The sequence below is a fragment of the Hymenobacter taeanensis genome (genome assembly GCF_013137895.1).
GTDB lineage: Bacteria > Bacteroidota > Bacteroidia > Cytophagales > Hymenobacteraceae > Hymenobacter > Hymenobacter taeanensis.
This window is the reverse complement of record NZ_CP053538.1, coordinates 57,672-173,014: the sequence shown is the minus strand read 5'-3', so window position 1 is coordinate 173,014 and position 115,343 is coordinate 57,672. Positions and strand designations below refer to the sequence as shown.

At 55.8% G+C, this 115,343-nt stretch carries 94 protein-coding genes (2 of these 94 cut by a window edge); 39 read left to right on the top strand and 55 right to left on the bottom strand.

From position 1 onward, the window contains the following. The 5 genes from HMJ29_RS00770 to HMJ29_RS00750 form a co-directional block, all read right to left on the bottom strand. A protein-coding gene (locus tag HMJ29_RS00770) for a hypothetical protein (protein WP_171589696.1) crosses the window boundary here: on the bottom strand, window positions 1–538 show its 5' portion. 65 nt of this gene lie to the left of the window's left edge; the window shows 538 of its 603 coding nt (coding positions 1–538); its start codon is at window positions 536–538; its stop codon lies beyond the left edge, outside the window. 149 nt (window positions 539–687) lie between these two features. Then, window positions 688–2,349, bottom strand: a complete 1,662-nt coding sequence (locus tag HMJ29_RS00765) for a M28 family peptidase (protein ID WP_171589695.1) — start codon at window positions 2,347–2,349, stop codon at window positions 688–690. 212 nt (window positions 2,350–2,561) lie between these two features. Further along, window positions 2,562–2,918, bottom strand: coding sequence for a hypothetical protein (locus tag HMJ29_RS00760; protein ID WP_171589694.1), 357 nt, complete (start codon window positions 2,916–2,918; stop codon window positions 2,562–2,564). 42 nt (window positions 2,919–2,960) lie between these two features. Beyond that, entirely contained in the window at window positions 2,961–4,265 is a 1,305-nt protein-coding gene (locus HMJ29_RS00755; RefSeq protein WP_171589693.1) for a PAS domain-containing protein, read from the bottom strand. 261 nt (window positions 4,266–4,526) lie between these two features. Continuing rightward, a complete protein-coding gene (locus HMJ29_RS00750) occupies window positions 4,527–5,033 on the bottom strand; it encodes a GNAT family N-acetyltransferase (protein WP_244678963.1) in 507 nt (168 codons plus the stop codon). A 196-nt stretch (window positions 5,034–5,229) separates the two neighbouring features. On the opposite strand from HMJ29_RS00750, the gene HMJ29_RS00745 reads away from it, so the two are divergent. The 3 genes from HMJ29_RS00745 (at window position 5,230) to HMJ29_RS00735 (ending at window position 8,358) form a co-directional block, all read left to right on the top strand. Beyond that, entirely contained in the window at window positions 5,230–6,210 is a 981-nt protein-coding gene (locus HMJ29_RS00745) for an aldo/keto reductase (RefSeq protein ID WP_171589692.1), read from the top strand. Between the two features lie 111 nt (window positions 6,211–6,321). After that, the gene (locus HMJ29_RS00740) at window positions 6,322–6,858 is read left to right on the top strand and encodes a DUF4136 domain-containing protein (RefSeq protein ID WP_171589691.1); all 537 of its coding nucleotides are present in this window, start codon (window positions 6,322–6,324) and stop codon (window positions 6,856–6,858) included. A 384-nt stretch (window positions 6,859–7,242) separates the two neighbouring features. Next, the gene (locus HMJ29_RS00735; protein WP_171589690.1) at window positions 7,243–8,358 is read left to right on the top strand and encodes a glycoside hydrolase family 43 protein; all 1,116 of its coding nucleotides are present in this window, start codon (window positions 7,243–7,245) and stop codon (window positions 8,356–8,358) included. 84 nt (window positions 8,359–8,442) lie between these two features. Here HMJ29_RS00735 and HMJ29_RS00730 read toward each other — a convergent pair whose 3' ends face one another. Together HMJ29_RS00730 and HMJ29_RS00725 are read right to left on the bottom strand one after the other, a co-directional pair. Further along, entirely contained in the window at window positions 8,443–9,645 is a 1,203-nt protein-coding gene (locus tag HMJ29_RS00730) for a Gfo/Idh/MocA family protein (protein ID WP_171589689.1), read from the bottom strand. A gap of 73 nt (window positions 9,646–9,718) precedes the next feature. After that, window positions 9,719–10,540 carry an aldo/keto reductase gene (locus HMJ29_RS00725; RefSeq protein WP_171589688.1) on the bottom strand — a complete coding sequence of 274 codons (822 nt, stop codon included), beginning with the start codon at window positions 10,538–10,540 and terminating at the stop codon, window positions 9,719–9,721. Window positions 10,541–10,796: 256 nt separating this feature from the next. On the opposite strand from HMJ29_RS00725, the gene HMJ29_RS00720 reads away from it, so the two are divergent. After that, on the top strand, window positions 10,797–10,988 hold the full coding sequence (locus HMJ29_RS00720; protein ID WP_171589687.1) for a hypothetical protein: 192 nt from the start codon (window positions 10,797–10,799) through the stop codon (window positions 10,986–10,988). 307 nt (window positions 10,989–11,295) lie between these two features. Here the strand turns inward: HMJ29_RS00720 and HMJ29_RS00715 are convergent, their stop codons facing one another. After that, window positions 11,296–12,174: a pirin family protein gene (locus tag HMJ29_RS00715; RefSeq protein WP_171589686.1), complete on the bottom strand. Its 879-nt coding sequence runs from the start codon at window positions 12,172–12,174 to the stop codon at window positions 11,296–11,298. Between the two features lie 240 nt (window positions 12,175–12,414). Between HMJ29_RS00715 and HMJ29_RS00710 the strand changes: the two genes are divergently transcribed. Further along, window positions 12,415–12,651 (top strand): YMGG-like glycine zipper-containing protein, encoded by a 237-nt coding sequence (locus tag HMJ29_RS00710; RefSeq protein ID WP_171589685.1) that lies wholly within the window; start codon window positions 12,415–12,417, stop codon window positions 12,649–12,651. Between the two features lie 178 nt (window positions 12,652–12,829). On the opposite strand, the gene HMJ29_RS00705 is transcribed toward HMJ29_RS00710, so the two are convergent. Continuing rightward, a complete protein-coding gene (locus HMJ29_RS00705) occupies window positions 12,830–13,480 on the bottom strand; it encodes an HAD family hydrolase (RefSeq protein WP_171589684.1) in 651 nt (216 codons plus the stop codon). A gap of 343 nt (window positions 13,481–13,823) precedes the next feature. Between HMJ29_RS00705 and HMJ29_RS00700 the strand changes: the two genes are divergently transcribed. Then, complete coding sequence (locus HMJ29_RS00700) at window positions 13,824–15,806, top strand: tetratricopeptide repeat-containing sensor histidine kinase (RefSeq protein ID WP_171589683.1); 1,983 nt, start codon at window positions 13,824–13,826, stop codon at window positions 15,804–15,806. Between the two features lie 45 nt (window positions 15,807–15,851). Here the strand turns inward: HMJ29_RS00700 and HMJ29_RS00695 are convergent, their stop codons facing one another. Next, entirely contained in the window at window positions 15,852–16,487 is a 636-nt protein-coding gene (locus HMJ29_RS00695) for an MOSC domain-containing protein (RefSeq protein WP_171589682.1), read from the bottom strand. A gap of 602 nt (window positions 16,488–17,089) precedes the next feature. On the opposite strand from HMJ29_RS00695, the gene HMJ29_RS00690 reads away from it, so the two are divergent. From HMJ29_RS00690 to HMJ29_RS00665, 6 genes are all read left to right on the top strand, one after another. Further along, window positions 17,090–19,291, top strand: a complete 2,202-nt coding sequence (locus tag HMJ29_RS00690; protein WP_171589681.1) for a TonB-dependent receptor — start codon at window positions 17,090–17,092, stop codon at window positions 19,289–19,291. Between the two features lie 355 nt (window positions 19,292–19,646). Beyond that, entirely contained in the window at window positions 19,647–20,135 is a 489-nt protein-coding gene (locus tag HMJ29_RS00685) for a phosphodiester glycosidase family protein (protein ID WP_244678964.1), read from the top strand. 201 nt (window positions 20,136–20,336) lie between these two features. Next, window positions 20,337–21,068 (top strand): hypothetical protein, encoded by a 732-nt coding sequence (locus HMJ29_RS00680; protein WP_171589679.1) that lies wholly within the window; start codon window positions 20,337–20,339, stop codon window positions 21,066–21,068. A gap of 78 nt (window positions 21,069–21,146) precedes the next feature. Next, a complete protein-coding gene (locus tag HMJ29_RS00675) occupies window positions 21,147–22,262 on the top strand; it encodes a sensor histidine kinase (protein WP_171589678.1) in 1,116 nt (371 codons plus the stop codon). A gap of 83 nt (window positions 22,263–22,345) precedes the next feature. Beyond that, entirely contained in the window at window positions 22,346–23,137 is a 792-nt protein-coding gene (locus tag HMJ29_RS00670) for a LytR/AlgR family response regulator transcription factor (RefSeq protein ID WP_171589677.1), read from the top strand. Window positions 23,138–23,232: 95 nt separating this feature from the next. Then, entirely contained in the window at window positions 23,233–23,625 is a 393-nt protein-coding gene (locus HMJ29_RS00665) for a hypothetical protein (RefSeq protein ID WP_171589676.1), read from the top strand. Between the two features lie 71 nt (window positions 23,626–23,696). Here the strand turns inward: HMJ29_RS00665 and HMJ29_RS00660 are convergent, their stop codons facing one another. The 7 genes from HMJ29_RS00660 to HMJ29_RS00630 all read right to left on the bottom strand — a co-directional run bounded on the left by HMJ29_RS00660 (window position 23,697) and on the right by HMJ29_RS00630 (window position 30,837). Further along, complete coding sequence (locus tag HMJ29_RS00660; protein WP_171589675.1) at window positions 23,697–24,491, bottom strand: LytR/AlgR family response regulator transcription factor; 795 nt, start codon at window positions 24,489–24,491, stop codon at window positions 23,697–23,699. Window positions 24,492–24,559: 68 nt separating this feature from the next. After that, the gene (locus HMJ29_RS00655) at window positions 24,560–25,612 is read right to left on the bottom strand and encodes a sensor histidine kinase (RefSeq protein ID WP_171589674.1); all 1,053 of its coding nucleotides are present in this window, start codon (window positions 25,610–25,612) and stop codon (window positions 24,560–24,562) included. A 9-nt stretch (window positions 25,613–25,621) separates the two neighbouring features. After that, a complete protein-coding gene (locus tag HMJ29_RS00650) occupies window positions 25,622–25,825 on the bottom strand; it encodes a hypothetical protein (protein WP_171589673.1) in 204 nt (67 codons plus the stop codon). 326 nt (window positions 25,826–26,151) lie between these two features. Next, window positions 26,152–27,276, bottom strand: coding sequence for a 3-isopropylmalate dehydrogenase (gene leuB / locus HMJ29_RS00645; protein ID WP_171589672.1), 1,125 nt, complete (start codon window positions 27,274–27,276; stop codon window positions 26,152–26,154). Then, the gene (gene leuD, locus HMJ29_RS00640) at window positions 27,264–27,863 is read right to left on the bottom strand and encodes a 3-isopropylmalate dehydratase small subunit (protein WP_171589671.1); all 600 of its coding nucleotides are present in this window, start codon (window positions 27,861–27,863) and stop codon (window positions 27,264–27,266) included. Before leuD ends, leuB begins: the two co-directional genes overlap by 13 nt. 179 nt (window positions 27,864–28,042) lie before the next feature. Continuing rightward, a complete protein-coding gene (gene leuC, locus HMJ29_RS00635; RefSeq protein WP_171589670.1) occupies window positions 28,043–29,437 on the bottom strand; it encodes a 3-isopropylmalate dehydratase large subunit in 1,395 nt (464 codons plus the stop codon). 233 nt (window positions 29,438–29,670) lie between these two features. After that, window positions 29,671–30,837 (bottom strand): 2-isopropylmalate synthase, encoded by a 1,167-nt coding sequence (locus HMJ29_RS00630; protein WP_171589669.1) that lies wholly within the window; start codon window positions 30,835–30,837, stop codon window positions 29,671–29,673. 311 nt (window positions 30,838–31,148) lie between these two features. Between HMJ29_RS00630 and HMJ29_RS00625 the strand changes: the two genes are divergently transcribed. Then, window positions 31,149–31,865, top strand: a complete 717-nt coding sequence (locus HMJ29_RS00625) for a hypothetical protein (protein ID WP_171589668.1) — start codon at window positions 31,149–31,151, stop codon at window positions 31,863–31,865. 129 nt (window positions 31,866–31,994) lie between these two features. Here the strand turns inward: HMJ29_RS00625 and ilvA are convergent, their stop codons facing one another. From ilvA to HMJ29_RS00595, 6 genes are all read right to left on the bottom strand, one after another. Continuing rightward, the gene (gene ilvA / locus HMJ29_RS00620; protein WP_171589667.1) at window positions 31,995–33,266 is read right to left on the bottom strand and encodes a threonine ammonia-lyase IlvA; all 1,272 of its coding nucleotides are present in this window, start codon (window positions 33,264–33,266) and stop codon (window positions 31,995–31,997) included. 186 nt (window positions 33,267–33,452) lie between these two features. Further along, window positions 33,453–34,520: a ketol-acid reductoisomerase gene (ilvC, locus tag HMJ29_RS00615; protein ID WP_171589666.1), complete on the bottom strand. Its 1,068-nt coding sequence runs from the start codon at window positions 34,518–34,520 to the stop codon at window positions 33,453–33,455. 195 nt (window positions 34,521–34,715) lie between these two features. Further along, window positions 34,716–35,321, bottom strand: coding sequence for an acetolactate synthase small subunit (ilvN, locus tag HMJ29_RS00610; protein WP_171589665.1), 606 nt, complete (start codon window positions 35,319–35,321; stop codon window positions 34,716–34,718). Between the two features lie 158 nt (window positions 35,322–35,479). Beyond that, complete coding sequence (ilvB, locus tag HMJ29_RS00605; protein ID WP_171589664.1) at window positions 35,480–37,243, bottom strand: biosynthetic-type acetolactate synthase large subunit; 1,764 nt, start codon at window positions 37,241–37,243, stop codon at window positions 35,480–35,482. Continuing rightward, a complete protein-coding gene (gene ilvD / locus HMJ29_RS00600; protein WP_171589663.1) occupies window positions 37,200–38,924 on the bottom strand; it encodes a dihydroxy-acid dehydratase in 1,725 nt (574 codons plus the stop codon). The genes ilvB and ilvD overlap by 44 nt, the downstream gene beginning before the upstream one ends. Before the next feature lie 212 nt (window positions 38,925–39,136). Beyond that, a complete protein-coding gene (locus tag HMJ29_RS00595) occupies window positions 39,137–40,036 on the bottom strand; it encodes a branched-chain amino acid transaminase (RefSeq protein WP_171589662.1) in 900 nt (299 codons plus the stop codon). 502 nt (window positions 40,037–40,538) lie between these two features. On the opposite strand from HMJ29_RS00595, the gene HMJ29_RS00590 reads away from it, so the two are divergent. Next, the gene (locus HMJ29_RS00590; protein ID WP_216634082.1) at window positions 40,539–42,083 is read left to right on the top strand and encodes a hypothetical protein; all 1,545 of its coding nucleotides are present in this window, start codon (window positions 40,539–40,541) and stop codon (window positions 42,081–42,083) included. A gap of 143 nt (window positions 42,084–42,226) precedes the next feature. On the opposite strand, the gene HMJ29_RS00585 is transcribed toward HMJ29_RS00590, so the two are convergent. The 5 genes from HMJ29_RS00585 to HMJ29_RS00565 form a co-directional block, all read right to left on the bottom strand. Beyond that, the gene (locus tag HMJ29_RS00585) at window positions 42,227–43,876 is read right to left on the bottom strand and encodes a sensor histidine kinase (protein ID WP_171589661.1); all 1,650 of its coding nucleotides are present in this window, start codon (window positions 43,874–43,876) and stop codon (window positions 42,227–42,229) included. Between the two features lie 40 nt (window positions 43,877–43,916). Then, window positions 43,917–44,285 carry a hypothetical protein gene (locus tag HMJ29_RS00580; protein WP_171589660.1) on the bottom strand — a complete coding sequence of 123 codons (369 nt, stop codon included), beginning with the start codon at window positions 44,283–44,285 and terminating at the stop codon, window positions 43,917–43,919. 89 nt (window positions 44,286–44,374) lie between these two features. Beyond that, a complete protein-coding gene (locus tag HMJ29_RS00575; RefSeq protein WP_171589659.1) occupies window positions 44,375–45,418 on the bottom strand; it encodes a hypothetical protein in 1,044 nt (347 codons plus the stop codon). 511 nt (window positions 45,419–45,929) lie between these two features. Continuing rightward, complete coding sequence (locus HMJ29_RS00570) at window positions 45,930–46,772, bottom strand: hypothetical protein (RefSeq protein WP_216634081.1); 843 nt, start codon at window positions 46,770–46,772, stop codon at window positions 45,930–45,932. 35 nt (window positions 46,773–46,807) lie between these two features. Next, window positions 46,808–47,269, bottom strand: a complete 462-nt coding sequence (locus HMJ29_RS00565) for an ABA4-like family protein (protein WP_171589658.1) — start codon at window positions 47,267–47,269, stop codon at window positions 46,808–46,810. Between the two features lie 162 nt (window positions 47,270–47,431). Between HMJ29_RS00565 and HMJ29_RS00560 the strand changes: the two genes are divergently transcribed. Then, entirely contained in the window at window positions 47,432–48,130 is a 699-nt protein-coding gene (locus tag HMJ29_RS00560) for a hypothetical protein (protein WP_171589657.1), read from the top strand. A gap of 83 nt (window positions 48,131–48,213) precedes the next feature. Here the strand turns inward: HMJ29_RS00560 and HMJ29_RS00555 are convergent, their stop codons facing one another. The 10 genes from HMJ29_RS00555 to HMJ29_RS00510 all read right to left on the bottom strand — a co-directional run bounded on the left by HMJ29_RS00555 (window position 48,214) and on the right by HMJ29_RS00510 (window position 57,624). Beyond that, complete coding sequence (locus HMJ29_RS00555) at window positions 48,214–48,645, bottom strand: hypothetical protein (protein ID WP_171589656.1); 432 nt, start codon at window positions 48,643–48,645, stop codon at window positions 48,214–48,216. Window positions 48,646–48,922: 277 nt separating this feature from the next. Further along, a complete protein-coding gene (locus tag HMJ29_RS00550; protein WP_171589655.1) occupies window positions 48,923–50,056 on the bottom strand; it encodes an AMP-binding protein in 1,134 nt (377 codons plus the stop codon). A gap of 49 nt (window positions 50,057–50,105) precedes the next feature. Beyond that, window positions 50,106–50,552, bottom strand: a complete 447-nt coding sequence (locus HMJ29_RS00545) for a hypothetical protein (protein ID WP_171589654.1) — start codon at window positions 50,550–50,552, stop codon at window positions 50,106–50,108. Between the two features lie 460 nt (window positions 50,553–51,012). Then, the gene (locus tag HMJ29_RS00540) at window positions 51,013–51,516 is read right to left on the bottom strand and encodes a hypothetical protein (protein ID WP_171589653.1); all 504 of its coding nucleotides are present in this window, start codon (window positions 51,514–51,516) and stop codon (window positions 51,013–51,015) included. Between the two features lie 78 nt (window positions 51,517–51,594). Next, a complete protein-coding gene (gene map / locus HMJ29_RS00535) occupies window positions 51,595–52,359 on the bottom strand; it encodes a type I methionyl aminopeptidase (RefSeq protein ID WP_171589652.1) in 765 nt (254 codons plus the stop codon). A gap of 188 nt (window positions 52,360–52,547) precedes the next feature. Beyond that, a complete protein-coding gene (locus HMJ29_RS00530) occupies window positions 52,548–52,904 on the bottom strand; it encodes a DUF6370 family protein (protein WP_171589651.1) in 357 nt (118 codons plus the stop codon). Between the two features lie 114 nt (window positions 52,905–53,018). Then, on the bottom strand, window positions 53,019–53,843 hold the full coding sequence (menB, locus tag HMJ29_RS00525; protein ID WP_171589650.1) for a 1,4-dihydroxy-2-naphthoyl-CoA synthase: 825 nt from the start codon (window positions 53,841–53,843) through the stop codon (window positions 53,019–53,021). Window positions 53,844–53,859: 16 nt separating this feature from the next. Further along, window positions 53,860–55,803, bottom strand: coding sequence for a 2-succinyl-5-enolpyruvyl-6-hydroxy-3-cyclohexene-1-carboxylic-acid synthase (gene menD / locus HMJ29_RS00520; protein WP_171589649.1), 1,944 nt, complete (start codon window positions 55,801–55,803; stop codon window positions 53,860–53,862). Between the two features lie 169 nt (window positions 55,804–55,972). Further along, window positions 55,973–57,196 carry a chorismate-binding protein gene (locus tag HMJ29_RS00515; RefSeq protein ID WP_171589647.1) on the bottom strand — a complete coding sequence of 408 codons (1,224 nt, stop codon included), beginning with the start codon at window positions 57,194–57,196 and terminating at the stop codon, window positions 55,973–55,975. After that, window positions 57,193–57,624, bottom strand: a complete 432-nt coding sequence (locus tag HMJ29_RS00510; RefSeq protein ID WP_171589646.1) for a hotdog fold thioesterase — start codon at window positions 57,622–57,624, stop codon at window positions 57,193–57,195. Before HMJ29_RS00510 ends, HMJ29_RS00515 begins: the two co-directional genes overlap by 4 nt. A gap of 209 nt (window positions 57,625–57,833) precedes the next feature. Between HMJ29_RS00510 and HMJ29_RS00505 the strand changes: the two genes are divergently transcribed. Both HMJ29_RS00505 and HMJ29_RS00500 read left to right on the top strand, forming a co-directional pair. Further along, the gene (locus HMJ29_RS00505) at window positions 57,834–58,460 is read left to right on the top strand and encodes a histidine phosphatase family protein (RefSeq protein ID WP_171589645.1); all 627 of its coding nucleotides are present in this window, start codon (window positions 57,834–57,836) and stop codon (window positions 58,458–58,460) included. 637 nt (window positions 58,461–59,097) lie between these two features. Continuing rightward, the gene (locus HMJ29_RS00500; protein ID WP_171589644.1) at window positions 59,098–60,855 is read left to right on the top strand and encodes a pyruvate dehydrogenase complex dihydrolipoamide acetyltransferase; all 1,758 of its coding nucleotides are present in this window, start codon (window positions 59,098–59,100) and stop codon (window positions 60,853–60,855) included. Between the two features lie 96 nt (window positions 60,856–60,951). Here HMJ29_RS00500 and HMJ29_RS00495 read toward each other — a convergent pair whose 3' ends face one another. Continuing rightward, entirely contained in the window at window positions 60,952–61,542 is a 591-nt protein-coding gene (locus HMJ29_RS00495) for a hypothetical protein (protein ID WP_171589643.1), read from the bottom strand. Window positions 61,543–61,714: 172 nt separating this feature from the next. On the opposite strand from HMJ29_RS00495, the gene HMJ29_RS00490 reads away from it, so the two are divergent. The 5 genes from HMJ29_RS00490 to HMJ29_RS00470 all read left to right on the top strand — a co-directional run bounded on the left by HMJ29_RS00490 (window position 61,715) and on the right by HMJ29_RS00470 (window position 69,341). Beyond that, the gene (locus tag HMJ29_RS00490) at window positions 61,715–64,264 is read left to right on the top strand and encodes a TonB-dependent receptor (RefSeq protein ID WP_171589642.1); all 2,550 of its coding nucleotides are present in this window, start codon (window positions 61,715–61,717) and stop codon (window positions 64,262–64,264) included. Between the two features lie 259 nt (window positions 64,265–64,523). Further along, entirely contained in the window at window positions 64,524–66,860 is a 2,337-nt protein-coding gene (locus HMJ29_RS00485) for a S9 family peptidase (protein ID WP_171589641.1), read from the top strand. Window positions 66,861–67,163: 303 nt separating this feature from the next. Continuing rightward, window positions 67,164–67,700 carry an ATP-dependent protease subunit HslV gene (gene hslV, locus HMJ29_RS00480; RefSeq protein ID WP_171589640.1) on the top strand — a complete coding sequence of 179 codons (537 nt, stop codon included), beginning with the start codon at window positions 67,164–67,166 and terminating at the stop codon, window positions 67,698–67,700. 14 nt (window positions 67,701–67,714) lie between these two features. Further along, on the top strand, window positions 67,715–68,224 hold the full coding sequence (locus HMJ29_RS00475; protein WP_171589639.1) for an STM3941 family protein: 510 nt from the start codon (window positions 67,715–67,717) through the stop codon (window positions 68,222–68,224). Between the two features lie 145 nt (window positions 68,225–68,369). Beyond that, the gene (locus HMJ29_RS00470) at window positions 68,370–69,341 is read left to right on the top strand and encodes a deoxyhypusine synthase family protein (protein WP_171589638.1); all 972 of its coding nucleotides are present in this window, start codon (window positions 68,370–68,372) and stop codon (window positions 69,339–69,341) included. Between the two features lie 87 nt (window positions 69,342–69,428). Here HMJ29_RS00470 and HMJ29_RS00465 read toward each other — a convergent pair whose 3' ends face one another. Both HMJ29_RS00465 and HMJ29_RS00460 read right to left on the bottom strand, forming a co-directional pair. Further along, complete coding sequence (locus HMJ29_RS00465; RefSeq protein ID WP_171589637.1) at window positions 69,429–69,902, bottom strand: hypothetical protein; 474 nt, start codon at window positions 69,900–69,902, stop codon at window positions 69,429–69,431. 264 nt (window positions 69,903–70,166) lie between these two features. Continuing rightward, window positions 70,167–70,931, bottom strand: coding sequence for a hypothetical protein (locus tag HMJ29_RS00460; RefSeq protein WP_171589636.1), 765 nt, complete (start codon window positions 70,929–70,931; stop codon window positions 70,167–70,169). A 246-nt stretch (window positions 70,932–71,177) separates the two neighbouring features. On the opposite strand from HMJ29_RS00460, the gene HMJ29_RS00455 reads away from it, so the two are divergent. Then, a complete protein-coding gene (locus tag HMJ29_RS00455) occupies window positions 71,178–71,507 on the top strand; it encodes a hypothetical protein (RefSeq protein ID WP_171589634.1) in 330 nt (109 codons plus the stop codon). A gap of 52 nt (window positions 71,508–71,559) precedes the next feature. Here HMJ29_RS00455 and HMJ29_RS00450 read toward each other — a convergent pair whose 3' ends face one another. Further along, window positions 71,560–72,489: an N-acetylmuramoyl-L-alanine amidase family protein gene (locus HMJ29_RS00450; RefSeq protein WP_171589633.1), complete on the bottom strand. Its 930-nt coding sequence runs from the start codon at window positions 72,487–72,489 to the stop codon at window positions 71,560–71,562. Window positions 72,490–73,138: 649 nt separating this feature from the next. On the opposite strand from HMJ29_RS00450, the gene HMJ29_RS00445 reads away from it, so the two are divergent. Further along, window positions 73,139–76,606 carry a PAS domain-containing protein gene (locus HMJ29_RS00445; protein WP_171589632.1) on the top strand — a complete coding sequence of 1,156 codons (3,468 nt, stop codon included), beginning with the start codon at window positions 73,139–73,141 and terminating at the stop codon, window positions 76,604–76,606. A 98-nt stretch (window positions 76,607–76,704) separates the two neighbouring features. Here the strand turns inward: HMJ29_RS00445 and HMJ29_RS00440 are convergent, their stop codons facing one another. Beyond that, complete coding sequence (locus HMJ29_RS00440) at window positions 76,705–77,436, bottom strand: LytR/AlgR family response regulator transcription factor (protein WP_171589631.1); 732 nt, start codon at window positions 77,434–77,436, stop codon at window positions 76,705–76,707. A gap of 321 nt (window positions 77,437–77,757) precedes the next feature. Between HMJ29_RS00440 and HMJ29_RS00435 the strand changes: the two genes are divergently transcribed. Continuing rightward, the gene (locus HMJ29_RS00435) at window positions 77,758–78,171 is read left to right on the top strand and encodes a hypothetical protein (RefSeq protein ID WP_171589630.1); all 414 of its coding nucleotides are present in this window, start codon (window positions 77,758–77,760) and stop codon (window positions 78,169–78,171) included. Between the two features lie 56 nt (window positions 78,172–78,227). Then, window positions 78,228–78,701 carry a carboxypeptidase-like regulatory domain-containing protein gene (locus tag HMJ29_RS00430; protein WP_171589629.1) on the top strand — a complete coding sequence of 158 codons (474 nt, stop codon included), beginning with the start codon at window positions 78,228–78,230 and terminating at the stop codon, window positions 78,699–78,701. A 614-nt stretch (window positions 78,702–79,315) separates the two neighbouring features. Here HMJ29_RS00430 and HMJ29_RS00425 read toward each other — a convergent pair. Then, the gene (locus HMJ29_RS00425) at window positions 79,316–79,786 is read right to left on the bottom strand and encodes a hypothetical protein (protein WP_171589628.1); all 471 of its coding nucleotides are present in this window, start codon (window positions 79,784–79,786) and stop codon (window positions 79,316–79,318) included. A gap of 104 nt (window positions 79,787–79,890) precedes the next feature. After that, window positions 79,891–80,469: a 2'-5' RNA ligase family protein gene (locus HMJ29_RS00420; RefSeq protein WP_171589627.1), complete on the bottom strand. Its 579-nt coding sequence runs from the start codon at window positions 80,467–80,469 to the stop codon at window positions 79,891–79,893. Between the two features lie 308 nt (window positions 80,470–80,777). Here HMJ29_RS00420 and HMJ29_RS00415 point away from each other — a divergent pair, with 308 nt between their 5' ends. After that, the gene (locus HMJ29_RS00415; RefSeq protein ID WP_171589626.1) at window positions 80,778–82,898 is read left to right on the top strand and encodes an AsmA family protein; all 2,121 of its coding nucleotides are present in this window, start codon (window positions 80,778–80,780) and stop codon (window positions 82,896–82,898) included. 155 nt (window positions 82,899–83,053) lie between these two features. Beyond that, on the top strand, window positions 83,054–83,704 hold the full coding sequence (locus HMJ29_RS00410) for a response regulator (RefSeq protein ID WP_171589625.1): 651 nt from the start codon (window positions 83,054–83,056) through the stop codon (window positions 83,702–83,704). Window positions 83,705–84,411: 707 nt separating this feature from the next. Here the strand turns inward: HMJ29_RS00410 and HMJ29_RS00405 are convergent. Both HMJ29_RS00405 and HMJ29_RS00400 read right to left on the bottom strand, forming a co-directional pair. After that, window positions 84,412–84,645 carry a KGG domain-containing protein gene (locus tag HMJ29_RS00405; RefSeq protein ID WP_171589624.1) on the bottom strand — a complete coding sequence of 78 codons (234 nt, stop codon included), beginning with the start codon at window positions 84,643–84,645 and terminating at the stop codon, window positions 84,412–84,414. Between the two features lie 157 nt (window positions 84,646–84,802). Next, window positions 84,803–85,834, bottom strand: a complete 1,032-nt coding sequence (locus tag HMJ29_RS00400; protein WP_216634080.1) for a chemotaxis protein CheB — start codon at window positions 85,832–85,834, stop codon at window positions 84,803–84,805. 512 nt (window positions 85,835–86,346) lie between these two features. On the opposite strand from HMJ29_RS00400, the gene HMJ29_RS00395 reads away from it, so the two are divergent. From HMJ29_RS00395 to HMJ29_RS00375, 5 genes are all read left to right on the top strand, one after another. Further along, window positions 86,347–89,172, top strand: a complete 2,826-nt coding sequence (locus HMJ29_RS00395; protein ID WP_253805661.1) for a CheR family methyltransferase — start codon at window positions 86,347–86,349, stop codon at window positions 89,170–89,172. A gap of 94 nt (window positions 89,173–89,266) precedes the next feature. Further along, window positions 89,267–91,957: a PAS domain S-box protein gene (locus tag HMJ29_RS00390; protein ID WP_171589621.1), complete on the top strand. Its 2,691-nt coding sequence runs from the start codon at window positions 89,267–89,269 to the stop codon at window positions 91,955–91,957. Window positions 91,958–92,386: 429 nt separating this feature from the next. Next, window positions 92,387–92,689: a hypothetical protein gene (locus HMJ29_RS00385; protein ID WP_171589620.1), complete on the top strand. Its 303-nt coding sequence runs from the start codon at window positions 92,387–92,389 to the stop codon at window positions 92,687–92,689. Window positions 92,690–92,970: 281 nt separating this feature from the next. Then, on the top strand, window positions 92,971–93,336 hold the full coding sequence (locus HMJ29_RS00380; protein WP_171589619.1) for a hypothetical protein: 366 nt from the start codon (window positions 92,971–92,973) through the stop codon (window positions 93,334–93,336). A 17-nt stretch (window positions 93,337–93,353) separates the two neighbouring features. Further along, window positions 93,354–93,872: a PAS domain-containing protein gene (locus HMJ29_RS00375; RefSeq protein ID WP_171589618.1), complete on the top strand. Its 519-nt coding sequence runs from the start codon at window positions 93,354–93,356 to the stop codon at window positions 93,870–93,872. Between the two features lie 107 nt (window positions 93,873–93,979). Here HMJ29_RS00375 and HMJ29_RS00370 read toward each other — a convergent pair whose 3' ends face one another. After that, a complete protein-coding gene (locus HMJ29_RS00370) occupies window positions 93,980–95,002 on the bottom strand; it encodes an SMP-30/gluconolactonase/LRE family protein (protein WP_171589617.1) in 1,023 nt (340 codons plus the stop codon). A gap of 195 nt (window positions 95,003–95,197) precedes the next feature. Here HMJ29_RS00370 and HMJ29_RS00365 point away from each other — a divergent pair, with 195 nt between their 5' ends. Next, a complete protein-coding gene (locus HMJ29_RS00365) occupies window positions 95,198–96,832 on the top strand; it encodes an amidase (RefSeq protein WP_171589616.1) in 1,635 nt (544 codons plus the stop codon). Window positions 96,833–96,914: 82 nt separating this feature from the next. On the opposite strand, the gene HMJ29_RS00360 is transcribed toward HMJ29_RS00365, so the two are convergent. Next, window positions 96,915–99,671: a S8 family peptidase gene (locus HMJ29_RS00360; RefSeq protein ID WP_171589615.1), complete on the bottom strand. Its 2,757-nt coding sequence runs from the start codon at window positions 99,669–99,671 to the stop codon at window positions 96,915–96,917. Between the two features lie 502 nt (window positions 99,672–100,173). Between HMJ29_RS00360 and abc-f the strand changes: the two genes are divergently transcribed. Beyond that, on the top strand, window positions 100,174–102,066 hold the full coding sequence (abc-f, locus tag HMJ29_RS00355; RefSeq protein WP_171589614.1) for a ribosomal protection-like ABC-F family protein: 1,893 nt from the start codon (window positions 100,174–100,176) through the stop codon (window positions 102,064–102,066). A gap of 123 nt (window positions 102,067–102,189) precedes the next feature. Here the strand turns inward: abc-f and HMJ29_RS00350 are convergent, their stop codons facing one another. After that, complete coding sequence (locus tag HMJ29_RS00350) at window positions 102,190–103,608, bottom strand: glycoside hydrolase family 125 protein (protein ID WP_171589613.1); 1,419 nt, start codon at window positions 103,606–103,608, stop codon at window positions 102,190–102,192. A 237-nt stretch (window positions 103,609–103,845) separates the two neighbouring features. Here HMJ29_RS00350 and HMJ29_RS00345 point away from each other — a divergent pair, with 237 nt between their 5' ends. Beyond that, the gene (locus tag HMJ29_RS00345) at window positions 103,846–106,128 is read left to right on the top strand and encodes a GH92 family glycosyl hydrolase (protein WP_171589612.1); all 2,283 of its coding nucleotides are present in this window, start codon (window positions 103,846–103,848) and stop codon (window positions 106,126–106,128) included. Window positions 106,129–106,214: 86 nt separating this feature from the next. Here the strand turns inward: HMJ29_RS00345 and HMJ29_RS00340 are convergent, their stop codons facing one another. Then, window positions 106,215–107,096 carry an agenet domain-containing protein gene (locus tag HMJ29_RS00340; protein WP_171589611.1) on the bottom strand — a complete coding sequence of 294 codons (882 nt, stop codon included), beginning with the start codon at window positions 107,094–107,096 and terminating at the stop codon, window positions 106,215–106,217. Between the two features lie 255 nt (window positions 107,097–107,351). Between HMJ29_RS00340 and HMJ29_RS00335 the strand changes: the two genes are divergently transcribed. Together HMJ29_RS00335 and HMJ29_RS00330 are read left to right on the top strand one after the other, a co-directional pair. After that, window positions 107,352–108,698, top strand: a complete 1,347-nt coding sequence (locus tag HMJ29_RS00335; protein ID WP_171589610.1) for a type IX secretion system plug protein — start codon at window positions 107,352–107,354, stop codon at window positions 108,696–108,698. A gap of 422 nt (window positions 108,699–109,120) precedes the next feature. Then, window positions 109,121–110,578 (top strand): M48 family metalloprotease, encoded by a 1,458-nt coding sequence (locus HMJ29_RS00330; RefSeq protein ID WP_171589609.1) that lies wholly within the window; start codon window positions 109,121–109,123, stop codon window positions 110,576–110,578. 123 nt (window positions 110,579–110,701) lie between these two features. Here the strand turns inward: HMJ29_RS00330 and HMJ29_RS00325 are convergent, their stop codons facing one another. From HMJ29_RS00325 to HMJ29_RS00310, 4 genes are all read right to left on the bottom strand, one after another. Beyond that, window positions 110,702–111,790 (bottom strand): AI-2E family transporter, encoded by a 1,089-nt coding sequence (locus HMJ29_RS00325; protein WP_171589608.1) that lies wholly within the window; start codon window positions 111,788–111,790, stop codon window positions 110,702–110,704. A gap of 156 nt (window positions 111,791–111,946) precedes the next feature. Next, the gene (locus HMJ29_RS00320; protein ID WP_171589607.1) at window positions 111,947–112,156 is read right to left on the bottom strand and encodes an alkylphosphonate utilization protein; all 210 of its coding nucleotides are present in this window, start codon (window positions 112,154–112,156) and stop codon (window positions 111,947–111,949) included. A gap of 139 nt (window positions 112,157–112,295) precedes the next feature. Next, window positions 112,296–113,393: a redox-regulated ATPase YchF gene (gene ychF / locus HMJ29_RS00315; RefSeq protein WP_171589606.1), complete on the bottom strand. Its 1,098-nt coding sequence runs from the start codon at window positions 113,391–113,393 to the stop codon at window positions 112,296–112,298. 433 nt (window positions 113,394–113,826) lie between these two features. Then, the gene (locus HMJ29_RS00310; protein ID WP_171589605.1) at window positions 113,827–114,168 is read right to left on the bottom strand and encodes a DUF3276 family protein; all 342 of its coding nucleotides are present in this window, start codon (window positions 114,166–114,168) and stop codon (window positions 113,827–113,829) included. A 315-nt stretch (window positions 114,169–114,483) separates the two neighbouring features. Here HMJ29_RS00310 and HMJ29_RS00305 point away from each other — a divergent pair, with 315 nt between their 5' ends. Further along, window positions 114,484–115,343, top strand: partial view of a DUF58 domain-containing protein gene (locus HMJ29_RS00305; protein WP_171589604.1) — the 5' portion only. Its footprint extends 61 nt past the window's final position; 860 of the gene's 921 nt are visible here — the first part of the coding sequence; it begins with the start codon at window positions 114,484–114,486; its stop codon lies off the right edge, out of view.

Here is a 115,343-nt window from a genome sequence, read left to right as displayed (position 1 = left end):
GTTCAACAGGCTCGGCGGCGTAGTTTTCGGGTTTGTTGAGCTTGGTCACTTCCGTTTGGCTTTCCATCTCGTAGTTGTTGGGCAGCAGCTTTACACTGTTACCGGTTACATCCTGCACCTTAAGCAGGGAGTAATGCCCATTCTCAGTGCGGATGTGGTATAAGTCGCCGGGGTGAGGTGCCTGAATGAAGGTCTGCGTGTTTTTCTGGCTCTGGTTGTGCGTGATAACCCCCCATATTACCAGCACGGCCAGCAGAAGCAGGCCACTGAAATGCCAGATAGGCGCTTTCACGCGCTGCTTTACTTCGTGGGTGGTCTGCTTCAGATCGGCATCCATTTCTTTATCCTGAACTACCAGTCGGCAATGGCCACATTCAGCTATGCCTGTCTTGCCAAGCGGAAACAGCGGAATCCAATACACGTGCGCATAGCGTCCGAAAACGCTTACCCGGCGACTATCAGGAGTAGCGCAGGAAGGGCAGGAGCCGGAAACTGCCTCTGTGGTGAGGTGGGAGGCGCGGTGACCGTAAATAATCATAGCAGTGCTGAAAAGCAGCTTAGCAGTAAGCGTGAAACCAGTGGCGTTAGTCGGTGGGAATTAACTTGGTACCAGAAAAATAGGTTGCGTGCATAATATTCGGAGTTTTCCACCACATTATCACACCCCACGCGCTGAAAAATAGCCTATTACTGCTGAGCAAACCGCCGGCCGAAAAAGTCGCCAGCGTTCCAGGTGGGGCGCACTGGGTTTTGGGCCACCAGGTACCCGATCAGGAAGTTCAGCTGCACGTATTTTTTGCCGGCTTCAAAGTCGAAAACTCCGTTAATATCGTCCTGGGGCTTGTGGTAGGTAACCGCGCGCCACTTCTGCACCTGCTCGCTGAGGTTGTTTCTGCCATCGGGGGTGCGGTTGCCATACTTGATGTGCAGGGCCGGAATACCTTGGGCCACGAAGCTGTACTGGTCAGAGCGGATAAAGCGGTTCTGGTCGGGCTCGGGGTCTTCCTCCACCGTCAGGCCGAGGTACTGCGCCGCTGTAGCTACGGGCTGGCTAAGGCTGGAGTGCTGGGCGCCAAGGGGCACCACCGAGAGCAAGGGCGCAATGATGGTGGGCATATCGGTATTCACATCGGCCACAATGGCGGATTTAGGCACCGTAGGCCGAGCCGCAAAGTAAGCCGAGCCCAACAGGCCTAGCTCTTCCCCTGTTTGTAGCACGAACAAAATACTGCGCTTGGGTTTTTCTTTGAGCTGAGAGTACAGCCGGGCAATTTCCAGCACTGAGGCTACCCCGGAAGCATTGTCATGGGCTCCGTTATAGATGGAGTCGCCCTGCACGGGGGTGCTAACGCCTAAGTGGTCGAGGTGGGCGGAGTGTACTACGTACTCGCCTTGCAGCTTGGGGTCGGAGCCAAGCAGTTTGCCTACCACGTTGTAGCTCTCAAAATCCTGATAAGCCGACTGCCAGTTAGCCGCTAATGTGCCCTGCAAGGCTACTGGGGCGGGTTTTCCTTGACGCAAGCTGCTCAGCACCTGGGCCGTATCAGAAGCCGCGCTGCGCAGCAAGTCCTGCAGGCCCGCCGCCGATAGAGTACCCGTAAGGGCAATGCCTGAGCCGCTGATGAAACCCCGGGCGGCGGCCACCTTGCCATCGGGCCCCAGCACGCTGGTAGTTGATAAGGGGCGGGCCAAAGCCGCCGCGGAGGCCACCGGGGCCGGTTTTGGTGAGGCAAACAGCACGCCCACAGCGCCGCGCTGGGCGGCCGTTTTTACCAGCAAGGTTTGGTCCTGGCTGGCGGCAGCTACCGTGCTCGGGAAAGTGCGGGGTGCCCCGCGCACAATCACTACCACCTTGCCTTTCACATCCAGGCCCTGATAATCATCATAGCCCTGGTCGGGGGCGGAGATACCATAGCCCGCGAAGGCCAGCCCAGCTGGGGCTAAGCGAGCTTCTGGCTGCTCGGGGTGGGGGTAGAGGTGTACTTCGGTGGGGGCCAGGGCAGCACTGCTACTGCCAGCTGGCTGGTAAGTTACGGCAGCGCCCGGGCGCACGGTGGCCCGGCGCAAACGCACGCGCTGGGTGTAGCCGCCATCTTCGGCGGCTGGCTGCACCCCAAAGCTTTTAAGCTGGCTGGTAACATAGTCAACGGCCATTTGGTAACCCGGGGTGCCTGGCTTACGGCCCAGCAGCCGGTCATCGGCCAGGTACTGAATATGGGCTTTAATATCGGAGGGCTTCACCTTCGTGAGGGCCTTAGCTACCCGTTTCGGGACCGGAGCAGAGGGTTGGGCTGCTGCTGGGCTAAGTAGCGGCACGCCGGCCGTCAAGAGCAGAAAGAGTCGTTTCATTGCCCCAAAATACGCATTCAGCCCACTACTGTAACCCGATGCTGTTCTCACAAAAAAAGTAGCACCCACCGCCAACTCACAGGATAAAGCAGCATGCGTGAGCAAGCCGGCAAAATCTGGGTGGCGAGTGGGTGCTCAATTTAGAGTAGCCATAAGGCTATTCTCCGGGCCGTAGGTGCTTAGGTAAGAGCTTCCTGAGTAAGTAGATAGGGCTATTGCAGGGCTGCCTGCTCAACCTGCCCAAGCAGAGCCTCAAGCTGGGCGGCATGGGCATCAATGCGCTCAAGGCCCAACCGAGCCTCTTCCAGCTTGCCGTTTTGGTGCTGCTGAACCAGGGAGCGGGCCGTATCAAGCATTCTGGAAAGTTCATTCTCCAGAAGCGTTACGGCCGGAATACTGCCGTAGCGGGGTTTCACAATAGCATACAGCCATTCTCCGAGCGGGTTTAGCCGCAACGAGAAAAGGGCTTCATCAGGCTCCCGCACGCCATATATCACCGACCGCAGCCGGGACTTAAACAGCACCAGCTTGATCCGAGCCTGTTGAAAATCCAGGTTAGTTAAATCCATGCGCCGAAGGATAGTAGCCCGAAAGCAGAGTGGGAAACTTCCTTATTGTGCATCAGATCCGCGGTTCTCCAGGGCCTGGCGAGCCAGAACCAGGTCAGTAACATCAAAGGCAAACACGGTAATACCCGCTTTCTGGTCGCCTTCCGTAAACAGCTGATAGGTAAAGTTGAGGTAGCTGCGCTGCAGCTGGCCGCTGCCGTCGCGGTCGAGCATGATTTCATGCTCCTTGCCGTTAAACGTTTCGCCGGTGGTGTATACTTTATCGAGGAGGTCAATAAAGCCTTGTTCTATCACTTCGGGCAGGGCCTCAGCCACCGTAAGGCCCGTCAGCTGACGATGCGGAAACATCTTTTGGTACTCCGGGTTTACGAATTCAAACCGGTGCTCAGGACCCCGCAAAATGCAGATGAGCGCGGGCGTCTGCATAAAGAGGTTGTAAAAAGTAGCGCGTTGCTGCTCCGCAAGCTGCAGGGCCTGGTAAGATTGGTCCGACAGTGCGGCCTGCTGCTCGTTGGTTTCCAGGAGCTCTTCCACTAGCTTTTTCTGGTCGTGGATATCGGTGCCGCCGCCTACCCACATGGTGATCTGGCCCTCCGCGTTGAAGCGGGGCAGGCCATGCATGAGCACCCAGCGGTACTGGCCATCGGCCCGACGCAGGCGGTATTCAACCTGGTAGGGCTGGCCGGTGGTTACCGATTGTTGCCACTGTTGCTGCACGCGCGGCACGTCATCGGGGTGGAGGGCATGAACCCAGTTGCCGTTTAGCTGCTCTTCCATGGAGCGGCCGGTATATTGCAGCCAGCGCGTATTAAAGTAGTCCCGCTCCCCGCTGAGGTTTGCCGTCCAGACTAAAATAGGCACTGATTCCAGCGCGAAGTGCATCCGGTCCTGGCTTTCGGCCAGTGCCTGCTGGGCCTGCTCAGCTTCTAGTCGGGCCCGGTACTGCTCGGTAACGTTTTGGGTGCGCTGCAGAATAAACTGCAACTCTCCCTGGGCATTGAGAATAGGGTAGTGCGTAGCCTCCCAGTACAGCTCCTCTAGGCCACCTCCCTGCTCGGTGGGGCGCTCCAGATCATACCGAATCAGGGGCATAGTGTGGGGCTCCAGGTATCGGCGCACGTGCTCATGTGACTCCCGAATCACGGCTGCCGACTGCTCATCGGTAGCGGGATATGCTTCAAAAAAAGCCTTCCCAATGGCCTCCTCCCGGCTTTTTAGCGACACGGCCACGTGGCTGTCGGTGTTGTCGACGATGGTAGCCTCGGCGTTAGGGGCAATGAGCAGGAAGTTTTCGGGCAGCGAGTGAAACAGGTGCTGGTAGTCAACCGGGAAAGCAGACGTGGGCATAGAAGAAGTGAGGCAGAGTAGTGAGAGATGGTTCTGCCAGTAGATAAAGAGATAGGCAGAAACTAGCTAGGTAACGGATGCCAGATAGTAGCCAGAAAGGCTTCTAAAGACACTATAGGCAGCGGCGCTCTGGCCTAGCAAAGGTCAGCAAAAAGCCCCGGTTTTTACTGCTTTATAGTTGAGTTAGCTATTTAGCCGGTTGAATGACTGCATAGCTCTTATAAGATGTAGAAAGCAACTCGGTTAGGGCGCCAGGCCAGGTTACGCCCGAATCATGTGGATGTGCGGAATGCCATCTTCGAGGTAACCCTGGCCATGCTGCCGGAAGCCGAAGCTTTCGTAGAAAGCTTGCAGATACAGCTGCGCCCCAATTTGAATGGGCTGCGCCCCAAACAGCGTTTCTATGGCTGCAATTGACTGCCGCAGCAACTCCCGGCCCAGGCCGTAGCGCCGGGTGCTGGGGCTCACTACCACACGCCCAATGCTGGCCTCGGGGTAGCTGATGCCGGCCGCAAACAACCGGGTGTAGGCCACTAGCTCACCCGCCTCAGAGTGGCCTAGCAGGTGGTAGGCCACTTGGTCCTGGCCATCAATGTCCTGAAAAGCACAGGTTTGCTCCACCACAAAAACTTCGGAGCGCAGCTGTAGCAGGGTATATAGCTCGGTGAGGGTGAGGGCGTTGAAGGGCTTGGTGGTCCAGGTGAGGGTCATGGGGCTCGTAAACAATAGCTGGTGCGCAAAAGTAGCCTCTATGGCTCCAGAAAGCATCAGCAAAGCAGAATCCTTATAAATAAAGGCAGAAAGTCAGGGCCCGGCGGCAGACAAGTGGCTTGATGGATAGCCAAAAAGTTAGACGTAGTCAGGCAAGAATTACATGAGCGAACAAGGCGCCCAGGCGTATAACAGCCAACCAACCAGTAGCTGGTGCAAGTAGCCGGCTTTCCGTAAACCAATCGTAATCCGCATGGAATTTACCCGCTTAGGGGCCACTGGCCTCAAGGTTTCTAAAATATGCCTGGGCACTATGACCTACGGCACGCCCACCGACCGCTGGCCCTGGGCCCTGAACGAAGAGCAGAGCCGCCCTTTTATTCAAAAGGCCCTGGAGCTGGGCATCAATTTCTTCGACACCGCCGACGTGTACTCTAACGGCGCCAGTGAGGAGGTAGTAGGCCGCGCCCTGCGTGATTTTGCCCAGCGCGATGAGGTAGTGCTGGCTACTAAAGTGTATAACCCCATGGGGCCGGGGCCAAACCAACGGGGCCTTTCGCGCAAGCACATTATGAGCGCCATTGATGCCAGCCTCAAGCGCCTGGGCACCGATTACGTAGACCTCTACCAGATTCACCGCTGGGACTACGATACGCCCATTGAGGAAACTCTGGAGGCCCTGCACGACGTGGTGAAAGCCGGCAAAGCTCGCTACATTGGGGCCAGCAGCATGTACGCCTGGCAGTTTGCGCAGGCCCTATATCTGGCCGATAAGCACAACTGGACGCGCTTTGTAAGCATGCAGCCGCACTACAACCTGGTGTACCGCGAGGAGGAGCGCGAGATGCTGCCCTTGTGCCAGGATCAGGAAATTGGCGTGATTCCTTGGTCGCCGCTGGCACGTGGGCTGCTCACCGGTAAGCGGACCAAGGAGCGCAACGAAACCGAGCGGGCTCGCACCGATGCCTTCGGCAAGAGCCTCTACGGCCGCGACGATGACTTTGCCGTGGCCGACCGGGTAACAGAAATTGCTGAAGCTTATGGCCTGCCCAACGCGCAAATAGCCCTGGCCTGGATGCTGTCGAAGCCCATAATTACGGCGCCCATTGTGGGAGCCAGCAAGCCTGGCCACCTCGAAGATGCCGTGGCTGCGCTAGAGGTAAAGCTTTCTGGAGAAGAAATTAAGCGGCTGGAAGAGCTGTATCAGCCGCACCCGGTGCTGGGGTTCTCCTGAGTTAATGGCCGGAGTGGCCTAGGCCACTCCGGCACCTTCTGCACTCGCACTACGTTTAGGAAATAGGTTTTCTGACGAGAACCTCCCCCTTACGTCTTTATTCCTACTGCAATGAAAGCATCTTTGTATCTGCTGGCTCTGGCCTTAGCGAGTTGTGCCGCGCCCGCTACGCAAATCACTTACCAGCAGCCTAGCGTTACGTTTACCGGGTACAAAACCTACAATTTCATGGACGTACAGGCCCGTACTGAGGGCACCGCGCCTACGTATATCACGGGTGTACCTGAAATCAAAGAGGCTGTAAAGCAGGAGCTGGAGCGCCGGGGCTACCGTCAGTCCAGCACTCCTGATCTGTGGGTGAATATTGGCGTGGTTACCCAAGACAAGGTGCAAACCCGCCAAACCAATATCCGGGATGCGCCCCGCTACATTGGGCAGCGCAACTACCACTGGCAAAGCGAGGAAGTAGTGGTGAACCGCTACTCCGAGGGCACGGCCTCTATTGAGCTGGTAGACGCCGCTCGCAATGAGCGGGTGTGGGAAGGCACGCTTACCAGCATCATCTCGTCCAATTCCGATAAGCGAGCCAAACGCATTGACAAAGCCACGGCAGAGCTGTTTGCCAAGTACCCAGTGCCTGCTCAGTAGTAACTAGTGCATGGGTAGTTAGTACATTAAGCCTCGGCTTCGGTCGGGGCTTTTTGCTGACTATGCTAAGTTATAGGTTTGGCTAGATGCGGAATGTCAAAATTTATGCTTGGCTTTGGTCTTGCATGCCTGCTAATGAGAACTTGTTACGTACTTCCAGGACCTACTATGTGTAAACAGGTATAGGATAAAAATTTGGGCATTTAGCAAGGCATAGCTATCGGAAACGTTGCCGGTTATCTATCACAAACGTTTGGATAGTTTATCTGCTAGCAAGGCTTTTTTTAGCCTGATTGCTGGCAATTGAAGGTTTCTATATTTGATGGTAGCAGTGCCAACCAATAGGGGGTACTGCCTTTTCATCATTCGCTCTATTCACCCACTATGTCCCACTTCCTGAAGCCGGCCCTTCCCGCCTTGGCCGCGCTGTCTCTGTTGAATGCCTGCCAGAGTAACTCCTCTAGCGAAACCGCTGCCAGCGGTGCGGCACCTGAAGCCACCACCGCAACTAGTGACTCCGCTGGTGGGAAGAAGTATCTAGCAGAGCCGCTGATCAAGGATATTTACACTGCTGATCCTTCGGCGCACGTATTTAACGGCAAAATCTACATTTACCCCTCGCACGACATTGAGACGGGGATGCCGGAAAACGACAACGGCGACCATTTCGCCATGCGTGACTACCATATCCTGTCCATGGACAGCATCGGCGGTAAGGTCACGGACCACGGGGTAGCCCTTGATGTGAAGGATGTGCCGTGGGCCGGCCGCCAGATGTGGGCGCCCGATGCCGCCTTCAAGAATGGCACGTACTACCTGTATTTCCCCGTGAAGGATAAGCAGGACGTTTTCCGGATTGGGGTAGCCACCAGCAAGTCGCCCACGGGTCCCTTCAAAGCCGAGCCCAAGCCGATTGAAGGCAGCCTCAGCATTGACCCCGCCGTATTTACTGACACCGACGGCAAAACCTACATGTACATGGGCGGTATTTGGGGCGGACAACTTCAGCGCTGGCGCTCTGGCAAGTACGACGCCAGTGACCCCAAAATGCAGGAGCCTGGCGCTAAGGAAACGGCCCTCGGTCCGAAAATGGCCCGCCTGAACTCCGATATGTTGCGCTTCGATGAGCCGGTAAAAGAAGTGCAGATTCTAGGCCAGGATGGCAAGCCCTTCCTGTCGGGCGATAACACGCACCGCTTCTTCGAGGGCGGCTGGATGCACAAGTACAACGGCAAGTACTACTTCTCGTACTCCACCGGCGACACCCACCTGCTGGTGTACGCCACCGGCGACTCGCCCTACGGCCCCTTCACCTACCAGGGCGTGCTGATGAACCCCGTGCAGGGCTGGACAACGCACCACTCCATCATCGAGAAGGACGGCAAGTGGTACCTCTTCTACCACGACACGGAGCTCTCCAACAAAACCTGGCTCCGCAACGTGAAAGTGACGGAACTGAAGCGTAAACCCGACGGCGGTTTCGAGACCCTCAATCCCTAAGTGGCCTAGCGTACCAAAAAACAACAAGCCCGGACCTGCCATGCAGATCCGGGCTTGTTGTTTTTAGGGGAATGGGGTACTGGCCTAGCGGGAGTTAGTTTTGTCGAGAACCTGCTGAATATCCTTGGTAGAGACCTTTTGGCCGGTTTCGGCGGCGCGGTAGATGGCTTGCAGAATCTGCACGTCGCGCAGGCCCATTTCGCCGGGCACGCGGGTAGGTTTGTTGTTCAGTATGCAGTCGGCGAAGTCGTCCATCTGGCGGGCTTGCTGCGGTACGTTGGGCAGGTTCATGGGGCCTTTGCTGGTGCGGCCGTTGATGCCGCCGTACCCAAAGGCGGGCTGCAGCTCCAGGAAGCCCCTGCTAGATTCGGCCCGCAGGAGGCTGTTCATGTTCTCGGCGTAGCTGGTGCGGCAGTCGGCCACGGCACCATCGGCAAACTGCATTTGCCAGTTCACGCCGGCCTCCACCTCCTTGAACAACCCCTTGGGGTCGGGGTTAGGCGCCAGCTTAGCCGTAACAGATACGGGCAGCTGGCCTTTGGTGTAAATCACGCCCTGCACGCAGTAAATGCCCATGTCCATGAGCGGCCCACCACCGGCCAGCTCCTTATCCACGCGCCAGGGTGTGTCGTTGCCAAACCGGAAGCCGTTGTCGGATGTAAGCTTGGTAATGGGTCCGTAGGCCTGTTGCTGGCCCAGCCGCATCATTTCCTGGTGGTGGGGCTCGAAATGCAGGCGGTATCCAATGCTAAATTTCTTCCCCGATTTCTGCATGGCCGCAATCATGCGGCGGCACTCCTCGGCGGTAGGGGCCATGGGCTTCTCGCAGATGACGTGCTTACCGGCCCGCGCGGCCCGCTCCACATACTCGGCATGCAGGCCTACGGGCAGCACAATATAGATAATATCAATGTCGGGGTTGTCGGCAATTCGGTCGAAAGTCTTGTAGTCGTAGATGTTCTTGTCGGGGATAGTGTATTGCTTTTTCCACTGCGCCGCTTTGCTGGTTGTACCCGTCACAATACCGGCCAGCTTGCAGAGCCTGGTTTGCTGCAGCGCGGGTGCCAGCTGCCCGGTGCTATACTTGCCTAGGCCTACCAGCGCCACGCCCAACTGCTTCCTGCTTTGCAGTGCATCCAGCGTAGCCGGCCCGTAGCTGCTTTCCTCCAGCCACGACAACGGCCCCCCGATAGTCGAGGTGCCGACCAGGGTAGCACCCAGGCCTAGGGATAAAGTCCGCATAAACTCCCGACGGGAAGCGGCCGAAAACTGGTTGTATGATTTCATAGTGCACTGCTGGGTTTTATCAGGCGTACCGCGCTCATGGGCTGTAGGTTACATATTGAGCGAGTTAAGTGGCCTAGAGCTGCCGCACGTAGGCTGCCATTTTCTCACGGGTGGCTGCATCGGGCATTGGGCCTTCGGTGGCGCGCAGGTTGTCCTGGAGGTGTTTGGGGTTGCTGGTGCCAGGAATTACGCAGGTAACGGCCGGGTGAGATAAAAGGAACTTAAGTAGGAATTGCGCCCAGCTGGTAATGCCCAACTCCGTGGCCCAGGCTGGTAAAGTATGCCGGTGTACGCGGGCCAGCAGGCTGCCCTCGCCAAATGGCCGGTTAATGAGCGTGGCCACTCCTCGGTCAGCGGCGGCAGGTAACAGCCGTTTTTCGGCGTGGCGGTCGAGGATGGAGTAGTTGAACTGCACGAAATCGACGCGCTCCTGGGAGAAGACCCGCTCCAACTGCTCATGCATACCATCGGTGTAGTGCGTGATGCCGATGTAGCGGATTTTGCCCACCGCTTGCCACTCCCGTAGCGTTTGGAGATGTACCTGCCAGTCAACGAGGTTATGAATCTGCATCAGATCCAGCGAAGTGCGGCGGAGCTTGCGCAGGGAATTCTCCATCTGCCGGATGCCCGCCTCGCGGCCCTGCGTCCAGACTTTTGTGGCGTAGAAGAAGCTGTTGCGGCTGTCAAGGTCAGCGGTCAGGTCACCTACTACTTCCTCGGCCCGGCCATACATGGGCGAAGAATCAATGACGCTGCCACCGCCGGCATGCAGAACTTCCAGGGTTTGCTGAAGTGGCGGGTAGGCAGTTTTGCTTTGAGCATCAAAGGTTTGCCAGGTTCCTAGCCCAATGGCTGGCAGCGGCTGTTGGCTGGAAGGGATAAGGCGCGTAAGCATAAGGAGGGGAATAGAGCCAGACCACTGCAGGCCGGCAAGTAACCAGGGCAGGAAGTTGTACTATGCCATAAAAGAAAGCAGGAGGCTATCTGTCTCGGGGCGAAATGCGTACAAAGAGCACTAGTACTTACTGGTTCAGCTGTTTGTGTGTTGTCATACAACTCATCGTTTTACCGCTGGTACAACGGTGAATCTCGGGCAACATGAACAGGTAGCACCCCCTGCGTTTCTTTCCTATCATCTGAATTCTTTCAACATGAGCAACCAACCCGCACCACAAAACAACGACTCTAATAACTCACAAAACCAATCTGGGCAGGCTGGCCAAAACGGCAAACAGCCTCAAGTAGATGTGGAGCTGACCAACGAAGTAGCTGAATCAACGCAATCGAGCCCCAGCACCGAAAACGACTTCACCGACGAAGGCGCAACCGGAAATAACGACTAAGCAATAGGCTACTAACCAACAAGGCGGTCAGGTAGAACTAAGCATAACCGCCTTGTTGAACAGCTGCTGATTCGAAGAGTACAAACAAAAGCGGCCCTCCCAAGCAACTGCATGGAAGGGCCGCTTTTGTAGTTTTACTGTTGACGTAGGCCAATCAGCACGGCTGGAACTGCTTTGCCGGAGCTAGGCTTTTTCAGCATCCTCCTGCATAAGCGTGAGCCGTCCTAGGCCAGTCGTTTCAACATGAGCAGATCCTTTGCCTACACAAGTTAATGTACTAGGGTGAAGATATGGGCTATATTGACACTCACTCGTCTTCCGGGAAGGTGCCCATGCCGCCGCTCTCAAAGTCGGTAATGGCCTGCACCAGCTCCTGGTTGGTATTCATCACAAAGGGACCGTAAGTGGCCAGGGGCTCCTCAATGGGGGCACCGGCCAGCACCAGCAGCACAGCGTCGGTGGTGGCTGTCAGGTGAATATCGGGAGCATCCCAGCCAAATACCACCAGCTGCTTAGTGGTAGCGGCCCGGTCGCTGTGCAGCAGAATGTCGCCCTTCACCACGTAAATGCCCACGTTGTAGTCGGCGGGCAGGTGCAGGGTGGTCTGGTTGCCTTGCTGCAGGTGCACATCAAGCAGGGTAATGGGCGAGAAGGTTTCGGCGGGGCCGGTGGTGCCCTCGTACGTGCCCGCAATAACCCTGATCTGGCCGAGGCCATCGGGGGTGGCTATGGCCGGAATGGAAGTACCCTCAATGTTCTGATAGCGCGGTGGAGCCAGCTTATCCTTTTTAGGCACGTTTACCCAGAGTTGTAGTAGCTCCAGGGTGCCGCCGCGCTTAGCAAACTCCTTCTCGTGGCGCTCCTCGTGCAGCAGGCCCGCGCCGGCCGTCATCCACTGCACATCGCTGGGACCGAGGGCTCCCGTGTGGCCGGCGGTGTCGCGGTGGGCGAGGTAGCCCTCATACACCACCGTCACCGTCTCAAAGCCGCGGTGAGGGTGGGGCGGCGTGCCCAAGGGGGAGTTGGTGGGCGCCACGGCCATGGGACCGGTATGGTCGATGAGCAGATAGGGGCTAAGCTGACGGATTCGCGGCCCCGGCATGGGGCTGGTTACGTCGAAGCCATCTCCCACAAATTTCTTGTTGCCATCAATTATTTGAAAAATGCGGCGGCCGGTAGTAGTCATAGCGTAAAGTGGTTTGTGCCTGATAAAACGAACAGTAACAAGCGCTGAATAGGAAAATAGTTATGGGATAGAAACGGAGAGAGCGAGTGCTGGGCACTTGGCAGCGGCTGACGAGTTTTTCTACTTAGCCGTGAATGCATTTTTAATGTTTAATAACTAAAAAATGTGACTATCGTTCTATCAGCTAGTGCCGCTAATTGATTGGCAAGCACATATGTTGAGCTATAAAATTTTAAGCAGATGAGAAATTTACGTTTTGCTTTCGTGGCTGCGGCCTGCTTCTTATTCACTGATTGCAGCACCAGCAAAGGAACCGGTACGGTGGTTGGCGGGGCTGGCGGGGCCGTAGTAGGCGGAGCCATTGGGGGTACGCCCGGGGCTATTATTGGCGGCGCAGCAGGTGCCGTAGGTGGCAGAGCCATTGGCAAACACCGCGATGAGAAAAAAGCTGAGCGCGAAGCTCGGCGCAACCAATAACAGAGTGGCCTAGCCGCTGTGGCGGGCCACTTACTGGAAAGTCCGTTTGCTAGCCGCCGTATGTGCAGCCAGCAAACGGACTTTTGTGTATCAACAGCATACAGTACTTGGGCGTTGCATGGCCCCGAATGAGGTAAACTAAGTAAGCCAGTTACACTAAGGCAGGATGCAGGCGCAGCTACACAAGGCCCTGAATTAAGGGTTCAGTGAAGTCTTGGGCAAAACCCAGGATATTGGGCAAGTGAGAAAACTCCGCGGCTGCATGCGTGGTAGTGAGAATAACTGCTTGCATTTCCGCGTGTAGTGCTGCTTCGGCCCCTTTGGGCACGTCTTCAAACACCAGGCAATTGCTGGGCGGCACCCCAAGCTGCTCGGCGGCCTGCAGAAAGGTTTCAGGATGGGGTTTACTGCGCGTTACGTCGTCGGCACTGACGATGGCCTGGAAATAATGCCGGATATTCAGGGTATCGAGTACGAAGTTGATATTGAACGGAATAGCTGCCGAGCCAATTGCCATGTTAATGCCTTGCTGCCTGGCCCGCTCCAAAAACTCCGGCAGGCCAGGGAGCAGCGCCAGGTGCGGCCGAAATTCCTGCTGGTAGCGCTGCTCTTTCCGTAGGGCCAGCTCATCCATTTCCTGCACCGTGAATCTATCTGGCCCGAATAGCCGCATCAGCACTTCCTGGTTCTTACCATACATCTGCGGCTTCACCTCTTCCCAACTCAAACTGCTTCCTAGCTCATGAGTGAGAATGTGGTGCCAGGCACTGGTGTGATAATCCATGTCGTGAATCATGGTGCCATTCAAATCAAACAGGAATGCTTTCATAGCCTCTTTCAGAACGAAGAAATGCCTGTTATACGGCTGCTAAGCTGCCGCCGGGTAGAGGCTGGTGGGGTTCAAGCTTGAGCGAGTTTTGGAAGCGTTGTCAAAAGTAGAATGAAAGTAAGAAGCTATTGCTTGGTGAAAAGGCTTGATTAGCAGAGCTAAGCCGACCATCCGACTGAGCTGGGTGAATTTGGATTCCAAAAAATGGAATCCAGCATAAAGTGAAAAACAGTGTTTAATGCGTTTTATAAGGGTTTGTGAATATACTACAGAGACAGGGGCTTATGGAAGGCATGTGGTTGAGCTATGACCGCTTATATTTATATCGGCTTGCGCTCTTTCCATGTCTCGTCTTTGCACATTCTTGTTTTCTCAGCCTGTTGGCAGAGTCCTCTTTCTGGGACTGTTGCTGTGGAGTGCCAGGCTAACTGCTCAGGCCCAAAGCCCCGCGTTGGATAGCCTGCGCCAGCTGGTACAGCAAACTCCCTCTGATACCAGCCGTGTGCTGCTGCTGTGCCAAATGAGCGACCAGTACTGGGTGCTCCGCGTTGATTCGGCGGCGGCGTATGCTAACCGGGCGCTGGCGCTGGCCCACCGGGCTGGTTACCGCCATGGCGAGGGCGAAGCCCTGAACCGGCTGGGATCTGTGTACCGCGAAAGCAACCTGGCGCAGGCGCTAGAGCTGTTTCAGCAGTCGTTGCACCTCGGCGAAACCACCCACGATCTGCGCCTGCAGGCCCAGAACCTGCGCAGCATTGGTATCATTTACGTGTACCTGCGCGACCGGCGGGAGGGACTGGCCTACTACTTCCGGGCTCTGCGCCTCGGCGAGAAACTGCATGATGAGAAGCGCATGGTGGTTGACCTCAGCAATATTGGTCTGGCCTACGACCTGTATAATGAGGTAGATTCTGCCCGCATTTTTCAGGAGCGGGCGTACCAGCTGGCGCGTCGCTTGGGCACCCCCACCAACTACATCCTCTATGGCCTGGGCCAGGTTGCCCGCAAGCAAGGGCGCCCCACCGACGCGCTGGAATTCTACCGCCGCAGCATTCGGGAGTCAAAAAAGCTGCACCACTCACGCAGCGCCAATTTTTCTTATGTGGGCCTGGCTACGCTATATCAGCAGCAAGCCCGCCTCGATTCAAGTATTTACTATGCGCGGTTGGGGTATCAGGTGGCCCGTCTCAACGGCTTTTTGCGGGGGGTGCTCAACGCCAGCCTGCTGCTCACTCAGGACTTCAGGGCCCGGGGCCCCGTGGATAGTGCCTTTAAATACCAGCGGCAGGTGCTGGCTATGAAAGATACCCTGTTTGGGCAAGAGAAAGTGATGCGCCTGCAGGGGCTTAACTACCAGGAGCAGCAGCGGGCTCAGCAAGCCAAGGCCACTCAAATAGCGCTCAAAACCCGCTACCAAACCTACTGCCTGCTGGCGGGGCTAGGGGTACTGCTGCTGGTGGTGGCACTGCTGGTGCGCGGATGGCGCCAGCAGCACCACGCCAACGAAGCACTGCAGGCCTCACTGGCCGAGCTGAAAGAAGCCCAGCTGATGCTGGTGCAACGAGAAAAAATGGCGTTTCTGGGCGAGCTGACGGCCGGAGTAGCCCACGAGCTGCAGAACCCTCTGGGCTTTGTGAAGCAGTTTGCCGCCGCCAGCACAGGTTTGGTAGAGGAAATAAACGGAGCCCAGCGCCTCACTCACGACGGAGCCCTTGACCGCGAAATTCTGGCTGGCCTGAAACAAAACCTGCAGGAAATCAGCCAGCACGGGCAGCGAGCTACGGCCATCATTAAGGGCATGCTGGAGCATGCCCGCACTGGCCAGGCCCCTCGCGTACCCACCAACCTCAACCAACTGGTGCAGGAGCACTTGCGCCTGGCCTACGAAGGGGTGCGCCAACAAGACCCGCAGTTTACGGCTCAATTAATTACGCACCTTGATGCTGCCGGGCCGCTAGTGCCCGTAGTGGCCCCTGACTTAGGCCGGGCAGTGCTCAACCTGTGCACCAATGCCCTGCATGCCGTGCGCCAGCGGCAACGTACGGCCAGTGCCAGCTATGAGCCGCAGGTAACAGCCAGCACCCAAACTCAGCCAGATGGGGCCGTGGTTATCAGCATCCGGGATAATGGCGTAGGAATACCGGTTGATGAGCAAGAGCGCATTTTTGAGCCATTCTTCACCACTAAACCCATGGGCGAGGGCACTGGCCTGGGTCTCTCCTTGAGCCACGATATTGTGAAGAGCCATGGCGGCACGCTGCATGTGCAAAGCCGGGAAGGCGAGGGTACTGAAATCATAGTGACCCTGCCAGTGGCCCCAGGCTAGCCGTTCTACTGGCTAGCTAACCACACCGGCCTAGCTTACTCTGGCTCACACCAGCAGGCGGGTGAGCCGCTCGCGCCACGAGGGCGTCAGATGGGGCGCTTCAAGCATGGCTTCGAGCTTACGGGCGTTCTTAGGGCCGGGGGAGAGGCTGTCGGTTAGATCCTGAATGGTCACGGCGTAGGGCGACTGCTGCACTAGCGTGATAGTGTCGCCGGCTTGTACAGTGCCTTCCTTCTGCACCTGGAAATAGATGCCGCTGCGGCCTGCCTGCTCAAAATCCCGGATCATCTGGTCATTTTGGAAGCGGAGGCCTAGCTTAAAGCAGGGTTGGCGGGGCTGAACTGCCATCAGTACGGCCGTCCCGATCTGATAACAGTCGCCTACCCGCACCTGGTCTTCCAGGAGCCCAGTGGTCGTTAGGTTTTCCCCGAAAGCACCAGCTGCCAGCTCCTCGCCCCCGAGGTGATTCTGCCAGAAAGCGTAATGCTCCTGCGGATAAGAATATACTGCCTTATTGGGCCCACCGTGTACGCGCAAATCAGCCTGCCCATCGCCGGCCAGGTGCTCTGTGTGCACATATACTGGTTCAGTGGTAGGCTGCTTGAAAATGCTGGTCCGGACTGGCTTACCCTTCCAACTATATTCCTGCGGTAACCCAATGTTGAGGGAGAGGAGTTGCATAAAGCGTTTGTATACAGATGAGCTGGCGCAAGATAAAGGCTTGCCGGGAAGAAGCCGGGGTTGCTGTTAGCCGCAGCCAGCGCAGCATGCTTCACAGGTGTCAGGGCTTTAGGAAAAAGTAAACCGGAGCCTGCAAAACCGCCACGCCCGCGTGCTGACATTGTGCGGCATAGAGGCCTATAGTGGTGTCTTTGTCCTGAACAACTGGCCTAAACGGTGCGATGTCAGCAACGCCTAGGCTTCACTTATTACGTCTCAACATCGGCCTGGCAAAACGGAAAAGAGACTTTAACTCCGCTCAGCATCACGGGCGTTGGCTTACTGTTTATCCAGCCGAGAGCGATACCGCCAGACCACCGCTGGATAAACAACATCAGCACACGATGTGACACAAGTATACGCCTCTACAGCCAGGCGGTTAGCAGGTGAGGGGCTTCGGTAGGTGAAGTATGACGCGCTTTCGTAACCAGCCTGAACACGACCAATAGCGGATTAATGGGCTGCTTCACACTTCATCCCGTTAATCCGACGCTTCGGTAACAGCAAGTTTCATCCGCCGCGGCATCGGGCCACTTTTGGCCTATTACTTCGCTGCCACCACCATGAAACGTCTGCTACTCCTCGTCCTGTTCTTCCTGACTCCGGCCCTGGGCCTGCTGGCGCAAACAGTTACCGCCATCAGCGGCACCGTCCGCGATGCGCAGGGGCTGCCGCTGCCGGGGGTTAACGTATTCCTCAAAGCCACCTTCGACGGGGCCAGCACCGACTCGCTGGGCCACTTCCGGTTTGAAACTCAGCAGCCCGCTGGCAGCTACGTGCTGCAGGCCAGTCTGCTGGGCTTCGTGACGGTAGAGCGGGCCGTAACTCTCAGCAAACAACCGCTGCGGCTAGAGCTGGTGCTGAAGAGCACGCCCCACGCCCTGGGCTCGGTAGTCATTACGGCCGGCGCCTTCGAGGCCAGCGACGAGCACCGCAGCGCCGCCCTTAACACCCGCGACGTGCAAACCACCGCCGGGGCGCTGGCCGATGTATCGGCGGCCTTTAATACCCTGCCCGGCACCACGCGGGTAGGGGAGGATGGCATGCTGTTCGTACGGGGCGGGGCCGCCTCCGAAACCAAGATTTACCTGGACGGGCTACCCGTACAAAACCCCTACAACGCTACCGTGGCGGCAGTGCCCGCCCGGGGCCGTTTCTCGCCCTCCCTGTTCAAAGGCACCGTTTTCAGCACGGGCGGCTACTCCGCGTTGTATGGACAGGCCTTGTCGGGGGTGCTGCTGCTGAACTCTACGGATCTGGCTCCTGAGACGCAAACGGGCGTTTCTGTGAGCTCCGTCTTTCTGGGAGCTTCTCGCACCAAGCGCTGGGAGCGGACTTCCCTCGATGGTACTATCGATTACACCAACCTCACGCCTTACCAGCATCTGCTGCCCCAGAACGTAACGTGGTTTCAGTCGCCCCGTGGCGTGAACTCGTCGGTGGGGTTGCGTCACCGTACCGGACAGGCCGGTATGTTGAAAGTGTACGGCACCTGGAGCCAGCAGCAGCTCAGCATTGGGCAGCCCAGCCCTGAGCCTGCCGGTATGCAGCGCGTGGCCCTGCGCAGCACCAATGGCTACCTCAATACTACCTTCCGCAGCCCCTTGCGCCGCGGCTGGAGTCTGCAAACTGGCCTAGGCCTCAGCCGCGACGACCAACATGTGGCGCCCGACACTGTTCGGCTCCGCACACTGGAGCAAGCCGCCATTGCCCGCGTAGTGCTGATCAATGACTCAGCCGCCGCGCGCTGGAATGTGAAAGTGGGGGCCGAGGTGCTGGCCCAGAAGGTCACGCAGCAAGTACAGCCCAACGCCGCAGCAGCTGCCACCTATGCGCCTTCATTTCTGGAGCGCCGCGCAGCAGGCTTCCTGGAAAGCGACTTTCAGCTCTCTGACCGGCTGGCCGGCCGCATTGGTGGGCGCGGCGAATACTCGGCGCTACTAGGCCACTGGAACGCCGCCCCTCGTCTGGCCCTGGCTTACCAGACCACTGAGAATAGCTCCCTCTCGGGTGCGTACGGCCACTTCTACCAAACCCCTACCACCAGCCTGCTGCTGGTGCAGCCTAACCTGCGCTTCGAGCAGGCCGCCCACTCGGTGCTCACCTACCAGTACACCCACGACCGGCAACTGCTGCAGGTAGAGGCCTACTACAAAACCTATAGCCACCTCACGCGCTTCGATGGCCACAACACCCTCAACGCTACAGCTTACGATAACAACGGCACCGGCTACGCCCGCGGCCTGGATGTGCTGTGGCGCGACCGGAAAACCATCAAAAACTTAGAGTACTACATCAGCTATGGCTTCCTGGACACCAAGCGCCAGTACCGCCAAGACCCCGTAGCGGCCGTGCCCACGTTTGCGGCGCGCCACAACGTGTCGGTGGTGGGGAAATACTGGGTGGCTAATCTGCACACCTTGTTTGGCGCCACCTTCAGCTACGGCAGCCCCCGCCGCTATAACGACCTTAACCATCCTGAGCATGGCTACAACCAGGGCCAGCTGCCCACTTATCAGGATCTGAGCCTGAACGCCAGCTACATCACCCGCCTGTTTGGCAAGTATACCATCGTGCATGTAGCCGCCAACAACGTGCTCGGCCGCCAGAACGTGTACGGCTACCGCTACGCCTCCCAGCCCGACATCTCGGGCAGCTACAACCGCGTGGCCGTGACGCCTACTGCTCCTCGCATGCTGTTTCTGGGCGTGTTCATCTCCATCAACAAGCAGCACCCCGGCAGCGTGGATGAGCGGCCGGAGTAGGCTTTTGAGTGACAAGGGAATCCTAGCATCGGAAACCGAAGTTGGTGGTGTAAGTTGCCAGCTCACTGTTCTCGCGATGCTAAGTAGAGAAACCTTTTACAGCCATTTCCGACGCATCTGTTTGCTACGGTGGGTTGCCTTACTGGGTAGCTTAGGTATGGTACAATGCGGTTCGGGCGACATTGCCCGACCGCCTGATTCTGACCACTATCTCAGTTACCGAGTAAACCCCCGACAGCAGACGGTACGCCTGTACTGGAAAGATGACAGGGGCGAGAAGTTGCGTAGCATTCAGCGGTTAAAAACATGGCTGGAGACTAGGCATCAGCGGCTACTGTTCGCTACCAACGGCGGCATGTATAAAGCGGATAATACCCCGCTGGGTTTGTTTGTAGAGCAGGGCGTACCTCTAACACCCATTGATACTGCGAGTGGAGAGGGCAACTTTTATTTAAAGCCCAATGGGGTTTTCTTCCTGACCACTAATGGAAAGGCCGGTATTACTCCTACAGTTTCTTTCCCGAAGCAGCACATTCAATATGCTACTCAGTCGGGCCCTATGCTGGTGCTACAAGGACGGATTCATCCGGCGTTCAAAGCTCATTCCACTAACCTGAACATTCGCAATGGGGTGGGCATACTGCCAGATGGCACCGTGTTATTTGTAATGTCAAAGCAGAAAGTCAGTCTATACGATTTTGCTCTTTACTTCCAGCAGCAAGGGTGTCAGACGGCATTATATCTCGATGGATTTGTGTCACGAGCTTACTTGCCAGAACAGGAGTGGAGACAGACCGATGGGGATTTTGGTGTAATCATCGGCGTAACACGTTCTAGCCAGTAACCACTTCGGCTTACCTACAAGCCAACATTCATTACGTCAAGAGCCACAGCTTACTAGCTGCGGCTCTTGTGCGTTTAGTGTCATCCGTAATCAAGCGTTTATCAGCCATTCACCTCATCACTTACAGAAGATTACACTTCATCCCATAAATCCGACGCTTCGGTAACAGCGAATTTCTTTGGGGCCGGGGCTAGGCCACCTTTGAAGCATCAACCACCACAAACCCTGTTCACCATGAAAAAGTCGGTGTTTACCCTCGCCCTTGTAGCCGCTTCCTTTGCCGCCGTAGCTCAGGCCCCAGCGCCAGCTACCGCTACCGCTACCGCTGCCACTGCCACCGACAGCTACACCGCCATGATGAGCACTACCATTCAGGAGCTCATGAGCACCGGTGATGCTGCAAAACTGAAGCAAGTAGATGCCAGGCTGGAGCGCGCCGCTCAGGTAGCTCCTAAAGATTGGCTGCCCCGCTATTACCAGGCCTACGCCCGCCTCATCACCTGCTTCGTAAGCCAGGAAGACGGCGACACCAAAGACAAGTACCTCGACCAAGCCGAGGCGGCCCTAACCCAAGCTCAGAAGTTGGGCGCCGACGAATCGGAGCGGTTGGTGCTACAGGCCTACATCTACCAGGCCCGCTTGGGTATTTCGCCCATGGTGCGCTCCATGAAGTACTCCAAAATGGTAACGGAAACGCTTGGCGAGGCTAAAAAAGCCAATGCCGCCAACCCGCGCATTTACCTGGTGCAGGCCAACAACGTGTACTATACTCCCGCTATGTTCGGGGGTGGGGCCGATGTGGCTAAACCACTCTATCAGGAAGCTAAAGCGCGCTTCGCTGCCTTCCAGCCTAAATCTGGGCTGATGCCTAACTGGGGCGAGCGGCAGCTAACCGGTCGGCTAAAAAGCTACGAAACCGCTTCCACAAACTAGAGCGGTAGCGGGCCGAAGCCAGCACTGCTGGCTTCCGTATCTTTCAGTTGCGTTATTTGCCTGCCTAAGGCTTTGCATATGCTTGAACCTGCTCTGTCGTCGGGGCGCCCCGCCCCGCCGGAACCTGCCACCACGCGGGCAAACTCCGTCTACAACCTAGGGAAACACTACCCGCACCGACAGTGGCTCACCATGGCAGGGCTCATGCTAGGCCTATCCATCGGGCTGTCGTTTCTGTTCTGCAACGGCTGCAAGATCTGGAGTGAAGATTTCCTGGTTACGTTCGGCTACAACTTCGCCTACACCTTTGGGCTGTGGTTGGCCAATGGCTACCCTAACGAGTGGCTTAACCGCCGCGTCGATTGGACGGTGCAGCCCGTTCGGCGGTTCCTGACTACGCTGGCGTTTTCACTGGTGCTGTCGTTACTGGTCATTCTGCTGGTCACGGGAAGTTTTATGGTGTTGTACCACCACCGGCCGCTTAGCTCGCTTACGTGGCGCCCCTTTGTGGTACCACTGCTGATTACGGTGGTTATTTCGCTGTTCATGCATAGTCGCTCTTTTCTGCTGGGGTGGCGTGAAGCGGCCATTCAGGCCGTGCGCCTGCAGAAGGAAAATGCCCAGGCCCAGGCTGACTCTCTGCGGCGGCAGCTTGACCCGCACTTTCTGTTCAACTCCCTGAATGCCCTAACCTCCTTGGTGGAGGAAAACGACCCGGCCCGCGCCTCACGCTTCATCCGTCAGCTCAGCCAGGTGTATCGCTACGTGCTCGATAGTCAGGAGCAGGAGATAGTACCGCTGGCGGAAGAAATGAAGTTCGTAGAAGCCTACTTGTTTCTGCAGCATACCCGCCTGGGCGAAGGGGTGCAAGTAGAAATAGAGTTGCCCACGGCGGCGCTGGATGCCCTACTGGTGCCGCCGCTGGCCGTGCAGCTCCTGCTCGAAAATGCCCTCAAGCACAACGCCACCTCCCAGCGCAACCCACTCCGCATTCGTATTGAGCTTGATGAAGCAGCCCGCACCCTCACCGTGCGCAATGACCGCCGCCCCCGCCGCCTCACCGATGGGGAATCAACTGGCCTAGGCCTCAATAACCTGCAAGCCCGTTATGCCTTCCTTACTAAGCAGCCCGTGGTAATTGAGCAAACGGAAACCGAGTTCTATGTAACGCTGCCGCTCCTAGAGTTGCGCTAACCAAGAGGCCTGAGCGGCCCTTCCGTTCTCCTAACTTCTGCGTTACCCTTCCCTTTTATTTACCCCGATTACTACCTGTTTGTATGGCCTCAACTGCTACCCTTCGGGCCCTGATTATTGAAGACGAACCGTTGGCTATACGCCGCCTCACGGAGCTACTGCGCAAGCAGCCGCAGCCAGTGGAGGTAATCGGAACGGCCGAGTCGGTGGCGGAGGCGGAGGCCCTGCTGCAGTCTCTGCGGACGGCGCCGGATGTGCTGTTTTTGGATATTCACCTGGCCGATGGGTTGAGCTTCGAGCTGTTTGAGCGCTTGGAAATTGTTAGCCCCGTCATCTTCACCACGGCCTACGATAAATACGCCCTCCGCGCCTTCAAGGTGAATAGCGTAGACTATCTGCTCAAGCCCATTGACCCGGAAGAACTGACGGCTGCTCTGGCCAAACTGGAGCGCCAGCGCCAAGCCGCTACTCCCACCTTCGATGCCAACCTACTAGCCCAAGTGCTGCGCCAGGCCCAGCCCGCCAAGGAGTATAAGTCGCGGTTTGTGGTGCGGGTAGGAGAGCACCTAAAGGCTATTCCGGTCGAGCAGATTGCCTACTTCGCCAGCTTAGAAAAAGTGACCCTCCTGCATACCCGGGAGGGTCGCAAATTTGTGGTTGACTACACGCTAGAGCAACTCGAAGGCATGCTCGACCCCACTGAGTTTTTCCGCCTCAACCGTGCCTACCTGGCCCACGCCGAGGCCATCCACGACATCATCCACTACACCAACTCCCGCCTCCAAACCATCCTCAAGCCCACTGCCCCCGATAATGACACCGTGCTGGTAAGCCGCGAGAAAGTAGCCGCGTTTAAAGCGTGGCTAGATCGGTGAGGTGGTAGGGGGTAAGAAGGAATTTTGGACGAGAGTAACTCGTCATACTGAGCGCAGCTGAAGCATCGCTACTGCTTAAACTAGTACAATAGTCAATGATAAATCTTCGGACATTTGATTCGCTTCAGACTTTTCTACTGCAAATACCTGCTCTTGAAGGTGTGGATGGTAAAGAGATCAATGAAGATGGGTTGTGGTGGGTAAAATTTAGAATTGATATCAAGCATCCATTGGCATGGCAAGTGGTGCAGGAGCTAGGCCACGTTGTCAATTATCTGTCTTTGCACGAGAAATTGCCAACTAGATTTTATCCGGTTTCTCCACCGCCATATATGAACGGTGGACCTGAGGAGTTTCTGTCTTGGGTGATTGAGAATACGAGTAAGGACTTCACACCAAATAACCTTAAAACTTGGTTAGAGGGCAGGTTGCCTCAGCCTGTTTATGATGAAACAGAATGGCTAACTGATTCTGAAGAGGATAACTGATTTTTACTCTTCAATGTAGCGGTAGAGATGCTTCGGCAAGCTCAGCATGAAGGCCTTGGCCTAATTACTATTCACCCTTCCAGCCAGCTCTTCACGGCCGCCGCCTTTTCCCGGCTCACTAGCACCTCCTCACTTGGAGTGGGGTGCAGATCTAGCAGCAGCTTGCCATTAAAGTGCGGGTGCAGGCGTTGCACGGCGGGTAGTTGAGCAATGAACTGGCGGTTGAGACGGAAAAACTGCGTGGGGTCTAGCAAGCTTTCTAATTGCTCTAGGGTATAATCGACCACAAAACGGCGGCCATCCGTGGCGGCGAGGGTGGTAGTTTCGTGGCGGCTCTGGAACCAGGCCACCTGGCTGGCGGCGAGGGGGAGCAATTGTTCTCCGCTGCGCACCAGGAAGCGGTTTTTGTACTGGCGGTCGGGGCGGGGGAGGGCGTCGAGCAGGCGCTCCAGGCGATGCGCGGTATCGTCTGGCTGAGGGGTTTCGGTGGTAGGTGACGCAGCCGGCGCGGCGTGCCACTCCCGGAGCTTGGCAAGGGCGGCTTGCAATTCGGCCAGCTTCACGGGCTTCAGCAGGTAGTCGACGCTGTTGGCTTTAAAGGCCCGGATGGCGTAGGCGTCGTAAGCGGTGGTGAAGATAACGGGGCTGCGTACTACCAGCTGATCAAACACATCCAGGCTCAGGCCGTCGGCCAATTGAATATCAGATAGAATAAGGTCGGGGGCCGGGTTTACGCTGAGCCACTGCACGGCCCCGGCCACGCTGTCGAGCACGGCGGCAACTTGGGCTTCTGGCGCAGCTTGCCGGAGCAGGCGTTGGAGCCGCTCGGCGGCCGGGTATTCATCTTCGAGCAGCAGAGCAATCATTAAGTGGTGAAATAGCGAATGGTGAGGTTATGAAGAGTAACTATCAGGAGGCGTAGTGCAATACTATGCTAGCGTGCTGGCAGCAGTGGGAGCTTTACCTGAAAGACCCCATTAGCTGCACTCACCACAACGGGCAGGAGCGCACCTAACAATTCGTAGCGGTGGCGCACGTTGCGTAGGCCAGTGCCGGTGCCGGGCGCAAGGCCTGCCGTGCGGGGGCGTAACGTGTTTTCAACCACAATATAGTGCGCGGTAAGGTCGGCGGTAAGGTGCAGCTCCAGCGGGTGCTCCCGCGAGGCTACGTTGTGCTTCAGGGCGTTTTCCACTAGCAGCTGAATGCTCAGCGGCGCCACCAACTGGCCTAGGGCTTCGGGTGGTACATGCTGGGTCACGCGCAGGTTGTCACGGAAACGGACTTTATGAAGGGCCAGGTAAGTGTCTACGAACGCCAGTTCTTCGCTTAGGAGCACGGTGGTTCTCTCACGGGCCAGTAGCACGTAGCGGTACACATCGGAGAGCTGTTCCACAAACCGCTGGGCCGGCTCATTTTCCGGCTCAACCAAAGCCGAGAGGGTGTTAAGAGAGTTAAAGAGGAAGTGCGGATCGAGCTGACTTTGCAGAGCTTCGAGCTGGCTTTGCACGCCCGCACTCTGGAGCTGCTCAGCGCGGCGCACGTTCTGCTCCCATTGCTGGAAGAAGTGGCGGCTTTCATAAATAAGCTGCACCATCACGGTAGGCACCATGTTGAGCCCGAACTCGAACCAAAAGGTGGAAGCATCGAGGTGGCCACCTTGCGCCCAGGCAGCCAGGCTTCCTAGGCCCAGCGTGACCAGCATGGCCGTGAGCGTATTAGTGCCGGCCAGCCACCACAAGCGCCGGCCGGTCTGCTCCACGCGCGGCATTCGGCGAAACAGGCCTAGCCACAATGCCCGCCCCGATAGCCAGAAGGCTGTGGTGAATACCAGCGAAAACAGCCACGCCACCACTACTTCCTGCCACGAGCGCACGTGCAGTAGCCCGCGCGGGATGAGTACCAGCAGGGCCAGCACCGGTATTCCAGTCAGCACAAAGCGCCGGTCGTTGAGGGGGTGCAGGGGCGTTTGAGCAGCAGGGTGGGCCATGCGAAAGGGCTAGCGGGGGAGTTTCTGCACGAAGCTAACCATCACCTGCCCAAACTGAATGGGCTCCTCCAGAAAGGCATCGTGCTTGCCGGGCCGCGTGACTACCTGTTGCTTCGGAAACCTAAACGACTGGGCCCAAGACTGGCCTAGGCCAGTCGGCAGCAGAAAGCGGGTATATAACACGCAGCGCAGAGGAAGGAAAAAGCTGATCATGGGGGAAATAGCGGCAAATGAAGAGGTGTCGGACAGAGCAGGCTAGCCTATAAGCTGAGTTAAACATCCGAAATGCCCAGACTTATTTCCATCGAAAACAGGGCGAAGCGCAGCTACTGTAAGGCGAAATGGAGGAGATGGTAGGTTAGGTTGAGGGCTGCTTCAAACTGTCATTCCGAGCACCGCGAGAACTCTGAGTCAGCTTCTAGGCCACTCCCAGATTCCTCGTGGTACTCGGAATGCCATCTCTGCAAAAAAGAAAGCCCGAGCACCAGACATTGCTGCCTGACCCCCGAGCTTCTTTTAACCCACCCCTGGGTCTTTTCTTAGATAATGGTGCTCATGCCGAGCTTGATGTTGTTGCGGTGTACTTCGCAGTCGGCAATGTCGAGCACGCTGTAGGCAATGAAGTTGCCCACCTGCTCAGTACTATACAGCGTGGTTGGGTTCAGTTCCGGCGTTACTACGCCCTGGTCGAGGGCATGCTGCACGGCGTCGCGCACGCAGTCGGCTTCTTCCTGCAGGTGGAAGTGGTCGAGGAGCATGGCGGCCGAGAGGATGGTGGCCATGGGATTGGCAATACCTTTGCCCTTGGCCTGCGGGTAAGAGCCATGGATGGGCTCAAACAGCGCCGCGCCATTACCCACTGAAGCCGACGGCAACAGGCCTAGGGAGCCCGCAATTACCGAGGCCTCGTCCGAAATAATGTCGCCAAACATGTTCTCCGTCAGGATAACGTCGAACTGCCGAGGGTTGAGGATGATCTGCATGGCGGCGTTGTCGACGAACAGATAGTCGAGGGCTACGCTGGGATACTCGGGAGCAATGCTCTGTACGGTTTCGCGCCAGAGTCGGGAGGTTTCCAGCACGTTGGCCTTATCTACCAGCGTGAGCTGGTGACGGCGCGTTTCAGCGGCTTTGAAGGCCCGGTGCGCAATGCGTAGGATTTCCTCCCGTGAGTAAGTGCAGTGGTCGTAGGCCGAGGTGCGGTCTTCGCTACGGCCTTTCTCGCCGAAATAAATGCCGCCGGTCAGCTCCCGGAAAATCAGAATATCGGTGCCCCGGATGCGCTCCGCTTTTAGCGGAGAGTGTTCCAGCAGTTGGTCGTAGGCCGTGATAGGCCGGATGTTGGCGTACAGGCCCAACTCCTTGCGCAGGCCCAGCAGGCCCTGCTCGGGGCGCACTTTGGCCGTGGGGTCGTTGTCGTATTTGGGGTCCCCGACGGCGCCGAGCAGCACGGCGTCGGCGCGGCGGCAGGCGTCCAGAGTTGCGTCGGGGAGGGGCGAGCCGGTAGCATCAATGGCGCAGGCTCCCATCAGCTGGTAATCAAACGTAAACTCGTGCCCAAAGCGGCTGGACACGGCCCGCAGCACGCGCACGGCCTCACTACATACTTCGGGGCCAATGCCGTCGCCCGGCAACACTACAATGCGTTTGCTTAGAATACCCATGACTGTTGCTGTTCAAAAGCCGTGATGGCCGCCTCCTGGCTAATGAGAAAATCGATGTCGTCGTACCCGTTGATCAGGCACTCTTTTTTGTAAGGGTCCAACTCGAAATGAATCGCCTCAGTCCAGTCTGGTACCGTAAGAGTTTGCGCCTGCAGATCCACGGTTAAAGCAGCCTGCGGGTCCTGCGCTACCACTGCAAACAGGCCCTGCAATACCTCATCCGAAGCCTGCAGGGGCAGTAGGCCAGTATTCAGCGCGTTGCCCCGAAAAATATCGGCGAAGTAGCTGCTGACGACCACGCGAAATCCGGCGTCATACAAGGCCCAGGCGGCGTGCTCCCGGCTAGAGCCACACCCGAAGTTCTTGCCGGCCAGCAGAATCTGATGGCCTTGGTAGCGAGCATCGTTCAGCACGAAATCCGGCTTGGGCTGCCCGTCAGCGGTATAGCGCCAGTCGGCAAAGAGGTTCGAGCCAAATCCTTCGCGGGTCGTGGCCTTCAGAAAGCGCGCCGGAATGATCTGGTCCGTATCCACATTTTCTATCGGAAGTGGCACCACGCCGGAGCGTAGCGTTTGAAATTTTTCCATGGGGTGGGAAGGGTTGTAAGTTAGAACTAGACTAGGCTCCCCTCCTCAGATGAGGAGGGGTTAGGGGTGGTTGAAGTGGCCTAGAACAGTTTTTAGAACTAGTATTAGTAAGTCGTTCAACGGTGTGTCAACCACCCCCAACCCCTCCTCATCTGAGGAGGGGAGCCCTAGCTCTAGTGCTAGTTCAAATACTGCGTGATGTCTACTAAGCGGCCTTCTACCGCTGTAATAGCTGCTACCAGCGGCGAGGCTAACAGCGTGCGGGCGCCGGGACCCTGGCGGCCTTCGAAGTTGCGGTTCGAAGTGGAGACGCAGTAGGCGCCGGCCGGAATCTTGTCGTCGTTCATGGCTAGGCAGGCGCTGCAGCCTGGTTCGCGCAGCTCGAAGCCGGCTTCGGCCAGCACTTTATCGAGGCCTTCGGCAATAGCTTGCTGCTCTACCTGCTTGGAGCCGGGCACGATGATGGCCTCCACATGGGCTGCTTTCTGCTTGCCCCGCACGTAGGCCGCTACCGTGCGCAAATCCTCAATGCGCGAGTTGGTACAGCTTCCAATAAACACGTAGTTGATTTCCTTGCCCAACAGCGACTCGCCCGGCTGGAAACCCATGTAACGCAACGACTTATCGAAGCTGGTGGCCTCGCTACCCCCGTTAAGCACCGGAATGTTGGCCGCCAGCGGAATGCCCATGCCGGGGTTGGTGCCGTAGGTTATCATGGGCTGAATGGCCGAGGCATCAAACTGCAATTCGGCATCAAACACGGCGTCCTCGTCGGAGTACAGAGTCTGCCAGTAAGCCACGGCTCGGTCCCAGTTCTCGCCCTGGGGGGCAAACCGGCGACCTGCTAGATAGTCGAATGTGGTGGCATCGGGGGCAATGAGGCCGCCGCGGGCGCCCATTTCGATGCTCATGTTGCAGACCGTCATGCGGCCTTCCATGCTCAGGCCGCGAATGGCGCTGCCGGCGTACTCTACAAAGTAGCCGGTGGCGCCGCCGGTGCCCAGTTGAGAAATCATGTACAGAATTAAATCTTTGGCCGTTACGCCGGGCCGCAGGGCACCGTCCAGGGTAATGCGCATGCGCTTGGGCTTATCCAGCAGCAGGCACTGCGAGGCCATTACCTGCGTCACCTGGCTCGTGCCAATGCCGAAAGCTATGGTGCCAAAGGCGCCGTGGGTAGAGGTGTGGCTGTCGCCGCACACCATGGTCAGGCCTGGCTGCGTGATGCCCAGCTCTGGCCCAATTACGTGCACAATGCCCTGGTACTGGTGGCCTAGGCCATACAGCTCCACGCCAAACCTAGCGCAGTTCTCCGTAAGCTTATCCACCTGGGAGCGAGACAGCGGGTCCTGAATCGGCTGATCCTGGTGGCGCGTGGGCACGTTGTGGTCGGCGGTAGCTACTATCTGCCCCGGGCGGCGCAGCGTGAGGCCGCGGGCCGTTAGCTCGTCAAACGCCTGGGGGCTGGTTACTTCATGAATCAGATGGCGGTCGATGTAAAACACCGTGAGGCCACCGGCTACTTCGCGCACCACGTGCGCGTCCCAAATTTTATCAAATAAGGTCTTAGCCATGAGATGGGTGGGGGTGGTGAATAAGGGGGTGAGGGTAGGAGGGTAAGAGTTTGGGAGGAAGCATGGGGTAGAACCACAATGCTCGGTATCGTTGCTAGCAGCAGAGAAGCAATATTTTGCGTCTTGTAGTTGCTGAGGTTGTCTACCTCTCGCTCCGTGCTAGGCCAGTCATTCTGCTAAAATCGTTCAACGACGAGACGCAGGATGTTGCGTCTCTACTGCACGTCATTATGTTACCCTACCGGCACCAACTGCTCTTGCTCCACCATCACGTGCAAGTCTTCGTCTACCACTTCCTTCTGGCGGTCGGCCAGCACGAGGAAGGAGGCGTAGGCCTTGTTGAGGGAGGTGCGGTCAAAGTCGTAGCCGATTTTCTGGAGGCGGTAGGCCAGGGCCGCGCGGCCGGAGCGGGCGGTGAGCACAATGGCCGAATCAGGCATGCCCACTTCACGGGGGTCAATAATTTCGTAGGTCTCGCGGTGCTTGATGACGCCGTCCTGGTGAATGCCGCTGGAGTGCGAGAAGGCGTTGGCGCCTACAATAGCCTTGTTGGGCTGCACCGGCATCGACATGAGGTGCGATACCATAGCCGAGGTTTCGGCGAGCAGCCTGGTGTTGATGCCCGTCTCGAAGTTGAGGTAGGGATGCTGGCGGAGCACCATTACGGCTTCTTCCAGGGCCGTATTGCCGGCCCGCTCACCTACCCCGTTGATGGTACACTCAACCTGCTGAGCACCGTTGAGCACGCCGGCAATAGAGTTGGCCGTAGCCATGCCCAAGTCGTTGTGGCAATGCGTAGAAAGGCGCACGTGCTCAATGCCGCGCACATTATCCACTAAGTATTTGATCTTGGCCCCGTACTCACTAGGCAAGCAGTAGCCAGTAGTATCGGGAATGTTCAGCACGGTGGCACCAGCGCGAATAGCGGCCTCGCAGACTCGGGCCAGAAACTCATTATCTGTGCGCCCCGCGTCTTCGGCGTAAAACTCCACGTCCTCCACGAAGGACTTAGCCAGCTTTACGGCTGCCACCGCCCGCTCCAACACTTTTTCTGGGGTAGTGCAGAGCTTGAACTTGATATGCGAATCGGAGGTGCCAATACCGGTGTGAATGCGTGGGTACTTGGCTGATTTCAACGCCTCAGCGGCCGTAATAATATCATTCTCCACCGCCCGAGAAAGGCCACATACCGTCGCGTAGCGCGTCTGGGCCGCAATGGCTGCCACCGCCGCAAAATCGCCTGGGCTCGACACCGGAAAACCAGCCTCAATTACATCTACACCCAGTAGCTCTAGCTGTCGGGCAATGAGGAGTTTCTCGTCGCGGTTCAGCTTGCAGCCCGGCACCTGTTCCCCGTCGCGCAGGGTCGTGTCGAAGATGTGGATTTTCTGAGTTGCCATGTCTCTAGGGTTCAGTCAGCGAAATTTGCTGCCCGCAAGTACATGGCTTAGCCGTGCGTATAAAAACGTTTTCTCGGCACGCCTACTATTTCAAAAAGTTGGTTTTGTTGATCAATGTATTGATAGTTAGAATTTTATGTATTTGCTGTGTACAAGGGCAAATCTGTCTAATGCTTAATTTAGATGACCTCATCAGATAGTCTGATTTGACAAAAATGGGGTTATGCTGCCACGCCAACTCGCAGAATAGTGTTTCAAGAAACTATCTTCGGGTTCCGGAATACTGAACGCTATATCTACTAGCAAAAATCATGAAGGATTTTAAAATAATACTAATTCTGGGCTTGCTGCTAACCTTTAATATAGCATTTGGGCAGCAGCCAGATAACGAGCAAGTAGCAATTGGGAGGAAAGTTATAATACTTATTTCTGAGGGTAAAACCCAAGAGGTGTGGCAACTCTTTGATAAAAAGAATGTGCCTAATTTTTCAGAAGAACAATTAAGTACGGGCTTGGGGCAAATAAGCGCCATTCTTTCAACTGCCACCTCGTATGATTTGTCGATGAGTAGAGTGAAAATTATTGATAGTAAAAAAATAAATTTCTATAGGTTTAAAGGGCTTTCAAAAAGTTCGGATACTAATGCTGATGTGTATGTGGATGTATTATTTTTTGAAAATTCGAATTTGGTAGCAGGGGTGAGTCCTAAAAGACTAGTATCGGTGCAAAATATACCTCTCAATAGCTCGAAGGCCTTCACCACTGCAGGACAAGAAACACCAGTAGAAGACGTGTCTACTATTTTGATAGACAATATTACTTATAAAGTAAGGGGAATAAACATTGTCCATATCGAGAAAGATAAAGGACTGTTAGCCATTCAGGTTGAAACGAAAATGCCTGAAAATGGTAACGCCGAAGAAAAAGAGTTTAAACAGGCAGCGGTTAAGTTTGCTAAGTATGTAGTCGAAAACCACTATGTAGAAAAGGCAAAGTCAAAGGCCAAAGAGATAAATAAAAGCTACTGAAAGATATTGGAGTTTCTTTCTATGACCCGGAAAGAGACAAGGGTTTTAATGTTATGCTAAAGCCGGAAGATTTTAAATAGTATTAAATGTGAGTGAGGAATAATATTGCAATCTGACTTTTCCTCTGCTTCAAACCAGTAAACTCAGGAAGTCCTGCTTGCCGTTTAGGTATTCGTAGCCGAAGCCTTCGGCGGCCATGCGCAACTGGATTCCTTCTATATCGTGAGGGCGCTGGACTTCTAGGCCGATGAAAACGGGGCCTTTTTCCTTGTTGTTCTTCTTGATGTACTGAAACTGGATGATGTCGTCGTCCTCGCGCAGTACGTGGTTCACGAAGCGGCGCAGGGCCCCGGGCTTCTGGTTGAAGGTTACTAGGAAGTAGTGCTTGCGGCCTTGGTGGCGCATGGCGCGTTCCTTGATGTCCTCCATGCGGGTAATGTCGTTGTTAGAGCCGCTGAGCACACACACTACCGTTTTGCCCCGGATCTGGTCGGCGTACTGGTGCAGGGCCGAGACGCTGAGCGTGCCCGCCGGCTCCAGCACAATGCCTTCCTCGTTATACATCTTCAGCAGGTCCTCGCACACTTGGCCTTCTGGTACCAAGGCCACCTCATCTAGCAGCTCCCGGCACAACTCAAACGTCAGTTCGCCGGGGCATTTTACGGCGGCGCCGTCCACGAAGCTCTCGATGTGCTCCAGGGGTTGGCGTAGGCCAGTCTGCATAGCACGCTGCATGGAAGGAGCCCCCAGCGGCTGCACCCCAATCAGCTTGGTGTGGGGGCTCAACTGCCGAAACACGCTGCTCACGCCCGAGGCTAGGCCACCGCCACCAATAGGCATAAAGCAATAGTCAATGGAGCCGGGGGCGTCGCGCAGAATCTCCAGGCCTACCGTGGCCTGACCTTCCACAATGGCCAGGTCATCAAAGGGATGCACGAAGGTGCTGCCCCGCTGGTCGCAGAAGTCTTTCGCGGCCTTATACGTGTCATCGAAGGTGGCCCCGGTCAGGATGACTTCTACCTGGTCTTTCCCAAACAAGCGCACCTTGTTTACCTTCTGCGCCGGGGTTTGGGCGGGCATAAAAATGTGGCCCCGCAGCCCCAATAGCTGGCAGGCGTAGGCCACTCCCTGCGCGTGGTTGCCCGCGCTGGCGCACACCACATCCCGCCCCGACTGCTCCCGGCTCAGGCCGGCCATCTTGTTATACGCCCCCCTGATTTTGTAGGAACGCACCACTTGTAGGTCCTCACGCTTCAGGTACACCTGCGCCCCATACGCCTCCGACAGGCCTAGGTTGTGCTGCAGCAGCGTTTTGTAGATGACGCCATCCAGCGTGCGGGCCGCCCGTTCCACGTTTTCCAGCCGCACCGTGGGGGCAGAGGTGAGAGTGTCTTGTTCCATAGGTGAGTTGTGAGCAACAAAAAGAACGTCATGTCGAGCGCAGTCGAGACATCTCGCTCGAATCGTTGGACCTCACCCCCCGGCCCCTCTCCACGGGGAGAGGGGGAGTGAATACTACCCCAACGTCAGCACGCGAGATGTCTCGGCTGCGCACGGCATGACGTTCTTGTTAATTTCCAGAGGCTTTTAGCTTAGCTCCTCTACTTTCTCAGTGGCTTTAGAACGTAGCTCGCGCACCGTGGCACCGGTCTGCCACAGCTCTGAGTCGCGTACTTCCTTCAGTTCCGCTTCCAGCTCCTTGCGGTAGCCGGGAGTAGAGCCACGCTGGATGGTGCGGGCGGCTTCCTGGCCTGAGGCTACGCTGTCGTAGAGTTCGTTAAGTACGGGCAGGGTAGCCTCGCGGAAGCGGCCTTTCCAGTCGAGGGCGCCGCGCTGAGCGGTTACGGAGCAGTTGCTGAACATCCAGTCCATGCCGTTTTCACCTACCAGTGGTACGAGGCTCTGGGTGAGCTCCTCCACGGTTTCGTTGAAGGCCTCGGAAGGGGAGTGGCCCCGCTGGCGCAGCACTTGGTATTGAGCCTCGATGATGCCGGCCAAGGCCCCCATCAGTACGCCCCGCTCGCCGGTGAGGTCAGAGTACACTTCGCGCTTGAAGTCGGTTTCAAACAAGTAGCCCGAGCCTACCCCAATGCCCAGGGCAATAGCCTTGTCGTAGGCCTGTCCGGTAGCATCCTGGTACACGGCAAACGACGAGTTTAACCCGCCTCCGGCCACAAACAGGCGGCGCAGGCTGGTGCCGCTACCCTTCGGAGCCACTAATACCACGTCTACATCGGCGGGCGGAATGATGCCAGTCTGGTCATTGAAGGTGATGCCGAAGCCGTGTGAGAAGTACAGGGTTTTGCCGGCCGTCAGCTTGGCTTTCAGCGTAGGCCACACCGCAATCTGGCCAGCATCGGAGAGCAGGTTGGCGATGATGGTGCCTCGCTCGGCAGCTTCTTCAATGTCGAACAGCGTTTCGCCTTCCACCCAGCCATCCGCTTCGGCCTTGCTCCAGGAAGCAGAGTCGCGGCGTTGCCCAATGATGACGTTGAAGCCGTTGTCGCGCAGGTTTAGCGCCTGGCCGGGGCCCTGCACGCCGTAGCCAATCACGGCAATAGTTTCCTCTTTCAGAATTGCGCGGGCTTTCTCCAGAGGGAATTCGTCGCGGGTAACTACGTGCTCTTCTACGCCGCCAAAGTTGATGGTTGCCATGAGGTTAGGTATTGAGTTGGAAGATGAATTTGAGTTGTTGTTCTATGGGGGACCTCACCCCCAGCCCCTCTCCTCGGGGAGAGGGGTGCCAGACGCGGGGCCATGATGAATGAGTAATGTGTTACTGATCATTGCTCCTTGATAATTGCTTCTAGAACGCACCCCTCTCCCGGAGGAGAGGGGCCGGGGGTGAGGTCACATCGTGAATACCTTGTCGCGGCTGTTGAGGTAGTCGTTTTCGCTGACCTCCGGGCTGGGCTCGGTGCGCTCAAACTCGCGGAGTTTGTGATGAAAGCCCTGGCTGTCTTTAATTATGGCAATGCGGGCCGAGCGCACAAACTCGATGAGGCCGTAGGGCTGCAGCACCGTCAGGAGCTTGTCGGTTTCCTCGCGATGGCCGGTGGTTTCGAACACCGTGTAATCCTTGCGAATTACCACAACGCGGGCACCGTGCTCCCGCAGTAGGCGCTCCACAATCACGCGCTCCGCAATGACGTCGGTGGGCACTTTGTAGAGCGCCATTTCCTGCCAGATGACGTCCTCGTTGGTATTGAAGTACACCTTGAGTACTTCCACCTGCTTTTCAATCTGACGGGCAATCTTGCGCACTACATCCTCGGTTTCCACCACCACAATATTGAAGCGGTGAATGCCTTCTACCTCCGAAGGGGAGGTGTTGAGACTCTCGATGTTGATTTTGCGCCGGGAGAAGATGATGGCAATGCGGTTCAGCAGCCCCACTTGGTTCTCGGTGTAAGCCGTGATGTTGTACTCCCGCCGGTCGATGGATTGCTGGTGCATGTTATTAGCTACTAAATGGCCTGTCATGCTTGATCTGGCGTCCGCGCAGCCGAAGCATCTCTCCCTCTGGCTAATCACTGGCCTAGGCCTCAGCAGCGAAGCGGTAGAGATGCTTCGGCTGCGCTCAGCTTGACGTTCTGCCAGGCTTTTGAATCGTTCTACTTCAACCGTATCTCCCCAACCCCGCAGCCTTGGGGCACCATCGGGAAGATGTTGTTCTCCTTGGTTACCATCACCTCCAGTAGGAAGGAGCCGGGGTGTTCCAGCATCTCGCGGAGGGCGGCTTGCAGCTCGGGGCGGTACTCCACGCGGCGGCCGGCAATGCTGTAGCCGCTGGCCACGGTCACGTAGTCGGGGCTGGCAATGTCAACGAAGGAGTAGCGCCGGTCATGAAACATCTCCTGCCACTGGCGTACCATGCCCAGAAACTGGTTGTTGAGCAGCAGGATTTTCACGTTCACGCCGGTCTGCATGATGGTGCCCAACTCCTGAATCGTCATCTGAATGCCCCCATCACCGATGACAGCTACCACCGTGCGCTCTGGGGCGCCGTACTTGGCCCCGATGGCGGCCGGCAGAGCAAAGCCCATGGTGCCCAGGCCACCGCTGGTGATGTTACTGCGGGTGTGGTTGAGCCGGGCGTAGCGGCAAGCCACCATCTGGTGCTGGCCTACGTCGGTCACGATGATGGCCTCGCCCTGGGTCAGCTCATTCAGCTGCTGGATTACCTCGCCCATGGTCAGCTCGTCGGAGGTCGGAAACAGCTCGTCCTGAATGACAGCGGCAATTTCCTCCGCGTCGTGGTCTCGGAAGCGTTGGCGCCACTCGGGGTGGGTGCGGGCTTCCACTAGCTCTGTGAGCAGGGGCAGGGTTTCCTTACAGTCGCCCCACACCGGCACGGTGGCCTTCACGTTCTTGTCGATTTCGGTGGGGTCGATGTCGAGGTGAATAACCTGGGCTTGGCGGGCGTATTTGTCGAGGCGGCCCGTTACCCGGTCGTCGAAGCGCATGCCAATGGCAATGAGCACGTCGCACTCATTGGTCAGCACGTTGGGACCGTAGTTGCCGTGCATGCCCAGCATGCCCACGTTGAGGGGGTGGCCGGTGGGTAGGGCACCAGCGCCGAGGATGGTCCAGGCCGCCGGAATGCCGCTTTTCTCAATGAACTGTTTGAACTCCTGCTCTGCCTGGCCTAGCAACACGCCTTGGCCCCACAGCACCAGAGGGCGCTTGGCTTGGTTGATGAGGGCGGCTGCCTGCGCCACATATTCTGAGCGCACGAGTGGCCTGGGGCGGTAGCTGCGGATATGGTTGCAGGGCTGATACGGCGGGAACTCCGCCTTTTGCATCTGGGCGTTTTTGGTGATATCAATCAGGACCGGACCGGGCCGGCCGCTGCGCGCGATGTAGAAGGCCTTGGCCAGCGCCTCCGGAATTTCACTGGCGTCCGTTACCTGATGGTTCCACTTGGTAATGGGTGTGGTGATGTTGATGATGTCGGTTTCCTGAAAGGCATCGGTGCCCAGCAAGTGCGCAAACACCTGGCCCGTAATGCACACCAGCGGCGTGCTATCAATCAGGGCATCGGCTAGGCCAGTCACCAGGTTGGTAGCGCCAGGGCCACTGGTCGCGAATACCACGCCCACCTTACCCGACGACCGGGCGTAGCCCTGGGCCGCGTGAATGCCGCCCTGCTCGTGGCGCACCAGCACATGGTTCAGCTGCTCCTTGAAGTCGTAGAGCGCGTCATAGATCGGGATGATGGCGCCGCCGGGGTAGCCGAACACAGTATCCACGCCCTCCGCCAGCAGGGCATGCAGCGTGGCCTGGGCTCCCGATAGGGGCTGGGTGCTAGGCAACGCCGTAGCTACGGCCGTTTCAGGCGAGGTTGGCACGGGCTGGGGTGGTGGGTTCAAGTACATGGTCTTCCTGGTAATCGGTGATACAGCCGCGGCTCGCGTCGCTAACCGTGCGGATATACTTCAGCAGCACGCCTTGTTGCACGTTAGGCCGGGGCCGCTGCCACTGCTGGCGGCGTAGTTCCAGCAAGGCGTCATCTACCTGCACATCAATGGTGTTGGTACCGGCGTCCAGCACAATCCAGTCGCCGTCCTCTACCAGCGCAATGGTGCCGCCGTCGTAGGCCTCGGGGCACACGTGCCCAATCACGAAGCCATGCGTGCCACCCGAAAAGCGGCCGTCCGTAATCAGGGCCACTTTGTCGCCCAGGCCGGCCCCAATAATGGCCGAGGTCGGCTTGAGCATTTCCGGCATACCCGGTCCGCCCTTGGGCCCCACGTAACGAATCACGACTACCTGGCCGGGCTGAATCTTGCCCTGCGTGATGCCTTCGTTCAGCTCTTCTTCGGAGTTGAACACAATGGCCGGGCCCTCAAACCGCAGACCTTCCTTGCCGGTAATTTTGGCAACAGCTCCCTTCGAAGCCAGATTGCCATACAGGATCTGAATATGGCCGTCGGCTTTGATGGGGTTATCCAGGGGGCGAAGCAAATCCTGCTCGGCGCCCAGGGGCTGCACGTCGGCGAGGTTTTCGGCGAGGGTCTGGCCGGTTACCGTTAGTAAATCGCCGTGGAGGAGGCCTAGGTTCAGCAAGGTTTTCATCACGGCTGGCACCCCGCCCAGCGCCGATAAATCTTCCATCAGGTACTTGCCGCTGGGCTTGAGGTCGGCTAGTACCGGGGTACGGTTGCTGACGGCCTGAAAGTCTTCCATGGTGAGGTGCACGCCAGCGGCGTGGGCAATGGCAATCAGGTGGAGCACAGCGTTGGTAGAGCCGCCTAGCACGGTCGTCATCACCAGAGCATTTTCGAAGGCCTCGCGCACCAGAATGTCGCGGGGCTTGAGGTCGAGTTCGAGCAGGCGGCGCAGGTAGGCGCCGGCTGTGAGGCACTCCTGCTGCTTCTCCTGGCTAACCGCAGGGGAGGACGAGGAAAACGGGACGCTCATGCCCAGCGTTTCAATGGCCGCCGCCATGGTATTCGCCGTGTACATGCCGCCGCAGGCTCCGGGCCCCGGGCAGGCATTGTGGATGATGCCCTTGTAATCCTCGTCCGATATCTGCCCCTGCAGCTTCTTGCCGTAGGCCTCAAAGCACGACACAATGTTGAGCTGCTGCCCCTTAAACGTGCCGCCCTTAATGGTGCCCCCGTACACCATCAGGGAAGGCCGGTTCAGGCGCGCCATAGCAATGAGAGCACCGGGCATGTTTTTGTCGCAGCCCATCACGCAGGCCAGGGCATCGTAGTTGTGCGCCCCGGCCATGGCCTCAATGGAATCGGCAATGATTTCCCGGGAAACCAGGGAGTAGCGCATGCCCGCCGTGCCATTGGTAATTCCGTCGCTTACCCCAATCGTGTTAAACCGCAGCCCCACCAAGCCTTGCTCCTGCACGCCTACCTTCACCTGATCGGCCAGGCCGTTCAAGTGCATGTTGCAGGTATTGCCCTCGAAGCCCGTGGAGCAGATGCCCACGAACGGCTTGTGCAAATCAGCATCCGAAAGCCCCGAGCCAATAAGCATGGCTTGGGATGCCGGCAGGCTGTCGTCCTGGGTGTAGATGCGGCTGTATTTGTTCAAGGCCATTGGGTGGAGGAAGTTGTATTGTTCTGGTGGTGGACCTCACCCCCCGGCCCCCTCTCCTCAGGGAGAGGGGGAGCCACGGAGGCAATGAACAATGGGCTCTCGAGATATGATAAAAGATGGCCTAATGAAGGCGCGCTATTCAGGTTGGCTATTCATTGTCGTGAGGCTACCCCTCTCCCTGAGGAGAGGGGGCCGGGGGGTGAGGTCCACCGCTAGGCCACTATTGAAGCGTTGCGGCTCACGGCTTGCCCCGTTACCAAAGCGTGGTAATGGCTGGCGAGCATGCCGCCGATGGAGTGCTGAAATGACTTTTCAAATACTACATCATCCACCGAGGCAATGCCGATAACCTCAGCTGCGGTTCCCGTCATGAAGGCCGCCGAAGCAGTACGCAGCTCGTCGGGGGTGAAGAACTTTTCGTGCACCGTGATGCCGGCCTCGCGGGCCAGGTCGATGATGGTGTTGCGGGTGATGCCGCGCAGAATGCTGCCTTGTGGGGCCGTGTACAGCTCTCCGTCGCGCTCAAAGAAGAAGTTGGCGCCGGGCCCTTCGGCTACGCAGCCGTTCATGTCCAGCAGCAGGGCTTCATCGTAGCCGCGGCTTTTGGCCTCGGTGCTGGCAATGATGGAGTTAACATAGTGGCCGCCTACTTTCGCCTCAATGGGCACCGCTTTGGGGTTGGGGCGCTCATAGGGCGAGATGGTGAGGCGCAGGCTTTGGTCGCCGAGGTATTTGCCCCATTCCCACACTGCAATCAGTAAGTTGCTGGTGGTGGCTGCCTTGAGGCTCATGTTGGGCGTGGCGGCATACACCAGCGGGCGGATGTACGCATCCGTCAGGTTGTTGCGTTTCAGTACCTCATAGCTGATGCGTGTGAGTTCCTCTACCGAGTACTCCAGCGGCAGCCCCACTGCTTTGCACGAGTAATGCAGCCGCTCATAGTGTTCCTCTGCCTTGAAAATGCGGGCTCCGGCGGGTGTATTGTAGGCCCTGATGCCCTCGAATACGGAGTAGCCATAGTGCAGCGACTGGGCATACACGCCGCAGGTAGCCTGCTCGGCCGGCACGAACTCGCCATCCAAAAAGGCAATGGTATTACTGGTGAAATACATGGTAGTAAGTGAGGTAAGGAGAGGGAAAACCGGCTATGAAAAAACCTTTCCGAGCGCTGGGCTGAGAAAGGCTAGTCGGATCAGAGACAAGGCGCTTCCTTTCAGCCTGGCAATGGCAGAATAATGACTAGCAGGACGAGGCAGAAAGCAGTGGTCATGGGAAGCGGAAGTGGAAGGAGGAAGAGGGTGTTGGGAGTGGCCTGCCAGGGCCTTGATTTGATTCTATTCTTTGCAGAGCATAACAACCACTAACGGCGTTTCCGGAGGGAGCAGCCTGCGTGATGATGGCCCGCCAGCCGGCCGTTATCAGCGGAAGAAAAATTGCGGACCAGGAGGTGGAAAAGTGCTCGGGCATATCATCTTTACGCTCTATTGATGAGCGCAAGTACATGACGTTAATGCAGCCGCTAAAACTTTTTTCTTACTTCCTTACTATTTCTACTATTTAGTTTTAAAACAGCAAATGTCTATAAATCAATAACTTGACATTTTAATTAATACAATGCCCAACGAAAACACCGATCCGGTTTTTCAGCTCATTAAGACCCTGACCCGCACTGAGAAGCGGCACTTCCGGCTGTTTGCCAACCGGCAGGGCTCTACCGATGGGCTGAAGTTTCTGCAGCTTTTTGATGCGCTTGACGGGCAGGAGAAGTACGATGAGGAGCGCGTGCTAGCCCAGGTGCCAGCCATTAAGAAAGTACAAGTAGCCAACCTCAAGGCCAATCTGTACCGCCAACTGCTGGCTAGTCTGCGCATGTATCACGCCGGTCATAACCTCGATATTCAGCTCCACGAGCAGCTGGATTACGCCCGCGTGCTTTACAACCGGGGCCTCTATCAGCACAGCCTGCGCATGTTGGAAAAGATAAAGGCTACGGCCCATCAGTCTGAGATGCCGCATATCGTGCTGCTAGCTCTCGATTTCGAGAAGCTCATTGAAGGGCAATACATCACGCGGAGCCTGCGCGGCCGGGCCCGGGAGCTATCAGACGAGGCGACTGATACGGTTACGCACCTGGCGCGGGAGCATGAGCTTTCCAACCTGGCGCTGCGCATGTACGGACGCTACCTCAAAATCGGGCACACCCGCAACCAGCAGGATTACGAGAAAATCACGGCCTACTTTCGCAATGGGTTGCCCGCGCTCGATCCGCGCCAGGCGGGTTTCTACGAACAGCTTTACTACTACCAGGCGCACGTGTGGTACTACACCATTACGCAAAACTTCCGCCTGTGCTTCCGCTATGCGCAAAAGTGGGTAGACCTGTTCGAGAACAACCCCACCATGCGCGAGCAGCAGGCCATGCTCTACATCAAAGGCCTGCATAACCTGCTGATTACGGCGCATAACATGCTCTACTACAGCAAATTTGAGCAGGTTCTGGCGCAGCTGGAGGCCTACGCCGCCGACCCCGACCGGCGCACCAGTCCCAACATTGAAATGCTGCTGTTCCTGTACATCTACACGAATCGGCTCAATGGGTATTTCATGCGTGGGCAGTTCACGGAAGGGCTCACAATCATTCCGGATCTGCTAGAAAAGCTCGACTACTTCCGGATTCAGCTCGACTCGCACCGGCGCCTGGTGTTCTACTACAAAATTGCCAGCCTGTACTTCGGCAGCGGCCAGCCCGACAAGGCTATTGAGTACCTCAACAAGGTGATCTATTTCAAGGAAGCCAACCTGCGCGAGGATATCCAGTGCTTTGCCCGCATCCTCAACCTGATTGCCCACTACGAAGCTGGCCGCGACGAAGCGCTGGAGTATCAAATTCGCTTGGTGTACCGCTTCCTGGGCAAAATGAACGACCAGCAGCAGATGCAGGAAGCCATCTTCCAGTTCCTACGCAACCTCGGCGACATTGCTCCCTTCGAACTCAAAGATGCCTTCATCAAGCTCAAAAATAAGCTGATCCGCATTGCCGAAAACCCTTTTGAGCGCCGCCCTTTCCTTTACCTCGACATCATCTCCTGGCTGGAAAGCAAAATTGAAAATGTACCCGTGCAGCAGGTTATCCGTCGGAAGTTCAAAGAACTGAAGTAGGCTCTTGAAATTACCTTTGGTTGCTGGTACTAACTCAGAGCGCAATAAATTGCTGCTAGGCCACTCGCCACGCTCGCTATTTTGCGCTACTGTTCGTCAAATTCTACTGCAGGTGTATAGCCCTGATGATGTGCGTATACCTCTCACGCATTTTCAGCGGCAGGTGATAGAGGTAGACGGATTGTGAACGTGGTAAATGAGTTTAATTCCGTTTCAACAGTTATACTTCCCTTATGCATCTTAATAATATCCTGACTAATAAACAGCCCCAAACCTACCCCCTTTGACGTAGGCTTGGTAGTAAAGAAGGGAGAGAATAACTGTTGCTTTTCAATGTCGGAGATACCATTGCCATTGTCTTGTATTATTATCTCTGTGTCTTGATCAGTACTGGCAGTTTTAATAGTTATTTTAGGCTGAAAGGTAGTGTCTATTAATGATTTTTCATGCAGTGCGTAAATAGCATTATTGATGATATTGTAAATAACAGAGCTCATTTCAGCTGGTACTATTTTAGTAGTGCAGTTGCTGCCTGGCTCTTGCACTAGCTCGAAGGTTATATGATGATGAGTTTCATCTATTTCATTTTTATAAGCAGCTAATTGATTTTCTATAAAAGCGTTTATATCTGTTTCAATAAAAATATCAGATTTAACTTGTAAAAGTTTATCCATGCTTTTGATGATTCTTGTCAGGCTGTTTCCATGCTCCCTGATCTTTTCTGTATTCGTTTCAATCATGGTAAGCAACGGCACCAATTCAGCCTGAATGTATTCATCTGCTGCGTAAGCATCTTTGCTTAATATTTCTCTGCTTTCATCTAATAGTTCGTTTGATATAGCGGCAAAATTGTTTACATAATTCAGCGGATTAAGCAACCGATCAACCAGACCTTTAGTAAGCTGACCAATAGAAGCCAGCTTCTCCTGCCGAATTAATTGCTCTTGCGTTTCTTTTAGATCCGTGAGAGTTTTATTAAGCCCCTCAAATAAATCATCTGACTTTTCTTTCTCCTTTATCAACTCTTTCGTTCTGTCTTCCAACTCCTGGCGCGCCGTTGATAAGTCAGTGACCATTTTGTTGAAAGCCAGCCCTAGCTCACCTATTTCATCCCTAGACTTGCTGGACACTCGCTGGGTAAGGTCGCCTCTTCCCACTTTCGTAGCGGCATCTCTGAGCTTTAGCACTGGAATGGAAATACTCCTGGCTAACCCAAAGCCAATGCCAATACCAATGCTAAAAACCAGGAAGCTGAAGAATAAAGAGGTGATTCTGATTTTTCGCTTACCCTGAATTATTTCGCGGGTAGAAAAGGCTAGTACTACCTCTCCGTGCATTATGGGTGTGCTGAAATTCGTTCTTTTTATAACGGTTGAGTCATTAGAGGTAGCATTAACATCTATCTGCTTATTATCAGGATAGGTTTTAAATACTGTTCTGTTTATCTTATAAGTAGTATGGTTGGTGTTCCAAACTGTATCGGTCTGTAGTAAGCTAACAAAGCGTAGTAGAGGGTCTTTTTTTACAAAATCCATGGCAGTTTGCACGCCCTCAAAATTTTGCTCAGTCATGGCTATTTTAACACCTAGCGCAACTGTGTTTGCTTGGTTTTGCACTTCCTTATTGAAGTTGTTAAGTAGTGTTTTTTCCTGAATAGCAGGTAAATAAAATAAAACGAAGAAGGAAAAAAGCAATACAATGCTCGTCACCGCCATCCAGATCTTGGTCTTGACCGTTAGGCGTATTTGTTTAATGTTTTGATAAAGCGGTGACTTGCGCAAGCTGATTAACATACTACATGGGTTATTGAGTAGTTTAGACCATCAATGAGCCTTACAAAGACCTTTTTCCATCAATAGCTATAACTTTATTGCTGGCAGAAGCTTGAGTCACAATTCCGATGGCGCCACTTGTTTGCGAAACGAATTCCTCTAATTCTGCTTCAGTATTGAAAAAGTTTGGTGCAGCAGCTTTGCCCTGAAATACCAAGGCAAGCCAATACTTATTGAGTTCGTTGGCGCTCATGTTATAAATTCTTTTGCTGGTGCTTACCCCAATTGGCGTATTGCTCTTTAAAAGAGCAATAACAACCTTGCTACCATCGGGCCAGCGGAGTTTCTCCCCCCGCATTACTGACTTAAGCTGTTCCATTTTCATCTCCGTTGGAATTCCCTTGCCGTTGGCAATTACCACGAGATTCATGTCCTGGGAATTGGCTGGCTGATGAAAGTACAGGAGAAGCAAGAAGGGGGTAATAAGGAGTCGGGATATCCAATTCATACTATATTGTTTTAGAAGCCGACCGCTACTTGAAAGATTACTCTGTCTGGTGATGTAATTATGGGTCTCTGTGTGTGTTGATATTCAAGTTTAAGTACAGCCAAATAGCTCATTTCATATCGTAGGCCACCCACAAAAGACCGGACGTTATTATGTATGTAATACACTTCCTTGTTTCTATATCGAATGTCGTCTACCCTTATGTAAGGAATTATTTTATCTGTTATTCTAAAGCCGGCATAGGCATAAGAAGCTACTGTGCGTTGCATGCCGAGGCTGTCAGACCTATTCATGGCCATGCTGCTTTCTGCTAATAGCTCATATCTTTTAGAAAACACTGAATCGGTGTAAGAAACCGATGCAGTCATTATATTTTGAGTGATTTTGGAAAGGATCTTGGTAGTGACGCCACTAGAGTGATTATGCATCATGCTGCCTTTTGAGATTACATCATGATACAAGGAAGCCCCCAAACGAAAGCCATCAACCGGCTTTACATGCGCGGCAACGGTGAGTGATTTAAACAAGTCATTATCAGCAATATCGCCTGAGCCTATTCCATTACCAACCATAACATCATAGCCAAACCGCAATTGGCCAAGGTTTTGGCCTTGCAGGCTGATGCCGGTAGTATGTAGCGGGATAATGCCTTCCGAGAAAACTAAAGGGCGCTCAACGGTCGGGAAGAACACCCGGCCATGGTGGTAGGTGTCGTTCCAATAATTGATAGGAGTATGGTGCTTGCCAATGAGCACGCTGTGATTACCCGCGTAATTATATTTTAATATTATGCGCTCAACACTTATGTCAAAATCTGTGGGTGAATCAAACGAATACTTAAATACAGTTTCACCGAGAAAGGATAATCGTTCGGTGATTTCTGAGGTAATAAATAAATCCTGCTCGCCAAGCCCAAAATTGAGCTTGTCTTTCTGGTAATATGAATAGGCATCAACAAACCCTCTTATCTGGGTGCGTTGGGCCTCTGATTGCTGTGCCAGGCACAAAACAAAAGCACCTATTAAGTATATAATAAACGAGTAGTTTTTTTTCATACTTGCTACGTTGGCTCGAATTGATAATAAGCTAAGTGGTGTCACCAAGCAAAGAAAGTTTCGTTTATGCCGCTGTTTAATACCGGCTTTGTAAATTCTGGCCTACGTATATTTTGAGGTGCTCTATGAATAATTTGGACTAGACACCTAGCTGCTATCAGTGAGGCCCGCTGTTCCTACCTGATGGCCGTTCCGGAGCCACTGATTCGTGCTTTGAGAGGGTAACAGATAAGCTGCTTAAGAAATGTGCTTATATTCAGTGGATATGAATAAAATATATTGAAATGTTTCTAAATGTAAGTTGTTTTCGGCAGTTCAGCTAATCTTATAACAGCTCATTTTTAAGTTAACTTGCTTGTGACACCAAGCCTGGCATCGGTAGGTTACAGCCATGTAAAAAGCCCCTGGCGGCCATGCAGGCGCCAGGGGCTTTGAGTAGCTCTTACTTATTGGCTCTCTATGGGCTATATGGTAAGTGCCAGGAAAATGTATTTCGTGTCTAAGGATGTACTTACCAGTGTGTAATAGGTTGAGCATGCAGTGCCTGCACGAACAGCAGGGCCACCAACCCAGCGTACAATGCTGTACCTAGCCACGTCAGGAGTGTGGCGCGTTTGGGCACTGCTCTGCTAATAACCCACCCCAGTAGCGGCACCACTTGCAAGGCGTGCAGGCCCAGGAAGTGGGCAACGCGCAGGTCGCCGGCGCGGGTACTCCACCCGAGGCCGGGTAGGCCCGGGCCGCCATCAGGCGCACCCACGGTGTGCTGGTTGAGGTGAATCATGGTGCCTCCTACTACGCTTCCGATCAAGAATAGTAACAGGCCTAGGCGCACGCCCCAAACGTAGCCCGCCGGGCCGTGAGGGCGGTGCCGCCACACCAGGTACACTGCCCAAACTGTCAGCACAGTATTCAGGGCGATGAAAATTCCCATGAGGCCGAAAACTATGCCATCGAAGGCAGTGGCCGCGTTGTAGTGCGAGGTAGTGCCGCGGGCCGCCTGCGTCATGATGCAGGCCATTTCTACTAACATACTCAAGCCCACTCCCCAGCTTATGAGGCGCACTGCCCGTTGCGCCGAGGCTGGCAAATCGGCTAGTAGCCAGGCCAGCGACCAGAGGTAAAGCAGGCCCGAAATTGCAAATTTGGCAGGCTTCACCCAAACAAGTAGGCCGGTTACCATGCGGTGGTCGAGGGGTAGCAGAGCCAGTGTTACCACCAGCATCCCTACGTGCAACCAGCCAGCCCCTGAAAGCACCGGATTCACACGGTGCAGTACTCGGAGCCAGGTGGCGGCATAGGCCAGGGGAGAGGCTCCTTGGCGAGTAACTGAAAACGCAGAAGATGCAGTCATTTTCAACGGTTGAACAGCAGACATAGCACGAAGGGTTAGAGGGTAGCAGTTGATAGGGATGCGGAATCTGCGGGGCTATAAAAGTGCCGTAGCAGGCTATAAAGCAGCAGCCCCACCGGCCCAAACAGGAACGTGAGCAGCAGGCAGGGCACCAGCAGCAGGTGCGGCACCCCGCGGCGCCGGGCATCCAGGCTTTCCCAAATCCCAATGCTCATATCAAAGCACAGATAATGCACCCAGCCGGCCAGCAGGCCCCACGGGTCTTGGAACAGGGCGGCTACCTCAGCCAAAGAGTTAAACCCACCCTCAGAAGAATGCGGCCCCAAGTAGTGCGAGCTAATTAGCAGGGCGTAGGCCACTGCCAGCAGCAACGGCAGCGCCCCGCTCAGCACCAGCCGCCGGGTAGCGCGCCAGCGCGGCGCCACAAGCAGCAGGCCCCACCCCAGCAAAGCAACGGTGTTGGCCACGGAAAACAAAGAATCGGGGGCGAGTAGCATGGCGGTCAGGAGTTGATAGCCCAAACTTGCGCATTGTGAACGGGTTATAGAAGCGCAAAGCGGGTGAACCGTACCCCAAAGGCTGTGAACTGCCGCTAGCCGCCGGGTGAACTGTTCGCATATAATGCAGTGCGGCTATGTAAGTACGCGTACCTTTGCGCCGTGAAAATTTCAGCTCTGACGTATGTGCCCTGTAGCAGTCTGCTACTCCTGTTAGGAGCGAGCAGGGTGGCCTACTCAAACGCAGCACTGCCTCCTGATAGCACTTTTGTGCGGCAGGCCCACCGCCGGGCTGTTTTTCAGTTTGACCAGCGCTTCTCTATTCTGAACGGGAAAGTGGTAGGTATCAATGGGGTGAAAGGCGGCATTGAGTGGCGCGGGCGCTGGCGGGCCGGCGTGGGTGTATACCGGCTTTCGGGCGGGGTACCCACGCGTGCTGCACAGCCCGAAGGTACCCCGCCGGGCACTCACGATGAGGTGCGGTTTCGGTACTTGGCAGCCTACGGCGAGTATGTGTTTATTGGCAACCAGCGCTGGGAGCTGAGTACGCCTTTGCAGCTTGGCGCCGGGAGCTACTACACGAAATACTACTTCCCCGATGGCGGGGTGCGGCGCACTAGCAAAGAAGTTATTTACATGCTGGAACCTTCCGTAGCTGCGCATTACCGAATATTTCGCTGGGTTGGTGTGGGAGCCGGGGGAGGGTACCGGCAAGCTTTAGCCGCCGGTGAAGCTCCCGAGGATGACATGAGCGGCATTATCTTCTTTGGGCGGGTTAAGCTGTTCCTCGGCGACTTTGTCAAGGTTGTGCGCGGCCATGAACGGTTGTTTACCCAACAAGGCCTGAAGCCCACCAACTAGTGGCCTGGCACCTCAATAATAGAAAGCCCCGCAGTAGCTGATACAGCTGCTGCGGGGCTTTCACTTGCAGGAGAATGATATACTTAGCGGGGTATAGCTACCCCCTTGGCCGTGAGTGGCCGGCGTAACATATACCGATACACCAGATTTAGTGGGGTGCCAGCTGCATTGTAGTTTGTGGGCTGCTCAATAATCTGCACAATTTCCCAGCCCAAGGAGCCCATGTAGTTGAGGGCGCTGATGGTAGTGGCAAACACCTGAATTTTTCCGGCTTCCCGCATTACCTGCTCTGAGCCGCCCAACTTCTCATAGCCGTAACCGAAATCCACGAAAATGTCGTTGCTCTTTTCTTTCTCTGGCCTGCCAATCTGAGCGGCCCCCGTGCGCATGAGCTCACAGAACTCATAGCGCACCGGCTCCTGCGCGGTAGTAAGAGTTACCGGCTTGGTCTGGGCCATGGCGGTAGTAGTAGCAATTGCGCCAACAAGCAACAGAGCGGTAAAAAAATGTTTCATGGTAAGGGCTGAAAGTGTAGGCGGCACCACGCAGCAGAGCCGTTCAAGAAGCAGTAATAGAATACAGCACTACAGTACAGCAGCGCTGAAAAAACTGTAAAAAGGCTTTAGCAGGGACTAAGCCAGAAAAAAGTGCGAAATAGGATACAGCGGTAAGGGCCCCTGAGTAGGGGTACGCCAGTATGCGCTGTTTGCTGTATGCAAAGCAACGGATATATTACGAAAGTAAGAAGCTGCCTGCATATAAATATGCGGCCGGCAAAGCAAAAGTAGCACTCTACCGCTGGTGCGGGTGGGGCGCCGCACCCTGCCCGCGCATGGTGCCCAAGCGGTCAAGCTTGCCCGAGGCAGTGGTTTTAAACTGCGGTACATACACTACCTCCCGCGGCCGCTCATACTTCTCCAGGCGTTCTGTGAGCAGCGCCAGTAGCTGTTGCTGCTGGTGGGGTGGGAGCGGGGCGCCTTCTATTATAACTGTCACCTGTTCGCCTAATCTGGCATCGGGTCGCCCCGCCACAAACGCCCGCCGCGACAGGCCTAGCTCGGTGAGGGCAACCTCCAGCACCAGCTCCACTTTTTCGGCCTGCACTTTCACGCCCCCGCTATTGATCACAAAATCGGCGCGGCCCAGCCACTCAAACGTGTGGTTTTCGGGCTGCAGCTGCACTCGGTCGTTGGTAGTGATGAGCTGGTCGTTGGTCACATCTGCCCGAACGGTGAGGCAGCCGCGCTCATCCTGGCCTACGTGAATGCCCGGCAGCACCTGGTAGTATGGCGAGACACTGGGGCCGTTGAGGCGGCGCAAGGCAATATGCGAGGCTGTTTCCGTCATGCCATACGTTAGGTACACGGGTACTTTTAGCTTCTGAATTTCTTTCTCCAGGCTTTTCTCTACTGAGGCGCCACCTACCAGAATGGCCTTCATGCGGTTTAGCCGCGGGCCATGGCCATTAGCCAGCACCTCCCGTAGTTGCAGCGGCACGAAGGAGGCAAAATCAAAGGTGGCGGCGGGCACCAGCACCATAGGGTCGGCCTGGGGCTCTACAATCGTGAGGTGCATGTTGCGCTCAAAGGCCCGTACCAGCATCATGATGCCGCCCACAAACTCACAGTTCAGGCACACCAACATTCGGTCGCCGGGGCCCAGGTCAAAGTAGTCGCCAGTGCGGCGGGCAGAGGCCTCCAGCTGCCGCCGCTTCATTTGCACCAGCTGGGGCTTACCCGTAGAGCCTGAGGTGCGCAAGCCAAACTCCTGCGCTCCGTTTAGCCACTGCCGGCAAAAATCAAGTACCCGGGCCTCATAGCCGTTTAAATCAGCGGGAGTGTTGGCGGGGTACTGCTGAATATCCTGGTAGCGAAACTCGCGGCCATTGAGCAGAAGCGAATCGGGGAGGAGCGTGGAGGCAGGCATAAGGGAGTAGGTAAAACCGGTAGCGGCAGCCACCGGCGAGAAGGGTTGCTCAGCTAAGCAGCCAGCGTTGGTATGCTTTCGCGGAGGGAGCCGTTAAGGAGGGTAAAACTAGCAGGAGAATCACGCAACACCCTATTTCCAAGGTGCCATGGGTTAGCACATAGGAAACCAGCAGCGGCAGAATAAGCAAGCACAGCAAGCTGTTGCGCAGAAATATCCGGCTCTTATAAATACGCAAATTGTCTTCGGCCAGCCGACGAAGGTTGGGCCGAAGTCGGCGAGAAACTGAGTACAGCAACAGGCCTACCACCGGTACCATGGCGCCCAGTAGCAGCAGCCCCGGCCACGCAGCCGCCCGCTCCGAAATGGCGGAGCCCAGCAGTTGGCTCCCAAGCCCTAATACCACCGCCGCCATTATAAGGGTCTGCACGGGGTAATGCAGCCAGTGCAAACGCCGAATGCGTTGGATGTGCTGGTAAAAATCGGCGTTATTCATACGGTGCAAGCTGCTACTGGGGCCGGGCTGAGTGGGGCTTCTCTAGCCTTAACCAACTCAGTGCTTCATCTTCTCGTCTGTGGCTAAAAACAAGTATTTATTGACTTTAAACAATTTTATGTCGTATCTTAAGCAAGTCACCAACCTCCAAACGCCATGCATCCCACCGCACCAAGTCCGTTTGCTCTGGCCAAGACCTTTGTTTTCCGGCGCTATCTTACATTACGCCGCCACATGGCCGCTCCCGCAATGACTCCTGCCGTTGAGGCAGCCCGAAGAGCCCGCAAACTGCTGAAGAAACAAGCCAAAAACGAACGACTCCGCAATTTCTTTGGCTGGTGCGAAGGGTGCAGTGCCTACGGATCGATATTTTAATCAGAATCTGCTATACGCACCACGGGCCACCCAGAGTAGGTGGCCCGTGGTGCGTATAGGCCAGTAGCAAGAAGTGGAAAGTGGCCTACAACACTACGGTGGCCGAGGCTACCATCATCATGTAATAGTTAGCGCAATGCACCGTGGTTAGCAAGAGCAGTTCTTTGGCATTAAGCTGTTCAAATAGCTCAGTAGCAGAAATTGTGTAGTCATGATTAAGCTTTATCCAATGAAAATCTGGCTGCACAAGTAGTAGTTCCTGCTCATCTTTGTCTTGCAGCACGTAAGTGTTTTTGAGCACACTCTTGTTCTTGAACACCAGCGCTTTGTTGCCATCAAGCCTCGACTTGATAATGATTTTTCCGGCCCAGTGCATCTTGAAAGTCAACAAGACTTTCTCTTGGTCTTTCAATTCAATGGTGGTACCCCAAAAGCCTCGGGGTTCAATTTGAAAAGACATTCCATTGGCAAGCGTAATAACCGCTTTCAAAGAAAACCACTCAGTATAGCGCAAGTGGCCTAGCACCGTGCCATTAGCTAGTAGCTGAAATTCTTTGGAGCCGTTGGCTTGTACGGTATACTCAGTCATAATCGGGTATGAATACGGGGTAGCTCGCTAGCGCAGTAGTATGCGGAGTAACGGTAGCCTAGTTGCCTGACGTGCTGTTTACTCCCAAATATCGTTTGCCTCCGTCAGAATAATGGGTTGGTCATCGGTAATTACAATGGTGTGCTCGTGCTGGGCTACAAAGCTGCCGTCTGTGGTGGCCAGCGTCCAGCCGTCATTGAGCTGATGGGCCAGGGTGGCGCGGGTTGAAATAAAGGTTTCCACTGCCACCACTGCGTTTTTCTTGAAGCGCTTGAGGTTGTAGCGGTCGTAATAACACGGAATTTCCGTGGGTTCTTCATGCAAGCTGCGCCCAATGCCATGCCCCACCAAGTTCTTGATAACCCGATACCCCGATTTACGAGCTTCCTTTTCAATCAGCCCACCAATATCGGCAATGCGCACCCCGCCGCGAATGCGGCTAAGGGCGGTGCGCAGTATCTGCCGGGAAGCATCAACGAGCGGCTGGTGCCGGTGAATATCCGTGCCAAGCACAAAGGAGCCACCATTATCGGCCCAGTAACCGCCCAGCTCCGCTGATACATCGACGTTTACCAGGTCACCTTCGTGCAGCACCTTGCGGTCTGAAGGGATACCATGCGCTACTTCGTTATTTACGCTAATGCACGTCCAGCCGGGAAAGCCATAAGTAAGCCGCGGCGCCGATTTAGCCCCTAGGGCTGCCAGAATGCTTCCGCCATATTCGTCAACCTCTTTGGTGGTCATGCCCGGCTGAGCATACTCGCGCATTTGTTTCAGGGTGGTGCCCACAGCTTTACTGATGAGTTGAAGCCCAGAAAGATCTGCTTGGGAGGTAATAGACATAGGCGGAATGTTTGGCGCTCCAATGTAGTAGCGCAGTGTTGGCTGGTCAGCGTTGGGGCTTTTTGTTAGCCATTGAATGTTTGCCCTACTTACTTAGGCTTACCTTCCTGCATGCGTCGCTAGCTTAGAGAATTGAGGGCGAAGCGAGCATATGGCAGAGCGAGAAGGTTTATACCCTGGCCAATTGGTTATTTGACCTTAGCCGTTTCTGGCAGAAGCTGGAAGTATGTAGCCTTGAAACGGTTGTCAACTACTTCCCCCTGCACCTGTGCTTTGCGCACAGAGTTGCATAACCCGTCTTTAGCGTGAGCGTCGCCGTGCGAGTCAATGTCGGTACCGTCTACGAAATAGGCTTTGCCATTAACACGAACAGCCAAATCACAGCTCTTGCCGGGCAGGCCTAGGCGGCACTGCCCGCAAGCGGCGTCTACTACCTGCAGCTTCTTAGCCGGATCAGGAGTGGCCGTTGTAGGTGCCGGGGCCGATTGGGCACGCACCGTAACGGTGGCAAAGCTTAACGACAGGAGTAGAAGCAGGACTTTCATAGGGAGGTATCTGATGTCAAGAAATATAGCCAGCAGTACGCAAATAGAGTAAAAAAGAAACGGCTCGCCGCCGAAGCCACAAGCCGTTTTAAAGAACTAGGCCACTTGAGTCCGTTACGGGAACTTAGGGAACTTCGAGAAGTCGGGCTTGCGCTTCTCGATGAAGGCGTTTTTGCCTTCTTTAGCTTCTTCAGAGAGGTAATAGAGCAGGGTGGCATTGCCGGCCAGCTCCTGGATACCAGCCTGGCCATCCAGCTCCGCGTTGAAGCTTGATTTGAGCATACGCAGGGCCAGGGGGCTCTTTTCGAGGATCTTGTGGCACCACGCTACGGTGGTTTCCTCCAACTGCTCCAGGGGCACTACTTTGTTCACGAGGCCCATATCGAGGGCTTCTTGGGCGTTGTACTGGTCGCAGAGGAACCAGATTTCGCGGGCCTTCTTCTGGCCTACGATGCGGGCCAGATAGCTCGCCCCAAAACCACCATCAAACGAACCCACATTTGGGCCGGTCTGGCCGAAACGGGCATTTTCAGCGGCAACGGTCAGGTCGCAAACTACGTGCAGTACATGGCCGCCGCCGATGGCCCAGCCGGCCACCATGGCTACCACAGGTTTCGGAATAGAGCGAATCATCTTCTGCAGATCCAGCACGTTCAGGCGGGGCACGGTGTCCTCGCCCACGTAACCGCCGTGGCCACGCACGCTCTGGTCGCCGCCCGAGCAGAACGCCTTGCCGCCCTCACCCGTCAGGATGATCACGCCGATATCGGTGCGGTTGCGGCAAATGTCCATAGCCTCAATCATCTCCTGCACCGTGAGGGGCGTGAAGGCGTTGTGCACCTGCGGGCGGTTGATGCTGATTTTGGCGATGCCGCCGTGCTGGGTGAAGAGAATTTCGCGGAACTCCTTAATCGGGGTCCAGGTAAGTTGTTCAGCCATAGGGAATACAGTAGGGCTAAGAGGAAAAGGATGTTCGGACTTGCGCCCGGTAGTGCTCAAAGAACTCGGCGTTGGTGGGGCTGTCGGTGGTGATTTCGAGCAGACTCGCGCCAGATTCTGGTGCAAAGAAAACCGGTAAAGCCGACTCTAGTTCAGCAAAAGACGAAACAGCGAAGTAACGCAGGTTAAAATCGCGGGCCGTGTTCTCGGCGCGCAGCATCTGGCGCGTCTCGAAGAACTCCTCCAGCTCGGGCTGCTGGCGCGGGCCATCAATCATGCGGAAGATGCCGCCGGCGTGGTTGTTCAGCAAAATCACACGCAGATTGGGCGTGGGGTAATTGTGCCAGAAGGCGTTGCGGTCGTAGAAAAACGCTACGTCGCCGGTGAGTAACACCACGGGCTGGTCGGGCATAGCCAGGGCCGAGCCGATGGCCGTGCTGGTGCAGCCGTCAATACCGCTAGTGCCCCGGTTGGCGAATACCTCCACCATCCGGCCTTTGGGCAGGCCTAGAATGTTGGCGTAGCGAACGGCCATGCTGTTGGCGAGGTGCAGAGCGGTGCGGTCGGGCAGCTGTAATAAGGCGCGGTAAATGGCCGTGAATTCGTTGAACGGCTGCTTAGGCTGCCGCATGAACTCCTCCAGGAAATCCGTTGCCCAATTTTCAGCCGCCAGCCACGGCTTCAGATACGCAGCTTTAGCCGTTGCTTCGGTAGCGCTGAGCTGCGAGCCATTGCTAGGCCAGTTCAACCGCACCGGACCAGCAGGCGCTGGGCGCGCGGCCACGCGAGTGGCGTCTGGCTGGGCAATGTGCGCCTCACCCCCCGGCCCCCTCTCCGAAAAAGGAGATGGGGAGCCAAACGACTTGGTTTTGGTTACGTCAGGCTCCCCCTCTCCTGAGGAGAGGGGGCGGGGGGGGTAGGCGCACGCTCCAAAGAAATCTGCCGGCTCCATGCGTACCACTTTCGTCAGCGACTGAAACGTATCGGCCACAGCGCCCGCCGACTGAATGTGCCAGTGCTGTGCTGGTCTAACATTGCGCAGATAGAGCTTAAGGGCTTTGGAGATGAGAGACTGACCAAACGTGATGAGCAGTTCTGGCTTCAACGCTTCTTTCAAGCCTGGCTCGGGTACCGCCATAAATATATCCTGGTGGCCTAGAGGCCGCAGGCGCTGATCAAAATCGGGAGCGGCGGGCAGGTGCAGGTTCGCAATAACATCACCCACCACAGGCACCTGATAGGCCGCCGCAAACTGCCGTAGGGCCAGTAATAGCTCCGTGTTGGCGGGGTGCTGACCACCCACCACCAGCACGCGGCTGTTGCTCCGGATGGCTTGGCGCAGCTCTTGTAGCACACTCTCTGGAAGTTGAGGACGGCCGGGCACTTCGCGGGTAACCTTCACGCGCTCAAACTGCAGCTCCTCGCCAGCCTTGGGGTAAAAGGGCTCCCGCAGCGGAATGTTCACCTGCACGGGGCCAGCCGGAAACTGCTCCGCTAGGCCTATGGCTTCTGATACGATGCGGGTAGCATGCCACTGTGCATCGGCGTGCCCAGTGTCAGCGGGGAAGGTGAAGGTGCCTTTGGCGTGGGCGCCGTATAGGTCGGTTTGCCGGATGGTTTGGCCGTCGAGTTGATCTATCCACTCGGGCGGCCGGTCGGCGGTGAAGAGCACCAGCGGAATCTGCTGAAAGTAAGCCTCTGCCACGGCGGGCGCGTAGTTCAACCCCGCCGTACCCGAAGTGCAAACCAACGCAACGGCCCGCCGCTGAGCCTGGGCCAGGCCTAGGCCTATAAAAGCGGCGGCGCGTTCATCGGGCACCGTGCGCACCTTAATGGCCGGATGGCGGGCAAAGGCAATAGTAAGCGGCGCGCACCGGGAGCCCGGCGACAGTACCACGTCCGTAATGCCTAGCTGAGCGCAGATTTCAGGGATGTTATGAACGGCTTGGAGGGAAGACATATGGGACAGGTGGGCTAAGTAGCTATAAAGGCCGTCATGCTGAGCTTGGCGAAGCATCTCTACTGCTTCGTCGCTGTTCTCGTTCAGTAAATAGTCAGAGGTAGAGATGCTTCGCCAAGCTCAGCATGACGTTCATTTTACTAAACATACATGATATGTATAGGCCAGTTCATTCATGCAAAATGGCCGCCACGGTGCGCAGCTTCAGCTCTGTTTCCTGCCACTCGCGGGCAGGCTCAGAGTCGATGGTGAGGCCGGTGCCGGCGTAAAGGATGGCTTCAGAGGGGTGGAGTTGTAGGCAGCGCAGGTTTACGAACAACCGCGATACGCCCGTTTCCGGCAGGTTCACGGGGCCCAAGAAGCCAGCGTAGTAGGCACGGTCGTAACCCTCGTGGCGGCGCAGGAAATCTAGGGCGGGCTGCTTGGGTACGCCGCCCACGGCAGGCGTGGGGTGGAGTAGGCGGAGCATATCGGTGCCCAGGGTAGGGAAGGGTACTTGGTCGAGGTGCACGGCAAAGTCGGTGCGCAGGTGCAGGAGTTGCCCGGCGGCTACCGTGCGGGGGCCTCGCTCATCATATTCGCGCAGGCGCAGCTGCTTGAAACAGTTCACAATATAGCGGGCTACCATGGCGTGCTCCTCCAGGTCTTTGTGGGCCCAGCGCGCCGTAGCCGGTTTCATGCCGGGCATCAGCGGCTGAGTGCCTGCCAGCGCCATCGTCCGGAACACGTGGTCTTCGGTGATTTCAGCCAGTACTTCCGGCGTAGCACCCAGCCAGGTGCCCACGCCCGGCGCACTCACCAACGACACAAAGGCGTTGGGGTACCGCTCCTGCAGTTCCTCAAAAGCAACCAGCGCATCAAAACCCGCCGGCAGTGGCCTACGCACCGCCCGGCTCGAGACTACTTTATACACCGAACCAGCTTCAATGGCCGCCACCCCAGAAGCCACCAGCTCCTCATACTCCTCGCGTGAGGCCGTGGTGGGAGCGGGCTGCCGGCTCATGTGCCAGGGCAACACCTCCGTTTCGGGCAGCGCCGCAAACCGCTGGCGCAACTCCGGCAGGCGGGCAGCAGCAGCCGGGCTCACCTGTATTTCTTCGGGGGTAGCCAAGTCAAAAAACAGGTCGGCGGGCAGGAATAGGGGCGGATTGTGGTCGGTGTCGCGGAACGGAAAGAACGCAAACCCCGCCGGGGCCGTGGGCTCCAGCGCCGGCGGCAGGCCTACGAAGGCCGCATCTACTTTTAGGCTCAGGCACAGGCGTGGGTGCATGGCATTGGGCAGGCGCCAGAGTGCCACCGGCCGGCCGCTGGTTAGGGCCAGGGCCACCAGCCGCCGGAGCCTGTCCTTCACGGGGAGGTCGGGCTTCCAGGAAATGCGCTGCAGGCTGCTCATGCCTGCGGTTTGCCGGAAGGTAGATCGATTACGGCCATTGTGATGCGACTAATGCATACCAGGGCACCGGTTTCTTCGTGCGTGATTCTGATTTCCCAAACCTGCGTGCTGCGCCCCACGTGCAGAGCGGTAGCCCGCCCGATTACGTGGCCGTCGCGCACCCCCTTTATGTGGTTGGCGTTGATTTCCAGGCCTACACAGGCTTGTTTGGTGGGGTCTAGCTTGGTGAGAGCCCCAATGCTGCCGAGGGTTTCGGCCAGGGCTACGGAGGCCCCACCGTGCAGCAGGCCCATGGGCTGGTGCGTGCGACCATCAACGGGCATACGCCCTTCCAGGTAGTCGTTGGTGAGGGCAGTGAGTTCTATGCCCAGGGCATCGGCGAGGGTAGGGCGGGTGCTAACCCACTGTTTGATTTGCTCCAGCGTCATGCGGGTGAGGGAGGGTTGCTACGTCGTGGAATCATCCTGCGGTGACCAAAGACGTAGTCAGGATAGAAAGGCTCGTTGCTACGATAACCGCTCTAGCGAGAAAAGGTCCTTCGCTCCCCCTCAGATGACAAAGGAAATACGTGTCGGAACACAGCTGTCCAGACGAAATCGCCGTACTTTAACGGCAGAACAGCAAAACTAGGGGGAAAGTGAGCGTCAAAAAAATATACCTGATTCGCCACGGGCAAACCGACTACAACGTGCGCGGCATCGTGCAGGGCAGCGGCGTCGACTCTTCCCTGAATGAGGCCGGACGGCGCCAAGCGGCGCGCTTTTTTGCGGCCTATCGGCATATCTCCTTCGATAAAGTCTACACCTCCCTCCTGCGGCGCACCCACGAGTCGGTGCAAGGATTTTTGGATCTAGGCCTACCCCATGAGCAACACGCCGGCCTCAACGAGATTAGCTGGGGCGTGCGAGAAGGCACTCGCATCACGGCTGAAGAGGACGAAGAATACCACGGCGTGCTGCAGCAGTGGCGCGCTGGCCAAACCAGTGCCCGCCTCCAAGGCGGCGAAAGCCCCGATGAAATGGCCGCCCGGCAGCGCGAGTTTATTGAACTGATGCTGTCGCGGCCCGATGAAGAAACGGTGCTAATTTGCATGCACGGCCGTGCCATGCGGGCTATTCTGTGTCAGCTATTGGGCTACCCATTAAGCCAGATGGATAACTTCGAGCACCACAACCTCTGCTTGTATCAGCTGGATCACACTGGCTCCATGTTCACCGTTCGGGGTTTTCTGGATATGCGACATCTGCAGGATACCTATGCTTAGAATCCGGTGGATAGGAATAGCAGCGCTAGGCCTATTTGCTAGCTGCCAACAGGTTCCAGAAGTATTTGAGCAACCTAAAGCTCAGAAAGCACAGTCAGATGAAGAGCTAGCTGACGATTCTACGCCTTTTGTATGCTACTTCCCGGAGTATTGCTATCAGATTAGTTTTCCTGATAACAAGCCACTACGCATCAGTCACCCAACACTAAAAGGAAAGGTGTTTGTCAGCTTTCTGATAGATACTGATTTGCAAATAAGCCGTGAATATGTGCAGGCAGTCAGGCTGACCTGGAAAGGGTCGGGTGAGCCCCGCTTTTTGGATAATCAAGCCTCCGATTCAACTCAGCTGCAGAGTTTCCTGCCACTAGTGCGGCCCGCTTTACAATCCTTGCAAATCCAACGCTCCACCCGTGCCGACCGCAGCATCTGTGCTCTGGAGCGCTGGGCGGTAGCAGTAACTTTCGAGTGAATAGCCCAGTATGAATTCAGACACTTCTAAAAGCGGGGAGTGGCCTAGCAGGTAAAACAGAGGCGAAAATTCGCTGCTCTAGGCCTGTTGCTAGAAGAACGTCTTTAGTTTGCACCCCCGGATTTTCGGGCTAATTTTGGCCCCACTCAATTCCAACCGAAGAAGCAGATGGCCGAACTCATAAAAATGCCCAAAATGAGCGACACAATGACCGAAGGGGTCATTGCCTCGTGGCTCAAAAAAGTAGGCGATAAAGTGAAATCAGGGGATATCCTGGCGGAAGTCGAGACCGACAAAGCCACGATGGAGCTCGAAAATTACGAAGACGGCACCCTCCTGCATATCGGTCCGAAAGAAGGGGACGCAGTTCCCGTTGACGGTCTGCTGGCCATTGTAGGGAAAGAAGGGGAAGATATTTCGGCTCTGCTGAGTGGCGGTGGTGCCGCTCCGGCTCCGGCCGCTGAAGCTCCTAAAGCAGAAGCAGCGCCAGCCCCGGCACCTGCTCCTGCACCTGCTGCGCCAGCTCCTGCCGCTGCCGCCCCAGCGCCAGCCCCCGCTGCTCCGGCAGCTCCCGCCGGCAATGGCAAAAAAGCCACCATCATCCGGATGCCCAAAATGAGCGACACGATGACGGAGGGCACCATTGCCGCCTGGCTCAAGAAAGTAGGCGACAAGGTGAAGTCGGGTGATATTCTGGCCGAAGTGGAAACCGACAAGGCGACCATGGAGCTGGATAACTACGAAGACGGTACCCTGCTTTATATCGGCCCGAAAGAAGGCGAAGCCATTCCCGTAGATGGCGTTTTGGCTATTATTGGTGAAGAAGGCGCCGACGTGCAGGCCTTGCTCGGTGGTCAGTCGGGTGGTAGCGCAGCTCCGGCCGCGGCTGAGGCGGCACCCGCTTCAGCAACTGCCTCGGCTCCGGCCCCTGCTGCCGCTGAAGAAGCTGCTCCCGCTCAGAACGGTGGCCGTATTTTCGCCTCGCCGCTGGCTAAGAGCATCGCCAAAGACAAAGGCATTGACCTGAGCACTATCAAAGGTTCGGGTGAAAACGGTCGTATCGTTTCCCGTGATCTGGAAAGCGCTCAGCCTGGTGCTGCGGCTTCCGCTCCGGCTGCTGCTCCTGCTTCGCAACCCGCGCAAGCCGCCAACACGCAGTCAGAATACATTCAGGCCGCTCTACCCGAGCAGCCAAAGGCAGCCGCTCCGGCGCCGGCCGCTGCTCCCGCAGCTACGCCCGCCGAGGGTACCTACACCGACACGCCCGTGTCGCAGATGCGCAAGGTTATTGCCCGCCGTCTGTCGGAAAGCCTCTTCACGGCCCCGCATTTCTATCTCACGATGGAAATCCTGATGGACCGCGCCATGGAGGTTCGCACCCAGCTCAACGCGCTGTCGCCGGTGAAACTGTCGTTCAACGACATGGTCATCAAAGCTTCGGCTGTAGCGCTGAAACAGCACCCTGCAGTAAACTCCTCGTGGCTCGGCGACAAAATCCGCCAGAACAAGGTGGTAAACATTGGCGTGGCAGTGGCCGTGGACGAAGGGCTGTTGGTGCCCGTAGTGCGCAACGCCGACGGCAAAGGCATGTCGACGATTGCTACCGAGGTAAAAGAACTCGCTGGCAAGGCCAAGAGCAAGAAGCTGCAGCCTGCTGAGTGGGAGGGAAGCACCTTTACTATCTCGAACTTGGGTATGTTCGGCATCGAGGAGTTCACCGCCATCATCAACCCGCCCGATGCCTGCATCCTGGCCGTGGGTGGCATCAAGCAGACGGCCGTAGTGAAAGATGGTCAACTGGCCATCGGCAACGTAATGAAGGTGACGCTTTCCTGCGACCACCGCGTAGTAGACGGTGCTACCGGCGCTGCCTTCCTCCAGACGCTGAAGTCGCTGCTGGAAGATCCGCTGCGCATGCTCATCTGATAGGCGGTTACGGTGACTGTTACTGCAAATGGGGTCCACTGCTTCGGCAGTGGACCCCATTTGCATATTCATCGGATAGCGGCCTTGGGGTCAGCCCTACCAGACGCGGTACCAGAGTTGGCCGTTCTTCTCGCGGTAAGCCACCAGCCCGGCATCTTTGGCGTACCAGAACCGCCGGATGCGAGTTCTAGCCTCGTAGGGACGGTACACCGTGTCAGGGTTAAACCCGCCCTGCAGCACCTGCGCGTGGGAATGGCCGTTGATAACGGTATCGGCAACCAGGCGGGCCGGCGGGGTGGCCTCGTCATAGAACTTACCCGTGTGGTCGGTTACGTTGATTTCCAGCTTGGCCGGATAGCCCGCATAGCCATGAGACGTGACGCTCAGCATCCGGTTTTTAAAGACTGCCTCAAGGCCATACGCCTCCTGGGTGGAACTGAAGTAGCTGAGGTTGTAGAACTCCGAATGGCCTGTACCAAAGGATGACTTAGAGCCGTAGCTGTATTCCGTTCGTTTCAGGCTCACCTGGAGGGGAGTGGTAGTGCCGGTGGCCGGGTTGCGGAAGATAAGCTGCTCGCCGTCGGTCTGGTGCAGCCAGGCCCGCGTAGTGTCGGGCATAGGCGCGTCTTTGGTACAGCCGGTCAGCAGCAGAAAGACCAGGAGGGACTTTCTGGGGGAGTAACGCATAATCGAAAAAGATTGAAAAGTAGGGAAGGCAAATATTAGGCGCAAAGTTAATGAAGTTCCTGCCCCTAGTACTTGCCGCGGAGCCGGCAGTAAGGGGGCAGGAACTTCATTCAAAATCACCTATACTTGCCGCCTAAGCCGGAAACGACCCGGGCCACTCCTTCTCTCTGTTATGAAACAAACCATCCTCGCTGCCACCTTCTACCTGGGAGCTGCCACGGCCTGGGCCCAGAGCCAGACCATTACGGGCCAGGTACTCGACACCGCCGGCCGGCCCGTCATCGGGGCCACGGTTGTTGAGAAAGGCACTAACAACGGCACGGCTACCGGTAACGACGGCCGTTTTACCCTCCGTACCCGCTCTGCTAACCCGCGACTGCAAGTCAGCTCCATCGGGTATGCCAGCCAGGAAGTAACTGCTGGCGGCGACGAAGTGAGCATTCGGCTGGCCGATGCTTCTACTGGCTTGGGCGAGGTGCAGGTGGTAGGCTCGCGCAGCCAGAACCGCTCCGTCACGGATTCGCCTTCGCCAGTTGATATAATAGACCTACGCGAGGTAACCACCAAAACCGGCCAGCTCGATGTGAATCAGCTGCTGCAATTTGTGGCGCCCTCATTCAACTCCAACCGCCAAACCGGCTCCGATGGCGCCGACCACGTGGACCCCGCCACCCTGCGTGGCCTAGGCCCCGACCAAACGCTGGTACTGGTGAATGGCAAACGGCAGCATCAATCGGCGCTGGTGAACCTGTTTGGCACCCGTGGCCGCGGCAATACCGGCACCGACCTGAACGTGATACCCGCCGCCAGCATTGAGCGCATTGAGATTCTACGCGATGGTGCGGCGGCTCAGTACGGCTCCGATGCTATTGCCGGGGTTATCAACATCGTGCTCAAAAGCTCCGTGAAGGAGCTGACCGCTAACGTGAACTACGGCGCTTACGACGCCAAGTACCGCTTTGATGATGAGAAGCTGGATGGGGGCAACTTCAACGCTAACGTAAACTATGGCATAGGCCTGGGGGAGAAAGGCAGCTTCGTAAATGCCACCCTCGACTACAACCGCCGCGAGCATACTCAGCGGGCCAATATTCCGGCGCCCGATGGCCTGGCCCGCCGCCAATACGGCGACCCACAGATCAGCAACACATCGGCTTACCTGAACTCTCGGTTTGCCCTCACCGACAAATCCTACGTGTACGTATTCGGGGGCGGCAACAAACGCAAAGGCGACGCCTACGCTTGGACCCGTTTCGCAGATGATGACCGCAATGTGCCGGCCATCTACCCCAACGGATTCGACCCCATCATCACCAGCGACATTTGGGATGCTTCTGGAGTGGCAGGCTTACGGACAGCCGTTGGTGGCTGGGAGCTGGATTTGAGCAACAACTTTGGCTCCAACCGCTTCGAGTACGGGGTGCGCAACACGCTGAACGCCTCGCTGGGTGCAAGTTCGCCCACCTCGTTTAACGCGGGTGGTTTCCAGCTCCAGCAGAATGTAGTAAACCTGGGCCTGACGCGTAACTACAAAACGGTATTGCAGGGCTTCAACCTGGCCGCTGGTGCTGAGTGGCGCCGGGAGTGGTATTCATTGTTTGCAGGGGAGGAAGCATCTTACCGTAACTACAACCCCAGCGCCACGGGTGGCTCCCAGGGCTTTCCTGGCTTCCAGCCCACCGATGCCATCAAAGCCCAGCGCGACAACTTTGGGGTGTATGTTGATGGTGAACTGAGCGTAACGCAACGCTGGCTACTAGCCGCCGCCCTCCGCTACGAGCATTACTCCGACTTCGGGGGTACGCTCAACTACAAAGCCTCCACGCGCTACAATCTTACCGAGTTCCTGACCCTGCGCGGCACGTATAGCACTGGCTTCCGGGCGCCTTCGTTGGCCCAAATCAACTTCAATTCTACCTTCACCAACTTTGTGGGAGGTACGCCGGTAGAGGTATTGCTGGCCCGCAACAACAGCGCCGTTACCCAGAAGCTGGGCATCCCCAGCCTAAAGCAGGAAACCTCTAACAGCGCCAACGTAGGCCTCACCAGCCGCATAGGTTCTTCCCTGAGCCTGACGTTGGATGGTTACTACATCAAGGTGAAAGACCGCGTGGTGCTTACCAGCCAGTTCTCCGCCGATGACCCCGTTATCGGTCCCGATCTGCAGGCCCTGAACGTAGACCAGGCACAGTTCTTCGCTAATGCCGCCGATACCCGTTCCCTAGGCCTTGATGTGGTATTGAACCACACGCTTACGCTGGGAGTAGGCCGTCTGAACTCTACGCTGGCCGCTAACTTCAACAAGCTGCGCATTGACCGGGTGCAGACCTCAGGCCGCCTTACGGGCCGGGAGGAGGAGTTCTTCGGGCCCCGGGAGCAGGCCTTCGTGAAAGCTTCCGCGCCGCCTTCCAAAATCAACCTCACCTTTGATTACCAGCTAGGCCGGTTTGGCGCCTTAGTGCGCTTCGTGCGCTTCGATAAGATTACGCTTATTGACTGGAACGGCGACCCAATGAACTACGACAGCCGCATTACCACCGACCTGACGTTAAACTACGCCCTCACCAACCACTTGCAGCTGATTGTGGGCAGCGCCAACGTATTTAACCGCTACCCCACGCTATTTAATCCGCAGCTGACGGAAACGGGAGGCGCCTGGGACCCCGTACAAATGGGCTCTAACGGTCGGTTCTACTTTGCCAAGCTGCAGGCCCGCTTCTGATAGGGGATAGGAGGAAGTAAAAAGACCGTTATGCTGAGCTTGTCGAAGCATCTCTACCGCTCCTCTAGGCCAGTTGATTAGCCAGAGGTAGAGATGCTTCGACAAGCTCAGCATGACGGTTTAGTTTTTTCAGAAATAGACTGGTAGATGTTTGTGGTAAGGCAGCCTTACAAAGTGTCATCAATGGGCAGTAAGCAGAATGTGTGCTACCTTCCGCCTCCGCCGGAACAGGGCGGTTGTCCCACCTTCTCTACACTCTATGCACAAGTATCTACTGGCCCTTTCGGTGGCGGTATGGTTGGCTCCGGCCACCGCCCCGGCCCAGCAGCGGCCCGTTCTCACGGCCCAGGACTACGCCCGGGCTGAGCATTTTCTGAGCTACAATACTCAACCCCTGATAGATGGCAGCGCTGGCCAGCCGCACTGGCTGGCCAATGACCGGTTTTGGTACCGGGTGCTTACTGCCCGGGGCAGCGAGTACGTGCTGGTAGACCCGGCTCGTAAAACCCGCACCGTGGCGTTCGACCAGGCCAAGCTGGCCGCCGCCCTGTCGTCGGCCAGCGGCAAAACCTACGAGGCCAACCGGTTACCCTTCCGTGAGCTCACGTATGCTCCCAATGAGAAATCCATTGCTTTTGCTGCGGCTGGCAAAGCCTGGAAGTATGATGTGCTGACCGGACAGCTGACTCCTGATACCGCGCCTGCCTCGCCCGCCGCCAACGCCGAGAATGAAGTTGTGTCGCCGGACGGGATGCTGGCGGCGTTCATCAAGGACGACAACCTGTGGGTGCGCGATACCAACACCAACCAGCTTACCCAGCTTACCACCGACGGCACCAAGGATTACGGCTACGCCACCGACAACGCCGGCTGGACCCACAGCGACAAGCCGGTGCTGCGCTGGTCGCCCGACTCGCGCAAGATTGCCACCTTCCGCCAGGATCAGCGCAAAGTAGGCGACATGTACCTGGTGACCACTAACGTAGGCCACCCGCGCCTGGAAGCCTGGAAATACCCGCTGCCCGGCGACAAGGACATTGCCACCATTGAGCGGGTGGTAATTGAGGTGAACCCGGCCAAGGTGGTGCGCTTTCAGATGGCCCCCGATCCGCACCGCGGCACGCTCTCCGATGATATTTCCAGCAGCGGCACCTTCGACGACGTGGACTGGAGCCCCGATACCCGGGAGCTGGCTTTCGTCTCGACCTCGCGCGACCATAAGGAGGAGAAATTCCGCATTGCCGACGCCACCACCGGCACCGTGCGCGACGTGTTCACGGAAACCGTTGCCACCCAGTATGAGTCGGGGCAGGGCGCTATCAACTGGCGCTATCTGCCGAAAAGCAAGGAAATTATCTGGTACTCAGAGCGCGACAACTGGGGCCACCTGTACCTGTATGACGCTGGTACCGGCAAGGTGAAGCGCCAGATTACCAAAGGCAACTGGGTAGTGACGAAGCTGCTGCGCGTGGATGAGAAGAAACGGGAGCTGTATTTCCTGGCCGACGGGCGGGAGCCGGGCAACCCCTATTTCACCCACCTGTACCGCATTGGGTTGGATGGCAAGAACCTCAAGCTGCTCACGCCCGAGGCTGGCAACCACCAGGTTACCCTTTCGCCCTCGGGCAACTACTTCATCGATACCTACTCCCAGCCCGACAAGCCGGGCCAGACGGTGCTGCGCTCCGCCGACGGTAAGCTACTGGCAACGCTGGAGAAAACAGACATTTCCCGTCTCACCGCTAGTGGCTGGAAAGCACCAACGCCCATCACGGTAAAAGCCGCCGACGGGCAGACTGACCTTTATGGGCTGATGTTTACCCCCACGAACCTAGACGCCCGCAAGAAGTACCCCATCATCGACTACATCTACCCCGGTCCCCAGGGTGGGGGCGTGGGCAGCTGGTCGTTCAGCGCCGCCCGCAGCGACCATCAGGCCCTGGCAGAGCTGGGCTTTGTAGTGGTAGTAATTGAAGGTAGCTGCAATCCCTTGCGCTCCAAGAGCTACCACGATGCCTGCTACGGCAACATGGCCGAGAATACGCTGTCGGACCAGATAACCGGTATGCGCCAGCTGGCTCAGAAGTACCCCTACATCGATGTGAACAAGGCCGGCATCTGGGGGCACTCGGGTGGGGGCTATGCTACCGCTGCTGCCATGTTCCGCTACCCTGAGTTCTTTAAAGTGGGCATTTCGGAATCAGGCAACCACGAAAACCGCAACTACGAGGACGACTGGGCCGAACGGTACATCGGCCTGCTCAAAACCAACCCCGCCGACGGCACCACTAATTATGACAACCAGGCCAACGCCACTTTCGCTAGTAACCTGCAGGGTAAGCTAATGCTGGCCCACGGCCTAATGGACGATAACGTGCCGCCCTACAACACGTGGCTGGTAGTAGAGGCCCTTACCAAGGCTAATAAAAGCTACGACTTAGTCGTGTTCCCGAATGCCCGCCACGGCTACGGTATCTACGGCCCTTATATGATGCGCCGCCGCTGGGACTATTTTGTGGAGCACCTGGCTGGGGCAGTGCCGCCGCAGAATTATGAAATGAAGCCCATGGCTGACCCACGCAACGCAGTGCAGTAGTGGCCTAGAACAACAGAAAAGAACGTCATGCTGAGCGCAGCCGAAGCATCTCTACCTCTGGCTAACTCAACTGGTCTAGGCTTCTGCAACGAAGCGGTAGAGATGCTTCGACAGGCTCAGCATGACGTCCTTTTCTGTTGTCCTAGTGTTTCAACTACCTCTAACCCCTCCTCATCTGAGGTAGGGAACTAGCTTTTAGCTTCAATCTGCATAGTAATTACTTCTGCTGGGCGTTGCCGTCGGATTCCCGTAGCTTTGCGCCTCCCTGCTGAAAAAACTGTTTTTACTATTTCTGACTCCGCCATGAGAATCCGTTCCACTACCGTGCTAGGCGTGCGCCACAATGGCGAAATTGCCCTCGGCGCCGATGGCCAGGCCACCATGGATAAGCACGTGGCCAAGAGCAACGTGCGCAAGGTGCGTAAGCTGCAAGATGGCAAAGTGGTAACCGGCTTCGCCGGCTCCACCGCCGATGCTTTCATGCTACTCGATAAGTTTGAGGAGAAGCTCAACGGCTACGGCGGGCAGCTGCGTCGCGCTGCCATTGAGCTGGCCAAAGAGTGGCGCAAAGACCAGTACCTGCGCAAGCTGGAAGCCATGATGGTAGTAGCCGACAAAGACGAGCTGCTCATCATTGCCGGCACTGGCGACGTGCTGGAGCCGGACTTCGACGTGGCGGCCATTGGCTCGGGCGCTATGTATGCCCAGGCGGCGGCCCTGGCCCTCAAGAAGCACGCCCCCCATCTCACGGCCCGCCAAATGGTGGAAGATGCCCTGCACATTGCGGCCGACATCTGCATCTACACCAACCACAACCTGATGATTGAAGAGCCCAGCTAGGCCACTCCTGCGTCATGACTGAGGACCTGATTTACCACAACTCCCGCAAGCGCCATGCCCTACTCACCCTGGGCGCGCTTGTATTTGTAGCCATGGGGGTATTCATGATTGTGACCAAGGGCTACTGGGGCCAGGGGATAATAACCATTCTATTCTTTGGTACCGGCGCGGCCGTCGGGGCCTGGCAGTTTTTTGATACGCGGCCCCGCCTGCAAATCAATGACGAAGGCATTCTGGACCGCACGCTGGGCGTAGGCCTCATCCCGTGGACCGACATTATGGATGCCTACGTTCGGTCTATCAACCACGAGTACTTTATCTGCCTGCAGGTGCTGAATGAACAGGCCTACCTAAACCGTCTACCACCTCTGAAGCGCAAGCTGGCCAATGCCAATGAGGCGCTGGGCTTTACGCCGCTCTCCATCAACCTGAGTGGTGTGGATCTTAACCCCGAGCAGCTGCTAGAATACATCCTGAAACAGAGCGCAGCCGCGCAACTCTCCCCAAACAATTTCACGGAATAAGCCGGCTCTAGGCCTCCTTTTGTGAGCAACCCAGCCCTGATAGTACGCTATTCAGAATCTTCGATATAGTGACTTTGTATTGAACGATTCCGGGCTAATAATTGATTGTAAAACGCACACCCACAAGTACAGAACACACGACTCAATGAACGTAACGAACTTCCTCAAGCACCACTACCGCCACTTCAACGCCGCTGCTCTGATTGATGCCGCCGAAGGCTACAACAAGCACCTCGCCGAAGGTGGCAAGATGATGATTACCCTCGCTGGCGCCATGAGCACCGCCGAAATGGGCATCCAGCTGGCCGAGCTGATCCGCCAGGACAAGGTGCAAATCATCAGCTGCACCGGTGCCAACCTGGAAGAGGATATCTTCAACCTGGTAGCCCACGACTTCTACGAGCGGGTACCCAACTACCGCGACCTGACGGCTGCCGACGAGCAGGCCCTGCTGGAGCGCCACATGAACCGCGTAACCGATACCTGCATTCCCGAAGAGGAGGCTATGCGCCGCCTGGAGCACTCAGTACTGAAGTTCTGGGAGCAGGCCGATAAGGCTGGTGAGCGGTACTTCCCTCACGAGTTCTTCTACCAGATCCTGAAGTCGGGCGAGCTGGAGCAGTACTACCAGATTGACCCCAAAGACTCTTGGATGCTGGCTGCCGCTGAGAAAAACCTGCCGATCATCTGCCCCGGTTGGGAAGACTCTACGCTGGGCAACATCTTCGCGGGCCATGTTATCAGCGGTGATATCCAGAACGTACACACCGTGCGTACCGGCATCGAGTACATGATTTACCTGGCCGACTGGTACACCCAGCAGGCTACCGAGGAAAGCAAAGTAGGCTTCTTCCAGATTGGCGGCGGCATTGCCGGCGACTTCCCCATCTGCGTAGTGCCCATGCTGCACCAGGACCTGGGCCGCACCAGCGTTCCGCTGTGGGGCTACTTCTGCCAGATTTCGGACTCGACCACTTCGTATGGCTCGTACTCCGGTGCCGTGCCAAACGAGAAAATCACCTGGGGCAAACTAGGCCAGGACACGCCTAAGTTCATCATCGAGTCGGATGCTACCATTGTAGCGCCACTGGTATTTGCCATGGTACTAGGCCAGTAATTGCTGCTTAAATCAACAAGTAAAAAGCCCGCCGCTGAATATCAGCGGCGGGCTTTTTTAATAAAATTAATCTTTCGCATGTTGATGCTATGTCTTTTCTAACGCCACAATTTTCTTAATTATAGTATCCCTATTCTTCGCAGACAGCATCCATTGAGGAAGCCGACTTTGTAAACTCTGATTACTCCATCCGTGTGGCGTTTGAATCCGTTCACGCAACATTGCACCTAAGTACTGCTTAAGCCAACTCAAATGAGTCAAATTATAAGCATACAGAACTTCACCTTTATACTCTGATTGATACCAAAGAGGATAGCGGAAGAAGCTATCAACAGCCGGGCCAGAGAGAATGCCTTCATACCGATCATAGTTTGAGTGAGCAGTTACAAAAGAGCTTGTGTTGCCATCCCAAACTCTATGGGATAAGCAGCTAGTGCAAATAAATGAGGCTTTCCAGACGCTGATGTAAGAGGAAGTTACTTGAGCTTTCGAACCACATTTAGGACAAACAACCGAAATATTAGTCATGAATTCAATCAGAGAGCGATACTCAAATTTCATGGAGTCTTGGTCTGGTTTGAATATTCAAATAATTTTTACGCTAGCTCAGCCATAAGTATCTCTCGAGATAAACTCACGAGCTAAAAGGCCTGACTCAAATAGAGCATCAGGTCCTGTTGTTCTTTTACGATGCTGAAGCGATTCACTTGATTGGTGACACTCATTCTGCGTTGATCGGCGCCAATAATATCGGAGTAGCTTATGGTGACAAGGTACTTACCTATCTTCCGTTGCCACTAAGGTTCAAGGCTAAGCCAAATTAGCCTAAATACCTGAAGTATTAAGCCACAGATTCAGCCCTGGCGTGGCGGCGTTGGCGCGCTTTACGTAGGCCTGTATGCGTTCCGGAGAGCCAGAGTAATTGGCCAGCAGGAGCAACGCTCGGGCACCTGCTGATACCTGCGGCGGCTCTGGTAGGCCGTTGGCGGCAATGGTAAACTGTGAGTATACGCCCGGCGTCAGGGTAGTGGGGGTAGCCCCGAGCCGCTGCAGGGAGTCGCGTAGTACTGAAACGGATGCCTGGGCTTGCGGCAGCATGGTGGTAGCGTAGCCCCACACGATATTCTTGGGCATAAAACGCAGCTCTGGCAACGGTGCTTTTACAATGCTGGGGTCGTTGCTGGTGATGCGAAGTAGGTCTTTCTGGATTTCCAGAGTGCCGGTGGTGCTGCGGCTGCCGGCTTGCAAACGCAGGGAATAAGTGCCTGCCCCAAACTCCGAGATATCAAAGCTGGCCCGCGCTGGCCCGGTTGACGTCAGGCAAAAACCAGACGGAACGACTACACCCGTAAAAGCGAAGTTCAGCTGGTTATTAGCCCGTTCATAACGGGTACCTAGGCCATAGTTGGAACACGCGTACTGGCCCTGGTCTTGGAAGTTAAGGTAGAGTTTGCGTGTCTGTCCTTCGCGGCTTTCCAAAGCCTGCACTTGAATAGGGCCGACGAAATCATCAGCGGGTTTAGGGGCAACATCGGTGTCGCAGCCAGTGAGCAATAGGAAGGAGAAGAGGGCCGCGTAATGAAGGCGCATAGGAAAAGCAAGCATGAAAGGTAGCTAGATCAGCTCCTATACAAAGCAGCGCTACGCATAGGGAGAGCCACCTTACAGAGCAAACGTTGCATGCTATACTCACTTGCTTGTATGCGGCAGCAATGAGTAAGGTAGCGTAGGCCTGTTCAGAATGGCCTAAACCATTATATAGCGGGAGCAGTATTTAGGAAAGGCGAGTGCGAGGCGGCAGCTACGTACCTTCGTGCTCGTCTTTCCCCCTCCGCCATGAGCCTTGATATTGCTAGCTTCCTGCTTCACACGCCTGAGTCTGAGAAGACAACCGTGTTCATTCATATTGATGAAGAAACGGTAATTCCTTACGAGGCCCTGCTAGTGGCTCAAACGCGCTTTCGGAAGCTGTTTATTACGCTTGAGCCCAAGCGCCGCTACCTCACTCACACGCAGCTGCCCGATGAGGAACAGCCCGAAATAGATTTTCTGCAGGAGTACGAAGAAGTAGAAGCCCTGCTGGAAGATGCCGGCCTCGACGGCATCCACGACGGCGAGCAGGGCATCTTATACCATAACCTGCTCTATTTGCTGATGAACCCATAAGGGCCGGGTGCCGATTATTGCAAACGACCTGCTAGCAACCAGCCCCTAATTATTACCTGCCAGTATAGTCGGCTAGTAGTCCCTCATAAATCCAGTTGGCCAGGGCCTGCCGGTTGTCGGCCACCACAAAGCGGCGCTGGTCTTTCTGGTTGCGGATGTTGCCTAGTTCCATAAACACCGCTGGAGCGCGGCTGTTGCGCACCTCAAACAAAGTGCCTCGCTGCGAGACATTGCCCGAATAGGGCCGGTTGGGCTGAGCCCGCTTATAGCGGTTGGTAAACACCTTGTGAATGTTTTTGGCCAGCCGCAAGCCCATGGCATTGCCGGGGTGGTGATAGAAAAACACGTCAATGTTCTGGCCAGCGCTGCGGCTGTCAACGTGCAGGGCAATAAGCCGCTGGTAAGCACCCTTATGGCGTGCGTGGAGGCGGTTAACTTCAGCAATGCGCTGCCGTAGCCGGTATACCTGGCTAAGCGGAATAACCTGGTGGGGGTAGCCAATCTCGTCGTGATCCATTTTCAGGATGGCCTCGTCGCGAATACCGTCGTTGGGGTCCTGCACCATCATGTACACGGTGGCGCCGTGCTCCATCAGTACCCGAGCCAGCCGGATAGTTACATCGTAGGCATACTCGTCCTCGGCCAGCTTATTACCGCCGTACGTACCAATAGCGCCAGGGTCGGGGCCCCCATGGCCCGGCGAGAGGTAGTAGACTGCCCCACGTAGCGCCCGGTCGCGGACCGCGACCGGTGAGTATACTGGCCCAAACAGGGTGGAGGGTAGCAAAGGAGTGGTGCTGATACCGCGTGAAGAGCCAGCTTTGGCAGTAGAGGTAGCACGTGTAGCGCCAGGGTTAGGCAGCAAATACTTTCTGCCCACAATCAGGCCGCCTTTAGCAGTAAGATTCTTACGATTCAGCAGTTTAAACTGCTGCACATGCGGTTTCGAGTTGAGGCCATAGCGCTGTAGCAACGTTTGCACTCCATCACCCGGTTTAGCAACAGCGCGGCGGTAAGTGCCTTGGCAAAAGGCGCCGGCAGAAAACAGGAGGAGCAGAAGAAGTAGAGCAACTATTCGCAAAAGCAGACGGGTAAAGGAAGTAAGTGCCAAGCCGTTACAATACCTGTAACCAGGTGGAGCAACAGCTGAGCAGCACAAGCCCAATGTGTTATTGGACTACAAAAGAAGGAGGTTAATTGGAAGAATACGAACAAAAGAGACCTACAGATACGCAGCAAACCCTAGCGGCGTGCCCCTGGGCCCCCTGAGCTCCGGTCAGAATACACCGGCTCAACTCTGCTACAAAGCTCGCTAATGCACCAGTCAAGCACAGCAAGCTGCCCTCCAGCAGCTTACTACTAAACCCGTTACTGGCATAACCGGGTCATAACGAAAGGCCAGCTAGGCTACCCCAGTGTTATACAACCAGCCAATAAGTAGCGGAGGCGCTATGAATTTTTCGGATCAAAACTGCCCGTGTGGTGCTATATTAAGTTGATTGAAGACTGAAAACCAGGTGATTTTCCTTAGGATATCCATACTTTATAACTGTCAGCTAACGAATACTTGAGTGAAATCGATTGAGTTAGGTGTTGCCCCCGTATTTTTGAATTCCCACCCAGCACTCTCTATGCCCCGTTCCTCTTCTCAGGTGCTCACCAGCGCACAAGCTCAAGCTCGCATTGAGGAGTTGGAGCAAGCATTGCAACAAGTGCAAGCTGCCAACACTGTTTTGCAGCAGCAGGTGGCCGAATTGCAGGCAACTGCTCATATTCCGGCACAGAACCCGAACCCCATTCTGCGGGTAAGCCATACGGGCGAGTTGTTATATGCTAACCCTGCGGCCCAGGCGCATTACAGCTCTGCCACGGAACAGGAACAGGAGGTAATGCGGGCGCAAACCAAAGAAATAGCCGCTCAAATACTGGCAACAGGTACTGCCGCTCAGGTAGATATGAAGGGGAGTAATTACGGCTGCTACACGGCTTTTGTAGTACCGTTTCAGGAGCACGGGTACGTTAATATTTACTTGGTTGACATTACCACTCGCGTAGAAGCACAACAGCAACTGGCTGACCAGCGCTCCTTCTACGAAACCATTCTCGATCAGCTACCCAGCCAGATTGCTGTCTTCGACCTCGATCAGCGCTACTTGTTCCTGAACGCGTTTGCACTGCCTAACCCTGCTGCCCGCCAGCATCTGCTGGGCAAGAATGTTGTTGAGCTCACCGCAAGCCAGGGCTGGCCCGCTAGCATTGCGCAAATCCGGCGCGAGAAGTTTGTGCGGGCCGTGCAGGAGCGCCAGATGGTGATGTGGGAAGAAGCCATTGAGCAGCCTGATGGCACCACGCAGTTTGCAGTCAGGCACTACCAGCCGGTTTTTGATGCGGCTGGTGCCCTGCAGCTGATTATTGGTTATGGCCTGGACATTACCCAGCGCCGAGAAGCTGAAATCCGCACCAGTGCCAGCGAGGCCAAAATGCGGGCTCTATTCATGGCCCTGCCTGATACTATTGTGGTGCTGGATGCGTCAGGGCGAGTAGAGGAGGTAAAGACCGGGAGTACCCCTTTGGGTAAGCCAGGTCAAGACTTGCACAGGGCGGCTCTTACTGCGCTTTTGCCTTCTGCCGTGGCTCAGCAGCTGCTGAGCCTGGCTAGTACGCCGCAGGGCTCCGTGCAGGAGCACCCCTTTGAACTCCCGCAGCCCGATGGCTCTGTCACTTACCATAATGCCCGTTTGGTGGCCTTGGGTAAGGGAGGAAACCTTCTGATTCTGGCCAATACCACGCGCGAAGAAATTGCTCGCCGGGAGTTGCAGCAGCAGCAGCAGTTTACTCAGTTAGTGCTTGATACCAGCCCCAGCGTCATTTTTGTCCGTGATACCGAAGGGAATATTCTGTTCCAGAACAGGGCCACTGAAGTATTACGCTCTTTATCGGCGCATTTGCAGGATCGTTCACAGCTTACCCCCAACAGCGTGCAGGCTCAGGAAATGGCGCGATACGCTGAAACCGATGCGCACGTGCTGGCCACCGGTGAGCAGTACAGCTATGAGTCTTCGGTTACGTTGTACAGCGGCGAGGTACTGTGGTACCAGGCCACCAAGCGCCCTCTGCACCTGCCCGATGGCAGCGTGCACGTACTAGTTGTGAGCTCTGACATTACTGATTTCAAGCGCGCCCAGCAAACCCTGGAGTATAATGAGAAGCAGTACCGCGACCTGATGCAGTATTCGCAGGCTCTTATCTGCACGCACAATTTGGAGGGCAAAGTATTGTCGGTGAACCCCGCCGCCGCACAATTTATGGGAATGCCAGCTGAAAGCTTGCCGGGACGCTACCTGCAGGAAGCCCTCACGCCCGCTCAGCGCGCTAAGCTAGGCCACTACCTTACTACCATTGCCCAGGAGGGGGAAAACCGCGGCGTGGTACAATTTCAAATTGCAACGGGGGAGCTGCGCTATGTTTTGTACCAGAACTACCTGGTGCAGGAGGCAGGGCGCTTGGCCTACGTTATCGGCTATGGCCAGGACATCACCGACCGGATAATGGCGGAGCAGGAACTAAAGCGGGCCAAGAAGGAGGCCGAAGCTGCGGTACGCTCCCGGGAGAACTTCCTGGCCAACATGAGCCATGAGATTCGGACGCCCATGAACGGCGTGATGGGCATGGCTACTCAACTCAGCAAAACACCACTTGACGCTCGCCAGCAGGAGTTTTTGCGCATTATTCGTAGCTCGGGCCAGCATCTACTTAGCATCATTAATGATGTGCTGGACATGGCCAAGATTACTGCCGGCAAGCTGGAGTTTGAGCAAATTCCCTTTAACCTCTGCGATTCAATGGGGCAGGCGCTGCAGCCCTTGGTGCATCAGGCTACGGAAAAAGGCCTGCACATTGCGGGCACGCCGTTGCGTACCTCCTGCCCGCACCCCTGGGTACTCGGCGACCCATACCGCATCAATCAAATTCTGATTAACCTTTTCGGCAACGCCGTAAAATTTACACCTCCCGGTGGGCATATACATGTGGTAAGCCGGCAGGTGGCCGAAACAGAAACTACCCTAACCATTGAGTGTAGCGTGACCGATACGGGGGTAGGCATCGCGCCGGCCTTGCAAGCCCGCATTTTTGAAGGCTTCACGCAAGCTTACGCCGACACCACCCGGCGGTTTGGGGGCACGGGTCTGGGCCTGAGTATATCCAAGGCTCTGGTTGAGCAAATGGGCGGTGAGCTGCGGCTGGAAAGTACTGTAGGCCAGGGGAGCCGGTTTTCGTTTGAACTTACTCTGCCCCGCACTGCAGCTGTAGCCGCGGCGGAGGCTTTCAGTCCCTTTGATGCCGGAGCACTGCAGGGCCACCGGGTATTATTGATCGAAGACAATGAAATCAACCGTCATGTGGCCCGCCTGCTACTAGAGGAGTGGGGTATGATGGTAGATGAGGCCGAGAATGGCCCGAATGGGCTTGCACTCTACAGCACCCACGCCTATGATGTAGTACTCATGGATATTCAAATGCCGGGCATGAGTGGCCTGGAGGCTACTGCCATTATCCGGAAGCTCCCTGATGTGGCCAAGGCCAGCGTGCCGATCTTGGCCCTAACCGCCAACGCCTTCCGGGCCGATAATGAGCGGTACCTGGCAGCCGGCATGGATGCATGCCTCACAAAACCCTTCGAAGAGCGTGACCTGTATCGGGAGTTGGAGTTGCTGTTGCGCCCCGCAGCAGTTAACGTACCTGCCAAAAGCTACGACCTGACGAAACTGCACGATATGGCTCAGGGCCACACTGCATTTGTGCAAAAAATCATTGCCTCCTTCCTGAAAAACATGCCATCAAGCATAGCGCAGCTGGAGGCTGCCGCCGCAATGAATGATTGGCAGCAAGTAGCCCGGGTGGCCCACCACATCAAGCCCAGCCTTGCTTCTTTAGATGTTCAGGGCGTTGCTGAGCCAGTGAAGCTGCTGGAACGTGCCCCTGCCAGCGCTGAGGAAGAGTTGCCTCAGCTACAACAAGCCATAGCACACGTGGTAGTGCAGGTCCGGCGTACCATAGCAGAGCTAACTGATAGGCTACCAGCAGAGCCGCCTAAGTAAGCTACAGATAGGCAAACTTACTGGTAAATGGGCTGCAGAAGTACTGGTAGTGACTTTTGCGGCGCCAGTATGCGTAGCCATGACCACGCATACTGGCGCTAAATGCTGCGTAAGGTGCGGTAAAATGTATCCTGATACGATTTGCCCACCGGTACTTCGTGTGAGCCCACTCTAAGCACATTGTCCTGCACAGAATCAATGAGTACCGTATTTACAATGTAACTGCGGTGCACGCGTGCAAACCGGGCCAGAGGCAAGCGTTCTTCCAGTGCTTTTAGGGTAGAATACACCACGTGCTTCTGGCCTTTGGTAATGAGCACTGAGCACGTAGACTGAGCCTCAATATATAATAGGTCATCGAAGTTCACGCGCAGCATTCGGGAGCCAACCTTTACAAATAAGCTGGCATCAGAATGAGGGTCGGGAATGGCGGGTGGGCTTAGCAGGGGCGCTTGGGCCAAGCGTTGTTCGCGCACGCGAGATACTGCTACGTTAAAGCGTTCCAGCGTAACGGGTTTCACTAGGTAGTCAAGCGCTGCCAGCGCGAAGGCGTGCACGGCAAAGTCGCGGTGCGTGGTTACCATAATGATAGACGGCGCTGGGTTAGGCAGCAAGGCCGGCAAATCCAGACCGGACAGCAGGGGCATTTCAATATCTAGAAATAATATATCGGCTTGGCTACCCTGCTGAAAGTAGTTTAGCGCTTCAATACCATCTACCAGTGAAGCTACCAATTGCAAATCTGGTGTGAGCTCTATCAGGTGGGCGAGCGTTAAACGGTTAATCTCGTTGTCATCAACTATAACACAAGTAAGGGGTAAGGGCAGCATGCAATAAGTGTATTATACTTAAGCTAAGGTACGGAGCAAATTGCACTTGATTCTTTATGGGATATAGATATTTCTAAGGTTCAGGGTATTGTTTTATCTATTCTCATAATGGGAACAATAGGATATGATAGCCTTTAACTTAACTGAACCGTTCGAGCTATAAATAATTGGCAGTTGCTATTGCTTCTTTCGCAGAGTAAACTGGACTGTTTGCTATTGATAACAAGCCATTGAAAGAATAGTACAGAACGGCGTAGGGGTAAAAGGTAGGTTTGAAACATCAATTCGCTCTCTACTCTCTACCACTACACACCTGTTGTCATGAAAAAGACATGCTTTGCTCTCCTCAACTTACTGCTCACTGCAACTTACTCTAACGCTGAAACGCATCATCAGCTTACCATGATGGGATCCAGTAATGAGCCCACCGTGGCGGACCAGCAGAAGCAGGTAGGCGCCCGTGCTCTGCAACTGACCTGCTATTTCACAGATGTACTCAGACTTACGCAACAGCAAGCCGCTGCTGTACGCGTGGTTACCCTGCAAAAGCTACAGCAGCTAGATCCAACTGCCCAAGGGCAGGCTAACGCAAAGGCATTGCGGCCGGTGGCAATAGTGCTAGCCCAGTATGATGCGGCTATGCTGCACATTCTTACCTCTGGCCAATACAGCACGTTTCGGTGGATAGAGGAGCGCCAGCCGGTGTCGCAGCTGCTGGCCGGAAGTGCTAAGTAGCCCCTGATAATAGAACCTACAGTCCTTTTGGTTTCTCAGTGTTTTACCCTACCCCTATGAATTCATTCTACCCTGCCTTGCGCATTATGGGGTTGCTGGTGGCCTCAATGGCAGTTGCAGCGGCAACTCCTGGCCCAACCATTCGGAAAACAGCAACCAGCACCCGAGCACCTAAGGCAGCTATCAAGCTAATGGCAACACGGCGGGTGGCGCGGCTACAGCCTATGCGGGTAGTACCCCTTAAGCAAGCTCTGCGCAACCAGACGCCCGTTACGCTAACTGGGGCGGTTACGGGGCAAAATGGCATACCCCTGGCAGGTGCTACGGTTTGGGTGAGTGGCACCACAAAACAGGTAGCCGTCACGAATGCCGCCGGTAGCTTCAGCATTACCCTTCCCAGCGCCGAGCCCATTGGCTTAAGCTGTGGCTACGGAGGCTATAAGCAACAGGCAATGTTTCTGCAGTCGCCGGAGCAGCAGAGAGGAGTGATCTTCACCTTGCAAGCCACAAATCAACGTCAGCGCCGCTAGGCAACTTACTCTGTATGTCAATTAAAACTCTCTTGGCCTGGTTGCGAGTAAGCCTGCTGGTATTCGCTTGTTTCGCGGGTTCTTACTACTTCACGCACGCAACGTACACTAGCAAGCAGACAGCTTCCCCGTTGCCAGATATAGACTACCGGCTAAGCGGCTTGCGTGGCAATGCACTAACAGCAAGCCTCAAGTAAAGGCCTATGGGGGCATTTAGCGGCTACAAATTTCTGGGCCTAACGTCGGCCAGAGCCTTAAAGCCCCGTGGGTACTCAGTTAAACCGGTGGAGGAGCTCTGAGATGGAAGTGAATCAGTCAAGTTCTGCTCTGCCAGCTGCTGCCGCAACACCTGCAGCAATGCTCGATGATGGTGCTCCGCTTCCGGGCGCTGCTCCAGCTTTTGCAAGTTTGACTCAATTAATACGGCAAACTCCGCACAGGAAAAGCTTAACCCAGGCCCAGTAGCAGACGAAAAAGGCATAGGAAAACCACGAGCAGTTGAGCTTGCGCTTTTGCTTATACGCAGCTCACCAGAGAAAGTAACTTCATTTTGAATTGATAGTAAATACACCATAAAAAAGGCCTCCTGTTATCGGGAGGCCTTTTTTTGCAAGTTAGAGGCGGAACGCGGGTCGGGCCGGATTCCAGATGCCCCACGGAATCATGAGCAGTACCAGCAGCAAGGCAATAAGAAACCAGGTAAATGCTTTTTTGTGCTTGAGTACGGGGTCAGTAGCTTTTTTGGAGAGCGTGCGGCCCACCTGAGCGGCTACCACTGCCAGCAACATACCCACTAAGTGCTCTACGGCGAAGAAGCGGCTGCCAGCATCCTTCATTACGGCGCTGCCTGCCGTTTCAAAAGCTTTTACCCCAAGAGGGCTCAGGCCAAAGTATAGAATTAAGCCCAGCAGGAGCTGCAGGTGCATAGAGCCTACAAAAGCAGCGCCCATGCCATTGTCGGCGCCCAGCCACTGGCGGCGGCCCTGCCAGCCCGAGAAGGCCCGAAACAGCGCAATGAGTCCGAAAATCAGCACCAGCCAGCGCGTCCAGGAGTGCAGGGCTAGAACAATAGTGTAGGCGGTCATACAGGAAAAGGATGAGTTGGAAGGAGTAAAGGTCGGGGGAGCGGGCGGAAATGTGATACTCTCAGGAGCAAAATTCCTGAGGCTACTGCCGCGGGAGTAGGGGCCTAGGCCAGTTGCTGAAACAAATCAGGGGCGGTTTCACGCTTATGTCCTTCAAACGTAAAGCATTTCTCCTGCACAAACAGCTCCTCTTGCTGGCGCAAAATGGTGATGTTGTTGATGAGCAGGCGCATGTTGAATGTTTGTTGGTTGAGGTACTGCAGCACTGGGCCCAGCAGCTCCGGGGTGGTATCATGCAGGGCCAGAGAAATGTGCGGGAGCCAGCAATCGGGTCCGCTGAACTTGTCGGTGCGCAGGCACAAAGGAGCCGTAGCCGTCCGGATACGGTGGTGCAGCTGGTTGAGGGCATCGGAGCGCAGCACCGGGATATAGATAACCGGATTGGGCCCCGGAAACAAGCCCAGGCCAGTAGTGAAAGCGGTAAATGGCTTGGTGGTGCGGGCTACATCGCGCAGCACTTTCTTCAGCAATGATAGTTTGCGCACCCCGGCAAGCTGGTACGTAAGGTGCGGATCTGGAGTGGCCTGCACATCATCAAGGCCAAACTCCGTTTCCAAGCTCTTGATAATCCGGTTGATGCGGTCCGCACTGTGCGGGTTAAGCAGTGAAGTTATGGCAAGCATAGCTGGTTAACTTATACCTAACCAATATGGTTGGTAATGGGCGGCGGAGTATTCTGTGCATAAGCCAAATGCAGCTATTGCTATGGCCCGTAAAAGGCAGGAATACCCGATGCGTATTCTCGGCGCAGAGCCGGCAAGTAAATAAGTTTTTCTGGTCTGCTGGTTTAAACGCCCCCTTTTTGGAGCGAATTCTTTGAATAAGCCTAAAGTGTAGAATCAGAAACAACGATTTTCACGTAAGGTTGAGCTAATCGATTCCTGTGTACTCAACTCCTACTGCTTCCGTATCTGCAGCTCCCGCCCAGCCCATGCCCAAGCGCACCCATTGGGGGTGGTGGCTACTGGGTGGGCTATGTCTGCTGGGGATAGCGGCCATTATTGCCCTGCACCAGCTTGACCCCTGGCTACGCCGCAAGGCTGAGCAACAAGTGGCTACGGCAAGCCGTGGGCGCTACCACCTGCATATTGGTTCCCTGCAAACCAGCCTGTGGGACCAAACACTGGCCGTCCGGGGCCTGTGGCTGGATACCAACCCGGCCATAAGCCCCACCGATTCGGCCCGTTTTCCGCGGGTAAAGCTGGCAGTGGGTCGGCTTGACGTAAGGGGCATAGGCCTGCTGGCCCTCCTGAAGAAAGGTGTAGTACCCATTGATAGTGTAGTGCTTGATGCGGTGGCGCTGCAACTAGCGGCCATGCCCGCCACGGCCGGTAGCTCACAGCCCCTATACCAGCAGTTGCCAGTAGAGGGCATCCGGGTAGGCCACTTTCGGCTTCGGCAGGCGCACGGCACAGTAGGCCCCTTGCAGCAACCGCTCGTGCAGCTGAGCAACGGCCAGCTGCAAGTGCACGATATTCTGCTGAGTGCCGCCGGCGCTGCCGATGCCAAGCGCATAGGCTATGCCAGCGCCCTGGCTGGTGAAATAACCGGCCTGGCTGTGCGGGTGCCGGGCCACCAAGTGAAGCTTATGCGCGGGAGGTTTTCCTCTGAGCAGCAACAGCTCCTGCTAGATTCTTTGCTGGTACATCCTACTCGGCCCATTAACGACCAACAGGAGAAGACTACCCGAATCAGTATGGTGATGCCTCGCTTGCGGCTGACCGGCCTAGATGCCGCACTGCTGGCCCGCAAGCATCTGCGCATGGATACACTCCAGGTCTCGTCGCCTAAGCTGGCCCTGACCTTACCCACCGTGAAGCCGCCCTCGCTGCACGTACTGCTGGCTCCCTACCTGCAGGAGTGTCGCCTGCAACGGCTGGAAATAACCGGTGGCACGTTGCGCATCGCGGGCGTTTCGCAAGCTCCGGTGGCAGGCAATATGCGGGCTATTGCCACTAATATTCAGGTGCTGCCGCGTAATGCCGCGCGGCCGGCTGTTTACTACGCTGAGGCTTGGTCTGTTTGGACCGGAGTAGCCTCGCTGCGTATGGATGCCCCATACTATAACCTCTCGTGGCAGCAGCTTCGGGCCGATACTCGGCCCGGTACGCTTCGCCTGACGGGCATTCGGTTGGTGCCTACCATGTCGGTGGTGGCTATGGCCCGCAGCAAGGGGCACCAGGCGGCTCACATCATGGTGAAGAGCCCGGAGATGCGCGTGACGGGCATAGACTACCGGGCCGCCCAGAAGCAACGGGTGCTGCAGGTGGGTAGTATTATAGTGCCTCAAACGCAGATGTACACCCGCAGCGACGGGCGTTTCCGCATTAACCCCGCTAGATCAGTAATGACGCCCGAAGCCTTAGGGCAGCTGCCATTTCAGTTTAACGTACGTCAGCTGCGCTTTCAGCGGGTTACCATTCAGTTAGCCTACCGCGCCCCCCGTGACCCCACGCCGGGGACTATGTCGCTGAACCGGCTAAGTATTTCTCTGCACAATATTACCAATAACCCTCACCTGATGGGGCCCCGCTCACCCATGACCGGGGAGGCAACCGGCTGGATTCAGGACCGCTGCTTTGCTAAATTATCTCTGCAGGCTAACCTGCTAGACCGCTCGGGAGCACATACCGTTCAGGGCGTTTTCCGGCAGGCCCCGTTGTCTATTCTTAACTCCATGACGGTGCCTACCCGGGGTATTGCCATTAAGAGTGGCCACGTAAAGCAAATTCGGTTCTCAATGGCCCTAAATCAGCAGGCTGCCAGCGGCACCATGTGGGCCCGCTATACTGACCTGAAGCTGCAGCTTCTAAATCAAAAGGAGCGCCCAGGCTTACTCAAACGGGTAGAGACATCCGTAGTGAATGGCATCTTTATTCGGGACGATAACCCACGCAAGCCTGGGCAACCCCTCAAACCCGGACAGATGACCTCCGGGCGGGAACGGCGCTCCTCGGTGTTTACCCTCTGGCGCCAGGGCTTGGTGAGCGGCATGCTCAACAGTGCCGGAGTGCCGGCAAAGCTGGCCAAGAAATTAAGTGAGAGTGAGTAGAGGTATTTCACGGTATTTTGCTGAGTCTTCTTTGCGTATTTATACGTAAAGAGTAGCCTGTAAATACCTATTTTAAGCGTTTAAACGAACATTAGGCTAAGCAAGGGTGTCATTGTTGAAAGTTGGGCTGGTCCTCTTTTTGCTTCTGGACAATCATGATTCGTATAATCCTTGTTGACGACCACACCATCATTCGGGATGGTATCCGGGCTCTGCTTTCTGATCAGGAAGGCCTTGAGGTAGTAGGGGAGGCTGGCAACGGCCAAGACCTGCTGGCACTGTTGGCCACTACCCCCACCGATGTGGTGTTAATGGATATGAACATGCCCGTAATGGATGGGATGGAGGCCACCAAACGGCTGCGCGAAGAGTATCCGCAGGTGCACGTGCTGGCCCTCTCCATGCTCGACCATGAAGAGTACATCAACCGCATGTTTGAGGCCGGAGCCTATGGTTACGTGCTCAAGAATGCCGGCAAGCTGGAAATTGTGTACGCCATCAGAACGGTGGCCAATGGCCGGCAATTTTTATGCTCAGAGCTTGGCGTGAAGTTTCTGCAGAAGCTTATGCAGGCGGCCACCCCCAATGTAGTAGCTACCGCCAAAAAAACTGATGGTTTATCAAAGCGCGAAACGGAGGTGCTGCAACTTATAGCAGAGGGCCTAACCAACGCCGAAATTGCTGAAAAGCTCTTCACCAGCAAGCGCACCATCGAAACTCACCGCCAGAACATCATCGAGAAAACCCAGGCCAAGAATACGGCCGCGCTAATCAGCTACGCCGTACGCCAAGGGCTACTCACATAACCTGGAGTGGCCTAGGCTGCCGATTAGGGCAGAACATGCCTGTTACCAACCACAGCGGCCCCGCCAGAAACTCATAGTTTCTGGCGGGGCCGCTGTGGTTGGTAACAGGCATGAAATATTAGGTAAGTGCTACCACCTAGGCCAGTCCGGCAATTTGCGGCCCGTATGGAGTGGCAGTGAAGCTGGTAGGAGAGGCACCAGGCAGCAGCCTTTTGCTTGGCACATATGTAGCAGGGCTAAGCAGCCAGGCAGTGCTGGTTTCGTGAAGGCGAATAAAAGAGTACGTACCCTGTATATCAGATCCAGAAAACGTGAGCAGCAGGCTTCCTTTGGCCAGGGCGGCCCGCAAACATGCACTGGTAGAGGGCTGCATTGCATAGGCCAGTTGGCAAGTGCCCTGTGCTATGAGTTGTGGCAATACTAAAACTCCAGCAGACTCAAGCAATAATCCTCGCTCCAGCAGACTTTTCGTGCCATAGCTAGATGTAGCCGGTAATACCCAATGTATTACGGGCCGCTGCCGCACTAAGAGCAGTAAGTGCTGCAACGAGTCGTCGGGATCTTTATGCAGAGAAAAATGAATGCTCGACATACAGAGGGCAGTGAAGGGAACAATAAGCAGCGAAGATCCCGGCAGGCCCGAGGTTTTGGTTGTTGCCTGCTAACCAAAAAGCGAACTGCACAAGCGCTTAGCCGGTGTTAGTGGCCTAGCGAGCCTGGGCGTTGCTCGTGTTGCGGCTGGCTTGGCCACCTTTGCGGCCAGCCGCGCGGGCTTCTTCAGAAGTAAAGCGGTGCCCACGGCCACTCTGGTGCGATGCCCGGCCACCTTCACTGGCAATCCGACGCTGCAGTTCCGGGTCCATACTAGCAAAGCCCCGCTTGCTGGTGTTGCTGGTTTGTGCGGTCTTGGTGGTGTTCTGGGTTTTCTGTGACTGAGCCATGACGTGCGAATTGAGGGGGGAAGATGAAACTCTCTTGCCTCAACGGCAGCCAACCAGTCAAAAGTTGCTATTTAACCACCAAAAACACAATTTAATCGAGTATTTGGTACCTTTTACGGATGCGTTTGGGTGCTTATACGGAGCAGCTTCTGCGTACTTATGCCGTCTCCTCCGTGCGGTCTGTATTTGTCTTGGGAGCAGTGCCAGCAACTGAGCCATTAAGTAAAAACTCACGCAGGCGATTAATGTGCTGTTTAAGTCCCTCCACCCGTTCTTCCTGCTGCACGCTCCAAAAGCCACTTCCTCGTGAGGCCATGCTGGTAAGCAGAATTTTGCGCTCCTCCATCATCCGGATGGCCACCCAGAGGGTTTCCTCCAGGGAGTGCTGCTCCGCATCAAGTAGGGCGTCGGCCGTGAAAGCGTGGCCAGTATGGCACCTGAAACGCAGTACGTTGCCTTTATTAAGCTGCCACAAGGCACCGCCGCAATCAGGGCAGGTCATGGGCACTTGGTGCCCAATCTCCTGAACTTCCTCTGTAGTTCCCACGACGCGTTCCGCAATAGCGGCTTCAGTTTGAAGATCCTTTGGAATATTCGCTGTGCTCTGCGGAGGCACCGGATGGTGCGTAAGCTCAACGAGCAACGCTCCAAGCCGGGCCAGAGGGGCATTATAATCTATATCTACGTTGCGCAGCGCACTTTCGGGCATGCTTGGGAATTCAGCATCGAGCGGGTCTTGTACCACGGCAATGCCGCCGCAGCGCTTAATGAAATCGAGGCCGGCGGTGCCATCATGTAGCATGCCTGTGAGCACCACGCCTATTACGCTAGGGCCAAAGCTGACGGCCGCTGAGCGGAATAGGGTGTCGGCGGCGGGCCGGAAGCCATTCTCCCGCGGGCCCTTGGTCACCAGCAGGCGGTTTACCCGCAGCAGCAAGTGGCGGTCGGGGGGAGCAAGGTACAGGTTGCCTGCTTCAATAAATGTCTGGTTAAGGGCCAGCTGGCATTTCAGCTTGCTATTGCGGCTGAGCCGGTTCACTAGAGCCTCTCCCGATGACTCAGGAGACAGGTGCTGTACCACGAGCACGGCCGCCGGAATAGAGGCAGGTAGCTGCCTCACCAGCTCCGTGAGGGCCAGCATACCCCCTGCGGAGGTGCCAATTACAATGAGATAGGGAGGGGGATTCACAGACAGAGCAGAAGAGTGCAAATCGAAAGAGCAAACAGTAAGTGTGCAAGCCAGCCGATACGATGCGGATACTGCGGCTCGGTGCATACGGGCTGTAAGGGCTATACGGGCTATACGGGCTATAGAACCAAACAGGCCAAAGTTGGGTGCAGTTACCGGCCGGTAATAATGGCTCGGGCCGGAAAACGCAAATTGTTTAAAGTAAATTAGAACTTGAATCTGCCTCAAGCTCCTCTGTAGCGGGTTTAGTGCCTGTTTCCTGTTATCCTTGTTACCGCTAGTAGTCTTGCCCCAACCCAGGACAGCCGCCCCCTCCCCGATTTTTATTCCCCCCTTTTCCTGTGCAAGAAGAGCAACCCACATCAGCAGCGCAAGTACCCGTTGTAGCAGGTCCTATCTTAATAGAAGAGCCTGCAGTAGCTCTCCGGAAGTCTCTGGTCGATAAATTTCCTGTTGTTGGTATTGGCGGTTCAGCAGGCTCCTTAGAGGCCCTGGAGCTGTTCTTTGCTCATTTGCCTTCCCGTACCGGCGCGGCCATTGTGGTGGTTACCCATTTGGGGCCTCAGCAGGGGGAGCTAGTAGAAGTATTGCAGGGCTTTACCTCCCTGCCCGTAACGCAGGCCACTGATGGCCAGCGGGTGCAGCGCGACCACGTGTACGTGATTCCGCCTAACTCCGACTTGAGCCTGCTGCACGGTGTGCTGCTGTTACTTGCCCCCACCCAGCCGCAGGGGCGCCGCCTGCCCATTGATTTCTTCTTGCAAAGCTTGGCCAAAGATGCCCAGGACCGCGCCATTTGCATCATCTTGTCGGGGCTGGGCTCCGATGGGACCATTGGCCTGAAAATGGTGATGGAGAACTTTGGGATGGTTATGGTGCAGCAGCCTGACACGGCTCTGTTCGACTCGATGCCGCGTTCGGCTATTGCCACTGAGTTCGTTGACTTTGTGCTACCCCCAGAGGATATGCCTGGTAAGCTGCTGGAGTACATAGAGCGCCCCTTGCTCACGCGCCCCCCGCGTGAGCTGACCCCTGAGTCTAAAACCAAGCCCGCCCACGCCCTCCAGAAGATCTTCATGCTCATCAGGGGGCAAACCGGCCACGACTTTACCTACTACAAGCGCAATACGCTTTTCAGGCGCATTGAGCGGCGTATGAACTCTCATCAGATCAAGGAGTTTACGCACTATGTACGCTACCTTCAGGAAAACCCGCAGGAGGTAGAGATGCTCTTTAAAGAGCTGCTAATTGGGGTAACCAAGTTCTTCCGTGACAAGGAGGCTTTTGAGGGCCTGCGCACCCATTTGATTCCACTGCTCATCAAGAAGCCCGCCGACAGTACCGTGCGGGTGTGGGCGCCGGGCTCTTCTACCGGCGAAGAGGCCTACTCGCTGGCCATGCTGCTGCTGGAGTGCCTAGAGCACGTAGACCCGCACAAGTATCTCAAAATTCAGATCTTCGCCACCGACATCAACCCCGAAGGAATTGATTACGCCCGGCTAGGCCTCTACCCCGAGAACATTGCCGCCGACGTGAGCCCGGAGCGTCTGCGCCGCTTCTTTCATAAGGTAGATGGCGGCTATCAGATCCGGAAAGAAGTGCGCGATGTGGTGGTGTTTGCCTTGCACAACCTAAGCAAGGATGCCCCTTTTACCAAGCTGGATTTACTGTGCTGCCGCAACCTGCTCATTTATCTCTCCAGTGATCTGCAACGGAACCTGCTGCCCATATTCCACTACGCGCTTAACCCCGGCGGCCTGATGTTTCTGGGGCCTTCCGAGAACGTGACGGGCTTCCAGGATATGTTTATTCCGCTGGATATCAAATGGAAAATCTCCCGTCGCTCAGAGTCGGTAGCTTCCCTTACCCGGTTGGCCAATTTCCCCTTTTCTCTTACTCGCCATCCGGCTGCGCCGGTTCATCCCGTAGGTCTTATGAACGCATCTACTCCCCGTCGTGAAAGTGGTGCCTTTGCGACGCTGGTACAAAAAGTACTGCTGCGCTATTATGCACCGCCGGCGGTGGTCATCAACAGCAAAGGCGACATCCTGTTCGTGAACGGGCGTACGGGCAAGTACCTGGAGCCTGCCCCTGGCCTAAGCGGCATGAACCTGTTTGACATGGCGCGCGAAGAGCTTAACTTTGAAATAAGCGGGGCAGTGCACCGGGCCACGCAAAACCGACAGGATGCTGTGCTGGAAGAGGTGCGTCTGAAAACAGACAATGGCTATGAGCTGCTCCGCCTTACGGTGAAGTACCTCTCGGAGCCGGATACGCTGGCGGGGCTGCTGATGGTGGTGTTTGAAGACCTCCCATCGCCAAAGCGTAACCGGGGCCGCAAAAAGCTGGACTTGCAGGAGCCTGACGGGCGCGATGCCGTGGTGGTGGCCCTGGAAAAGGAGCTTAAATACACTAAGTTCCGGCTGCAAACCACCATTGAGGAAATGGAAAGCAGCGTGGAGGAGCTTAAGAGCACCAATGAGGAACTGCAAAGCGCCAACGAGGAGCTGCAAAGCACCAATGAGGAGGCCATGACCAACAAGGAGGAGATGCAGAGCCTCAATGAGGAGCTCATGACCCTGAACATGCAGTACCTCAGCAAAACCGATGAACTCTCGCAGGCCGCCAACGACATGAAGAACCTGCTCGACTCTACGGAGCTGGCCATCATCTTCCTGGATAATGAAATGGTGATAAAGCGGTTTACGCCATCGGTGGGGCGCATCATCAACCTGCTGCCTACTGACGTGGGGCGCCCCATTATGCACTTTGCCAACAACCTGAAGCACTCGGCCCTGGCCGAAGACGTGCAGCTGGTGCTCAACCGCCTCCTGACGCTGGAGTCTAACATTCAGTCCAACAATGGGGAGTGGTACGTGATGCGCATTTTGCCCTACCGCACCCTCGATAACTACATCAGTGGGGCCGTAATCACCTTTACGGAGGTAACGAGCCTCAAGCGTCTGGAACAGCAGCTGCAGGAAAGTGCCCGCTTTGCCGAGAGCATCATTGAAACCGTGCGCGAGCCTTTGCTGGCTCTCGACCGCGACCTGCGGGTGCTAACGGTGAGCCGGGCCTTTGCCACGCAGTTTCAGCTGAATGCAGAGGCCGTGAAAGGAGAGTCCTTGAACACGCTTTCGGGTGGGGCCTGGAGCCAGCCTGATTTGCACCGCCGGCTGCTAAAGCTCATCAACAGCGAAGCCCGTGAGTTTGACAACCTAGAGCTGCAAGCCGACTTTCCGGAGGTAGGCCACCGCCATTTGCGGCTGTACGGGCGGCGCATCTCCAGCCAGGGTAATAAAACTGATCGGATACTGCTCAGTATCGAAATCCTGTAAGCGCAAGAACTTGCAGAGTGCCCGTGCGTAGCAAGTAACTAAACAGTCATCATCCGGCCTGCGCCGCGGCAATAGCCCAACCAGGACAACCAGTATGGACTCCAACCTTCCCTCGCCAGAACAAGACATGCCAGATGCTTCGGCGGCCATGCGCCACCTGCGCGACCGGGCAGAACGCACCCGTCTGGTGGCGGAGAGTATGGATGAGAAAACGCCTGAGGAGGTGCGGCGCCTAGTCCAGGAGCTGCAAATCCATCAGATTGAGCTGGAAATGCAGTATGAGGAACTGCAACGAGCGCAGGCGGAAAGTGAAGCTATGCGCGGCCAGTACGTTGACTTGTATGACTTTGCGCCCGTGGGATACTGCACACTCACGAGAAGAGGAGAAATCAGGCAGCTAAACCTGCACCTAAGCCACCTGCTGGGCCTGCCGCGCCGCAGCTTACTGGGTAGGCGCTTTGGGTTGTTTATCAACCCAGAGCATCGGAACCAGTTGGGCGAGTTTCTGGATAAGGTGTGGCACTCTGGGCTCCGGCAGACGTGCGCCCTGCAAATGGCCCGCCACGATGGCTCGCCGTTCTATGCGCGCCTGGAGGGGCTGGCGTTTCAGGATGCGCTGGAAGAACAATTCTGCCGCCTGGTGGTGATTGACATAACGCCCCAGCAGGAGGCTGCCAAAGCATTAGGTGCCAGCGAGCTGCGTTTCCGGACATTGTTTGAGAAAAGCTCAGATGCCGTACTGCTGGTAGAAAATGAGTGTTACATTGACTGCAATGATGCGGCCCTGCGCCTAATTGGTGCCGTTGATAAACGCCAGGTAATTGGTAAAAAGATACTAGACTTATCTCCTGATTTTCAGCCGGGTGGGCGGCGTTCCACTGAACTCGTGCAGCAGCATATGCAGCAAGCTCAGCGCCAGGGCAACCACCGCTTTGAGTGGTACCAGCAGCGGCTGAATGGCGAGGATATGTGGCTGGAGATTGTGCTCACGGTGCTGGAAGTAGACAGCAGTACCGTGATGCACGTGATCTGGCGCGACGTTACGGAGCGCAAGCGCAACGAGCAGCGCCTGATTGCCAGCGAGGAGCGGCTGCGCTTAGCACTGGCAAGCTCAGGTATGGGCGTATGGGTGTGGGAACTGACGTCGGATGAGTTGTACTGGGACCAGCGTGCGCAGGAGATAATAGGCCATCCATTTGATGCTAATCCGGTGCCTTTTAGTAGGCTCCATAATGCAATCCACCCCGAGGATCTACCTCGCGCAACAGCCGTGTTGCAGCAGGCTATGCAGCAGCACCAGCCCTTTGATCTGGAGCACCGTGTAATATGGCCTAATGGCAGTATTCGCCACGTAACGGTCAGCGGCCAGGTGCTGCCAGGAGAGCCGCGGCGCCTCACTGGCCTCATCCGCGATGTAACCGTGCGTCGGCAGGAACAGGAAGAATTGAACTACAAAAACCGGCTTCTGGAGCACATTCTGGGCAATACCCCGGTAGTGCTGGGGCGCATGACTCCCAGGGGCGAAATTCTGGAGCTTGTGGGCCACGGCCTACGCCGGATGGGAATGGCAGATAATGAGCTGGCCGGCCAAAACATACTGGAGGTGTACCCTAACGCAGCCAAGCACGTGCAAAAGTTACTGGCCGGCCAGAATGTTGGCTTTATTACCAGCGTCGTGTTTTATGGCGAAAACCTGTACTACCAGAACTACGGATTTTTTGATGAGCAAAAGCAGCAAGCCGTTATCTTCTCCCTTGATGTAACTGCCTCAGAGCAGGTAAAAGCACAACTGCGCTCTGAGAAAGAGTTTACTGAGCGTTTACTCGACAGCAGCGTAGATGCCATTGCGGCCCTCGACCAGAACGGGAAAGTGACGGCCTGGAACCGTACGGCGGCGTTACAGACGGGGGTGAGCCCGGCCCAAGCCCTGGGCCAGTGCCTCTGGGAAACGCCTCTGGGCCAACCCTACGCTGGGTTACAAGAGCTGGTAGCGCAGGTGCTGGCCGGAGAGCCCGTTACGCGCCTGGCCATGAAAGACATGACCCCCCTAGGTGGCTACTTCGACCTGTACCTGGTGCCTCTCACCCGGGCTGAGGAGCATATTGGTGCCCTGCTTATCATGCGCGACGTAACGGAGCGGGAAGAGCTGCTGGCTGAAACTACCCGCCTCAAGCTACGCCAGCAAAAAGCGGTGCTGGAGGCCATCCTGACTGCTCAGGAGGAAGAGCGCCGCCGTATTGCCGAGGCGCTGCACAATGGCGTTGGTCAGCTGCTGTACGCCATTAAGCTGCACTTAGAGCATACTGCCGAGCTGCCGCGCTCCAGCCCCAGCTTTGGGCTGCTGGATGAAGCTATTCGTACTACCCGCAGCATTTCCTTTGAGCTAACCCCCGGGGTGTTAGAAGATTTTGGCCTGGAAACGGCCGTAAAAGAGCTGGTGAAACGCATTCCTCGGCCTCCCATCCGGCTACAGTCTCATATTCCCCGTGATCTGCCCAGAACCTTGCAAATTGCCGTGTATCGCATTGTGCAGGAGCTGCTTAACAATGTTATGAAACATGCCCAGGCGGGCGAAGTCTTTATTTACTTGGAGAAAGAAGACGACCATCTGCACCTAAGCGTGGAGGATGATGGCGTTGGGTTTGATAATCAGCGCCTGAGTAAGATAACTGGTATTGGGCTGAGTAGCATCCGTAGCCGGGTAGAGCTGCTCAACGGGCAGTTCAGCCTGGAGTCGAGGCCGGGGCACGGTACCATTGTGAATATACAGTTGCCAGTGGCCTAGGTGCCGCCGCCAGACAAACTGCGATAAATACGTACAAAAAAGGGCGTTTACACTGCATAATACGTATTAAATGGGTAGATAGCCTGCTTGAAAGCCGTAGCTTTGCCCCGCCTAACAGCTGTACTATAGCCTGATTGAATGTGAGTTCAGCCGGGAGGGTAAAGTTGGTTTATTCATGCTCACGGCAGAGCAGCCGCGGAACACCTAAAATTCTTGCTGCCCGCAGTGGTAATAACGTAACATAATTAAGGAGAAGGCTGTACAGATAGGGCATTTGTACCTACATTGTACGGCTGGGTAAGTGGTTAAGGCAGAGTAGGCTAAGAGTGAGAGAGGCGCAGCGCTCTTCGGGGAGGATAGTTGAAAAGAATAGGTGGGCTGATTTAGGAAGGTATGCGGGTGTATCAGGAAAATTTACCAAATAGTTGTTTGCTTATTTTAACAGAATCGGATGATTCATCGGTGGCGGTTTTACTGCTCACGGAGGCCCTGCAGTTAGCCTGTCGCAGTGGCAAAGCCAGCATTTGGATTGACTGCAGCCAGGTACAGCAGTTAAGCGCCACTGTAGTGGCAATTCTGCGGCATTATGCCGCCTGGCTTCAGCAGCAGCATATTACGCTAGTAATATGCCACCCACCAGAATCTTTAAAAGCCGGCCGCTCCGATAGAAGCCTGCTGCTGGCACCTTCTCTGCTTGATGCGGAATTGCAGTGCCGTGACCTGCTGCACTAGCTGGTATTACTTACAGGCGTGTAAATGTGTTATAGCTGCGAGCAAGGGCAGAAAAGTGCGTTAAATATGGGACACTGGTACGGTGCAGACCTATAAATAATTTTATTGCGCTTTGTATCAAAGATATATAGCGACAGGAAAGTATGAGCTGAACTATTTCGTATTTTTATCCTTTAGTACTGTTACCTGCCGCCACTTATAGCCATAGTGTGACCGGTAGCGCAAGCAACTCGTTTAGGCCGTATAGCCGGTTGTGATGCCCCGGAACATGTCGTGTTTATATGTCAGAACTGCTTTTCGACGTCAATCTGCAACAACTCCCCGACGAGTACCTGACTGGGGAATGGACGGTGGCCGACCGCGTGCTAAACCGTACTGACCCGGCATCGGCATTGGCGCAGGCCACTGTATTCCGGCTGCAGCCTGGGCTCATGGAAATCCAGACGCCGGAGCTGCATAACCAAGGCAGCTGGAAGGTAGAACGCGACGGCCTGCTGAACCGCCCCTACCTGGAGTTAGACCTGGCCGCCGAGAAAACCCGGGCCCTCGTTACCCGCCTGCGCCGCTCTGCTGATGGGCTGCACAGCCAGTTGAACTTGTATTTCCAATCGGGGATGGAGCTGCAGCTCGCGCAGCCATCCTATTAACTGTCACATTCACTGCAATGGAGCCAGCCGTAGAAACGACCCACAACGATGCCTTTCGCTTTTTGGCCGATATGATTCCGCAGCTCGTGTGGTTTACTGACCCCACGGGCTTCCATACCTACTTCAATCAGCGCTGGACCGATTTTACGGGCTACACCCTGGCCGACAGTGTGGGGCCGGATATGTGGAACAACCTCCTGCACCCCGATGACCGCATGCGGGCCCGCGAAGTATGGGGCCGTTCCCTGGCAACCGGCGAGTTCTATGAGATTGAGTACCGTTTTAAGTCAAAGAATAACGACTACCGTTGGTTTCTCGGCCAGGCTCAGCCGCAGCGCGACGAAGACGGCCAGATTACGCAGTGGTACGGTACCTGCACCGATATTCATGAACAGAAAATGACCGAGCTGGCCTTGCGCAAGCGGGAGCAGGAGTTGCAACAGGCCTACGACGACTTAGAAGTGAAGGTGACGTTCCGGAATCTGGAGCTAGAGCGCGAGGTGCAGCAATTACGCCAGCAGCTCGCCAGCATGTAAAGTCCGGCACTCCCCCACACGCATCATGCCCGAACAGGTGGCCTAGCAAAGGCACACGTGTTCGGGCATGATGCGTGTGGGAGGCTTAGTGAGGTTTGAAAACGGGGCTAAAAGCGCACCCGCGCAATAGTGAACACCGATACCGGCGGGGTTTGATTGGCCTGCAGTGCGTTCAGGTTAGAGTATAGCACGTAGCTATCGGAGCCCTCACGGCGGGCCAGCGTGGTAGGGTATTGAGGTGGCGTAGTAAACGTACCCGACACGGTAGCCGCGCCCCAGGCATTGGTGGTGGTGAGGCGGTACACTTTGGCTTGCGCATTGGTTACCACCTGCAGCGTATTATTATCTTGAAGCAGCATGCCATCGGCGCCCTTTAGGTCTTGACTAACCGTAACTTTGGTAAAGCCAGCTGGGTTGCTGATGGGCACTTTAAACAGAGCGCCCTCGTCGGATTTAGCCACTAGCAGGTAGCCATCAGGGTGGAATACAATGCCATTGAGCCCAAACATGCTCGCCGGTGCCGCCAACTGCGTGTTCTCCAGAAATACAGTAGCGGTGCCTTGCGCATCCACCTTATAAATAATGGGAGAGAAGCTGTCGGTTACGTAAGCATTGCCCTGGGCATCAACGGCAATATCATTGGCAAAGTGGTTTAGGGCCGGCCGTAGGCCACCCAAGTCAACGGTAGAAAGCAGTTGGCCATTATCGCGGTTGAAGATAGCCAGCCGCGCCAGCTTGCGCTGAGTAGCCGCAGAAGTACGCTGGGAGTTGTAACCGGGGTCTGATACCGCCACCAGCAGGCGGTTCCTGCTGTCGTCGAGGTTCATGCCAATACTGGAAACCAACGCGGTATTTTCGGCAAAGGCACTATACGTACCATCATCCCGCACCTGGCCTACCGTGCCGCTTGTTTGGGAGCTCACTAGATACCGGTTGTTTTTGGCGTCGTACTGCACTCCTTCGGGGTAGAGGTTGGCCTGGGTGAAAGCTACCGCTTCGGGCGGAGTAGGGCTGTTATCGTTGTCGTCATCATCGGAGCAGCTGGAGGCAGAAACCAGTAAGCTGCCGCTCACCGCCAGCAGAAGTAAGGCGCGTTGCATAATGAAACGGGAAGGAAGAAAGTGAAGCATGGCAAAGAATAAAGACTGAATAAGCAGTCAATCATACGCTTAGCTCATTAGCCCGGACGGTAATGCGCCAGATTTTGCACGTTTCCGGCAGAAGGCATGGCTGGCACGCTGCCCGGTATAAGCAGAAGAATTTCTGGCTTAGAGTAGTGAAGGAGCAAATCGGGGCAGTATCTTAAAGGCATAAACTCCTACTTCATGAACCGCCGAATTTTCCTGCGCAATGGCTCCCTCGCGAGCCTGGCCCTTTCCACCTTCTCCCTCGGAGCGTGCTCCACCGATACTTCTCAAACAGCCGCTATTGAGGGCACCACCGAGGGCAACGCCCCAGCCGATGCCTTTGAGCTCAATGAGGCTACCGTGCAGGATCTGCAGAAAAAAATGAGCAGTGGGGCCATGAGTGCCCGCTCCATTACGGAGCTTTATTTAAAGCGCATTGAGGCCATTGATAAAGCCGGCCCAACGCTTAACTCTGTTATTGAGGTAAACCCCGATGCCCTGGCCATTGCTGATGCCTTGGATAAAGAGCGCAAAGACGGCAAAGTGCACGGACCGCTACACGGTATTCCGGTGCTTATCAAAGACAACATTGATACCGCCGATAAGCAGCAAACCACCGCGGGCTCTTTGGCCCTGGCCGGCCACAAAGCCGCGCAGGATGCATTTATCATTAAAAAGCTGCGTGAGGCTGGCGCCGTGGTGCTGGGCAAAACCAACCTCAGCGAGTGGGCCAACTTCCGCTCTACGCGTAGCACCAGTGGCTGGAGCAGCCGGGGCGGCCAAACCAAAAACCCCTTTATTCTTGACCGCACGCCCAGCGGCTCTAGCGCCGGCTCAGGCGCTGCCGCTTCTGCTAACCTCTGCGCCCTGGCCATTGGTACCGAAACCGATGGTTCTATTGTGTCGCCGGCTTCTTGCAGTGGCCTGGTAGGTATTAAACCCACTGTAGGCCTGTGGAGCCGCTCCGGCATCATCCCCATTTCTGCCACGCAGGACACTGCTGGCCCCATGACCCGCACCGTCCGTGACGCCGCCGTTCTGCTGGGGGCCCTGGCAGGTGAGGATGCTGCCGACGCCGTGACGAAGGAAAGCAACGGTAAAATCCAGCCCGACTACACTACGTTTCTTGATGCCAACGGCCTCAAGGGCAAACGCCTGGGGGTAGAAAAAGGGCACCTGAAAGGTTCTTCCGATGCCATTCCGCTGTTGCAGGCCGCCGTGGAGCTGCTCAAAGCCCAAGGGGCCACCATTGTGGAAGTAGAAGTAGAGAAGGAAACCGACCCGCTAGGCCAGGCCGAGTACGATGTGCTGCTCTACGAATTCAAGGACGGCGTAAACAAGTACCTGGCTACGGCCAATGCGCCGGTTAAAAACCTAACCGACGTTATCAATTTCAACAGCCAGAACAAGGCCAAGGCTATGCCGTTCTTCCAACAGGAGATTCTGGAAAACTCCAACAAGCTGGAAGGGTTAGATAGCGCCAAATACAAGGCAGCCCTAAATAAATCGCACAATGGAGCCAGGCAGGCGCTGGATAAAGTGCTGGCTGATAATAAGCTCGATGCCATTGTGGCCATCACCAACTCACCAGCCCGTTGTATTGACCTGATCAATGGCGACTCAGGCGGCGGCCCCGGTTTCTCCTCACCGGCGGCTATGGCTGGCTACCCCCACATTACAGTGCCCATGGGCCAGGTGTACGGCCTGCCCGTAGGCCTGTCGTTTGTAGGTGGTGCCTACAAAGAAGGCGAGCTGCTAACCGTGGCCTACGCCTACGAGCAAGCCTCTAAGAAGCGCGTGGCTCCGCAGTTTAAGGCCCCGTTTGTGGGGTAGGCAACCTATCATTGTAAGCTTCAACAAAAAGCCCCGCTCACTGAGCGGGGCTTTTTGTTGAAGCTTACAAGAGGTAGCTTGCTTAGTGAGTAACTACCAGGCGGCCAGTTTGTGTTTGTTTGCCAGACTGCAATTTAAACAGGTAGGTGCCTGCAGGGAGCTTGGCTCCTTCAATCACCTGCTCGTGCCGGCCAGCGTGTTGCTCCGTCTGCACGAGGGTTTGAACCTTGCGGCCCATCATATCATAAAGAGCCAGATTTACGGGGCCATCCTGCGAGAGGTGGTAGTTGAGAACGGCTTGGCCAACCAAGGGGTTAGGTGCTACAAAGGCGGCAGTTTCTACTGGCTGAGCAGAGGTAGCACCAGCCAGCGTAGCAGCAGAAGAGGACTGCGCAGCCACATCGGCCGGAGCTGCGTTCCACTGCTCATGGGTGCGGGTTACAATCACGGCAAAATCAGCGCGCTTCACAACTTGGTTAGGCTTAAACGAAGCATGCAGGGTAGGCTGCAGATCGTAGGGCCCCTGGGTCAGCGTGTAGTAAGCGTTGATGATGTTCATGTCGAGGGCTACCTGCACGTAGCCGGAAAGGCCAACCGGAATCTGGGCTGCATCGTCAATGGGTAGGCGCTTGCCATCAACCAGTACCGTTACGGGGCCGGAAGTTTGCTGGGCTTTATTCTGAAGGCCCAGGCTCTGCACCAGGGAGTAGGTGAGGCTAGCTCGCGTTACGGCCTGTTTAGGACCAAAAGACCCTGGGGCTACTTCCTGCATCACCCCGTTTTGGGAGTAGTTACGGTCGCGGAGGGCGGCGCCCTGAGCCGTGACGGATGTAGCCAACAGCTGCTCGGCGGCACTCACGTCGCCGAAGGGAGCCGCCCCCGTGAGGGGCAGGTACTGCCGGATGGCCTGCCCCATGAGCAGGTAATCGGCCAGCTGCAGGCGCGTCAGGTTCTGATCGGGCTTAAAGCCCGTGGCCAGGCCATCCATCAGGCGCTTGCTGATGGCCATCTCAATGGAAGCCTTCGCGGGGTGCGTGGCTACATCGCCTAGGCCACTCGTGCCCTGTGACTGATTCAGTGCAATGGTGCCATTTACCGTTTCGGGTATAGCAACGCCCTGCAAGCCATCGAGGCGAACCGTCCAGGTGCCGGCTTCAGGGCCTGCTACCGCTACGGCACGGCCAGGGCTGAGTGCAAACAATACCGATATACCCGAGGCATACCGCTTGCCGCTAGGAGAAAGCACCACCAAGTTAACAGGGTTGCCGGTTTCGCCTAGCACCCCGGACACCTTGCAGCTTACCTCCAGCGAGGAGGTGCCGGCAGGCACCGTGAAGGTGCTGCTGTTACTGGCAGTGGTAGCGGGGTTAAAGTTGATAGTAAAAGGAGAGCTGCTAACGGCCGTATTCACGCTGCTAAGGAAAGCACGCGTAGCATTTACGGTTGGGCCGTAGCCGGCCTGGCGGTAGGCCCGGTCAACGGCGGCGTAGGCGTTGGCCATGCCACTTCCCACTTCCCACGACTCCCGGTTGGGTAGGTTAGTGGTAGTTTCCTGCAAAATAGTTTTAACCTGATAAGGCGTCAGGCTAGGGTTGGCATCCAGCATAAGCGCCACAATGCCTGCCACGTGGGGGGCAGCCATGGAGGTGCCGGTGAGGGTAGTATAGAAAGGTAGATAAGCAGGCTCAATGCTTTCCGCATCTTGCTGGGTGCTTAGCACGCCTACCGGGGAAATAGTGCGCGTAGAAACAATATCTGTGCCCGGAGCCGTTACGGTGGGCTCATCGCGCCATGGGTAGGTTTGGCCATCAACGGTAACGGTGCCGTTTACGCCCTTGCGGCCGCGGGAGGAAGAAGGAGCCAGCACGCCTGCTTTGTCGGCGTTGGCTACGCAGATTACCCAGGGGGCTTTCTTGTAGTTGCCGGTAATGGTGCCCGAACCCGCCCCCGAGTTGCCGGCTGAGAATACTACCACCATGTTGCGGTCAACACAGCGCTTAGTGGCAATGGTAATGGGGTCGGCGGGGTTAACGTCGGTAGCAATGTCAGAGGTAGTACCAAACGAGTTGGTAATTACCCGGATGTTGTACTGGAACTGGTGTACCAAGGCATAGTCAAATGCTCCCACCACATCCAGAATGAACAACCCTGCGCCGGTGCCATAGCCAATGAGGTCGGCGCCGGGCGCTACGCCCGCGTACTTGCCGTTTGAGGCTGCTCCAGTAGCTCCCACAATACCTGCCACGTGCGTGCCGTGTCCGCCGGTCTGGTCAGTATTGGGTACATCCTCCACGTAAGTAATGGGCAGCATGGGGTCCTGCGCATTGAGGTTGGTAGTACCCAGTACGTTTTGCTTCAGGTTCTGACCTAGCTTCAGATCGGGGTGGGTGCCATCAATACCGCTGTCGTTTACCAACACGCCAATGCCCTTCCCCGATACCGGGATGCCGCCATTACGCTGAGTGAATACGGGCTCTAAACGCACGCGCTGCGCTCCGGTAAGCGCGGTAGCTCCATCATTATCGCGCTGCAGCGAGCGGTTTAGGTACACAGATACTACTGCCGGATCAGCGGCCAGAGCTTTAACCTGAGATGGGGTAGCCAATACACCCGCTACCGGCAGAGCACGCATGGTACGGCCGTGCGTGATGCCTAAGCTCTGCAGCAACTGCAGATGCGCAGCCGAGGGTGCTCCTTCACCACGGAAGGTTACCACAACCTGCTGCAGGGAAGTGGTAGTGGATACTACTGACTGCAGATGCGAGTCAACGAAAGCTTGCGAGAAGGCGGCTACTGAGCTGCCCATCCAGAGCAGAAAGCCGAGTAAACTTTTTTTCATAAAAGGCAGGAAGGGTTTATGAAGAATTCGTGAAGCTATACGTAAAAGATATTAATTATGGATTTATCAAAAATAAATACTTCTAAACAGTGCAATTGCTATAAAGCGTATAATGATTACTAAATCATCAACTGTTTAGATGATTAAGTACGAATATGTCAATATGGCTTTTCATGCCGTAGTGCTAAAAATAGTGAACGATTACACTAGCCTAACGGAACTGCCCGCCATCAGTAAGCGCTTTTATGTAAGGTTATTATAGCTCCCGGTATATGATAAGAGCCAGTTCATAATGCTTGGGTTAAGCCGGAGGATACATGAACGTAATTTCTAGGATTCAGCAGAGTTGTAAAGTAGCAGGGTAAGGTGCTCTCTAAGTATGGGCAGGCGGCAGCAGAGTAGTTCTGGGCAGCAGCACTGAACTTCCGGAATGGATTCTATAGCTTGGCCGTTATAGTCGTGCGTAGAACCCGTACCTTTGCGGCTTCATAGCGCATAGTAGATGATTTCCATTACTGACCTCGACTTTCATTTCGGCTCCCGTACGCTCTACGACAAAGCCAGTCTGCACATAAAGCCCAAGGACAAAATAGGCCTTATTGGCCTAAATGGCCGGGGCAAATCCACGCTGCTGCGCATTCTGGTGGGCGAGTACAAGCCCGATGGGGGCAGCATCTCCATGAGTAAGGATGTGAGCCTGGGCTTCCTGAACCAGGATTTGCTTTCCTATGACTCGCACGAGCCCATTCTGATTGTGGCCATGCAGGCTTTTGGGGAGGCGCTGGATATTCAGAAGAAGATTGACGAGGTGTTACTGGAGTTTGAAACCAACTACACCGATGACCTGGTAGAGAAGCTGGCCGATCTGCAGGAGCGCTTTGAGGCGCTGGGCGGCTACACCATGCAGGCCCGCACCGAAGAGATTCTGGAAGGCCTGGGCTTCACTACTGAGGAGCTGCAGCGCCCCCTGAAGCTGTTCTCGGGTGGCTGGCGCATGCGCGTGATGTTGGCCAAAATTCTGCTTCAGCAACCCTCGCTGCTCCTCCTCGACGAGCCCACTAACCACTTGGACTTGCCCTCCATCAAGTGGATTGAAAACTACCTGGCTGGCTACGAAGGCGCTGTTATCATTGTATCGCACGACCGGGAGTTCCTGGACCGCACTACTAACACGACGGTAGAGGTAACTGGCGGCAAGCTGGTGCCCTACGCGGGTAACTACAGCTACTACCTTGAAGAGAAGGAGGAGCGCAATGCCATTCAGAAAGGGGCATTTGAGAACCAGCAGGCCCAGATCAGACAGGCTGAGCGTTTCATTGAGCGTTTTAAGGCCAAGGCATCTAAAGCCAAGCAGGCCCAAAGCCGCGTGAAGGCCTTGGATAAACTGGAGCGCATCGAAGACGTAGCCGCCGACGACGCGAAAGTGAACATCAAGTTCAATTTCACCGTGACGCCGGGCCGCCACATTCTGCGCATGGAGCACGTGGGCAAAAAGTATGGCGAGAAAATTATCTTCCGCGACACACACGTGCACATTGAGCGTGGCGACAAAATTGCCCTCATCGGGGCTAACGGTAAGGGTAAGTCTACGCTGATGCGGTTGGTGGCTGGCTCAGAGGCACCTACTTCAGGCACCCACCAGCTAGGCCACAACGTAATTATGTCGTTCTACGCCCAGCACCAGCTGGAAAGCCTGCGCATCGATAACGAGATTCTGCAGGAGATGGTGGAAGCCGGCTCTAAGCGCACCGAGATGGAGCTGCGCACGGTTCTGGGCTCTTTCCTGTTCACTGGCGACGAGGTATACAAGAAAATCAAGGTGCTTTCTGGGGGGGAGAAAAGCCGCGTGGCTCTAGCCAAAACGCTGATTTCGGAAGCCAACTTCCTGCTCCTCGACGAACCGACCAACCACCTGGATATGCAGTCGGTGAACATCCTGATTCAGGCCCTGGATCAGTATGAAGGCACGTACATTGTGATCAGTCACGACCGCTATTTCGTGGAGAATGTGGCCAATAAGATCTGGTACATTGAAGATTACCAGCTGAAGGAGTATCCTGGCACCTATAATGAGTATGAGCAGTGGCAGGAAGACCGGGAGAAAAATGCCAAGAAAGCTGGCCTAGCCGCACCCGTACCGGCTGCCAAAGCAGCGCCTAAGCCTGAGCCTGTGGCGCAGAGCAGCAACGGTAGCTCTTCTAAAAACAAACGGGAGCTGCAGGAAGTGGAAACGCGCATTGAGAACCTGGAGAAGGAGCTGGCCCAATATGAGGCTCAGCTCGCTGACCCGGCCACTTATAACAATGCCGCTCAGCTTAAAGACGCCACACTGAAATTTGAGCAGGTGAAGAAGGAGCTGGCCACCCAAACCAAGCGTTGGGAAGAGCTGGTATAAGCTGCCAAATAAACAGCAAAAAGGCCACTGCTTCGCATAGCAGTGGCCTTTTTGCTGTAGGTAGGTGCCGGCCGAAGAGGCTACTATGCCTGAGCGCAGCCCAAATGCCTAGTAGCTCCTGATCTAGGCCAGCAGTTGGGGTTTCTCCTGGTATACTTTCCACAGAAACTCGCCAAAGATGGTGTTAGCCCAGGCAAACCACGAGCGGGTAAATTTGCTGGCATCGTTCTTATGAAAAGACTCGTGCATGTAGCCCGTGCCGGCGTGGGTAGCCTTCAGACTCTGCACGCAGGCCCTGATTTCGGCGTCGGTGGTGCTGGTGAGGCCGCGGGTGGTAATAGCAATCGGCCAAATCATGTCTTGTCCCACGTGCGGCCCTCCAATACCCTCTGCGGCGCTACCCGTAAAAAAGAAAGGATTATTGGCAGACAGCAGGAAGCGGCGCGTGTTTTGGTACACGGGGTCAGAAACGGGCAGAGCGCCCAGATAGGGCAACGATACAAGGCTGGGTACGTTGGCATCGTCCATGAGCACGTGGCTGCCGAAGCCATCTACCTCGTAGGCGTATAAGTCGCCATGCTGGGGGTGCTTCACCACAGCGTGCTGCCGTAGGGCCCCTTCTACTTCGTTGGCTAGGGCAGTTAGCTCCTGGGCGGTGGCAGCATCCTGAGCCAGGGTGGTCATCATCTCACTGGCCTGGCGCAGGCTCACTACGGCAAAAAAGTTACTGGGAATCAGAAAGGAGTAGAGAGTAGCGTCGTCGCTGGGGCGAAAGGAGGAGCAGATGAGCCCCACGGGGCGCACCGGGTAACCATATCCGCTCATGGGCTGAGTGTCCGTGGCGGTGGCCGTCTGGCGCTGAAACTTGTAAGGGCCGAGATCCTCCTTGCGCTGCTGCTCCTGAAACGTTCGCAGGGTTGTTTTGATAGCTTGTTGCCATTGCGCATCAAAAGGGGCCTTGTCGGTGGTGGTTTTCCAGTAGTGGTAGGCCAGTCTGATGGGGTAGCACAGGGAGTCGATTTCCCATTTGCGCTCGTGCACACCCGGCTGCATTTTCGTCAGATCCGACTTCCACTCGCCCACTTTGGTGTCGTCGCCATAAAAGGCGTTAGCGTAGGGGTCTTTGATAATGCAGCGGGTTTGCCGGTTAATGACCCCCGCAATCAGTAGGCGCAGCGCCGGGTCTTTGTTCACAAATTGCAGGTAAGGCCACACCTGAGCTGAGCTGTCGCGTAGCCACATGGCGTCAATGTCGCCCGTGATAACATAGGTATCGGGGCGGCCCTGCAGGGTGGTGTGCGTAACCGTGGTATCCAGGGTGCTAGGAAAGCAGTTAGCGAAGAGCCATCCGAGCTCCTGGTCTTTCACCTTCTTGTTGAATTCTGCAATGGCTGCTTCCACCGCGCGGCTTCGAAAGCGCCGCTTGTCTGCCGCCGGGCGCACAACCGGGAATGCCGGGGCCGCGCTGGCAAAGGAATGCTGCTTGAAAAACACGCCGGCGGTAAGCAGGGAAGCCCCCTGAATGAAAGATCTGCGGTTCATGCGGTGGGTAAAAATAGCTGGGAAAAGGAACGCGCCACGGACATACAAAGTGAAAACATGGAGTAAGTATATTGATAATCTCACATTAGCTTAAACATTTTAGCATATTGGGTGCGCTACCGAGCGGAGCAGTCTATTGGCTCCGGCTAACCTAAAACTTCTTCCACTGAGAGGCCTAGTGCCTTGGTGGTTTGGCTGCTACCTGCTATTTCCATCTATTCCTTCCTATAGCTCCTTATGGTTGCATTTTCCCTGCATTGGCCCTCTAGAGTCGTTTCCTGGTGTTGGGCTCTGTTAACGGCTTATTGCCTACTAAGTAGTTCGCTGCCAGCACCTGCCCAAAGCCTGACCTCGTACGTTGACCCCCTGATTGGTACGGGCGGTCATGGGCACGTATTTCTTGGGGCTAATGTGCCATTTGGAGCGGTGCAACTGGGGCCACAGAACATTTTTAAAGGGTGGGACTGGTGCTCAGGGTACCATTACTCCGACAGTCTCATCACGGGCTTTTCGCACACGCATCTGAGCGGCACCGGTGCTTCTGACCTGGGTGATGTACTCATTATGCCTTACACCGGAGCCGTGCAAACAGATAAGGGCCGGCAACAGGCACCTCACCAGGGGTATTTGTCGCGGTTTTCGCACCAGCGAGAAACGGCCAAGCCCGGCTATTACGCCGTTACGCTTGATGACTATGGGGTTAGGGCGGAGCTAACCAGCACGGCTCGTGTAGGCCTGCACAAGTACACTTTCCCGGCTGGCGCCAAGCCGGCTCACATCATCATTGATTTGAAAGAGGGCGTAGATGATACAGCCACCGAAACCTACCTGGAACAGATAGACCCGCAAACCTACGTGGGCTACCGTTTTTCAAAGGGGTGGGCCACCGACCAGCGCCTGTACTTCGCCATTAAAACGTCGGTGCCTATTCCGCAATTCGCCGTGTATAATGAGGCACAGCCACTGGCCGGCAAAAAAGGGCAAGGCCTCGCCATTAAGGGCCTGTTTAGCTTTGCCAAAACGCCGGGCACCATCCTCTTAAAAGTGGGTATCTCGCCCGTGAGCAGCCAGAATGCGCTGGCTAACATTCAGTCAGAAATGCCCGGGTGGGACTTTGCCAAGGTGCAACGCGCCGCCGAGGCGGAGTGGAACCGTGAGCTGGGCAAAGTAACCATTGAAACCCACGACCCAGCGGCACGGCGCATTTTTTACACCGCCATGTACCACGCGCTCTTTGCTCCGGCCTTGTTTAATGACGTGAACCGGGACTACCGCGGTACCGATAAGAAAGTGTATCCCAAAGCGCCCTTTGTCAACTACACTACTTTCTCGCTCTGGGATACGTACCGCACGGCGCACTCACTGTTTCTGCTGGCCCAACCTGAGCGGGTAGGGGATATGATGCAGTCCATGCTGGCTATTCAGCAGCAGCAAGGCAAGCTGCCCATCTGGCACCTGATGGGCAACGAAACCAATACTATGGTGGGCTACAGTGCCGTGCCAGCCCTGGCAGAGGCCTACCTGAAAGGCACGCCTGGCCTTGATGGCAACCAAGTGCTGGCTGCCATGAAAGCTTCCAGTACTCGCAACGACCAGGGTGTGCGCTACCTCAAGGAGCTGGGGTTCATTCCGGCCGACAAGGAAAGCGAGTCGGTGGCCAAGGCTATGGAGTACGCCATTGATGACTGGAGCATTGCGCAGGTAGCCAAAAAGCTGGGTCGCCAAGAGGACTATGCCACGTACAGTGCGCGTGCGAAGTACTACCAGAAATACTTCGACCCGCATACCCGCTTTATGCGCGGCCTCACTACCGATGGCAAGTTTCAGCTGCCTTTCAACCCCATTCAGTCTATTCACCGCCAGAACAATTACACGGAGGGTAATGCCTGGCAGTACACCTGGCTGGTGCCCCACGACGTGCCTGGTCTGATCAGGCTGTTCGGCAGTGACACCGCTTTCACGCAAAAGCTCGATAGCTTATTCATTGTGCAGGGAAGCCTCGGCGAAAGTGCCTCGCCCGACATATCGGGCCTGATTGGCATGTATGCCCACGGCAACGAGCCCAGTCACGCCACCGTGTATCTGTACCCTTACGCCGGGCAGCAGTGGAAAACGGCGGAGAAGGTGCGCCAGGTGTTGCGCGAGATGTACAAAGACAAGCCCGACGGCATCAGCGGCAACGAAGACTGCGGGCAGATGTCGGCCTGGTACATTCTTTCGGCTATGGGTTTCTACCCCGTAAGCCCCAGCAGTGGCGCCTACGTGCTGGGCAGCCCCATTGTAGATAAAGCCACCTTACGGCTGCCCAAGGGCAAAACCTTCGTTATTGACGTCAAACACAATGAGCCCCAGAACCAGTACATCCAGTCGGTGCGCCTAAACGGCAAGAGCTACCCCAACAGCTACCTGCTGCACCGTGATATTGTGGCGGGTGGCACGCTGGAGCTAACCATGGGCCCCCAGCCAAACCGGGAGTTTGGTACGGCCCCCGCAAACCGCCCCCGCGAGGTGTATCCGTAAGGCGCCAGGCCTATTTAGCTAGAGGCCTGACACCCTTGTAGCATTCCTGCGCAGTACGGCCAAGGCATTTGTTGAGCCAAAGCTGCTTAGTTGTCTTTGGAGCAAGTCCAGGCGCCATCCCTGTCAATGAAGAAGCTGAAGTCGCTGTTTACCTGTTTCTGGCTGATGGTGCCATTGTAATCCTCGCAAACGTGGAAGGTCATCTTGACGGGATATATCGTGGCATTGGCTGGGGCGCCATCATGTTTGCGGGTTGCCCCACGCCCGGGCACGTTCGTTACCGTGTTTTGGTAAGCGGCACCCCTACTGAAGTAAGTAAAAACCACCCCTATGCGCGATGGGCGGGTAAGGGTGCCATTAGCCAGGCGGTTATACCAATCGTACACCTCCTTTTTAAACAAGGCATCTGATGCCGGCGAGCTATTAGTAAAGGTGCCAGGAGGTGGTGTAAACGAGCAGTTAACTGTTACGGCCGAGCCGTTCTCGGTGAGGCTGCGGATGTAGGAGCGGTGCACCCATTTATCATCAGCGCTACCGTAGCCATCAAAATGAACCCTGGATAAATCGCCTTTTTGCTCCAGCACGGTTGCTTTATACCAGTGGCCACTCTCATTCACCTCTACCCGTTTACTGCTGGCAGGCTGTTTCCTTTGCGCTGCTACGGGTGTAGCTACTGGCCTAGAAGCCGCTGCGGTGGCAGTAGGCGTAGCAGTAGCTGTTGCGGGGCGGGCAGCTGTTTTAGCAGACCGTATGATGCCCTTGGTTTTAAATATCCATTGGTCCCGGCTGGTATTTGCGCCGTCGCCATCAAGGTGTACTTTAAACTGGCTGTCACTGACATCCACAATGGTAGCCGGATACCAGGCGCCACTACTCCACTCTACTTCTACTTTGCTTCCCCGCTGAAAGCCTTGTGCCAAACTAGTATAACACCCAAGCAGGAGCACGAACAAAAGGTACGGTTTCATGTAGTGGGGTTTTAAAGGAATGCGTTGTCTGATAAAGGAAATAAGAAAATACATATAAACCAATGGACTTAAACGGGTTGGTTTATCTCCGCTTTATCTCATGACCACCACGTGACAACAGGGGGCTGCAAGCTAACCGATGGTGGTGGTGTGCCACTAGGAAAGGCTAAGATTAGCCTGTTGCCAGGTGGTAAGTGAAGCTGAGTAGTGTGGCTTCTCGTTCACGTACATTACTTCTTCCTGTACATTCGCACTATGCGCCTACTTCCCGCCTTCCCGTTTCTGCTTCTGGCTACTGCCTGCGTGCCACTGGGCACCCCCATCACCGACCCCAACGCCGCGCGTAGGCCAGCTACGCCGGGGCAGAGAGCCAGTACGGAGTATTACGCCGACAAAACCCTGCGCTACGAAGATGCCATTTATGACCCCAATGTGCGGACGGTGCTGTGCTACGTGCCCACGGGCCAGGTAAACGAGGTGTTCAATCCGCCTGTTATTTCGCTGGGTCAGGGGCAGCCGGTTACGCTGGAGTTTGACGTACTTGGTAGCCAGGGCGGCCGCCTCACTGCCAAGCTGGTGCACTGCGATGTTAACTGGCAAGCCTCAGTGCTGACGGATATGCAGTTTCTCAGCGAGATTAATGAGCAGAATATCACCGACTACCGGGTTTCTAACGCAACCAAAGTGCCCTACTACCACTACCGCCTGCAGATGCCGCGGGTGAAGCTATCCGGCAATTACCTGTGGGTGGTAACCAGCCCCGGTGGCACCCCGCTCATCTCGCGGCGGGTGTTGGTGTATGATGAAGGCGGCGTGCAGGTGTTCCTGAAGCAGGGCATTCCGGTTGCGGGGCAGGAGCGCTACACCCTGCAGCAGCTCGACTTCGGAATTCGTTACAACATGCAGCTGGTGAACCCCTCACAGGAGGTGAAAGTGGTACTGCGCCAGAACTACCGCTGGGATAATGCCAAGTATAACCTGCGCCCCACGTTTGTGCGGGAAGCGGAGCGTCAGCTTGATTATCAATACTTCAACTTTGAGAATACCTTCCCCGGCCTCAGTGAGTTTCGCTTCTTTGATCTACGTACGTTCCGCTCACAAGGCGTGGGCGTAGGCCAGATTGACCCCAACACCACGCCTCGCACCGCTGAGCTGCTACCCGAAACCTCGCGTAACGGCCAGCGCTATTCCCAGTACGACGACATCAACGGGCAGCGCGTGATTGAAAGCCGCGAGTATGGCAACGGCGACACCAACGGCGACTATCTCACTGTGGGCTTTCACCTGCGGGCCGAGCAACCCGCCCCAGGCCCGGTGTACGTGCTGGGCGCCCTCACCGATTGGCAATACAAGGATGAGTTCAAGCTCACCTACGATGCTGCGGCCCAGGAATATACGGGTCACGCACTGTTGAAACAGGGCTATTACAACTATATATACGCCGTACAAACTCCTCAGGGGCCAAACAGCGTGTATTGGGAGGGCAGCCACCAGGAAACAGAAAACCGCTACGACCTGCTGGTGTACTACCGCCCGCCCGGCACCCGCGCCGATTTGCTGATTGGGTATCAGACGGTGGATGTAAACAGTCGCCAGCCCTAGGCCTGTCTCTATAAAGCGGCTGGCTCATCTGGCGGCCGCTTTTCCAGTGTTGCGCTTCATAAACCGGGCTCAAGGCGTAGCCTGCTGCCAGTTGGTTTTAAGCATACCAGGCCACCGCTGGCGGCTCAGGGCTGTTGTATGTGGTGCAGCGAGGCCCCTGAGTTGCTCCAAAAATGTACGGGCAGCCCGCTGTAGTAATAGCTTGGCCGCTCTGGAAGTGCAGGGAATAACTACACAAAGTGCCGGCACGAAGTGGATGAAGAAAGGCGGTTTCAAAAGCTGGTGTGCAGTGCTCATCGGGGAAGTACAGCGTATTATGGCACGCCTTTCGCCTGGGTACAGGTGTGTGGCCGTAACCTTACGGCCGATGTGCTGCGTTGCAGGCTTATCACACCTATTGTGAAACTCCCTAGCTCTCTCCCATGAAACCCACTCTCTCTCATTCTGTGCGCGCCGGCGCTATGTTAGTGCTTCTCTTGCCCCTGGGTGGCTCTGTGCCAGCAAACCGGTCCTCTGCTTCTCCTGCCCGCGCCACTTTGCCCGTACAAGGGGCCCAACCCGATCCATCGGTGATTGCTCAGTTTGGCCTGCTCAATAACACCAAGCTCCAAAGCTATATTGACAGCAAGGGCATGCAAATGGGACGGATATCTGACCGTCCTGCCGACGTGAAAGGCTTCACTATTGTTGATTCGCCGATAATTAACGCCTTCGCTACCCCCGATGGCCACGTGTACTTTACCCGCGGCATTATGGCTCATTTCAACAATGAGGCCCAGTTCAGTGGTGTGTTGGGGCACGAAATCGGACATATCACGGCCCGGCACGGCCAGAAGCAGCAAACCCGTTCCACCATTGCCAACGGGGCGCTTATCCTGGGCTCTATTCTTTCTAAGCGAGTGGCTTCGGTAATTGAGCCAGCCTCGCAGGTGGTAGGCCTGGGGCTGCTTAAGTATGGCCGCGATGCAGAAAACGAAGCGGATAACCTGGGCGTGAAATATTCCAGCAAAATCGGCTACGACCCGGCTTCTATGGCCGACTTCTTCCTGACCTTGCAGCGTACTGAGCAGAGCAGCGGGGCTGCTACCGTGCCCACCTTCTTATCAACCCATCCCAACTCCGCCGACCGTTACCAGCGCGTGAAAAAGCTGGCCGTGACGGCTGAGCAGCAAGCGGGTCGCCAGTTAGCCGTAAACCGCGACCAGTACCTGCGCATGATTGAGGGCTTGCCCTACGGCGACAATCCCCGCGAGGGTTTTGTGGAGAACAGCGTATTCTACCACCCTGATCTAAAGTTTCAGTTTCCGGTGCCCCAGGGCTGGAAGTCGCAGAACTCACCCAGCCAGTTTCAGATGGCCGAGCCTAATGGCAAGGCCGTGCAGATCTTATTACCAGCCGGTAATAAGTCATTGGATGAAACCGCCCAGGCCCTGGTGCAACAGTTGCAACTGCAGAATGCGCAGGCCCAGAAAACCACTGTCAACAACTTCCCGGCCGTAGTTATCCAGGGCGACCAGGTTGGCCAGGACCAACAAACCGGCCAGCAGGGCGTAACGGCCAGTACACTTTCTTACATCATTCAGGATGGCCAAACGCTCTATGCCCTCGTAGGCCTGTGCGGCCCCGGTACCCTAAACACCTACGGCAGCACTTTCCAGCGAGTGGCCCAAGGCTTCCGCCGCCTTACCGATGCCAGCAAGCTTAACAAGCAGCCGGAGCGCATCCGAATTAAAACCGCCAAAGCTGGCCAGACGTTGGCCTCCGCCTTGGCTGCCAACGGGGTTTCCTCAAAGCGCTACGAAGAACTGGGCATCCTGAACGGTATGAAAACCACCGATAAGATGACGGCTGGACAGCTATTTAAGGTGGTAGGGCGCTAGGCCAGTGCATTGAGTAATCAACCGCAAATCCGGGCTCCGTCTGCAAGGCAATCAGCTGCGCAGGCGGGGTCCGGTAGCGTTAGGGACCAGTAGCGCGCACACGCAGGCCATGTCAGGTTCATGCTACAACAGCTGCTTGCTTTTGCTTTTTACCCGCTTGATCCACTGCGGTGTGTGGGCCTCATCAGCCAGCAGGAAGGCATATGGGTGCAGGGCAGGCACATGGCTGCACACAATGCGCAGTATGGCCGTCAGGGGCTCAAACAGAATCATTCCCGGAATGCCCCACAGCAGCTCACCTAGCACCACGGCTATAATGGTGAAAATGGGACTCAGGTTTAGTCGGGAGCCCATAACCAAGGGCTCAACAACGTTATTGTCAACAGCCTGCGCAAACAGAATAACGCCCAATGTGGGTAGCAACTGCCCTGCAGAGCCGCCCACCATAGCCATAATGAGGGGGAAAATAGCCCCTACATAGGCACCCACGTAGGGCACCAGCGTGGGCAGAGCCGCAATGAGGGCTAGGAGCAGCGCATTCTTCAGCCCGATAACCAGAAAGCCCACTCCATACACCACCGTCAGAAACAATACCGATAGCAGCCGGCCACTTAAGTATTGTCCTCCCACGCGCATAATCTCCTGGAGCATTTGATTTACCTCCTGGTGTTGCTCCGATGGGGCAAGGCGCAGGAAAAACTCCCGGAACTTGTGCCGCCCCCACAGCATAAAAAACAGGTATAGTAGTACCAGTACTAGGCCACCCAGCAAACCAGCCACGCCTTTCAGCGAAGTGGTAAGGTAGCGGTTGGCCGACTGCCCAAACTTGGCCACCTGCTCCTCCACAAACTGAATCTGCTCTCGTGGGGCTACACCAAAGCGCTGCTGAATCCAGTGCTGAGCCTGTTGTAGCAGCACTTGTACCTTCTGCTGAATCTGAGGGAGCTGCTCAGAAATATTGGCTGCTTGAGCCCCAATGGCCCAGCAAATTCCGCCCATAAAGGCTAGCAGCAGCAGCACGCACAGCAGCCCCGATACTATGCGGCCCGCTCCCCAACGTTCAAGCTGCCGGGCCACCGGCGCCAGCAGCATCGCCAAGATGGCAGCAAACACCAGCGGCACCAGAAACAGCCGGCCAACATATAGCAACAGCAGGCTTAGCGCCAGTAGGGCCAACACCTGTACGGTACGGGTGAGGGAAAGACTAGGCATACGCGGAACAAGGGAGTTAGAGGAATGCTTCCCTTACGATGCCCGGCGCTACTGGTTAAGGTTCTGCTAGCCGTAGGCTCCAGCCTCAATAAATGCCAGTGCCCCGACCGAATTCTGGCCGGGGCACTGGCGTTGCAGAGAAACTGTAGGAGTGGCCTAGGCCTTCTTTACAAACTCAGTTTTGATAACTAGCATGCTACCACCAGCTTTGCCTTCAATCTCGGCGGGGCTATTAGTGAGGCGAATGTTCTTAATCATGGTGCCGCGCTTGAGCGCCTGCGCCATGCCTTTTACCTTCAGGTCTTTGGTGACGGTAACCGAGTCGCCTTCCGCGAGCAGGTTGCCATTACTGTCCTTTACATCCATAAAGCCAATGGCTTATTGCAGTATTAAAAAGAACGTCATGCTGAGCTTGTCGAAGCATCTCTACCGCCAAACTAATCATTAGCATTGCAGCAGAGATGCTTCGACAAGCTCAGCATGACGGGCGTGAAGTTTTGCTTAACTACACGTTGAAGCGGAAGTGCATGATGTCGCCGTCCTGCACCACGTATTCTTTGCCTTCCACGGCCATTTTACCGGCTTCCTTAATTTTTACCTCGGTCTTGTACTCCTGGTAGTCAGCTAGCTTGATAACCTCAGCACGGATGAAGCCCTTCTCGAAGTCGGAATGGATAACACCAGCGGCGGCGGGAGCTTTGTCGCCCTTGTGAATAGTCCAGGCGCGTACTTCCTGCACGCCGGCCGTGAAGTAGGTAATCAGGTTGAGCAGGGAGTAGGAAGCCCGAATCAGGCGGTTCAGACCCGACTCTTTCAGGCCATACTCGGCCAGGAACATCTCCTTTTCCTCGGGGTCTTCCATCTCCGCAATCTGCGACTCAATGGCCGCCGATACCAGTACTACCTCAGCACCTTCCTTAGCCACATGCGCCTGCAGGGCTTGCGTGTGGGCGTTGCCAGTAGTAGCGCTGGCCTCATCTACGTTAGCCACGTAAATAACCGGCTTGATAGTCAGTAACTGCAGGTCAGCTACGGCTTCCAGCTCCTCGGGCGTGGCCTCCACGGCGCGGGCGTTTTGGCCTCCTTCGAGGGCGGCTTTAAACTTCTGCAGAGCAGCCACTTCCTTCTTGGCCTGGGCATCGCCACCCTTGGCAGAGCGCTCCGACTTGGCCAGTTTCTTATCGATGCTCTCCAGGTCTTTGATTTGCAGCTCCGTGTCGATAACGTCCTTATCAAATACGGGGTCAACGCCGCCGGCCACGTGCACGATGTTGGGGTCGTCGAAACAACGGGTTACGTGAATGATGGCATCAACCTCCCGAATGTTAGCCAGAAATTTGTTGCCGAGGCCTTCGCCCTTGCTGGCGCCTTTTACAAGGCCGGCAATATCCACAAACTCAATGATGGTGGGCAGTACCCGCTTAGGGTTCACCAGCTGCTCCAGAATCTGAAGCCGCTCGTCGGGTACGGTAATTACGCCCACATTCGGCTCAATGGTGCAGAACGGGTAGTTGGCCGACTCGGCCTTGGCGTTTGAAAGAGCGTTGAACAGCGTGGATTTGCCGACGTTCGGCAGGCCGACGATACCGCAGCGGAGACCCATATAGTGAAGTTGAGAAGTTGAGAAGTGGTGAAGTAGCGTCAGAGCCGCCATTCGTGCCGCAAAGGTACGGGGCTTTTTTGGGGAAAACACGGCCTAACCTAGCCTAGCCGTAAGCCATTACTGTGAGGCCAGTAGGTTGGTGTGATTCCGGGCGAGGCCTGCGCCATTGATGCGTACCTATTAGGCAAATAAGTCATGCGCTGATTTCTCCCCAGCAAGGTTTGAACAATTGCTTCGTGCCTCAAAAATTGGGGCCGAAGTTAGGCTGCGGGCTTGGCTGGTTAAGGTAGTGAAACAGCCTTGCCAAGGGGCTAGGTACTGGCCTAGAATGCCAAAAGCGGCGCACCTGAACTAGGCCAGGCACGCCGCTTTTAGGAAGCGAAAAAAGGATGATGCGTAAAAGGTGTTTCTCTAGGCTTCCGGATAAAAGGGGTTAGTAGGTTTCCTCGGCACGGTTTGCTGAATAGCCTTCGCCATCGTACGTGGGGCGCGGACGGTCAAGCTCGGCAACTTCCTCTGGGGTTAGCAGCTCTTCGCGCACGAAGTCAACGGCATCCTGCAGGGCATCAACAAACTTCAAAAAGTCTTCCTTGTAAAGGAAGATCTTGTGCTTCTCGTAAGAGAAGGTATCGTCATCGCGCAGACGACGCTTGCTTTCCGTAATAGTCAGGTAGTAATCCTGACCGCGGGTAGCTTTCACGTCGAAAAAGTACGTGCGCTTACCGGCTTTAATGCGTTGGGAGTAAATTTCTTCCTGGTCGTGACGATCTTCCACAGGGCCTTCAATAAAGTTTTGTTATTCCAAGATTTTCAAAGTGCAGCGCAAAATAGTGGCTTGCCGTCAGATATAAAAATTTAAAGACCAGCTTTTTAACCCAATTAGCTGTAAATACATGAATTAAACGTTTTAAGAACATATAAGGCATAAAAAACTAGACCACGTGAGTTTTGTCAGAATAAAAGGAATTTAACTAAACGCATTAAGTTTTGTCTATATCGAATAATAGAACTCTTCGCTTACCTTTCTACTTACACAAGTGAGTACCGCAGGTGTTGTACCTTGCTTCCTTCACCTTGCTTTCGTCAGCTTATGGCCCAACCGCTCGACCTAGCCGCAGTGCGCTCCTTTGAAAACCTGGAATTTCTGGCTCGCCAGCTGGTAGAGGGTTTCATTACAGGTTTGCACCAGTCGCCCTACCACGGTTTCTCGGTAGAATTTTCGGAGCACCGGCTCTACAACCCCGGCGAAAGCACCCGCCACCTCGACTGGAAGGTGTTTGCCCGTACCGATAAACTGTTTGTGAAGCGTTACGAGGAGGAAACCAATCTGCGCTGCCACTTGCTGCTGGATGTGAGCCCCAGCATGTATTACCCCGCGCCCAGCTATGATAAGCTGCGGTTCTCGGTGCTGTGCGCTGCCGCCATCACCACCTTGCTGCAAAAACAGCGCGATGCTGTAGGCCTGGTTACGTTTGCTGATCAGGTGGAACTGCAAACGCCGGTGCGCTCTACCAGCACTCACCGCCACACGCTGCTGCTTACCCTGCAGCAGCTGTTGGAGCGGCCCGCCCCCGCCCGCCGCGCCCAAACAGATGTAGCCACCGTGATTCACCAGATTGCCCAGCAAATCCCGAAACGCTCCCTGGTGGTGTTGTTTTCCGATATGCTGGGGCGGGCGCCTGAGGAACAGACGGAAGCGCTGGCCGCTCTGCAGCACCTACGCCACCAGCACCACGAGGTGCTACTGTTTCATGTAATGGACCGGGCCACGGAGGCCGACTTCAGCTTTCAGGACCGGCCCTACATTTTTGAGGACGTAGAAACCGGGCAAACCATTAAGCTGCAGCCCGGTCAGGTGCGTGAGCAGTACCGCACCGCCATGCAGGCCTACGAGCATGAGCTAGCCTTGCGCTGCGGTCAGTTCAAGATTGATTTTGTACCCGTAGACAT

Coding starts and splice junctions, on each gene's coding strand:
- HMJ29_RS00705 (WP_171589684.1), bottom strand. CDS start 13,480: ATGAAAGCATTCCTGTTTGATTTGAATGGCACCATGATTCACGACATG.
- ychF (WP_171589606.1), bottom strand. CDS start 113,393: ATGGGTCTCCGCTGCGGTATCGTCGGCCTGCCGAACGTCGGCAAATCC.
- ilvD (WP_171589663.1), bottom strand. CDS start 38,924: ATGGCCTTGAACAAATACAGCCGCATCTACACCCAGGACGACAGCCTG.
- HMJ29_RS00540 (WP_171589653.1), bottom strand. CDS start 51,516: ATGACTGAGTATACCGTACAAGCCAACGGCTCCAAAGAATTTCAGCTA.
- HMJ29_RS00710 (WP_171589685.1), top strand. CDS start 12,415: ATGAGAAATTTACGTTTTGCTTTCGTGGCTGCGGCCTGCTTCTTATTC.
- menB (WP_171589650.1), bottom strand. CDS start 53,843: ATGGCTGAACAACTTACCTGGACCCCGATTAAGGAGTTCCGCGAAATT.
- HMJ29_RS00515 (WP_171589647.1), bottom strand. CDS start 57,196: ATGAGCAGCCTGCAGCGCATTTCCTGGAAGCCCGACCTCCCCGTGAAG.
- HMJ29_RS00650 (WP_171589673.1), bottom strand. CDS start 25,825: ATGATCAGCTTTTTCCTTCCTCTGCGCTGCGTGTTATATACCCGCTTT.
- HMJ29_RS00340 (WP_171589611.1), bottom strand. CDS start 107,096: ATGAAACCGTACCTTTTGTTCGTGCTCCTGCTTGGGTGTTATACTAGT.
- leuC (WP_171589670.1), bottom strand. CDS start 29,437: ATGGCTAAGACCTTATTTGATAAAATTTGGGACGCGCACGTGGTGCGC.
- ilvN (WP_171589665.1), bottom strand. CDS start 35,321: ATGCACCAGCAATCCATCGACCGGCGGGAGTACAACATCACGGCTTAC.
- HMJ29_RS00410 (WP_171589625.1), top strand. CDS start 83,054: ATGATTCGTATAATCCTTGTTGACGACCACACCATCATTCGGGATGGT.
- HMJ29_RS00345 (WP_171589612.1), top strand. CDS start 103,846: ATGGTTGCATTTTCCCTGCATTGGCCCTCTAGAGTCGTTTCCTGGTGT.
- HMJ29_RS00485 (WP_171589641.1), top strand. CDS start 64,524: ATGCACAAGTATCTACTGGCCCTTTCGGTGGCGGTATGGTTGGCTCCG.
- HMJ29_RS00670 (WP_171589677.1), top strand. CDS start 22,346: ATGGCCTCAACTGCTACCCTTCGGGCCCTGATTATTGAAGACGAACCG.
- HMJ29_RS00325 (WP_171589608.1), bottom strand. CDS start 111,790: ATGCCTAGTCTTTCCCTCACCCGTACCGTACAGGTGTTGGCCCTACTG.
- HMJ29_RS00375 (WP_171589618.1), top strand. CDS start 93,354: ATGGAGCCAGCCGTAGAAACGACCCACAACGATGCCTTTCGCTTTTTG.
- HMJ29_RS00585 (WP_171589661.1), bottom strand. CDS start 43,876: ATGTTAATCAGCTTGCGCAAGTCACCGCTTTATCAAAACATTAAACAA.
- HMJ29_RS00730 (WP_171589689.1), bottom strand. CDS start 9,645: ATGAAATCATACAACCAGTTTTCGGCCGCTTCCCGTCGGGAGTTTATG.
- HMJ29_RS00530 (WP_171589651.1), bottom strand. CDS start 52,904: ATGAAAGTCCTGCTTCTACTCCTGTCGTTAAGCTTTGCCACCGTTACG.
- HMJ29_RS00750 (WP_244678963.1), bottom strand. CDS start 5,033: ATGCTTTCTGGAGCCATAGAGGCTACTTTTGCGCACCAGCTATTGTTT.
- HMJ29_RS00415 (WP_171589626.1), top strand. CDS start 80,778: ATGCCCAAGCGCACCCATTGGGGGTGGTGGCTACTGGGTGGGCTATGT.
- hslV (WP_171589640.1), top strand. CDS start 67,164: ATGAGAATCCGTTCCACTACCGTGCTAGGCGTGCGCCACAATGGCGAA.
- HMJ29_RS00725 (WP_171589688.1), bottom strand. CDS start 10,540: ATGCTTACGCGCCTTATCCCTTCCAGCCAACAGCCGCTGCCAGCCATT.
- HMJ29_RS00765 (WP_171589695.1), bottom strand. CDS start 2,349: ATGAAACGACTCTTTCTGCTCTTGACGGCCGGCGTGCCGCTACTTAGC.
- HMJ29_RS00430 (WP_171589629.1), top strand. CDS start 78,228: ATGAATTCATTCTACCCTGCCTTGCGCATTATGGGGTTGCTGGTGGCC.
- HMJ29_RS00690 (WP_171589681.1), top strand. CDS start 17,090: ATGAAACGTCTGCTACTCCTCGTCCTGTTCTTCCTGACTCCGGCCCTG.
- HMJ29_RS00580 (WP_171589660.1), bottom strand. CDS start 44,285: ATGAATCTCGTGGTAATTGCCAACGGCAAGGGAATTCCAACGGAGATG.
- HMJ29_RS00370 (WP_171589617.1), bottom strand. CDS start 95,002: ATGCTTCACTTTCTTCCTTCCCGTTTCATTATGCAACGCGCCTTACTT.
- HMJ29_RS00360 (WP_171589615.1), bottom strand. CDS start 99,671: ATGAAAAAAAGTTTACTCGGCTTTCTGCTCTGGATGGGCAGCTCAGTA.
- HMJ29_RS00335 (WP_171589610.1), top strand. CDS start 107,352: ATGCGCCTACTTCCCGCCTTCCCGTTTCTGCTTCTGGCTACTGCCTGC.
- HMJ29_RS00575 (WP_171589659.1), bottom strand. CDS start 45,418: ATGAAAAAAAACTACTCGTTTATTATATACTTAATAGGTGCTTTTGTT.
- HMJ29_RS00445 (WP_171589632.1), top strand. CDS start 73,139: ATGCCCCGTTCCTCTTCTCAGGTGCTCACCAGCGCACAAGCTCAAGCT.
- HMJ29_RS00755 (WP_171589693.1), bottom strand. CDS start 4,265: ATGCCCACGTCTGCTTTCCCGGTTGACTACCAGCACCTGTTTCACTCG.
- HMJ29_RS00425 (WP_171589628.1), bottom strand. CDS start 79,786: ATGACCGCCTACACTATTGTTCTAGCCCTGCACTCCTGGACGCGCTGG.
- HMJ29_RS00565 (WP_171589658.1), bottom strand. CDS start 47,269: ATGCTACTCGCCCCCGATTCTTTGTTTTCCGTGGCCAACACCGTTGCT.
- HMJ29_RS00510 (WP_171589646.1), bottom strand. CDS start 57,624: ATGACGCTGGAGCAAATCAAACAGTGGGTTAGCACCCGCCCTACCCTC.
- HMJ29_RS00390 (WP_171589621.1), top strand. CDS start 89,267: ATGGACTCCAACCTTCCCTCGCCAGAACAAGACATGCCAGATGCTTCG.
- abc-f (WP_171589614.1), top strand. CDS start 100,174: ATGATTTCCATTACTGACCTCGACTTTCATTTCGGCTCCCGTACGCTC.
- map (WP_171589652.1), bottom strand. CDS start 52,359: ATGTCTATTACCTCCCAAGCAGATCTTTCTGGGCTTCAACTCATCAGT.
- HMJ29_RS00470 (WP_171589638.1), top strand. CDS start 68,370: ATGAACGTAACGAACTTCCTCAAGCACCACTACCGCCACTTCAACGCC.
- HMJ29_RS00630 (WP_171589669.1), bottom strand. CDS start 30,837: ATGGCAACTCAGAAAATCCACATCTTCGACACGACCCTGCGCGACGGG.
- HMJ29_RS00720 (WP_171589687.1), top strand. CDS start 10,797: ATGAGCAACCAACCCGCACCACAAAACAACGACTCTAATAACTCACAA.
- HMJ29_RS00460 (WP_171589636.1), bottom strand. CDS start 70,931: ATGCGCCTTCATTACGCGGCCCTCTTCTCCTTCCTATTGCTCACTGGC.
- HMJ29_RS00405 (WP_171589624.1), bottom strand. CDS start 84,645: ATGGCTCAGTCACAGAAAACCCAGAACACCACCAAGACCGCACAAACC.
- HMJ29_RS00700 (WP_171589683.1), top strand. CDS start 13,824: ATGTCTCGTCTTTGCACATTCTTGTTTTCTCAGCCTGTTGGCAGAGTC.
- HMJ29_RS00440 (WP_171589631.1), bottom strand. CDS start 77,436: ATGCTGCCCTTACCCCTTACTTGTGTTATAGTTGATGACAACGAGATT.
- HMJ29_RS00740 (WP_171589691.1), top strand. CDS start 6,322: ATGAAAGCATCTTTGTATCTGCTGGCTCTGGCCTTAGCGAGTTGTGCC.
- HMJ29_RS00745 (WP_171589692.1), top strand. CDS start 5,230: ATGGAATTTACCCGCTTAGGGGCCACTGGCCTCAAGGTTTCTAAAATA.
- ilvB (WP_171589664.1), bottom strand. CDS start 37,243: ATGTACTTGAACCCACCACCCCAGCCCGTGCCAACCTCGCCTGAAACG.
- HMJ29_RS00365 (WP_171589616.1), top strand. CDS start 95,198: ATGAACCGCCGAATTTTCCTGCGCAATGGCTCCCTCGCGAGCCTGGCC.
- HMJ29_RS00550 (WP_171589655.1), bottom strand. CDS start 50,056: ATGCCTGCCTCCACGCTCCTCCCCGATTCGCTTCTGCTCAATGGCCGC.
- HMJ29_RS00685 (WP_244678964.1), top strand. CDS start 19,647: ATGTATAAAGCGGATAATACCCCGCTGGGTTTGTTTGTAGAGCAGGGC.
- HMJ29_RS00435 (WP_171589630.1), top strand. CDS start 77,758: ATGAAAAAGACATGCTTTGCTCTCCTCAACTTACTGCTCACTGCAACT.
- HMJ29_RS00330 (WP_171589609.1), top strand. CDS start 109,121: ATGAAACCCACTCTCTCTCATTCTGTGCGCGCCGGCGCTATGTTAGTG.
- HMJ29_RS00570 (WP_216634081.1), bottom strand. CDS start 46,772: ATGACTGCATCTTCTGCGTTTTCAGTTACTCGCCAAGGAGCCTCTCCC.
- HMJ29_RS00675 (WP_171589678.1), top strand. CDS start 21,147: ATGCTTGAACCTGCTCTGTCGTCGGGGCGCCCCGCCCCGCCGGAACCT.
- HMJ29_RS00715 (WP_171589686.1), bottom strand. CDS start 12,174: ATGACTACTACCGGCCGCCGCATTTTTCAAATAATTGATGGCAACAAG.
- HMJ29_RS00590 (WP_216634082.1), top strand. CDS start 40,539: ATGCCCAACGAAAACACCGATCCGGTTTTTCAGCTCATTAAGACCCTG.
- HMJ29_RS00500 (WP_171589644.1), top strand. CDS start 59,098: ATGGCCGAACTCATAAAAATGCCCAAAATGAGCGACACAATGACCGAA.
- leuD (WP_171589671.1), bottom strand. CDS start 27,863: ATGGAAAAATTTCAAACGCTACGCTCCGGCGTGGTGCCACTTCCGATA.
- HMJ29_RS00545 (WP_171589654.1), bottom strand. CDS start 50,552: ATGAATAACGCCGATTTTTACCAGCACATCCAACGCATTCGGCGTTTG.
- HMJ29_RS00465 (WP_171589637.1), bottom strand. CDS start 69,902: ATGAAATTTGAGTATCGCTCTCTGATTGAATTCATGACTAATATTTCG.
- ilvA (WP_171589667.1), bottom strand. CDS start 33,266: ATGGAACAAGACACTCTCACCTCTGCCCCCACGGTGCGGCTGGAAAAC.
- HMJ29_RS00625 (WP_171589668.1), top strand. CDS start 31,149: ATGAAGGATTTTAAAATAATACTAATTCTGGGCTTGCTGCTAACCTTT.
- HMJ29_RS00380 (WP_171589619.1), top strand. CDS start 92,971: ATGTCAGAACTGCTTTTCGACGTCAATCTGCAACAACTCCCCGACGAG.
- HMJ29_RS00475 (WP_171589639.1), top strand. CDS start 67,715: ATGACTGAGGACCTGATTTACCACAACTCCCGCAAGCGCCATGCCCTA.
- HMJ29_RS00495 (WP_171589643.1), bottom strand. CDS start 61,542: ATGCGTTACTCCCCCAGAAAGTCCCTCCTGGTCTTTCTGCTGCTGACC.
- leuB (WP_171589672.1), bottom strand. CDS start 27,276: ATGGGTATTCTAAGCAAACGCATTGTAGTGTTGCCGGGCGACGGCATT.
- HMJ29_RS00735 (WP_171589690.1), top strand. CDS start 7,243: ATGTCCCACTTCCTGAAGCCGGCCCTTCCCGCCTTGGCCGCGCTGTCT.
- HMJ29_RS00695 (WP_171589682.1), bottom strand. CDS start 16,487: ATGCAACTCCTCTCCCTCAACATTGGGTTACCGCAGGAATATAGTTGG.
- HMJ29_RS00660 (WP_171589675.1), bottom strand. CDS start 24,491: ATGATTGCTCTGCTGCTCGAAGATGAATACCCGGCCGCCGAGCGGCTC.
- menD (WP_171589649.1), bottom strand. CDS start 55,803: ATGTCTTCCCTCCAAGCCGTTCATAACATCCCTGAAATCTGCGCTCAG.
- HMJ29_RS00455 (WP_171589634.1), top strand. CDS start 71,178: ATGAGCCTTGATATTGCTAGCTTCCTGCTTCACACGCCTGAGTCTGAG.
- HMJ29_RS00655 (WP_171589674.1), bottom strand. CDS start 25,612: ATGGCCCACCCTGCTGCTCAAACGCCCCTGCACCCCCTCAACGACCGG.
- ilvC (WP_171589666.1), bottom strand. CDS start 34,520: ATGGCAACCATCAACTTTGGCGGCGTAGAAGAGCACGTAGTTACCCGC.
- HMJ29_RS00595 (WP_171589662.1), bottom strand. CDS start 40,036: ATGTATTTCACCAGTAATACCATTGCCTTTTTGGATGGCGAGTTCGTG.
- HMJ29_RS00420 (WP_171589627.1), bottom strand. CDS start 80,469: ATGCTTGCCATAACTTCACTGCTTAACCCGCACAGTGCGGACCGCATC.
- HMJ29_RS00320 (WP_171589607.1), bottom strand. CDS start 112,156: ATGGATGTAAAGGACAGTAATGGCAACCTGCTCGCGGAAGGCGACTCG.
- HMJ29_RS00665 (WP_171589676.1), top strand. CDS start 23,233: ATGATAAATCTTCGGACATTTGATTCGCTTCAGACTTTTCTACTGCAA.
- HMJ29_RS00555 (WP_171589656.1), bottom strand. CDS start 48,645: ATGAAACATTTTTTTACCGCTCTGTTGCTTGTTGGCGCAATTGCTACT.
- HMJ29_RS00350 (WP_171589613.1), bottom strand. CDS start 103,608: ATGAACCGCAGATCTTTCATTCAGGGGGCTTCCCTGCTTACCGCCGGC.
- HMJ29_RS00760 (WP_171589694.1), bottom strand. CDS start 2,918: ATGGATTTAACTAACCTGGATTTTCAACAGGCTCGGATCAAGCTGGTG.
- HMJ29_RS00490 (WP_171589642.1), top strand. CDS start 61,715: ATGAAACAAACCATCCTCGCTGCCACCTTCTACCTGGGAGCTGCCACG.